Origin of the sequence: Kineococcus mangrovi, assembly GCF_041320705.1 — a bacterium.
Lineage (GTDB): Bacteria > Actinomycetota > Actinomycetes > Actinomycetales > Kineococcaceae > Kineococcus > Kineococcus mangrovi.
Map to the genome: position 1 here is coordinate 114,442 of NZ_JBGGTQ010000005.1, position 115,343 is coordinate 229,784.

Annotated in this window: 107 protein-coding genes, 1 tRNA gene, 1 pseudogene and 1 riboswitch (2 of these 110 only partly in view); of the genes and pseudogenes, 89 read left to right on the top strand and 20 right to left on the bottom strand. The window is 73.3% G+C overall.

All coding sequences use genetic code 11. The annotated features are described in order from the left end of the window. The 6 genes from AB2L28_RS11885 to AB2L28_RS11910 form a co-directional block, all read left to right on the top strand. Positions 1–516, top strand: the 3' portion of a protein-coding gene (locus AB2L28_RS11885; RefSeq protein WP_370719044.1) for a TetR/AcrR family transcriptional regulator. It extends 138 nt beyond the left edge of the window; the window shows 516 of its 654 coding nt (coding positions 139–654); its start codon lies off the left edge, out of view; the stop codon is at positions 514–516. A 276-nt stretch (positions 517–792) separates the two neighbouring features. Beyond that, positions 793–1,161: a hypothetical protein gene (locus AB2L28_RS11890; protein ID WP_370441471.1), complete on the top strand. Its 369-nt coding sequence runs from the start codon at positions 793–795 to the stop codon at positions 1,159–1,161. A gap of 124 nt (positions 1,162–1,285) precedes the next feature. Then, on the top strand, positions 1,286–1,885 hold the full coding sequence (locus tag AB2L28_RS11895; RefSeq protein ID WP_370719046.1) for a GTP-binding protein: 600 nt from the start codon (positions 1,286–1,288) through the stop codon (positions 1,883–1,885). Continuing rightward, on the top strand, positions 1,882–2,268 hold the full coding sequence (locus tag AB2L28_RS11900) for a roadblock/LC7 domain-containing protein (RefSeq protein WP_370719048.1): 387 nt from the start codon (positions 1,882–1,884) through the stop codon (positions 2,266–2,268). Before AB2L28_RS11895 ends, AB2L28_RS11900 begins: the two co-directional genes overlap by 4 nt. 101 nt (positions 2,269–2,369) lie before the next feature. Further along, entirely contained in the window at positions 2,370–4,199 is a 1,830-nt protein-coding gene (aspS, locus tag AB2L28_RS11905; protein WP_370719049.1) for an aspartate--tRNA ligase, read from the top strand. After that, positions 4,196–4,849, top strand: coding sequence for a phosphatase PAP2 family protein (locus AB2L28_RS11910; RefSeq protein ID WP_370719051.1), 654 nt, complete (start codon positions 4,196–4,198; stop codon positions 4,847–4,849). The genes aspS and AB2L28_RS11910 overlap by 4 nt, the downstream gene beginning before the upstream one ends. A gap of 51 nt (positions 4,850–4,900) precedes the next feature. Here the strand turns inward: AB2L28_RS11910 and AB2L28_RS11915 are convergent, their stop codons facing one another. From AB2L28_RS11915 to AB2L28_RS11925, 3 genes are all read right to left on the bottom strand, one after another. Continuing rightward, positions 4,901–6,982, bottom strand: coding sequence for an ArnT family glycosyltransferase (locus tag AB2L28_RS11915; protein ID WP_370719053.1), 2,082 nt, complete (start codon positions 6,980–6,982; stop codon positions 4,901–4,903). Further along, positions 6,979–8,280 (bottom strand): glycosyltransferase, encoded by a 1,302-nt coding sequence (locus AB2L28_RS11920; RefSeq protein WP_370719055.1) that lies wholly within the window; start codon positions 8,278–8,280, stop codon positions 6,979–6,981. The genes AB2L28_RS11915 and AB2L28_RS11920 overlap by 4 nt, the downstream gene beginning before the upstream one ends. A 217-nt stretch (positions 8,281–8,497) precedes the next feature. After that, on the bottom strand, positions 8,498–9,256 hold the full coding sequence (locus AB2L28_RS11925) for a response regulator transcription factor (RefSeq protein WP_370719056.1): 759 nt from the start codon (positions 9,254–9,256) through the stop codon (positions 8,498–8,500). Between the two features lie 229 nt (positions 9,257–9,485). Here AB2L28_RS11925 and AB2L28_RS11930 point away from each other — a divergent pair, with 229 nt between their 5' ends. Together AB2L28_RS11930 and AB2L28_RS11935 are read left to right on the top strand one after the other, a co-directional pair. Beyond that, positions 9,486–10,862: a replication-associated recombination protein A gene (locus tag AB2L28_RS11930; RefSeq protein ID WP_370719058.1), complete on the top strand. Its 1,377-nt coding sequence runs from the start codon at positions 9,486–9,488 to the stop codon at positions 10,860–10,862. After that, positions 10,862–11,398, top strand: a complete 537-nt coding sequence (locus tag AB2L28_RS11935) for a type II toxin-antitoxin system PemK/MazF family toxin (RefSeq protein WP_370719060.1) — start codon at positions 10,862–10,864, stop codon at positions 11,396–11,398. The genes AB2L28_RS11930 and AB2L28_RS11935 overlap by 1 nt, the downstream gene beginning before the upstream one ends. A 6-nt stretch (positions 11,399–11,404) precedes the next feature. Here the strand turns inward: AB2L28_RS11935 and AB2L28_RS11940 are convergent, their stop codons facing one another. Further along, the gene (locus AB2L28_RS11940) at positions 11,405–13,786 is read right to left on the bottom strand and encodes a glycoside hydrolase family 65 protein (protein WP_370719062.1); all 2,382 of its coding nucleotides are present in this window, start codon (positions 13,784–13,786) and stop codon (positions 11,405–11,407) included. 208 nt (positions 13,787–13,994) lie between these two features. Here AB2L28_RS11940 and alaS point away from each other — a divergent pair, with 208 nt between their 5' ends. The 4 genes from alaS (at position 13,995) to AB2L28_RS11960 (ending at position 19,257) form a co-directional block, all read left to right on the top strand. Next, positions 13,995–16,676 (top strand): alanine--tRNA ligase, encoded by a 2,682-nt coding sequence (alaS, locus tag AB2L28_RS11945; RefSeq protein ID WP_370719064.1) that lies wholly within the window; start codon positions 13,995–13,997, stop codon positions 16,674–16,676. A gap of 115 nt (positions 16,677–16,791) precedes the next feature. Beyond that, the gene (ruvX, locus tag AB2L28_RS11950) at positions 16,792–17,223 is read left to right on the top strand and encodes a Holliday junction resolvase RuvX (protein WP_370719066.1); all 432 of its coding nucleotides are present in this window, start codon (positions 16,792–16,794) and stop codon (positions 17,221–17,223) included. An 88-nt stretch (positions 17,224–17,311) separates the two neighbouring features. Beyond that, the gene (gene mltG, locus AB2L28_RS11955) at positions 17,312–18,400 is read left to right on the top strand and encodes an endolytic transglycosylase MltG (protein WP_370719067.1); all 1,089 of its coding nucleotides are present in this window, start codon (positions 17,312–17,314) and stop codon (positions 18,398–18,400) included. Continuing rightward, positions 18,397–19,257: a shikimate dehydrogenase gene (locus AB2L28_RS11960; protein WP_370719068.1), complete on the top strand. Its 861-nt coding sequence runs from the start codon at positions 18,397–18,399 to the stop codon at positions 19,255–19,257. Before mltG ends, AB2L28_RS11960 begins: the two co-directional genes overlap by 4 nt. Positions 19,258–19,260: 3 nt before the next feature. On the opposite strand, the gene AB2L28_RS11965 is transcribed toward AB2L28_RS11960, so the two are convergent. Continuing rightward, positions 19,261–19,923, bottom strand: coding sequence for a hypothetical protein (locus tag AB2L28_RS11965; protein WP_370719070.1), 663 nt, complete (start codon positions 19,921–19,923; stop codon positions 19,261–19,263). Between the two features lie 220 nt (positions 19,924–20,143). Here AB2L28_RS11965 and AB2L28_RS11970 point away from each other — a divergent pair, with 220 nt between their 5' ends. From AB2L28_RS11970 to aroB, 16 genes are all read left to right on the top strand, one after another. Then, positions 20,144–21,559 carry a type IV pilus twitching motility protein PilT gene (locus AB2L28_RS11970; RefSeq protein WP_370719072.1) on the top strand — a complete coding sequence of 472 codons (1,416 nt, stop codon included), beginning with the start codon at positions 20,144–20,146 and terminating at the stop codon, positions 21,557–21,559. A 13-nt stretch (positions 21,560–21,572) separates the two neighbouring features. Next, the gene (locus AB2L28_RS11975) at positions 21,573–22,808 is read left to right on the top strand and encodes a type II secretion system F family protein (protein WP_370719074.1); all 1,236 of its coding nucleotides are present in this window, start codon (positions 21,573–21,575) and stop codon (positions 22,806–22,808) included. 210 nt (positions 22,809–23,018) lie between these two features. Beyond that, positions 23,019–23,420, top strand: coding sequence for a type IV pilin protein (locus AB2L28_RS11980; protein ID WP_370719075.1), 402 nt, complete (start codon positions 23,019–23,021; stop codon positions 23,418–23,420). Positions 23,421–23,501: 81 nt separating this feature from the next. Next, complete coding sequence (locus tag AB2L28_RS11985) at positions 23,502–24,785, top strand: prepilin-type N-terminal cleavage/methylation domain-containing protein (protein WP_370719076.1); 1,284 nt, start codon at positions 23,502–23,504, stop codon at positions 24,783–24,785. After that, on the top strand, positions 24,782–25,534 hold the full coding sequence (locus AB2L28_RS11990; protein WP_370719078.1) for a prepilin-type N-terminal cleavage/methylation domain-containing protein: 753 nt from the start codon (positions 24,782–24,784) through the stop codon (positions 25,532–25,534). Before AB2L28_RS11985 ends, AB2L28_RS11990 begins: the two co-directional genes overlap by 4 nt. 3 nt (positions 25,535–25,537) lie before the next feature. Beyond that, positions 25,538–27,442 (top strand): hypothetical protein, encoded by a 1,905-nt coding sequence (locus AB2L28_RS11995; protein ID WP_370719079.1) that lies wholly within the window; start codon positions 25,538–25,540, stop codon positions 27,440–27,442. Then, positions 27,439–28,227: a prepilin peptidase gene (locus AB2L28_RS12000; RefSeq protein WP_370719081.1), complete on the top strand. Its 789-nt coding sequence runs from the start codon at positions 27,439–27,441 to the stop codon at positions 28,225–28,227. The genes AB2L28_RS11995 and AB2L28_RS12000 overlap by 4 nt, the downstream gene beginning before the upstream one ends. Before the next feature lie 112 nt (positions 28,228–28,339). Continuing rightward, positions 28,340–29,383 (top strand): type IV pilus assembly protein PilM, encoded by a 1,044-nt coding sequence (pilM, locus tag AB2L28_RS12005; protein ID WP_370719083.1) that lies wholly within the window; start codon positions 28,340–28,342, stop codon positions 29,381–29,383. After that, entirely contained in the window at positions 29,380–30,030 is a 651-nt protein-coding gene (locus AB2L28_RS12010) for a PilN domain-containing protein (protein WP_370719084.1), read from the top strand. Before pilM ends, AB2L28_RS12010 begins: the two co-directional genes overlap by 4 nt. Before the next feature lie 22 nt (positions 30,031–30,052). Continuing rightward, positions 30,053–30,757 (top strand): hypothetical protein, encoded by a 705-nt coding sequence (locus AB2L28_RS12015; RefSeq protein WP_370719086.1) that lies wholly within the window; start codon positions 30,053–30,055, stop codon positions 30,755–30,757. An 11-nt stretch (positions 30,758–30,768) separates the two neighbouring features. Then, positions 30,769–31,839: a hypothetical protein gene (locus tag AB2L28_RS12020; protein ID WP_370719088.1), complete on the top strand. Its 1,071-nt coding sequence runs from the start codon at positions 30,769–30,771 to the stop codon at positions 31,837–31,839. A gap of 49 nt (positions 31,840–31,888) precedes the next feature. Further along, positions 31,889–33,289, top strand: a complete 1,401-nt coding sequence (locus AB2L28_RS12025) for a cell wall-binding repeat-containing protein (protein ID WP_370719090.1) — start codon at positions 31,889–31,891, stop codon at positions 33,287–33,289. Between the two features lie 450 nt (positions 33,290–33,739). Beyond that, positions 33,740–34,969, top strand: coding sequence for a hypothetical protein (locus AB2L28_RS12030; protein WP_370719092.1), 1,230 nt, complete (start codon positions 33,740–33,742; stop codon positions 34,967–34,969). 387 nt (positions 34,970–35,356) lie between these two features. Further along, positions 35,357–35,740, top strand: coding sequence for a hypothetical protein (locus tag AB2L28_RS12035; RefSeq protein ID WP_370719094.1), 384 nt, complete (start codon positions 35,357–35,359; stop codon positions 35,738–35,740). A 164-nt stretch (positions 35,741–35,904) separates the two neighbouring features. Further along, positions 35,905–36,438: a shikimate kinase gene (locus tag AB2L28_RS12040; RefSeq protein ID WP_370719095.1), complete on the top strand. Its 534-nt coding sequence runs from the start codon at positions 35,905–35,907 to the stop codon at positions 36,436–36,438. Beyond that, the gene (gene aroB, locus AB2L28_RS12045) at positions 36,435–37,523 is read left to right on the top strand and encodes a 3-dehydroquinate synthase (RefSeq protein ID WP_370719097.1); all 1,089 of its coding nucleotides are present in this window, start codon (positions 36,435–36,437) and stop codon (positions 37,521–37,523) included. The genes AB2L28_RS12040 and aroB overlap by 4 nt, the downstream gene beginning before the upstream one ends. A gap of 9 nt (positions 37,524–37,532) precedes the next feature. On the opposite strand, the gene AB2L28_RS12050 is transcribed toward aroB, so the two are convergent. Together AB2L28_RS12050 and AB2L28_RS12055 are read right to left on the bottom strand one after the other, a co-directional pair. After that, on the bottom strand, positions 37,533–37,913 hold the full coding sequence (locus AB2L28_RS12050; protein WP_370719099.1) for a hypothetical protein: 381 nt from the start codon (positions 37,911–37,913) through the stop codon (positions 37,533–37,535). Positions 37,914–38,254: 341 nt separating this feature from the next. Continuing rightward, a complete protein-coding gene (locus AB2L28_RS12055; protein WP_370719101.1) occupies positions 38,255–38,635 on the bottom strand; it encodes a hypothetical protein in 381 nt (126 codons plus the stop codon). Between the two features lie 316 nt (positions 38,636–38,951). Between AB2L28_RS12055 and efp the strand changes: the two genes are divergently transcribed. Continuing rightward, the gene (efp, locus tag AB2L28_RS12060) at positions 38,952–39,515 is read left to right on the top strand and encodes an elongation factor P (protein ID WP_370719102.1); all 564 of its coding nucleotides are present in this window, start codon (positions 38,952–38,954) and stop codon (positions 39,513–39,515) included. Beyond that, positions 39,515–39,925, top strand: coding sequence for a transcription antitermination factor NusB (gene nusB / locus AB2L28_RS12065; protein ID WP_370719104.1), 411 nt, complete (start codon positions 39,515–39,517; stop codon positions 39,923–39,925). The genes efp and nusB overlap by 1 nt, the downstream gene beginning before the upstream one ends. 90 nt (positions 39,926–40,015) lie before the next feature. Here nusB and AB2L28_RS12070 read toward each other — a convergent pair whose 3' ends face one another. Both AB2L28_RS12070 and bldD read right to left on the bottom strand, forming a co-directional pair. Next, positions 40,016–40,951 (bottom strand): hypothetical protein, encoded by a 936-nt coding sequence (locus AB2L28_RS12070; protein WP_370719106.1) that lies wholly within the window; start codon positions 40,949–40,951, stop codon positions 40,016–40,018. 328 nt (positions 40,952–41,279) lie between these two features. Continuing rightward, positions 41,280–41,774: a transcriptional regulator BldD gene (gene bldD / locus AB2L28_RS12075; RefSeq protein WP_106206055.1), complete on the bottom strand. Its 495-nt coding sequence runs from the start codon at positions 41,772–41,774 to the stop codon at positions 41,280–41,282. A gap of 291 nt (positions 41,775–42,065) precedes the next feature. Here bldD and pyrR point away from each other — a divergent pair, with 291 nt between their 5' ends. The 8 genes from pyrR to AB2L28_RS12115 all read left to right on the top strand — a co-directional run bounded on the left by pyrR (position 42,066) and on the right by AB2L28_RS12115 (position 51,112). Further along, positions 42,066–42,638 carry a bifunctional pyr operon transcriptional regulator/uracil phosphoribosyltransferase PyrR gene (gene pyrR, locus AB2L28_RS12080; RefSeq protein WP_370719108.1) on the top strand — a complete coding sequence of 191 codons (573 nt, stop codon included), beginning with the start codon at positions 42,066–42,068 and terminating at the stop codon, positions 42,636–42,638. Then, positions 42,638–43,597, top strand: a complete 960-nt coding sequence (locus AB2L28_RS12085) for an aspartate carbamoyltransferase catalytic subunit (RefSeq protein WP_370719110.1) — start codon at positions 42,638–42,640, stop codon at positions 43,595–43,597. Before pyrR ends, AB2L28_RS12085 begins: the two co-directional genes overlap by 1 nt. Continuing rightward, positions 43,594–44,880, top strand: coding sequence for a dihydroorotase (locus AB2L28_RS12090; protein ID WP_370719112.1), 1,287 nt, complete (start codon positions 43,594–43,596; stop codon positions 44,878–44,880). Before AB2L28_RS12085 ends, AB2L28_RS12090 begins: the two co-directional genes overlap by 4 nt. Beyond that, positions 44,877–45,407, top strand: a complete 531-nt coding sequence (locus AB2L28_RS12095; protein WP_370719114.1) for a PH-like domain-containing protein — start codon at positions 44,877–44,879, stop codon at positions 45,405–45,407. The genes AB2L28_RS12090 and AB2L28_RS12095 overlap by 4 nt, the downstream gene beginning before the upstream one ends. Further along, on the top strand, positions 45,404–46,615 hold the full coding sequence (gene carA / locus AB2L28_RS12100; protein WP_370719115.1) for a glutamine-hydrolyzing carbamoyl-phosphate synthase small subunit: 1,212 nt from the start codon (positions 45,404–45,406) through the stop codon (positions 46,613–46,615). The genes AB2L28_RS12095 and carA overlap by 4 nt, the downstream gene beginning before the upstream one ends. Next, entirely contained in the window at positions 46,615–49,932 is a 3,318-nt protein-coding gene (gene carB / locus AB2L28_RS12105; protein WP_370719117.1) for a carbamoyl-phosphate synthase large subunit, read from the top strand. The genes carA and carB overlap by 1 nt, the downstream gene beginning before the upstream one ends. After that, the gene (pyrF, locus tag AB2L28_RS12110; protein WP_370719119.1) at positions 49,929–50,768 is read left to right on the top strand and encodes an orotidine-5'-phosphate decarboxylase; all 840 of its coding nucleotides are present in this window, start codon (positions 49,929–49,931) and stop codon (positions 50,766–50,768) included. Before carB ends, pyrF begins: the two co-directional genes overlap by 4 nt. Positions 50,769–50,830: 62 nt before the next feature. Next, on the top strand, positions 50,831–51,112 hold the full coding sequence (locus AB2L28_RS12115; RefSeq protein WP_370719121.1) for a hypothetical protein: 282 nt from the start codon (positions 50,831–50,833) through the stop codon (positions 51,110–51,112). Positions 51,113–51,155: 43 nt separating this feature from the next. On the opposite strand, the gene AB2L28_RS12120 is transcribed toward AB2L28_RS12115, so the two are convergent. Continuing rightward, positions 51,156–51,545: a cupin domain-containing protein gene (locus AB2L28_RS12120; RefSeq protein WP_370719123.1), complete on the bottom strand. Its 390-nt coding sequence runs from the start codon at positions 51,543–51,545 to the stop codon at positions 51,156–51,158. A 1,465-nt stretch (positions 51,546–53,010) separates the two neighbouring features. Here AB2L28_RS12120 and AB2L28_RS12125 point away from each other — a divergent pair. The 12 genes from AB2L28_RS12125 to AB2L28_RS12180 all read left to right on the top strand — a co-directional run bounded on the left by AB2L28_RS12125 (position 53,011) and on the right by AB2L28_RS12180 (position 65,714). Further along, positions 53,011–54,744: an ABC transporter substrate-binding protein gene (locus AB2L28_RS12125; protein ID WP_370719125.1), complete on the top strand. Its 1,734-nt coding sequence runs from the start codon at positions 53,011–53,013 to the stop codon at positions 54,742–54,744. 57 nt (positions 54,745–54,801) lie between these two features. Beyond that, entirely contained in the window at positions 54,802–55,806 is a 1,005-nt protein-coding gene (locus tag AB2L28_RS12130; protein ID WP_370719127.1) for an ABC transporter permease, read from the top strand. Further along, complete coding sequence (locus AB2L28_RS12135; protein ID WP_370719129.1) at positions 55,803–56,738, top strand: ABC transporter permease; 936 nt, start codon at positions 55,803–55,805, stop codon at positions 56,736–56,738. Before AB2L28_RS12130 ends, AB2L28_RS12135 begins: the two co-directional genes overlap by 4 nt. Further along, complete coding sequence (locus AB2L28_RS12140; protein WP_370719131.1) at positions 56,735–57,724, top strand: ABC transporter ATP-binding protein; 990 nt, start codon at positions 56,735–56,737, stop codon at positions 57,722–57,724. The genes AB2L28_RS12135 and AB2L28_RS12140 overlap by 4 nt, the downstream gene beginning before the upstream one ends. Next, a complete protein-coding gene (locus AB2L28_RS12145; RefSeq protein ID WP_370719133.1) occupies positions 57,721–58,803 on the top strand; it encodes an ABC transporter ATP-binding protein in 1,083 nt (360 codons plus the stop codon). Before AB2L28_RS12140 ends, AB2L28_RS12145 begins: the two co-directional genes overlap by 4 nt. 112 nt (positions 58,804–58,915) lie before the next feature. Beyond that, entirely contained in the window at positions 58,916–59,248 is a 333-nt protein-coding gene (gene mihF, locus AB2L28_RS12150; RefSeq protein ID WP_370719135.1) for an integration host factor, actinobacterial type, read from the top strand. Positions 59,249–59,253: 5 nt separating this feature from the next. Next, positions 59,254–59,835 carry a guanylate kinase gene (gmk, locus tag AB2L28_RS12155; protein WP_370719137.1) on the top strand — a complete coding sequence of 194 codons (582 nt, stop codon included), beginning with the start codon at positions 59,254–59,256 and terminating at the stop codon, positions 59,833–59,835. A gap of 30 nt (positions 59,836–59,865) precedes the next feature. Then, entirely contained in the window at positions 59,866–60,129 is a 264-nt protein-coding gene (rpoZ, locus tag AB2L28_RS12160) for a DNA-directed RNA polymerase subunit omega (protein ID WP_106206095.1), read from the top strand. Beyond that, positions 60,126–61,391, top strand: a complete 1,266-nt coding sequence (gene coaBC / locus AB2L28_RS12165; RefSeq protein WP_370719139.1) for a bifunctional phosphopantothenoylcysteine decarboxylase/phosphopantothenate--cysteine ligase CoaBC — start codon at positions 60,126–60,128, stop codon at positions 61,389–61,391. The genes rpoZ and coaBC overlap by 4 nt, the downstream gene beginning before the upstream one ends. A 27-nt stretch (positions 61,392–61,418) precedes the next feature. Further along, positions 61,419–62,618: a methionine adenosyltransferase gene (metK, locus tag AB2L28_RS12170; RefSeq protein ID WP_370719141.1), complete on the top strand. Its 1,200-nt coding sequence runs from the start codon at positions 61,419–61,421 to the stop codon at positions 62,616–62,618. After that, the gene (locus AB2L28_RS12175; RefSeq protein ID WP_442490336.1) at positions 62,615–64,666 is read left to right on the top strand and encodes a primosomal protein N'; all 2,052 of its coding nucleotides are present in this window, start codon (positions 62,615–62,617) and stop codon (positions 64,664–64,666) included. Before metK ends, AB2L28_RS12175 begins: the two co-directional genes overlap by 4 nt. Positions 64,667–64,703: 37 nt before the next feature. After that, on the top strand, positions 64,704–65,714 hold the full coding sequence (locus AB2L28_RS12180; RefSeq protein WP_370719143.1) for an aldo/keto reductase family protein: 1,011 nt from the start codon (positions 64,704–64,706) through the stop codon (positions 65,712–65,714). A 90-nt stretch (positions 65,715–65,804) separates the two neighbouring features. Here AB2L28_RS12180 and AB2L28_RS12185 read toward each other — a convergent pair whose 3' ends face one another. After that, entirely contained in the window at positions 65,805–66,104 is a 300-nt protein-coding gene (locus AB2L28_RS12185) for a DUF6458 family protein (protein WP_370719145.1), read from the bottom strand. 203 nt (positions 66,105–66,307) lie between these two features. On the opposite strand from AB2L28_RS12185, the gene def reads away from it, so the two are divergent. The 5 genes from def (at position 66,308) to AB2L28_RS12210 (ending at position 71,166) form a co-directional block, all read left to right on the top strand. Beyond that, positions 66,308–66,853, top strand: coding sequence for a peptide deformylase (gene def / locus AB2L28_RS12190; RefSeq protein ID WP_370719147.1), 546 nt, complete (start codon positions 66,308–66,310; stop codon positions 66,851–66,853). After that, positions 66,853–67,773, top strand: a complete 921-nt coding sequence (fmt, locus tag AB2L28_RS12195) for a methionyl-tRNA formyltransferase (RefSeq protein ID WP_370719149.1) — start codon at positions 66,853–66,855, stop codon at positions 67,771–67,773. Before def ends, fmt begins: the two co-directional genes overlap by 1 nt. Beyond that, a complete protein-coding gene (locus tag AB2L28_RS12200; protein ID WP_370719151.1) occupies positions 67,770–69,233 on the top strand; it encodes an RsmB/NOP family class I SAM-dependent RNA methyltransferase in 1,464 nt (487 codons plus the stop codon). The genes fmt and AB2L28_RS12200 overlap by 4 nt, the downstream gene beginning before the upstream one ends. A 37-nt stretch (positions 69,234–69,270) precedes the next feature. Next, a complete protein-coding gene (locus AB2L28_RS12205; RefSeq protein WP_370719153.1) occupies positions 69,271–70,047 on the top strand; it encodes an isocitrate lyase/PEP mutase family protein in 777 nt (258 codons plus the stop codon). A gap of 78 nt (positions 70,048–70,125) precedes the next feature. Then, positions 70,126–71,166 (top strand): alpha-hydroxy acid oxidase, encoded by a 1,041-nt coding sequence (locus tag AB2L28_RS12210; protein WP_370719155.1) that lies wholly within the window; start codon positions 70,126–70,128, stop codon positions 71,164–71,166. Positions 71,167–71,172: 6 nt separating this feature from the next. Here AB2L28_RS12210 and AB2L28_RS12215 read toward each other — a convergent pair whose 3' ends face one another. Together AB2L28_RS12215 and AB2L28_RS12220 are read right to left on the bottom strand one after the other, a co-directional pair. Then, entirely contained in the window at positions 71,173–71,568 is a 396-nt protein-coding gene (locus tag AB2L28_RS12215; RefSeq protein ID WP_370719157.1) for a type II toxin-antitoxin system death-on-curing family toxin, read from the bottom strand. Further along, positions 71,565–71,816, bottom strand: coding sequence for a hypothetical protein (locus tag AB2L28_RS12220; protein WP_370719158.1), 252 nt, complete (start codon positions 71,814–71,816; stop codon positions 71,565–71,567). The genes AB2L28_RS12215 and AB2L28_RS12220 overlap by 4 nt, the downstream gene beginning before the upstream one ends. Positions 71,817–71,897: 81 nt before the next feature. Here AB2L28_RS12220 and rpe point away from each other — a divergent pair, with 81 nt between their 5' ends. The 7 genes and pseudogenes from rpe (at position 71,898) to AB2L28_RS12255 (ending at position 76,474) form a co-directional block, all read left to right on the top strand. Beyond that, entirely contained in the window at positions 71,898–72,569 is a 672-nt protein-coding gene (gene rpe, locus AB2L28_RS12225) for a ribulose-phosphate 3-epimerase (RefSeq protein WP_370719160.1), read from the top strand. Between the two features lie 81 nt (positions 72,570–72,650). Continuing rightward, positions 72,651–72,777: riboswitch (FMN riboswitch) on the top strand. A 322-nt stretch (positions 72,778–73,099) separates the two neighbouring features. Next, on the top strand, positions 73,100–73,735 hold the full coding sequence (locus AB2L28_RS12230) for a riboflavin synthase (RefSeq protein WP_370719162.1): 636 nt from the start codon (positions 73,100–73,102) through the stop codon (positions 73,733–73,735). A 20-nt stretch (positions 73,736–73,755) separates the two neighbouring features. Next, a pseudogene (ribB, locus tag AB2L28_RS12235) lies at positions 73,756–74,334 on the top strand (3,4-dihydroxy-2-butanone-4-phosphate synthase); the annotation flags it as partial. 26 nt (positions 74,335–74,360) lie between these two features. Next, on the top strand, positions 74,361–74,846 hold the full coding sequence (gene ribH / locus AB2L28_RS12240) for a 6,7-dimethyl-8-ribityllumazine synthase (RefSeq protein ID WP_370719164.1): 486 nt from the start codon (positions 74,361–74,363) through the stop codon (positions 74,844–74,846). 63 nt (positions 74,847–74,909) lie between these two features. Beyond that, a complete protein-coding gene (locus AB2L28_RS12245) occupies positions 74,910–75,173 on the top strand; it encodes a phosphoribosyl-ATP diphosphatase (protein ID WP_367639864.1) in 264 nt (87 codons plus the stop codon). Positions 75,174–75,185: 12 nt separating this feature from the next. Further along, positions 75,186–76,031: an ATP phosphoribosyltransferase gene (hisG, locus tag AB2L28_RS12250; RefSeq protein WP_370719166.1), complete on the top strand. Its 846-nt coding sequence runs from the start codon at positions 75,186–75,188 to the stop codon at positions 76,029–76,031. Then, positions 76,019–76,474, top strand: a complete 456-nt coding sequence (locus tag AB2L28_RS12255; RefSeq protein ID WP_370719168.1) for a PH domain-containing protein — start codon at positions 76,019–76,021, stop codon at positions 76,472–76,474. The genes hisG and AB2L28_RS12255 overlap by 13 nt, the downstream gene beginning before the upstream one ends. Here the strand turns inward: AB2L28_RS12255 and AB2L28_RS12260 are convergent. Both AB2L28_RS12260 and AB2L28_RS12265 read right to left on the bottom strand, forming a co-directional pair. Then, the gene (locus tag AB2L28_RS12260; protein ID WP_370719170.1) at positions 76,471–77,043 is read right to left on the bottom strand and encodes a nucleoside/nucleotide kinase family protein; all 573 of its coding nucleotides are present in this window, start codon (positions 77,041–77,043) and stop codon (positions 76,471–76,473) included. The two genes, AB2L28_RS12255 and AB2L28_RS12260, sit on opposite strands and share 4 nt — an antisense overlap. A 25-nt stretch (positions 77,044–77,068) precedes the next feature. Beyond that, on the bottom strand, positions 77,069–78,352 hold the full coding sequence (locus AB2L28_RS12265) for a GNAT family N-acetyltransferase (RefSeq protein WP_370719172.1): 1,284 nt from the start codon (positions 78,350–78,352) through the stop codon (positions 77,069–77,071). A gap of 23 nt (positions 78,353–78,375) precedes the next feature. On the opposite strand from AB2L28_RS12265, the gene hisF reads away from it, so the two are divergent. Continuing rightward, the gene (gene hisF / locus AB2L28_RS12270) at positions 78,376–79,149 is read left to right on the top strand and encodes an imidazole glycerol phosphate synthase subunit HisF (RefSeq protein ID WP_370719174.1); all 774 of its coding nucleotides are present in this window, start codon (positions 78,376–78,378) and stop codon (positions 79,147–79,149) included. A 1-nt stretch (position 79,150) separates the two neighbouring features. Here hisF and AB2L28_RS12275 read toward each other — a convergent pair whose 3' ends face one another. Next, the gene (locus AB2L28_RS12275; RefSeq protein ID WP_370719175.1) at positions 79,151–79,804 is read right to left on the bottom strand and encodes a TIGR03085 family metal-binding protein; all 654 of its coding nucleotides are present in this window, start codon (positions 79,802–79,804) and stop codon (positions 79,151–79,153) included. Positions 79,805–79,865: 61 nt separating this feature from the next. Here AB2L28_RS12275 and hisI point away from each other — a divergent pair, with 61 nt between their 5' ends. The 10 genes from hisI to AB2L28_RS12325 all read left to right on the top strand — a co-directional run bounded on the left by hisI (position 79,866) and on the right by AB2L28_RS12325 (position 92,411). Further along, a complete protein-coding gene (gene hisI, locus AB2L28_RS12280) occupies positions 79,866–80,228 on the top strand; it encodes a phosphoribosyl-AMP cyclohydrolase (protein WP_370719177.1) in 363 nt (120 codons plus the stop codon). Continuing rightward, complete coding sequence (locus AB2L28_RS12285; RefSeq protein WP_370719179.1) at positions 80,225–80,833, top strand: Trp biosynthesis-associated membrane protein; 609 nt, start codon at positions 80,225–80,227, stop codon at positions 80,831–80,833. Before hisI ends, AB2L28_RS12285 begins: the two co-directional genes overlap by 4 nt. Before the next feature lie 105 nt (positions 80,834–80,938). Beyond that, entirely contained in the window at positions 80,939–81,238 is a 300-nt protein-coding gene (locus AB2L28_RS12290; RefSeq protein WP_370719181.1) for an HGxxPAAW family protein, read from the top strand. Positions 81,239–81,296: 58 nt separating this feature from the next. Next, positions 81,297–82,121 (top strand): indole-3-glycerol phosphate synthase TrpC, encoded by an 825-nt coding sequence (trpC, locus tag AB2L28_RS12295; protein WP_370719182.1) that lies wholly within the window; start codon positions 81,297–81,299, stop codon positions 82,119–82,121. A gap of 17 nt (positions 82,122–82,138) precedes the next feature. Continuing rightward, the gene (gene trpB / locus AB2L28_RS12300) at positions 82,139–83,419 is read left to right on the top strand and encodes a tryptophan synthase subunit beta (RefSeq protein ID WP_370719443.1); all 1,281 of its coding nucleotides are present in this window, start codon (positions 82,139–82,141) and stop codon (positions 83,417–83,419) included. After that, positions 83,413–84,249 carry a tryptophan synthase subunit alpha gene (gene trpA / locus AB2L28_RS12305; protein WP_370719444.1) on the top strand — a complete coding sequence of 279 codons (837 nt, stop codon included), beginning with the start codon at positions 83,413–83,415 and terminating at the stop codon, positions 84,247–84,249. The genes trpB and trpA overlap by 7 nt, the downstream gene beginning before the upstream one ends. 28 nt (positions 84,250–84,277) lie before the next feature. Continuing rightward, positions 84,278–85,108 (top strand): DsbA family protein, encoded by an 831-nt coding sequence (locus tag AB2L28_RS12310; protein ID WP_370719184.1) that lies wholly within the window; start codon positions 84,278–84,280, stop codon positions 85,106–85,108. Next, positions 85,105–86,106 (top strand): prolipoprotein diacylglyceryl transferase, encoded by a 1,002-nt coding sequence (gene lgt, locus AB2L28_RS12315; protein WP_370719186.1) that lies wholly within the window; start codon positions 85,105–85,107, stop codon positions 86,104–86,106. The genes AB2L28_RS12310 and lgt overlap by 4 nt, the downstream gene beginning before the upstream one ends. 247 nt (positions 86,107–86,353) lie before the next feature. Further along, positions 86,354–90,961 carry a glutamate synthase large subunit gene (gene gltB, locus AB2L28_RS12320; RefSeq protein WP_370719187.1) on the top strand — a complete coding sequence of 1,536 codons (4,608 nt, stop codon included), beginning with the start codon at positions 86,354–86,356 and terminating at the stop codon, positions 90,959–90,961. Continuing rightward, a complete protein-coding gene (locus AB2L28_RS12325; protein ID WP_370719189.1) occupies positions 90,954–92,411 on the top strand; it encodes a glutamate synthase subunit beta in 1,458 nt (485 codons plus the stop codon). The genes gltB and AB2L28_RS12325 overlap by 8 nt, the downstream gene beginning before the upstream one ends. Before the next feature lie 48 nt (positions 92,412–92,459). Here AB2L28_RS12325 and AB2L28_RS12330 read toward each other — a convergent pair whose 3' ends face one another. Next, positions 92,460–92,873 carry a hypothetical protein gene (locus tag AB2L28_RS12330; protein WP_370719191.1) on the bottom strand — a complete coding sequence of 138 codons (414 nt, stop codon included), beginning with the start codon at positions 92,871–92,873 and terminating at the stop codon, positions 92,460–92,462. Between the two features lie 127 nt (positions 92,874–93,000). Here AB2L28_RS12330 and pyk point away from each other — a divergent pair, with 127 nt between their 5' ends. After that, positions 93,001–94,440 carry a pyruvate kinase gene (gene pyk, locus AB2L28_RS12335; RefSeq protein ID WP_370719193.1) on the top strand — a complete coding sequence of 480 codons (1,440 nt, stop codon included), beginning with the start codon at positions 93,001–93,003 and terminating at the stop codon, positions 94,438–94,440. A 79-nt stretch (positions 94,441–94,519) separates the two neighbouring features. Here the strand turns inward: pyk and AB2L28_RS12340 are convergent. Further along, positions 94,520–94,593: transfer RNA gene (locus tag AB2L28_RS12340), tRNA-Leu, on the bottom strand. 119 nt (positions 94,594–94,712) lie between these two features. Here AB2L28_RS12340 and AB2L28_RS12345 point away from each other — a divergent pair. From AB2L28_RS12345 to AB2L28_RS12385, 9 genes are all read left to right on the top strand, one after another. Next, a complete protein-coding gene (locus AB2L28_RS12345; protein WP_370719195.1) occupies positions 94,713–95,330 on the top strand; it encodes an ANTAR domain-containing response regulator in 618 nt (205 codons plus the stop codon). Between the two features lie 316 nt (positions 95,331–95,646). Further along, a complete protein-coding gene (locus AB2L28_RS12350) occupies positions 95,647–96,819 on the top strand; it encodes a branched-chain amino acid ABC transporter substrate-binding protein (protein ID WP_370719197.1) in 1,173 nt (390 codons plus the stop codon). Positions 96,820–96,899: 80 nt separating this feature from the next. After that, entirely contained in the window at positions 96,900–97,889 is a 990-nt protein-coding gene (locus AB2L28_RS12355; RefSeq protein ID WP_370719199.1) for a branched-chain amino acid ABC transporter permease, read from the top strand. After that, entirely contained in the window at positions 97,886–99,040 is a 1,155-nt protein-coding gene (locus tag AB2L28_RS12360; protein ID WP_370719200.1) for a branched-chain amino acid ABC transporter permease, read from the top strand. The genes AB2L28_RS12355 and AB2L28_RS12360 overlap by 4 nt, the downstream gene beginning before the upstream one ends. A gap of 58 nt (positions 99,041–99,098) precedes the next feature. Further along, on the top strand, positions 99,099–99,875 hold the full coding sequence (locus AB2L28_RS12365; protein ID WP_370719445.1) for an ABC transporter ATP-binding protein: 777 nt from the start codon (positions 99,099–99,101) through the stop codon (positions 99,873–99,875). Then, complete coding sequence (locus AB2L28_RS12370; protein ID WP_370719202.1) at positions 99,872–100,615, top strand: ABC transporter ATP-binding protein; 744 nt, start codon at positions 99,872–99,874, stop codon at positions 100,613–100,615. Before AB2L28_RS12365 ends, AB2L28_RS12370 begins: the two co-directional genes overlap by 4 nt. 271 nt (positions 100,616–100,886) lie before the next feature. Beyond that, positions 100,887–101,474: a GNAT family N-acetyltransferase gene (locus AB2L28_RS12375; protein WP_370719204.1), complete on the top strand. Its 588-nt coding sequence runs from the start codon at positions 100,887–100,889 to the stop codon at positions 101,472–101,474. Positions 101,475–101,534: 60 nt separating this feature from the next. Continuing rightward, positions 101,535–104,339 (top strand): DNA polymerase I, encoded by a 2,805-nt coding sequence (polA, locus tag AB2L28_RS12380; RefSeq protein WP_370719206.1) that lies wholly within the window; start codon positions 101,535–101,537, stop codon positions 104,337–104,339. Beyond that, on the top strand, positions 104,339–104,581 hold the full coding sequence (locus tag AB2L28_RS12385; protein WP_370719208.1) for a DUF4287 domain-containing protein: 243 nt from the start codon (positions 104,339–104,341) through the stop codon (positions 104,579–104,581). Before polA ends, AB2L28_RS12385 begins: the two co-directional genes overlap by 1 nt. A gap of 25 nt (positions 104,582–104,606) precedes the next feature. Here AB2L28_RS12385 and AB2L28_RS12390 read toward each other — a convergent pair whose 3' ends face one another. Beyond that, positions 104,607–105,422, bottom strand: a complete 816-nt coding sequence (locus AB2L28_RS12390) for a class I SAM-dependent methyltransferase (protein WP_370719210.1) — start codon at positions 105,420–105,422, stop codon at positions 104,607–104,609. A 199-nt stretch (positions 105,423–105,621) separates the two neighbouring features. Here AB2L28_RS12390 and rpsA point away from each other — a divergent pair, with 199 nt between their 5' ends. Beyond that, on the top strand, positions 105,622–107,133 hold the full coding sequence (gene rpsA / locus AB2L28_RS12395) for a 30S ribosomal protein S1 (RefSeq protein WP_370719212.1): 1,512 nt from the start codon (positions 105,622–105,624) through the stop codon (positions 107,131–107,133). Between the two features lie 109 nt (positions 107,134–107,242). Here the strand turns inward: rpsA and AB2L28_RS12400 are convergent, their stop codons facing one another. Beyond that, positions 107,243–108,286, bottom strand: a complete 1,044-nt coding sequence (locus AB2L28_RS12400) for a LacI family DNA-binding transcriptional regulator (RefSeq protein WP_370719214.1) — start codon at positions 108,284–108,286, stop codon at positions 107,243–107,245. 334 nt (positions 108,287–108,620) lie between these two features. Here AB2L28_RS12400 and chvE point away from each other — a divergent pair, with 334 nt between their 5' ends. The 5 genes from chvE to uvrB all read left to right on the top strand — a co-directional run. Further along, positions 108,621–109,769 carry a multiple monosaccharide ABC transporter substrate-binding protein gene (gene chvE, locus AB2L28_RS12405; protein WP_370719216.1) on the top strand — a complete coding sequence of 383 codons (1,149 nt, stop codon included), beginning with the start codon at positions 108,621–108,623 and terminating at the stop codon, positions 109,767–109,769. Positions 109,770–109,869: 100 nt separating this feature from the next. Continuing rightward, on the top strand, positions 109,870–111,483 hold the full coding sequence (gene mmsA / locus AB2L28_RS12410) for a multiple monosaccharide ABC transporter ATP-binding protein (protein WP_370719218.1): 1,614 nt from the start codon (positions 109,870–109,872) through the stop codon (positions 111,481–111,483). Next, positions 111,480–112,706: a multiple monosaccharide ABC transporter permease gene (mmsB, locus tag AB2L28_RS12415; RefSeq protein ID WP_370719220.1), complete on the top strand. Its 1,227-nt coding sequence runs from the start codon at positions 111,480–111,482 to the stop codon at positions 112,704–112,706. Before mmsA ends, mmsB begins: the two co-directional genes overlap by 4 nt. Before the next feature lie 75 nt (positions 112,707–112,781). Beyond that, positions 112,782–113,675 (top strand): dephospho-CoA kinase, encoded by an 894-nt coding sequence (coaE, locus tag AB2L28_RS12420; RefSeq protein WP_370719222.1) that lies wholly within the window; start codon positions 112,782–112,784, stop codon positions 113,673–113,675. 9 nt (positions 113,676–113,684) lie between these two features. Beyond that, on the top strand, positions 113,685–115,343 hold the 5' portion of the coding sequence (uvrB, locus tag AB2L28_RS12425; protein WP_370719224.1) for an excinuclease ABC subunit UvrB. It continues 489 nt past the right edge of the window; the window shows 1,659 of its 2,148 coding nt (coding positions 1–1,659); its start codon is at positions 113,685–113,687; its stop codon lies beyond the right edge, outside the window.

A 115,343-nucleotide genomic window follows, 5' to 3' on the forward strand; every position in this document is an offset into this window, starting at 1 on the left:
GGGACCGTCCACTACTGGTTCGCCACCAAGGACGAACTCCTCCGCGAGGTCGCCGCCGCCCACCTCCAGCAGGTCCACGCCGCCGGTCGCGACGCCGAGGTCGGCGCCGGGGAGCAGGGGCAGGGGCGGGCCGCCCAGGAGGCGCTCGCCCGGCTGCGCGCGGCGCTCGCGGCCGAGGGGTCCTTCGACACGGGCCGGCGGCTGTCCCTCTACGAGCTGACGACCTGGTCGTTGCGGACCGAGGGCCAGGCGGGCACGGCGCGCGAGCAGTACCGCGCCATGCGGGCCGCGGCGCGGTCGTCGTGCGAACCCTGGTTGCGGGCGCACGGGCCGCGGGGCGCGGACGCGGTGGCCGGCACCGAACGGCTGGAGGCGTTGTCCGCCCTCGTCGTGGCCCTCTTCGACGGGCTGGCCCTCAGCGAGCTCGCCGACCCGGAGGGGACACCGAGCGAGGCGGTGCTGGAACTGTTCAGCGACGTGCTCGGGGCGTGGGTCGCGTCGGCCTCCGGCCCGTGAGTGCCGGGAGCACCTGAGCTCGCGCACCACCTCGCCCCACCGGCCTCGTGAGCGCCCCGACGTCACCCCCCGGTGGGACCGACGCGCCCCCTCGACGCCCGACCGGCCCGACTCGTTGTGCCGCAGCGGTCTCCAGCGCAGGAATCACCCGTCTGGCCCGGCCCCGGGAGGTTCAGACCGCCCCTGCCGGGACCGATGCACCTGAGGACACCAGCAGGGGACAGCTCAGGGCGGCGGGCCGACCGCGGTCCGCGCCCCACGACCGGAAGGACAGACGTGACCAACGTCGACGCCACCCTCAAGGCCTGCCTCGAGATCGACGGCGCCACCGCCGCCGCCCTCGTCGACTACGAGTCGGGCATGTCGCTCGGCCAGGTCGGTGGCGGGGCCATCGACCTCGACGTCGCCGCCGCCGGCAACACCGACGTCGTGCGCGCCAAGCTGCGCACCATGCAGCGCCTCGGCCTCAACGAGCAGATCGAGGACATCCTCATCACCCTCGGCACCCAGATCCACCTGATCCGCCTCATCCAGTCGCAGTCCGGCCAGGGCCTGTTCCTCTACCTGGTCCTGAAGAAGGACTCCTCGAACCTCGCCATGGCCCGGCGCCAGCTGACGATCCTCGAGCGCGACCTGGCCATCTGAGCCCTCCCGCACCACCAGCACGCCCCGCACCGACGGCGGTCGGCCGGACGCTCCCGCGTCCGGCCGGCCGCCGTCGTGCACCGGGCCCGCACGGGCCCCGTCCACCCCGGCCACCAGGAGCCCCGTGAGCACGCCAGTCCGCAAAGTCGTCGTCACCGGGCCCTTCGGGGCGGGCAAGACGACGTTCGCCACGACCGTCACCCAGGGCCTGGACGGCGGGACGCTGACGACCACCGAGACCGGGGTCAGCGACGGGACCGCCGCGCTGAAGTCGTCCACGACCGTCGCCCTGGACCACACCAGCTTCGTCGTGCCGCCCGGGCCCGCCAGCGCCTGGGCGCCCACCCGCGTCAACCTGTTCGGCACCCCCGGCCAGGAGCGGTTCGCCTTCATGTGGGAGCTGCTCGCGCAGAACATGCACGGCTACCTCGTGCTCGTCGACGCCAGCCGCCCGGAGAGCATCGCCCAGGCCGCCGGCATCGTCGCCGCCTTCGCCCGCATCGCCCCCCGCAGCCCGCGACTCGTGGCCGTCAGCCGCTGGGCCGACCCCGCCGGGACCCGCACCCAGCTCGCCCACCTGCTGGGCACCGCGCCCTCGGCCCTGGTCGCGTGCGACCCGCGCGACCTGGCCCAGAGCACCGCCGTCCTGCGCCTGCTGCTCGACGGGGTCCACACGCTCGAGACCCTGGCGGCCCCGGTCCTGCCCGCGGGGGTGGACGCGTGATCGTCAAGCAGCACGCCCTGCGGGTGAGCGGTGCGCTCAAACGCGACATCGACGGTGTGCGCAGGGTCCTCGTCGCCCGCACCGACGGTCTCGCCTTCCACGACGACGGCCCCGAGCGCGACCACGAGTCCGCGGCCGCCATCGTGGCCACCGTGCTCGGGATCGCCCAGCGCGCCGCCGCGGCCAACGCCCTCGGCGGGTTCGTGCAGACCACCGTCAAGGGCGCCGACGGCTGCCTCGTCGTCTACGGCGTCAACGACGGTCACGTCCTGGCCGTCGTCACCGACCCCTCCGTCAACCTCGTCCTGCTGGACCGGCTCGCGCTGCGGCTCGTCGCCGACCTCGCCGGCGCCGAGAACGGCGCGCCCGTCCGCGCCGGCTGACCCCCCCCGGCAGCCGGGCAGAGCCGGGCAGAGCCCGACCCGGGAGTCCGTAGGATCGACCGTGCGCACCACCGCGCACTGACGATCGAAGGGACAACCCCGTGCTCCGCACCCACGAGGCCGGCAGCCTGCGCGCCGACCACGCCGGACAGACCGTGTCGCTCACCGGGTGGGTGGCACGTCGTCGGGACCACGGGGGAGTGGCCTTCCTCGACCTGCGCGACGCCTCGGGCGTCGTGCAGGTCGTCGCCCGCGACGAGATCCTCGACGCCGGCGGTGCGCACGACCTGCGCAACGAGTACTGCGTCCGCATCACCGGCGACGTCCGGCTGCGCCCCGACGGCAACGAGAACGCCGCCATCCCCACCGGGGCCGTCGAGGTCGACACCACCGAGCTCGAGGTCCTGTCCGAGGCCGCGCCGCTGCCCTTCCAGATCGACGACCACCTCAACGTCGGCGAGGAGGCGCGCCTGAGGTACCGCTACCTCGACCTGCGCCGCACCGGTCCCGCCCGGGCGATCCGGCTGCGCGCGGCCGCGGGTCGCGCCGCCCGCGCGGTTCTGGAGGAGAACGCGTTCACCGAGGTCGAGACGCCGACGCTGACCCGTTCCACGCCCGAGGGCGCCCGCGACTTCCTCGTCCCCGCGCGGCTGGCCCCCGGCTCCTGGTACGCGTTGCCGCAGAGCCCGCAGCTGTTCAAGCAGCTCCTCATGGTCGGCGGCGTCGAGCGCTACTACCAGCTCGCCCGCTGCTACCGCGACGAGGACTTCCGCGCCGACCGGCAGCCGGAGTTCACCCAGCTCGACATCGAGATGAGCTTCGTCGAGCAGGACGACGTCATCGACCTCGGCGAGCAGATCGTCGCCGCGCTGTGGAAGCTCGTCGGGTACGACGTGCCGTTGCCGATCCCGCGCATGACGTACGAGGAGGCCATGCGCCGCTACGGGTCGGACAAGCCCGACCTGCGGTTCGGGATCGAGCTCGTCGAGTGCGCGGAGTTCTTCGCGGGCACGAGCTTCCGCGTGTTCCAGTCCCCGTACGTCGGCGCCGTCGTCATGCCCGGCGGGGCCTCCCAGCCGCGCAAGGTCCTCGACGCGTGGCAGGACTGGGCCAAGCAGCGCGGCGCGCGGGGGCTGGCCTACATCCTCGTCGGGGACGACGGCGAGCTGTCCGGCCCGGTGGCGAAGAACCTGTCCGAGACCGAGAAGGCCGGCATCGCCGCCCACGTCGGGGCGCACCCCGGCGACTGCATCTTCTTCGCCGCCGGGGCCGTGAACCCCTCCCGCGCGCTGCTGGGCGCGGCGCGCGGTGAGATCGCCCGCCGCACCGGCGCGATCGACGAGAGCGCCTGGTCGTTCCTGTGGGTCGTCGACGCGCCGATGTTCAAGCCCGCGGCCGAGGACGACGACGTGTCGATCGGCGGTGGGGCCTGGAACGCCGTGCACCACGCGTTCACCGCGCCCAAGCCGGACGTCGCCGACACGTTCGACACCGACCCCGGATCGGCCCTGTCGAACGCCTACGACATCGTGTGCAACGGCAACGAGATCGGCGGGGGCTCCCTGCGCATCCACCGCCGGGACGTGCAGGAGCGCGTGTTCGCCGTCATGGGCATCTCCCCGCAGGACGCGCGGGAGAAGTTCGGTTTCCTGCTCGACGCGTTCTCCTTCGGCGCCCCGCCGCACGGCGGCATCGCGTTCGGCTGGGACCGCGTCGTCGCGCTGCTCGCCGGGGCCGACTCCATCCGCGAGGTCATCGCGTTCCCCAAGTCCGGCGGCGGTTACGACCCGCTGACCGCCGCGCCCGCGCCGATCACCGCCCAGCAGCGCAAGGAGGCCGGCGTCGACGCGAAGCCCGACGCGCCGAAGGACGAGGCGCCGAAGGGCGAGGCGTCGAAGGGGTCGGCGGCCGGGGGCGACCCGCAGGGGTGAAGGGCCTGATCGCCCTCGTCGCCCTGTGCGCGCTCGGGTTCGCCGCCCTGACCGTGGTGGTGACGGTCGGCGCGGTGCCGGGGGACGCGGCCGTCTCGGCGGCCGCGGTGGACTCGGCGAACGCCAGCCCCGGGACGACCCGGGTCGCCCAGGTGGTCGAGGCGCTCACCCAGCCGGTGTGGGTGTACCTCCTCGGCGTGCTCGGGGTCCTCGCCGCCCACCGCGCCGGACGCCGCCGCCAGGCCGGGGCGGCCCTGGCCGCCGGGGCGGTCGCCGCGGTGGCCTCGCCCGCGCTGAAGGCCCTCACCGACCGGGGCCGGCCCGCCCTGGAGGCCGGGCTGACGACGGCGGGCGGGGGCTCGTTCCCCTCCGGGCACACCCTGGCGTCGGCGACGGTCGTCCTCGCGGCGGTCCTGCTGCTCGCCCCGCCCGCGTGGCGGGGCGTCGTCGCCGTCCTGGGGGCCACCGAGCTCGTCGTGGTCTCGATCGACCGCGTCTGGCTGGGGGCGCACTGGCCGACCGACGTCCTCGGGGCCTGGCTGCTCGCCGGGGCCGTCGTGGGGGCCGCCGCCTGGTGGGCCGGCCGGTCGCGCGAGCAGGACCGTGACCGCCGTGCGCCGCGCGGGTCCGGTCTCCCACGCCGCCGGTAGCGCCGCCGGTAGCGCCGCCGGTAGCGCCGCGGGCCGCCCACGGGCGGGGGGTCAGGGCGTGGGCGCGGTGGCCGCCCGCGTCAGGTCGTACAGGGTCGTCCCGTCCACGGTCGTGGCCGTGAAGTTCTCCTCGACCCAGGTGGCGATCTGCGCGGACGTGTCGCTGCCACCGGTCCGCGTCCAGGCCATCGAGCGGCTCACCACGTAGTAGTGGATGTCGCCGGCGGCCACGTGCGCCTGGAACTGCGCCAGCGTCGGGGCGGGGTCGGTCCCGTTGAACCCGCCGACGGCCATCACCGGTTCCTGCGTCGCCAGCTGGTACCCGGCGGCGTTGTTGGACCCCGTCGTCGCGGCGACCCAGCGGTACTGCGAGGCGCCGGCCCCGAGCAGGGACGTCAGCGCCGCGCCGGGCGTCGTCGCGGACAGCAGACCACCACCGCCTCCTCGGCCACCGGTCCCGCCGAACCCGCCGGTGCGACCCGTGCGCGACCGGCCGGTCGTGGTGCCCCAGCCGGCTCGAGGAGCGGTCTGCGTCCCCGGCACCGGTCCCCGGGTGAACATCGAGGCGAACGGTCCGCCGCCGGGGCCGCCCCGCCCGCTGCCCACCGCGAACGACCCCGAGGAACTCGGACCCGCCGAGACGATGGCCCCGGTGTGCGGGGACGCCGCGGTCTGCACCGAGAACGCGACCGGCCCGGCCAGCACGGCCAGCGCCGCGGCGAGCGCCCCGGTGAGGCGCAGCCGTCGCGCGCCGGTCCCCTCGCGCACGACCACCGCGCCGGCCATCCCGCCCGCCCCCAGCAGACCGGTGACGAGCACGACCCAGCGCAGCCAGGGCAGGAACTGCGCGCTGCGGTCGAGCAGGACGAACGCCCACCCCGCGGTGACCGCGGTGAGCACCGCGAGGACCGGCAACGCCCACCGGGAGGTCCGGTGGTGCCACAGGCCGGTGGTGCCGAGCGCGACGAGGGCGGCGACGGCCGGCGCCAGGGCGACGGTGTAGTAGGGGTGGATGATCCCGGACATGAAGCTGAACGCCGTGAACGTGACGACGAGCCAGCCCGTCCAGGCCAGGAGAGCGGCACGGCGGGTGTCGGTGCGGGCCGCGCGGCGGGTGAGGACGAACCCGGCGGCGGCGAGCGCGAACGCGGCCGGCAGCAGCCAGGAGACGTTCCCGCCGAACTCGGGGCTGAACATGCGCGCGATACCGGTCCGGCCCCAGCCGTTCCCGGCGCCCACGCTACCGGTCTCGTCCCCGGTGAGCCGGCCGAACCCGTTGTAGCCGAACGTCAAGGACAGGAAGGAGTCGTCCTGCGAACCGCCCACGTAGGGTCGTCGGGAGGCGGGCAGGAGTTCGACGAGCGCGACCCACCAGCCGGCCGACAGCACCGACGTGCCCGCGGCCTGGAGCAGGTGGACCACGCGGCGGGGCAACGGGTGGGGCGCCGCCCACAGGTAGGCCAGCGCGAGACCGGGCAGGACGAGGAACACCTGCAACTGCTTGGTGAGGAACCCCAACCCGAGGAACACCCCGGCCCACAGCAGGAACCGCGCCCGGCCGGTGTCGACGGCCGTCAGCGTTCCCCAGGTCGCGGCCACCAGGAGCAGCACGAGCAGCGCGTCGGGGTTGTTGAACCGGAACATCAGCGTCGCGACGGGGGTCGTGGCGAACAGGAACCCGGCGATCAGGCCGGTGGCCGGGCTCGTACGGCGCCGCACCGTCGCGTGCAGCAGCGCGACGGTCGCCACCCCCTCCAGGGCCTGCGGGACGAGGATCGACCACGACGACAACCCGAACAGCCGGACCGACAACCCCGTGACCCACAGCGCGGCCGGCGGTTTGTCCACGGTGATCGCGTTGGCGGCGTCGGAGGACCCGAAGAACCACGCCTCCCAGGAGCGCGACCCGGCCTGGGCGGCGGCCGCGTAGAACGGGTTGGCCCACCCCGAGACCGACAGGCCGACGAGGTACAGGACGGCCGTGGCCGTCAGCAGCCCGAGCAGGGCGGGGCGCACCCAGCGCGGGTCGTGCTCCCGGCCCCGCCACGTGGCCCCGGCCAGGTGCCGCAGGCGGTCCGGGGTGCCCGAGCCGGTGCTGCGGGCCCACCCGAGGACGTCGGTGCTCGAACTCACGCCGGCACCTGCCCGGTCGTGTCACCGGGCCGGTGGTGCCGGCGGTCGCCGAAAACCCAGGTGCGCAGCAGGAGGAACCGGACGACCGTGGCCAGGAGGTTCACGGCCGTCAGGACCCCGAGTTCCAGGACCTGGTGGGCCTCGGGTCGGGCGCCGTGCAGGGCCAGCAGGCTGCCGGCGGTGGTGCCCCGGCCGAGCAGGAACACCACCGACCCCTGCGCCTGGTGCCGGGCCGCGCCCCGGGACCCGCGCACGCCGAACGTCAGCCGCCGGTTCAGCGCGGTGTTCGCGACGGCGGTCACCAGGAGGGCGAGGAAGTTCGCGACCTGCGCACTCGTGAGCGTCTGGAACGCCAGGTACAGCAGGGCGTGGGCCAGGGTGCTGGCCACCCCGACCCCGACGAAGCGGGTGAGCTGGCCGGCCAGGGAGGTGGGGACCCCGGCGACGTGGGCGGGTCGGGGACCGCGGCCGAGGCCGGCGCGGATCTCCGTCAGCGGCAGCCGGCCGGAACCGATCGCGACCGCCAGGCGGCGGGTCCCGCGCAGGTCGGCCAGCGCGGTCGCGACGATGTCCACGGTGCTGTCGGGGTCGTCGACCCGGTCGACGGGGATCTCCTGGATCCGCAGCCCGGCGCGTTCGGCCAGGACGAGGACCTCGGTGTCGAAGAACCAGCCGGTGTCCTCCACCAGGGGCAGGATCTGCGCGGCCACGTCGGCGCGGATGGCTGTGAACCCGCACTGGGCGTCGGTGGAGCGGACGCGCAGGGTGCCGTGCAGCAGGAGGTCGCAGCAGCGCGAGACGACCTCGCGCTTGGCGCCGCGGACGACGTGCGCACCGCGCGCCAGCCGTGAGCCGATGGCCAGGTCGCAGTGCCCGGACAGCAACCCGGCGACCAGCGGGAGCAGGGCGGCGAGGTCGGTGGACAGGTCGACGTCGGTGTGGGCGAGGACCGGGGCGTCCGAGGCCGACCAGACCTGCTTCAGGGCGCGGCCGCGCCCCTCCTCCAGCCGCACGTGCCGGACGTCGGGCAGCTCGGCGGCCAGGGCCGCCGCGACCTGCGGGGTGGCGTCGGTGCTGGCGTTGTCGGCGATCGTGGTGCGGGTGCGGAACCCGAACCCCGCCGGGTGCGCGTGCAGCCGGCGCACGCAGGGTTCGAGGTCGACCTCCTCGTCGTGGACCGGGACCACGACGTCCAGGGCGGGGGCGGTGCTGTCGCTCGTCCAGGCCTCGGCGGCCGGGCGGGGAACCGGCGGCCGCAGCGGGTGCCCGCCCGCGGGACCGGAGGTGGTCGCTGTCACGCCGCCAGCGTCGGTCGCGGACCTCCACCGGGGGTGGGACGGGGCTGTGGTGGGCCTGTGGGAGTGCAGGTCTCACCGTGCGCCGGGGAAGGCCGCCGACCGTGACGGTCCCCGTGGCGGGAGGCCACGACGGCCCGGACCAGCGGCGCGTCGGTGCTCGGGGGCGACCGGCTGCGCAGCGGCGAGGACGGGACCGCCGTGGTCCACCTCCCGGGGGTCAGCCGGCGGCGGCGACGGCGCCGACGGCCGGTTTCAGGACGTACCCCGCCCCGCGGACGGTGTGGATCATCGGGGTGCGGCCGGCGTCGATCTTGCGGCGCAGGTAGGAGACGTAGAGCTCGACGATGTTGGCCTGGCCGCCGAAGTCGTAGCTCCACACCCGGTCCAGGATCTGCGCCTTGGACAGGACCCGGCGCGGGTTGCGCATGAGGTAGCGCAGCAGCTCGAACTCGGTCGCGGTCAGGCGGACCTCCTGGCCCGCGCGGGTCACCTCGTGGCTGTCCTCGTCCAGGACGAGGTCGCCGACGGACAGGACGGGTTCCTGCTCGGCGGCACCCAGGCCGGAGCGGCGCAGCAGGCTGCGCAGGCGCGCCACGACCTCCTCGAGGCTGAACGGCTTGGTGACGTGGTCGTCCCCGCCGGCGGTGAGGCCGGCCACGCGGTCCTCCACGGCGTCCTTGGCCGTGAGGAAGAGCACCGGGGCGTCCGTGGTGTCGGCGCGCAGCCGGCGCAGGACCTCCAGGCCGTCGATGTCCGGCAGCGCGATGTCGAGGACCACCGCGTCGGGGCGGAAGGTGCGGGCGGCGCGGACCGCGTCCAGACCGTTCCCGGCCGTCTGCACCTCCCAGCCCTCGTAGCGCAGGGTCATGCTCAGCAGCTCGGACAGGGTCGACTCGTCGTCGACGACGAGCACGCGCAGCGCCGTGCCGTCGGGGCGGGTGGAGTCCGAACGCCGGGAGGTGGTGGTCGCGGTCATGTCCCCATCGTGGAACCGGACCCTGCCAGATGTCCCGGGAAACCCTGAGCCGGACCTGTGCGTCATCGCTGGAACGGACCAACGGGCCTGCGAGGGTCACCACCTGGCCCCGCACGCCGTGCTGACGGGGGTCCGGGGACCGGGGCACCGGGACCGGTGCCGGGCCGACGTCGTCGCCCCGGCGCGGGTGCGGCGCGGGCACGGCGGCGCCAGCACGTACGGTGCCCGGGTGGCCGACCTGTTCTCCAGCGAGCTCACCCCGGACGCGGGCGGCGCAGCACGTCGACCGCCCGTCCTGGCCGGGGCCCCGCTCGCCGTGCGGATGCGCCCTCGCTCGGTCGAGGAGGTCGTGGGCCAGCAGCACCTGCTGGGCCCGGGCTCGCCGCTGCGACGGCTCGCGACCGACGGCGACCTCGGTCGCGCGGGGCCGGCCTCGGTCATCCTCTGGGGTCCGCCGGGGACGGGGAAGACGACGCTGGCGACCGTCATCGCCTCCTCCGGCGGCCGCACCTTCGCCGAGCTGTCCGCGGTGACCGCCGGGGTCAAGGACGTCCGGACCGTCGTCGAGACCGCCCGCACCGACCGGGACCTGTACGGCCGGCAGACCGTCCTGTTCCTCGACGAGATCCACCGCTTCACCAAGGCCCAGCAGGACGCCCTCCTGCCGGGGGTGGAGAACCGCTGGGTCGTCCTCGTGGCGGCCACCACGGAGAACCCCAACTTCTCCGTCGTCACCCCGCTGCTGTCCCGGTCGCTGCTGCTGACGCTGCAGCCGCTGACGGCCGAGGACGTGCGCGGCCTCGTGCGCCGCGCCCTCGAGGACCCGCGCGGCCTGGCGGGGGAGGTCCGCGTCGAGGACGACGCCCTCGAGCACCTCGTGCGCGTCGCCGACGGGGACGCCCGCCGCGCCCTCACCGCCCTGGAGGCCGCCGCCGGTGCCGCGATCGACGGCGCGGGGCAGGCAGGTGAGCCCGTCGTCACCCTCGCCGACGCCGAACGGGCCCTGGACCGGGCCGCGGTGCGCTACGACCGGCAGGGCGACCAGCACTACGACGTGGCCAGCGCCTTCATCAAGTCGATGCGCGGCTCGGACGTCGACGCCGCCCTGCACTACCTGGCCCGCATGATCGAGGCGGGGGAGGACCCGCGGTTCATCGCCCGCCGCATCGTCATCTCCGCCAGCGAGGACGTCGGGATGGCCGACCCCTCGGCCCTGCAGACCGCGGTGGCCGCGCTGCACGCCGTCGCCCAGATCGGGATGCCCGAGGCGCGGATCGTGCTGGCCCAGGCCGTCGTCCACAACGCCACCGCGCCGAAGTCCAACGCCGCGTACGCCGGGATCAACGCCGCCATCGCCGACGTGCGCGCCGGGCTCGGCGGTCCCGTCCCGCCCCACCTGCGGGACGCCCACTACGCCGGGGCCGGGAAGATCGGCCACGGCCAGGGGTACGTCTACACGCACGACGTGCCCGCCGGGGTCGCCCAGCAGCAGTACGCCCCCGACGCCCTCGTCGGCAAGGACTACTACGTGCCCACCGACCGCGGGTTCGAGGCCGCCGTGCGCGAGCGCCTGGCCCGGCTGCGGCGCATCGTCAGGGGGCGCTGATGCTCGCCGGGCTCCTCCGCGCCGGGGTCCGCGCCCTGGCGCGCGAGCTCCAGCGGCAGGCCGGCGCCCCGCGGACCGTCCCGCCGACCCCGGAGCACGCCCCGGACCGTCCCCGACCGCGCCGCGGACGCGGGGCCCGCGACGCCGACCCCGGTCGCGTCCGGATCGAGTACGCGCCCCGCGCCGACGGCCGGCCCGACCCCGGCGAGGTCGTCTGGGCGTGGGTGCCCTTCGAGGAGGACGACGGCCGCGGCAAGGACCGGCCCGTCCTCGTCGTGGGGCGCGAGGGGGACCGGCTCGTCGGCTTCACGATGACGAGCAAGGACCACGTCGCCGGGGCCGGCCGCGGCGACGACGGCCGGGTCTGGGTCGACGTCGGCACCGGCGCCTGGGACCGGCAGCGCCGCCCCAGCGAGGTCCGCCTCGACCGGGTCCTGCGCGTCGCCCCGCGCGACGTGCGCCGCGAGGGCGCGGCCCTGGACCGGGCCCGGTTCGAGGAGGTCACCGACCGGGCCCGGAGCCTGCACGGCTGGTGAGCCCCGTCAGCGGCGCCGCCGCGGGCCGCGGTGCGCCGGCTGTTCCGGTCGTGGTCGCGCCACCACCTCCGGGTCCAGGGACGGCACGGGCAGGGTGACGGGCTCGTCGCGGGCGATCGTGAACTCCCGGCCGTGGTGGCGCAGGTGCACCGGGCCACCGTCGAGGAGGCGGTAGTCGGCCCGGTCCCCGTGCACCCGGACCTCCAGGCACGACCCCCGGTGCCGGGTGCGGAACCGCAGACCGGACAGGCCGTCCGGCAGGCGGGGGGCGAAGGACAGCTCCCCACCGCCGTCGCGCATCCCGCCGTACCCGGCCACCAGCGCCAGCCAGGCCCCCGCCAGGGAGGCGATGTGCAGCCCGTCCGCGGTCTTGCCGCGCAGGTCGTGCAGGTCCACGAAGGCGGCCTCGTGGACGTACTCGGCCGCCAGGCCCAGGTGCCCGACCTCCGCGGCCACGACGGCCTGCACCGCCGCCGACAGGGAGGAGTCGCGGACGGTCACGCCCTCGGCGTGCTCGAAGGCGTCGCGCTTCTCCTCCCAGGTGAACGCCTCCGGGCGCAGGTACAGCGCCAGGACGAGGTCGGCCTGCTTCACGACCTGCCGGCGGTAGAGGCTGAAGTAGGGGAAGGAGTCGGCCAGCGGGTACTGGTCGGGCCGGGTGCCGGCGAAGTCCCACCGCTTGCGCTGCCTGGCGCCCCCGTCCTGGGCCGGCACCCCGGTCGCCGGGTCGCGGGGCAGGTGGACGGCGTCGGCGAGCCGGGTGAACTCGGCGAGCTCGGCGTCGTCGACCCCCAGCGCCTCGGCCTGGGCCGGGAACCGCTTGGTCAGCTCCACCGCCGAGCGCAGGTTGGCCTGGGCCATGAGGTTGGTGTAGGCGTTGTCGTCCACCAGGGCGCTGTACTCGTCCGGCCCGGTCACGCCGTCGACGTGGAACCGGCCGTCGGAGTCCTCGCGCCCCAGCACGACCCACGTCCGCGCCGTCTCGACGACCAGGTCCACCAGGGCCTCCCGGGCGAGCTCCTCGTCGCCGGTGGCGTGCAGGTGGCGCACGGCGGCGTCGGCGACGTCCGCGCCCAGGTGCACCGCCGCGGTGCCCGCCGGCCAGTACCCCGAGCTCTCCCGCCCGGTGATCGTGCGCCAGGGGAAGCTCGCGCCCGCCAGGCCGAGCTCGCGGGCGCGCTCGCGGGCGGCGGGCAGCATGTGGTGGCGCCAGCGCAACGCCTCTGCGGCCGCCTGCGGCCACACGTGGTTGAGCACGGGCAGCACGAAGACCTCGGTGTCCCAGAAGGTGTGCCCGTCGTACCCGGTACCGGTCAGCCCCTTGGCCGGGATGCCCCGGTCGGTGCCCTGGGCGGCCGCCTGGAAGACGTGGAAGAGGGCGAACCGCGCCGCCTGCTGGAGGTCGTCGTCCCCGTCGACCTCCACGTCGGCGTGCGCCCAGAAGTCGTCGAGCACCGCCCGCTGCTCCCGGACCAGACCCTCCCAGCCCGTCCGGACCCCGTCGGCCAGCAGCCCCGCCAGCCGCGTCCCGAGGTCGTCCCGTTCGAACTGGGGAGCCCACCCGAGCGAGACGACCTTGCGCAGGCGCAGCAGCTCCCCGGCCTCCAGGCGGGTGCGGACCGTGGTGACCACCCGGTCGGGCAGGGCGTGGCTGCGCACGTCGGCGGTCGCCGGGGCCAGCACGTCGTGCTCGACGTGCGCGGCGACGGCCAGGCCGGACCCGTCGGTCCGCTGGCGCAACCGCCCGCCGTGGTGCTCGGCCCCCGAGCCCGTGTCGGCGACCGCCTCGTGCAGGTGCTCGCTCGCCAGGACCGCCGAGCGCACCTCGACGTCCACCGGGGCCCCGTCGGCGCGGACGGTGTACTCCAGGGCGACCAGGCCGGGCCGTTCCAGCGGGACGAGCCGCTGCGAGCCCACGACGACGCGGTGCCCGGCCGGGGACGTCCAGCGCAGGTGCCGGTGCAGGGTCCCGCTGCGCAGGTCCAGCACCCGCTCGTGCTCGGTGAGCTCCCCGGTGCGCACGTCCAGCGGCTCACCGGCGACGAGCAGCTCCACCCGGGTCGGGTCCAGCACCGGCACCAGGCGCTCCTGCACGGTGGGGTAGCCGTAGCTGTACTCCGGGTAGGTCAGCGGCCACAGCTCGAAGGCCCCGCTGAGGTAGGTCCCCGGAGTGCCGTGCGGGTCGCCCTCCTCCAGCGACCCGCGCACCCCGCACCGGCCGTTGGACAGGGTGAACAGCGACTCCACCTGCGCGAGCCGCTCCGGGTCCAGCGGACCCTCGCGCACCGCCCAGGCGTGCGGGGCCGCCAGACCCCTGCCGTGCGAGTCGTGCGAGTCGTGCGGGTCGTGCGGGTCGTGCGGGTCGGGTCGGGTGCGCGCGCTGGGCACGGTGGGTCCTCACTGTTCGGGGACGGGGTCCCGGAGGGGGCCGGGACGGTCATCGCAGCAGCCCCCGGCCCCGGGCGCACGTCCGGGCCCGCGCGCACCACCGCCCGCACCCGGACGGGTAGGGTCGAGGGCTGAACGCCACGGCACGACCACCCCGGCACCACCCCGGCACCAGGCGGGGCACCACCCAGAGCAGGAGGCACGTCCGATGCAGACGGCAGAGATCCGTCGCCGGTGGCTCGACTTCTTCGAGCGCAAGGGCCACACCGTCGTCCCGAGCGCCTCGCTGGTCTCGACCGACCCCAGCCTCATGTTCACCGTGGCCGGGATGGTGCCGTTCATCCCCTACCTCACCGCGCAGGTCCCCGCCCCCTACCGGCGGGCCACCAGCGTGCAGAAGTGCCTGCGGACCCTCGACATCGAGGAGGTCGGCAAGACCACCCGCCACGGCACGTTCTTCCAGATGAACGGCAACTTCTCCTTCGGCGACTACTTCAAGCGCGACGCCATCGCCTTCGCCTGGGAGCTGCTGACCACCCCCGAGTCGGGCGGCGGTCTCGGCTTCGACCCCGAGCGCCTCTGGACGACGGTCTACCTCGACGACGACGAGGCCTTCCAGCTCTGGCGGCAGACCGGGATGCCCGCCGAGCGCATCCAGCGCCGCGGGAAGAAGGACAACTACTGGAACACCGGACAGCCCGGCCCCGGCGGCCCCTGCTCGGAGATCTACTACGACCGCGGCCCCGAGTACGGCGCCGAGGGCGGCCCGGAGGCCGACGAGGACCGCTACATCGAGATCTGGAACCTCGTCTTCATGCAGTACCAGCTCTCCGCGGTGCGCTCGAAGACGGACTTCGACGTCGCCGGTGAGCTGCCCGCCAAGAACATCGACACCGGCATGGGCCTGGAGCGCGTCGCGTTCCTCAAGCAGGGCGTCGACAACATGTACGAGATCGACGAGGTCCGGCCCGTGCTGGACTACGCGGCGCTCGCGGCCGAGAAGGACTACGGCGCGAACCACGACGACGACGTCCGCATGCGCGTCGTCGCCGACCACGTCCGCAGCGCCCTCATGCTCATCGGCGACGGGGTCACCCCCGGCAACGAGGGCGCCGGGTACGTCCTGCGCCGCCTCATCCGCCGCGCCGTGCGCGCGATGCGCCTGCTGGGCTTCGAGGACGAGGCGCTGCCGATCCTGCTGCCGGCCTCCATGGAGGTCATGAGCGCCTCCTACCCCGAGCTGCGCACCGACTTCGACCGCATCGCGAAGGTCGCCTACGCCGAGGAGCAGGCGTTCCGCCGCACCCTCGTCTCGGGCACCGCGATCTTCGAGACCGCCGTGCGCGAGACGACGTCGGCCGGTGGGTCGACGCTGTCCGGCGAGCGGGCGTTCGCCCTGCACGACACCTACGGGTTCCCGATCGACCTGACGCTGGAGATGGCGGCCGAGGCCGGCGTGGACGTCGACGAGGCCGGGTTCCGCACCCTCATGGCCGAGCAGGTCGGCCGCGCCAAGGCCGACGCCAGGGCCAAGAAGACCGGCGGGGTGGACCTGACCGTCTACCGCTCGACGCTGGAGAGCCTGCCCGCACCCGTCACCTTCACCGGGTACGAGGTCGCCTCCGGCGAGGCCCGCGTCGCCGTCGTCCTGCAGGGCGGGGTGAGCACCCCGTCCGCGCCCGTGGGCACCGACGTCGAGGTCGTCCTGGACCGCACCCCGTTCTACGCCGAGGGCGGCGGCCAGCTCGCCGACCACGGCACCCTCACCACCTCCGGCGGTGCCGTCGTCACCGTGACCGACGTGCAGCAGCCCGTGCGGGGCCTGTACGTGCACAAGGGGTCCGTCACCAGCGGCGAGCTCGTCGCCGGTGACGCCGTCCACGCCGTCGTCGACGCCGCCCGCCGGCGCTCGGTCAGCCGCGCGCACACCGCCACCCACCTCGTCCACCAGGTCGTGCGCGAGCACCTCGGCGACGGCGCCACCCAGGCCGGGTCGCAGAACGCGCCGGGCCGGCTGCGCTTCGACTACTCCTCCACGACCCAGGTCGCCGGTCAGGTCGTCCGCGACATCGAGGGCGTCGTCAACGAGCGCATCCACGACGACCTGCCCGTCGCCGCCGAGGTCATGGACCGCGACGCGGCCCTGAGCTCCGGCGCGATGGCCCTGTTCGGGGAGAAGTACGGCGACCGCGTGCGCGTCGTCTCCATCGGTGAGGACTGGTCCAAGGAGCTGTGCGGGGGCACGCACACGCTCTCCTCCCAGCAGGTCGGGCTCGTCACCGTCCTGTCCGAGAGCTCCATCGGCTCCGGCGCGCGCCGCATCGAGGCCCTCGTGGGCGCCGACGCGTTCGACTTCCTCACCCGCGAGCACCTCCTGGTCAACCAGCTCACCGACGTCGTCAAGGCGCGCCCGGAGGAGCTGCCCGACCGGATCGGCACGCTGCTGACCCGCCTGTCGAACGCCGAGAAGGAGATCTCCGCGCTGCGCGCCGGGCAGGTCCTGGCCCTCGCCCCGACCATCGCGGCGAACCCGGCCGACAAGTTCGGCGTCCAGGTCGTCACCCACGACGCCGGCGCCGCCACCGCCGACGACGTGCGCACCCTCGTCCTCGACGTCCGTTCCCGCCTGGGCGAGGAACGCCCCGTCGTCGTCGCCGTCACCGGCGTCGCCAAGGACCGGCCCGTCGTCGTGGTGGCCACCAACGCCGAGGCGCGCCGCTGGGGCGTCAAGGCCGGTGAGCTGGTCCGCACCGCGGCCCAGACCCTCGGCGGGGGCGGCGGCGGCAAGGACGACCTCGCGCAGGGCGGCGGCCAGGACGTCTCGAAGGTGGGCGCGGCGCTCACCGCGATCGGCGACTTCGTCGGCGCGCGGGTCACGGGCTCGGTGTGAGGCGCCTCCCCGGGTGTGAGCAGCCGGTGGTGACCTCGCGGTGAGACCGGGCGTCCGACTCGCCGTCGACGTCGGCAGCGTCCGGGTGGGCCTGGCGGCGTGCGACCCTGCTGGCGTGATCGCCTCACCGCTGCGGACCCTCGTCCGCGACGCCGAGCACGACGCCGACGTGGCCGAGGTCGCCGCGGAGGCGCTCGAGCGCGACGCCGTGGAGGTCGTCGTGGGCTGGCCCCTGTCGCTGGACGGGTCCGAGGGGCCCGCGGCCTTGCGCGCGCTCGCGTACGCCGACAAGATCAGGCGGTCCGTCCCCGGCGTGAGCGTCCGGCTCGTGGACGAACGGCTCAGCACCGTGGACGCCCACCGGGCCCTGCACGCGGCCGGGAAGAAGGAGAAGCAGTTCCGGGCGATCGTCGACCAGGCGGCCGCCGTGGTCCTGCTGCAGGCGGCGCTCGACGCGGAGCGTGCCGGGCACACCCCGGGACGGGTGGTGGAAGGACCGAGGACCGGCCGCAAACCGCGGCACCGCGGGGCCGGGCGCGGGCAGTGACACGGGTAGGGGCACCGGTAGTGACACCGGCAGTGACACGGACGTCGAGACCCGACGCCACGGAGGGCAGGGGCTGATGATGGACCTGATGGATCTTCCCGGGACGCACAGCGGGGACTCCCGCCGGCGCGGGCGGCGCCGCCGTCGCGCCCTCGTCGCCCTCGTCGTCGCGCTCGCCGTCATCGGCGGCGGCACCTGGGCGGCCTGGGGCACCCTCGGTCCCGTCGTCGCCGGCTTCACCGAGAGCGACGACTGGGAGGGGTCCGGCACCGGCTCCGTCGACGTGCGCGTCGTCGCCGGCGACAGCGGCCGCGCCATCGGTCGCACCCTCGCCGACGCGGGCGTCGTGAAGTCCAGCAGCGCCTTCGTCACCGCCGCCCGGGCCCAGCCCGAGACGGCCGGCATCCAGCCCGGCACCTACCGCCTCAAGGAGCACATGTCGGCCGCCGCCGCCGTCGCGCTCCTGCTCGACCCCGCGGCCAAGGTCACGACCCGGCTCACCGTGCCCGAGGGGCTGACCGTCCCGCAGGTCCTGGCGCTGGTGGAGAAGACGACCGGCGTGCCCGCGGCCGACCTGGAAGCGGCCGTGGCCGACCCGGCCGCGTTGGGGCTGCCGGCCGCCGCGAACGGCAACGCCGAGGGGTACCTCTTCCCGGCCACGTACTCCGTCAACCCCGGGGAGAGCGCGGCGGACGTCCTCAAGGCCATGGTCACGCAGGCGAACACCGTCCTGGCGAACCTGGGCGTCCCGCCCGAGCGGGTGCACGACGTCGTCGTCGAGGCGAGCATCGCGCAGAAGGAGGCGCGCAGCGCCGAGGACATGGCCAAGGTGACCCGCGTCCTGGCCAACCGGATGGCCATCGGGATGCCGCTGCAGCTGGACTCGACCGTCAGCTACGCCGCGGGCGCGACGGGCAAGGTCACCACGACGGCCGAGCAGCGCGCCACGGACTCCCCGTACAACACGTACCTGCACCCCGGTCTGCCCGCCGGCCCCATCAGCAACCCCGGTGAGGCCGCGCTGCAGGCGGCGCTGAACCCCGCGGACGGGCCGTGGCTGTTCTTCGTGACGGTGAACCTGCAGACGGGGGAGACGCGCTTCGCGACGACCATCGCCGAGCACAACGCGAACGTGGCCCTCTTCCAGCAGTACCTGAGGGAGCACCCGGAGCAGTGAGGGCGGCGGTCTGCGGGTCGCCCATCGCGCACTCGCTCTCCCCGGCGCTGCACCGCGCCGCGTACGAGGCGCTCGGGCTCACCGGCTGGAGCTACGACCTCCTGGAGGTCGACGAGGAACGGCTCCCGGGCGTGATCGGGGCGCTGGACGCCACGTGGGCGGGGCTGAGCCTGACGATGCCGTTGAAGCAGGCCGTCGTCCCGCTCGTCGACGAGGTCAGCGACTTCGCCCGCGCCGTCGGGTCCGTCAACACCGTGGTCGTCACCCCGCGCCCGGACCGGCGCGACACCCCGGGCCGGCGGGGGGTCCGGTTGCGCGCCGAGAACACCGACGTCACCGGATTGGTGACGGCCCTGGCCGAGGCGGGCGCCGGGCGCATCGCCCGCGGGGTCGTCCTCGGGGGCGGTGCGACCGCGCGCTCGGCGGTCGTCGCGCTGCTGCGGGCCGGGTGCCCCCGGCCCGTCGTCGTCGTGCGCTCCCCGGACCGCGCCGCGGAGCTGCGCGGGGTCGCGGCCCGCCTCGGCGGGGAGGTCGAGGTCCGCGACTGGTCCGAGCTGCCCGTCGCGCTGACGGCGGACGTCGTCGTGTCCACCGTGCCCATCGGCGCCTCGGCGGCCACGGCCGACGAGCTGCTCGGGGCGTTCCGGCCGGTGTGGTGGCCGCTGCTGCTCGACGTCGTCTACGCGCCGTGGCCGACACCGCTGGCCCAGCGCTGGGGCGGGCCCGTCGTCGGCGGGTTCGAGATGCTCCTGCACCAGGCCGTCGCCCAGGTGGAGCTGATGACGGGCCGGGCCGGTCCCGTGGAGGCCATGCGCGCGGCCGGTCTCGCGGCGCTGGCCGACCGCGCCCGCGCCTGAGGATCACCTCGCGGTGAACGCCGCCCGCGCGAGGTCCAGGGTGAAGGTGACGTCCGGGGTGTCGTCGACCGCGCCGCCGCCGAGGCCGTTGCCGGCTGCGTCGTCGGAGGGGCGGGTGACCTGCGCGGTGATCCTCGCCGGCCCGGCCCCGAACGCGCTGTCGCGGGGGAAGGCCTCCCAGTCCTGGACCGACCCGCCCGGTGCGACCTCCTGCGCGCCCGGCTGGTCGCGCGTGCAGTGCCCGCTGCTCGCGCCCGCCCCGGCCCCGGACAGGCGGACCGAGGTGCTCCGCCACCGCGTCAGGTCCACCGGGCCCGGGCAGGCCCACGTCACGCTCTGGCGCGAGACGTTCGTCCACGTCAGGTGGACCCGGACCTCGTCCTGGCCGACCTCGGCCTCCGTGGCCGTCAGGGACCACTGCTCGGACGGTTCCTGCGTGAGCTGCTCGGCCGGGACGCTGCCGGCCAGCTCGTAGGTCCCCACGGCGGGCAGGTTCCTCGACGCCTCGTCGATGGCGCGGGCGTCCCGGGCCGAGCCGACGAGGAGCGTCGCGACGTAGACGAGGACCCCCACGGCGCCGATCCCCACGACCGCGGCCACCCAGCCGAGCCAGCCGCCGGGGGTGCGGGAGGGGGAGGTGGGGGTGAGCAGGTCCTGGTCGGTCACGGGCCCACTGTCCCTCCTCTTCCTGGGAGCCCGCGGTCCGGGGGTTCCCGGACGGGGTCGTCGGGCGTGGTCGGTGCCGGGGTCCGCCCCGCGCACCCGTTCGGGTCACGGTGCGGTCCACCGCCTCAAGCGGCTCCGGGGGGCCGCCGATGAGCACTGCAGAGCGCCGGCAGACGGCCGTGCGCCCCGTCGTGCTCGAGGTCGGGCTGTGGGGAGCGAGATGGACAACGCTGGTCAGGGCGGGCAGCCCGTGGAGCCGTACGTCCCGGCGAACCTCCGGCCGGCGGGGGCGGACGGCGTGCCCTCGGCGCGCCCAAACATCAGCGCCCTGCTCAAGCAGCTGGAGAGCGACCAGGCCGTCATCGCGGCCCCCGCCCAGCCCCCGGCGCCGCAGGGGTTCCAGCTCGCGCCCCCCGCGTCCGTCCAGCAGGTGCCCGTCCAGCAGGTGCCCGTCCAGCAGGTGCCCGTCCAGCACGTCCCCGCCCCGCCGTCGGTGGCCCAGCTCGCCCCCGAGGTCGAGGCCCACCAGGCACCGGCGCTCGTCACGAGCGGAGGCGACGACGTCGCGGTCCCCGTCCGCGTCAACGACGTGCTCGTCCGCGCCCTCGAACTGGGCGCCTCCGACATCCACCTCACCTCCGGCGCCCACCCCACGGTGCGCCTGTCCGGTGAGATGACCGCGCTGGACGAGTTCCCGAAGATGGTGTCCAAGACGTTGCAGGAGGCGGTCTACGCCGTCCTCACCCAGAAGCAGCGCGAGGTGTTCGAGGCGAACCTAGAACTCGACTTCGCCTACCAGGTGCCCGGGCACTCCCGCTTCCGCGTCAACGTCTACCGCCAGCGCGAGTCCGTCGGTGTCGCCTTCCGCCGCATCCCCTTCGAGATCAAACCGTTGGAGGACCTCGGCGTCCCGCCCGTCGTCGGGTCCTTCGCCGGGCTGCAGCGCGGTTTCGTCCTCGTCACCGGCCCGACCGGTTCGGGGAAGTCGACGACGCTCGCCTCGATCGTCGACCTCGCCAACCGCACCCGCAAGGACCACATCATGACGGTCGAGGACCCCATCGAGTTCCTCCACCGCCACAAGAGCTGCATCGTCAACCAGCGCGAGGTGGGGGAGGACACCAAGTCCTTCGCCAACGCGCTCAAGCACGTGCTGCGCCAGGACCCCGACATCATCCTCGTCGGTGAGATGCGCGACCTGGAGACCATCTCCGTCGCCCTCACCGCCGCCGAGACCGGTCACCTCGTGTTCGGCACCCTGCACACCCAGAGCGCCGCCTCCACCATCGACCGCGTCATCGACGTGTTCCCCCCGCACCAGCAGACCCAGATCCGCACCCAGCTCGCCGGCGCCATCCAGGGCGTCGTCTGCCAGACGCTGTGCAAGCGCGCCGACGGCCGCGGTCGCGTCGTCGCCACCGAGGTCATGGTCGCCACCCCCGCCATCCGCAACCTCATCCGCGAGGGCAAGACCCACCAGATCGGCTCGGCCATGCAGGCCGGCGCGCAGTACGGCATGCACACGCTCGACCAGCACCTGGCCGACCTCGTGCGCACCCGCCAGATCACGTTCGAACACGGCCTGGAGAAGTGCTCCGCCGCCGAGGAATACCGCCGCCTGACCGGGCGCGTCTGAGAGGGAGAGCGACGTGGCGACTGTGACGAAGGCGAAGACCTTCGACTACTCCGTGCGGGACAGGAGCGGCAAGCTGGTCTCGGGGACGCTGGAGGCCACGGACCAAGCCGCTGTCCTCCAACGGCTCAAGACGATGGGTCTCGTGCCCGTCAGCGTCAACGAGTCGAAGGCCGGTCAGGGCCTGCAGATGGAGATCAACCTCCCCGGCTCGGGCAAGGTCAAGATGAAGGACCTGGCCATCATGTCGCGGCAGTTCGCCACCATGGTGGCCTCGGGGCTTACGCTCATCCGGGCGCTGGGCATCCTGGCCGAGCAGACGGAGAGCAAGAAGCTCGGCCAGGTGCTGACCGAGGTCCGTGGCGAGGTCGAGGCGGGAGCAGCCCTCTCGACGTCGATGGCCAAGCGGCCGCGGGTCTTCCCCCCGCTGATGACGAACATGATCCGCGCCGGTGAGGTCGGCGGTTTCCTCGACGGGGTCCTGCTGCGCATCGCAGCGAACTACGAGTCCGAGGTCAAGCTCCGCGGCAAGATCAAGTCGGCCATGACGTACCCGGTCGTGGTCCTCATCATGGCGGTCCTGGCGGTGTTCGGGATGCTGATGTTCGTCGTCCCGGTCTTCAAGGAGATGTTCTCCTCGCTGGGGGGAACCCTGCCCGGCCCGACCCTGGTCCTGGTCTTCCTGAGCGAGCAGATGGTGTGGGTCGCCCCGCTCGTGGTGGTGCTGGTCGTCTCGTCCGGGTTCGTCTGGACCCGCATCAAGAACCGTGACGACGTCCGGGGGTTCGTCGACCCCTTGAAGCTGAAGATCCCGGTCTTCGGGATGCTGTTCCAGAAGGTGGCGCTCAGCCGCTTCGCCCGCAACATGAGCACGATGCTGGCGGCCGGTGTCCCCATCCTGCAAGCCCTCGACATCGTCGCCGAGACCACGGGCAACATCACCTTGACCCGGGGCATCCGGGACGTCCAGGAGAGCGTCCGCAACGGTGAGTCCCTCACCGGCCCGCTCTCCAAGCACAAGGTATTCCCGTCGATGATGGTACAGATGATGGCCGTCGGTGAGGACACCGGTGCCATCGACGCCATGCTGGAGAAGATCTCGGAGTTCTACGACGACGAGGTCGAGACCATGACCGAGAGCCTCACCGCGCTATTGGAACCACTGATGATCGCGGTGCTGGGCGGCATCATCGGCTCGATGGTCATCGCGCTGTATATGCCGATGTTCAAGATCATGGACCAGATCAAGTAGTTCCACCGCGTCGCGTCCACGGCCCGTGAGCACCTGTGCTCGCGGGCTGTCGTCGTAGCCGGCCCTCGGCGTTGATCCAGGCGGGTGACGCTGTGAGGACCTGCTCAAGCTGGTCGTGCAGAGGACCGAAGAACTCAGTACAAGAGCCGCCCACACCGACTCGGTGCGCGACCCGCGAGCGGCTCGGGACTCACGAAAGGGAGCATCGAAATGCTCGCTCGCATCCGCAAGGCCATGCAGGAGAAGGACCAGGGGTTCACCCTGATCGAGCTCCTCGTCGTCATCGTCATCATCGGCATCCTGGCGGCCATCGCCATCCCGACGTTCCTCAACCAGCGTGAGAAGGCGTGGACCCGCGCGGCCCAGTCCGACCTGCGCAACGCCGCCACCAACATGGAGACGTACTTCGGCGACAACGGTACTTACGTGGGTGGTCCTGGCGCGGACAACGCCTTCAAGATCTCTACTGAGACGAACAACAACCCGACGGTCGTGGGCGCTTCGACGACCGGCTACTGCATCCAGATCGTCAGCAAGAAGCTCCAGGGCGCCGACGCGACCTGGAACTTCAAGAGCTCGGTCGGCAGCCCGGCCAAGGGTGCTTGCGCCTGATCTGACAGACGAACGGGGGAGGTCTTCGGACCTCCCCCGTTCTGCACGACCACCGCTGGACACCGAGGAGGAGGACGAGTCGTGCACACGAAGGGCGAGCAGAGCGCGGACGAGGGGTTCACCCTCGTCGAGGTCATCGTCGCCTCCGCCATCTTCCTCGCGATCGGCACCGCGGTGACGGCGGCCCTCATGGTGGCGCTGCGGACCGCGGCGACCAACGAGGGCCGGGTGCAGGCCGCCAACCTCGCGGCGCGGCAGATCGACCTCGTCCGCAGCGGGGACGTCAGCGCCCTGGCCGGCACCACCTACGACGTGCAGCGGGGATCGCTTAGGTACCGTGTGACGCAGACGGTCGATTCCCAGACGGTCGACGTCGGCGGGTCGGCCTGCGACGGCGCCTCCGGCGCCGAGGCCGTCAAGCGTGTGACGGTCATCGTGACCTGGGACGGCATGGGGGACGCCACCCCGGTGCGGTCCGACACCTACCGCACCCTCCCCGTGACCGGTTCCAGCGCGACCAAAGGGACCTTGACCTACAAGGTTGTGGACCGCAACGGCACCCCCGCGGCCGGTGCCCCCATCGCCCTGCGCAAGGGCGGCACCCTGGTCAAGACGTCGACGACGCGCGCCGACGGGTGCGTCGTGTTCTCCAACCTGGACGCGGGGACCGACTACACCGGCACCCTCACGCAGGCGGGTTTCGTGAACAACCAGCACCTGGCCAGCGTCAGCAAGGCGAACGTCGTCGTCGCCCGCACCGTGACCAAGGACCCCGGCTTCGTCTGGGACGGTGCGGCCTTGCTGACCGTCAGCGCGAGCGCGCCCGCAGGGTACCCGGTGCCCTCGAACGTCCCGCTGAGCCTCTTCAACTCCAACTTGACCAGCGGGTCACTCACCCTGCCCGGGTGCGGGAACACCCCGTGCGCGTCCCTGTCGACGACGGCGTCGGGGGCGACCTGGACTGCAAGGGGCCTCTTCCCCTTCGCCTCGACCTACCAGCTGTCCTCCGGGGCGTGCGGAACCGCCTGCACCCGCGCGCAGACGTCGGTCCAGGCCACTCCCGGCCAGACCACCGTCGCCGCGGCACCCGCCTTCGGGGGAGTGGCGGCCACCGCGGGGACGCTCGTCTCCGGCGTCCTGGGGTCCAACGCCGTCCGGACGCTCACCGCGACAAACGCCGATCTCACCAGCGAGCGATACACCTTCCCGACGGCGACGGGCGGTGACGGCACACCGGCGAAGATGGCCCTGCCGCCCGGCCGGTGGTACATCGCGCAGAACCCCGGGGAGACCAACGACGCCTACCGCGTCCTCGTCACCGTCCAGCCCGGCCAGACCTACTCCGTGGCGGTGCTCGCCCGATGATGCGTGCTCTCAACGCCCGGTTCGCCGGCGTCCGCGACCGTCTCGCCGGTCGGTCCGACGCGGGAGTGACCCTCGTCGAGCTCCTCGTCGTGATGGTCGTCACGAGTGTCATGGCCACCGCCGTCATGATCACCGTCCTCCAGGCGCTGCGCGCGACGCGCTCGGCCGACGGGCGGCAGGACCGGGCGGCCCAGGCGCGGATCGCCCTGGACGGGGCGACGACGGTCCTGCGGACCGCATCGCTGTACACCAACAGCGACGGCGTCGACGTACCGGCCTTCGACCGCATCACCCCGACGGAGGTCGTCTTCCGAGGCAACCTCTCCAACATCGCCACCACCTCGGGGGCCGCCGACGCTGCACCGACCCTCTTCCGCATCACGCTCGACACGAGCGACCCACAGGACAGCAAGCTCGTCGAGCAGCGGTGGAAGAGCACGACCCGTGACCGCTCGGGCAACTGGGTGTACCCGTCGAGCGTCACGTCCACGCGCGTCCTCGCCCACCGGGCCCAGGCCGTCGACGGTGCCGTCTTCACGCCCTTTGCCGCCGCGGACGTCACGACCGTCATCGACGCCGAGCAGATCAGCTCCACCGTCCCGCGCGCTGCGGACCGCTCGGTGACGCCGGCCGGTCTCAAGTCGGTCGTCGGGATCCGCGTTTCGCTCGCCGTGACACCCCCTGTGGGTGAGACGGGTGACGCGGCAACCTTCAGCAACTACGTCGACTTCGTCAGCAAGGTGGGGTGACACGTGCGCCGGTTCTCCCTGCGCGACGACAGCGGGTACGCACTCGCGTTCGTCATGATCGCGATGCTGGTCATCGCCATCACGGTCGCGACGACCATCACGATCGCCATCGCCAACACGAAGCCCGCTCGCGCCACGGCGAACTCCCAGGCCGCGCTGTCGGCCGCCCAAGCGGGCGTCGACGATTTCGTCATGCGCCTGAACGCCTGCGACACGTACTGGCGCGACGCCTGGAACGTCCAGAACGGCATCGTCCCCGCCGGCGGCCGGGTCTGCGGCACGAGCACGGACAGCCCCGCCCTCACGGGTGGCTACGGGACGACTCCGGGGACGGACGCCGCGGGAGCCGGTCGCTTCCGGTACCGGCTCGTCTCCATCCCCGACCCGTCCCTCTCCTCCGGCGGCATCCGCCTGGAGGTGACGGGGGAGTACAAGGAGGAGACCCGCCGCATCACGGTCGACCTGCGCAAGGAGGGGTTCCTGCGCTACATCTACTACACGGACAAGGAGTCCTCGTCCCCGACGATCATGGAGTCGCGGTACGGGCAGCGGACCATCACCCTGGATCGCCAAGGCTCGAACACGGCCTTCGGGACGAGTACCGCGAGCGGCAGCAGCTACATCTCCAGGCTCGAGTACTCGGGTATCGGCAACGCCTCCCTGTGCGGGAACTACTACTACTTCGACGGCTCCGGTTCTGTCCGTCGTGCTGCCAGCGACAGCAGCACAAACTTCTCGGCCAAGACCCTGCCCGAGACCGCGACCGCCTACTGGAACTCAGGCGCCTACGCGGGGCAGTGGACGATCAACCGGAGCTGCGAGATCCAGTTCGGCCCGAACGACGCCATCCGCGGCAAGCTCTACTCCAAGGATGCCCTGTACCTGGGTGGCAACAGCTCCAGCAAGCCGCGGTTCGACGGGGAGGCCCTCTCGTTCTGGCAGCCGAGCTACTCGCCCGCTCCGCGCCCCAACGCGCCGTGGCGGGACTCCTCCTCGGCTTCCGGGTACGACCCCGACGGTCAGGCACCGGCCACCACGACGCAGGCCGTCGACCTGCCCCCGACGAACGACCAGCTCAAGCAGGTCGCCACGTCCGGCGGCTGCGTCTACAGCGGACCCACCAAGATCGTCATGCGTGCGGACGGCAGGTACGACGTCACGAGTCCGCGGACCACCACGAGTTCCGTCTCCTGCGGTTCTGGCCTGGCAACGGGTACGCGCACGGTGACGGGTCCGGCCAACGGCGTCATCTACGTCGACTCCTGGAACGGCGGCTGCACCGACCCGACGGCATCGGGAGCGGCGTCCCAGAAGCTCTTCGGCCTCTACCCCGTCACGGGGGACATCACGCGGTACACCTGCCGCGACGGGGACGCCTTCGTCGAGGGCACGGTCAAGGGCCGGTACACGATCGCCAGCGCCAACCGCGTCATCGTGACCAACAACGTGCGGTACGCGGCCGGCCAGAGCGCCTCCGGGACGGACGTCCTCGGTCTGATCTCCGGCTCCGGCAACGTCGAGGTCTACCACCCCGTCGGGTGCACCAACGGCGCCGGCGCCAGTGCGGGCACCTGCGTGAACGACGCCCCGGACTTCGGCCTGGGGTCGGCGACCCAGTTCGCCAACCTGAGCGGGTCGATCACCGACCCCGTCATCCACGCGGCACTGCTATCCGTCGGCGGGTCCTTCACCGTGCAGAACTACGACAAGGGCCAGGCCCTGGGGACGCTGTCCGTGTTCGGCGGCATCTACCAGCGGCAGCGCGGGGCGGTGGCCCTGTCGGGGTCGACCGGTTACATCAAAGACTACGTGTACGACGCGAAGCTGGTGTCGGCCCCGCCGCCGTCGTTCATCCAGCCGGCATCGGACCCCTGGTTGGTGGCTTCCTTCAGCGAGGATCAGCGGTGATCCTCCTGGTCACCCTGTCCGCTCTCCTCGGTCTCGCCGTCGGGTCGTTCCTCAACGTCGTCGTGCACCGCGTTCCCGCAGGACGAAGCGTGGTGAGACCGTCGAGCCGGTGTCCAGGATGTGACCGGGGGATCCTGCGCCGCGACAACGTCCCCGTCCTGTCGTGGCTGGTGCTGCGCGGCAGGTGCAGGCACTGCGGGACGGGTATCTCCGTGCGCTACCCCGTCGTGGAGCTCCTCACGGGCCTGCTCTTCGCGGCGGTGGCTTGGCAGGTCGGCCTCTCGTGGGCCTTGCCGGCCTACCTCTACCTCACGGCCATCGCCGTCGCCCTGTCGGCGATCGACCTCGACGTCCACCGGCTTCCCGACGCCATCGTGCTGCCCTCGTACCTCGTCACCTCGGTCCTCCTTCTCGTCGCAAGTCTGGGAACCGGCGACTGGTACGCGCTGGTACGTGCGCTGGTCGGCGGCGTCGCCCTCCTGGCCGTCTACTTCGCGCTGTTCGTGGTCAGACCGGGGGGGATGGGGTTCGGCGACGTGAAGCTGGCCGGTGTCCTCGGACTGTACCTGGGCTGGCTCGGCTGGTCCGAACTCCTCGTCGGCGCCTTCCTCGCCTTCCTCGTCGGAGGTGTGGTCAGCATCGGCCTGGTCGCCTTCGGGCGCGCGGGGCGGAGATCCCGCATCCCGTTCGGCCCGTTCATGCTCCTGGGTGCTGTGACGGCGGTCTTCGCCGGCGCTGCGCTCGGGCAGTGGTACGTCGGGCTGTTCGGCCTGACCGCCGCCTGAAACGACCTCATTCACCACCCACACGAGGTCTCAAGCTGCCCTCATGGGCTACCGATCATCACCACAGACCATGCTGGCCCGGCGAATGCCGGCTGAACCTGAAGGGGGCGACGTGCCTGGACGCAACGCCATCGGCCTGGACATCGGGACGTCGGGTGTTCGCGCCGCCGAGCTGTCCTACGGCAAGAACGGCATCACGCTCGAGAAGTTCGGCCAGGTCGCCCTGCCCGAGGGTGCCGTGCGTGACGGAGAAGTCGTCGACCGCGCTGTCGTGGCCGACGCTCTGCGCACCTTGTGGAAGGCTAGCGGTTTCAAGGGCAAGGACGTCGCCCTGGGGGTGGCGAACCAGCGCGTCGTGGTGCGTCAGGTCGACCTCCCGTGGTTGCCGGCCAAGGAGTTGAAGGCGGCCTTGCCGCTGCAGGTCCAGGACTACCTGCCCATGCCTGTCGCCGACTGCATCCTGGACTTCCACCCGGTCACCGAACTCCAGGAGGACGGCGGCCGGAAGCTGCGGGGGCTGCTGGTCGCTGCTGCCCGTGACATGGTGATGGCCAATGTCGACGCCGTGCGCGCAGCAGGTCTGCGAGCGAGGTCGGTCGACCTCACGTCCTTCGCCGTCCTCCGCGCCGTCGGTCAGGTGCACGGTGACGTCGCCACCGAGGCGCTCGTCGACATCGGCGCCCGGGTGAGCAACCTCGTCGTCCACTCGGCCGGCGCCCCCCGGTTCGTGCGCGTCCTCCTCTCCGGGGGCCAGGACGTGACCGACGCCATCGCCGAGCGCCTCGGCCTGCCCGGGAACGTCGCCGAAGCCGTCAAGCGGCGGACCGAGGACGTCTCGGACGCGGAGCAGGACCTCGCGCGGTCCGCCGTCGACCTGATGGTCGAGGTGTTCGTCGACGAGATCCGTTCGTCCCTCGACTACTACGGCGCCGCCAACCCGCAGTTCCGCATCGAACGCCTCGTCCTCACCGGTGGCGGCTCCCTGCTCGAGGGGATCGCCGAGCGCCTCCAGGCCGCCAGTCGCGTGCCTGTCGTGTGGGGCGACGCGATCGCTCCCCTGCACGTGGGGAACACCGGGCTCGACGAGTCCCAGCTCGCCAGCATCCAGACTCTCGCCGCCGTCCCGGTCGGCCTCGCGCTCGGAGCGATCTCATGAGTTTCCAGACCCTCGAGGCGGTGGCTACCCGCCACGACACGGCGCGCGTCGACCTCCTGCCGCCCGAGATCGGACAGGCACGCGCCCTGCGGAAGCTGCAGGTGGGCCTGGGGTGCGGTGTCGTGGCGGTCGCCGTCGCAGCCGCCGCCGCGGCCCTGGTCACCCAGGGACACGTCGACGCCGCGCAGGACGCACTGGCCGCCGAGCGGGCCCGGACCCCGGCCCTCCAGCAGGAGCAGGCCGAGTACGCCGAGGTGCCGGCGGTGCTGGCGGAGGTGGCGCTCGTGGAGTCCGCCCGCGACCAGGCGCAGGCCCACGACGTGAAGCTCTACAGCCTGATGGACCAGGTGGCGGCCACCGCGCCGGCTGACCTGTCCCTCACCACCTTGACCTTCACCGTCACCGCGGGCGAGGCCGGGACCGCCGCGGCGACCGCCGGCGTGGCGACCTCCGATTCGCCCGGGACCGTCGACGTCGTCGGGGTCACGAAGAGCGAGAGCCAGGTGGCGTCGTTCATGGAGTCCCTCGACGCCCTCGACGGCATCGACGGCACGACTCTCGCCAGCACCGCCCGGGACGAGTCCGGGGTCATCACGTTCACGCTGTCCGGTGCCCTGACGCCGGCCGCCCTCGCGCACGGCTCCTGAGCGGACCCGGAGGAGAGTTCCCATGAGCATCTCGAAGAGCAAGACCTGGGCCGCCGGGGCCGCTGTGCTGTCCCTCCTGGTCCTCGTGGCCACCTGGTTCCTGGTCATCGGTCCCAAGCGGGCCGAGGCCGCGGACCTCGCCACCGACACCTCGGCCGCACAGGCGCAGAACGAGCAGATCGCCCAGCAGACGGAACTCCTCAAGGCGCAGTTCGCCACGCTGCCGCAGGAGAGGGCAGCCCTCGCAGAGATCCGGTCCCAGTTCCCGTCGGCCGCCGATGTGCCCGCTCTGCTGCGCACCTTGGAGTCGTTCGCGGGTGCCACGGGGGTCACCATCACCGCGATCCAGCCCGGGGCCATCGCCCCCTACTCGCCCACCGGCGCCGATGCCAGCACAGCTGTGGCCCCCGCAGCGACCCCCGGTGGCCTGTCGGCCATCCCCCTCACGCTGACCGTCTCGGGGACCTTCGCACAGACCGAACTGTTCGTGAAGCAAGCGCAGGCCGACATGAAGCGGTACTTCCTGCTCGACACGGTCGCGCTGTCCACCGACCAGAACGCCGGCGCGTCCGGGGCGACCTCCTCGGTGACGAGCACGATCGGCGGGAAGGTCTTCGTCCTGCCCGACACCGCTGCCAGCGCCGCACCCGTCGGTGACGGCGCCTCGACCACTGTCACCTCCAACGCTCAGACGCCGGTCGCCGGCGACTCGGCCCCGACGAACTGAGGGACGACGCCATGAGTTCCCCGAACCCCTCCGAAGAGCCCACCGCGGTGGTCGACGGCGCTCCCGACGCAGCGGGAGGTGCCCGGCACCTCGATCCCAGGACGCTGCGCACCGCCCTCGCCGCCCTGGCCGGGATTGCCGTCATCGGTGGCGGAGCGCTCGGTTTCGCCTGGCTGGGAACGGCCCCCAGCGGGGCTGCTGCGGTCACCGTCGGCACAGTGCCGCTCCCCGCCGTCACGAGCGCGCCGTCCGGAACCGCGACGAACTCCGCGTTCAGCGTCGCCGGCCGGGACATCTTCGCGCCCACGGTGGCGCCGCGTGACGGGGTCAGCAGCTCCGGGCTGACCGTCGAGGACGCCCCCGACACCGTCGACGCCGTCGTCACCGGGAACCCCACCGCGCAGACCGCCGGGGGCACCGGGTCGCTCACCTCCTCGGGTTCTGTGGCCTCGACCGGTACTGGTGCTGCCACGGTGAAGCCGTCGGCGTCGACCAGCGGGACACCCACGGGGAGCCCGTCGTCGAGCGCTACCCCGCTGCCCACCACCTCTCCCGTCAGCACCGCCCCCTCCGCGTCCACCGCCCCGGGCTGGGAGGTCGCCGCGTACACCTACACCGGCGTCCCCGCCGAGGGGAAGACCGGCAACTTCGTCGTCGCGACCACCAGTGGTCACGGCGGTTACACCACGACGCTCCTCGACGGCCAGAAGCTCTACCCCGCCGCCATCACCTTCCGAGGCGACGTCGGCGGGTCGGCGTGGATCTCCTCCGACCGAGGGGTCCCGCAGGGCTGGCTCGTCCCCTCCGGGCAGGACGTCCCGGCCGCTGCGCTCGGGAAGACGACGGGCACCGTGCGCGTCGTCGGCCTGCTCAACGACTCCGTGTACTTCGTCCAGGTTGATCGCAGGCCCTCCCTGAAGGTGAAGGTCGGTGACGCGATCGAGGGGACCCCCTTCACGTTGGAGAAACCCCTGCTGGCCGGAGTCACCCTCCCCACCGAAGCCGTGGTGTTCAAGGACGGCAGCGGGGTCTCCTACTACGGCGCCGGCGGCGCCGGTGAGACCGACGGTGTCAGTTTCTGAGGCTCCGGCCTCGTCGCTCCTCCCACGACCGGCAGCCTGGAGGCTCCAGATGTCCCACCCCACCCACCGGCGCGCGACCCGCGCCGTCGTGGCGACCGCGCTGGCCGCCGCGTCCGTCGCCGTGGCTGTCCTTCCTGCCCAGGCGACCCCGATCCGTGCTCACCAGACGTACGGTGCGGACCGCTACCTCACCTCGCTGGTGCTGGAGGACGGCGCTTTCGACACGGCGTTCCTCGTCACCGGCGAGGACTTCCCCGACGGTCTGGCCGCGGGGGCGGTGGCCGGCTCGCTGGGCGCGAACGTCTACCTGTCGCCGCGGGGGCAGGTCACCCCGGAGATCCGTCAGCGCCTGGGGTACTACCGCAACATCGTGGTCATGGGCAGCGAGACCGCCCTCAGCGCCGACGTGTGGACGTGGCTGCAGCAGAACACCCGCGCGCACCTGCACCGGGTCGCCGGCGCGGACCGGTACGGCACGGCGGCCGAGCTCGCGACCTGGGCTCACCCCCAAGGTGCGGACCATGTCATCGTAGTGACCGGCACGAACTACGCCGATGCGCTGTCGGGCGCTGCGGCCGGGGCGAAGACCGACGCCCCGGTGCTGCTGGTCCGTCCGGACGGAGTTCCCGAGCAGACCGCCGCAGCCCTGACGGCGCTCAAGCCGGGCCGTGTCACGGTCCTCGGTTCCGAGGCCGCCGTCCCGCGGGCCGTCTACGACAGCCTGGCCCAGCTCGCGCCCGCCGCGACCTTCCAGCGCCTGGCCGGTGCCGACCGCTACGCCACCGCCGTGGAGGTCGCGAAGGCGTTCTTCACGCCCGGCGACACCCAGCGCGCGGTGCTCGTCTCCGGTGCCAGCTGGGCCGACGGCGTGACCGCGGGTGCCTACGCCGGTCGTCGTGGTGCCCCGCTCCTGCTGACCCCGGCCACGTGCGTTCCCCAGGTGGTCAACCTGGAGATCGAGGCGCTGGGCGTCGTCTCGCTCGACGCGGTGGGGGGCCCCACGGTCCTGTCCGAGGACGCCCGCAAGCGGACGTCCTGCGAAGCCGGGCCGAAGACCTACCTGGACGAGCTGGCGGCACCGACGGGCAACGCCCGTTTCCTGTCCGACCACGCCACCATCGACGGTGTGTTCTACCCGCGGTCGATCTCCTACGACACCGACCCCCGTAACTCTGAGTACCGCACGTGGGGCCTCACCGGGAGGTACTCCCGCTTCACCGCCACGGTGGGACTGGGTGACACCAACCAGTCGGGGCTGCGATCGACGGTCGCCGTCTACGGCGACGAGAAGCAGCTCGCCTCCGTCGCGGTGGCCGCAGGTTCGCCGGCGGTGCTGGACGTCGACGTCTCGGGTGTCCAGAACCTGAAGGTCGTGACGACCTCGTCGGACCGGACGGTGCAGGTGAGCACGGACAACAACGTCGTCCTCGGGGACGCGGCCCTGCGCTGAGGTGCCGGCACTCGAAGTCGCAACTCCCGTGTCGGAGGGCGTGCGGGCCATCGACGACGGTGCCGGACGCACGGTCGCGAGGAAAGGGTGGCCGCAGGCTGGACCGGCGAGGGGCAATGGAAGCGCCGGTGCTGCCGTCTGTGCAGCAGGGCCCGCACCACGTCGGGGTGCGGGCCCTGTTGCTGTCCGGGGCGTCTGGTCGAACCGGCCCAGCTGCTGCGCGGCGCCTCGACCCGCAGGAGGGGCTCGCACCACGTTCGTCGCCTGCGGCAGGCAGAGCTCGCTTCAACTGTTCCCTCCGGTTCCACGGTGACGCCGACAGAACCGTCGGTCCGGATCCCGCACTGCTGTCAGATCCCACACTGCTGTCAACGGTCCAGCAGCCGCAGTCGGCGCAGCCGGGTCGCCTCCACGATGTCCAATGATGTCCAGGATGATGAGAGCTGAACTATGGGCTGGATAGAGACGTACGAGTTGTCGGCGGCCGATGCCGAGCGGTTTCTACAACGGCGGATCGGGCAGCACCCGCTGCTGCTGCAGGAGCTGGCGACCTGGGTGCGCGACACCGGCGGCCCGCGCCAGGAGCTGGATGGCACCTTGGCCAGCTTGGTGCCGTTGTGGTCCTGGTGCGTGCGGTTCCTGGACGCCGGCACCCCCGGGGTGCCCAACACCGTCCGGGACTTCATCTGGCTGGATGACGGGAAGCCGGACGGATACGACGAGTTCCTCCGCTACTACGTCGCTGAGGCGCTGGAGGCGTACGTCAGCCTGGTCGTGCAGCGGGTGCTGCCCGCGGCCCGGTGGGAGGTGCTCAAGCGGGGCCGGCGTGATGGTCTGCGGCACCGCCCGGTCCTAAGCACCGACAATCGTCCCCTGCTGTTCTCGTTAGGCTCGGCCATGGATGCGGTGGTCCTCGGAGGGTGGCCGTTGGGAACTCGCAGCGACGGCTACCTGCTGGAGTTTGTGCGCACCCAGCTGCAGGAGGTCGTCGGCCCGGTGGTGGATGTGCCGCCGGTGGTGGAGTTCCTTCCCGAGCCGGGGCGGGTGACGCCTGCGCGTCCGTACCCGCCGTTCGTGCCCGGGGGTGGGGAGGTCCTGGCCGCTGGGGAGCGTCCGCACCCGCGACCGGCCGGGGCCGAGGATGCGCCGCCGGTCCCGCACGAGCTGCGTTCCGCGGACGCGATGACGCTGGGCATCCCCCCGCAGGCCCTGGCCGAGGAGGAGGACGACGCGGGCACCGAGGACGAGGTGTACTACGGGCCGAGGAACCCCGGACGAGGCGGCCGCGACGCTTCGGACACCCGGGGAGACGACGACGACGGTGACGACGGTGATGGCGGTGACGAGGATGACGACGATCCCGACTACCCGGAGAACTGGCAGCCGTTGCCGACCCGGGGGTTGCACGCGGCGCTGACGGCGTTGGGGTTCGTGTGTCAGACCCACCAGGGGGGTGCTCCGCGGCTGGACCGGGGGGAGCACCAGTACCTGTACGACGGGCAGGAGGCGGCGATGCTGATCGAGACGACCACCGCGGGCGGCAAGCTGCGGATGTTGTCGGTGCAGTTCCTGGAGGACTACGCCCAGCCGTGTGCTGAGACTCCTACCGGGCGGTGGCTGGTGCAGCAGCTCACCGTGCTGGCCGGTGCCCGGAGCGCGATGCTGCTGCCGGATCTGTGACCGGCGCCGCTGGTGCCGGGGCCGGTCCACGACGGCGGCATCGACGGTCATCGACGGGGTTGGTGGTCGCGCTGCCTGGTGCCGGACAGGGGGTCATCACGGGGGATTGCCCGAGCTCTCATCAGCCGCGGCCGAAGACTGTCGGCAGAGCTCCGCTGTCACCACCTCGCGAGCGCTTCCACGGGACGACGGGAATCGAGTGCGTCTTCGTCGGGTGGACTCGCCGAGACGCAGACGGACGTCGGGCAGCCCGTCGAAGGTAGGGAATCCGCTCCCCAGCCCTCGGCTGTCCGGGTGAACCCGCCCCAGGCGCCTCGGAACCTGGAGGAGGTCGAGCATGCTGCTGTGAGCCGTTCCAGGCCACAACAACTCGCGATAGGAATTTCCATGATCACACGAAGCCGGGTCACCACGAGTATCATCGGGGCGGCGGTCCTCTCCGCCTCCGTCATCGTGGGGGCAGGTACGGCGCAGGCCGCATCTCCTGCCGCTACCGCCTTCCGCACCTGCTTGAACTCCTACGGCACTGCGTACAACTACGCGCTGAAGGCGGGCAAGGACGATGTCGCCCGGGCCATCGACCTGACCGGGCTCGCGAACTGCAACTACGAACTGTCGCAGCGCTCCGACATCACGGACACCCAGGAGATCAACGCGATCAACAACTACAACCGCTACGCCGCGGCGGCCAAGCAGGCCATCACCAAGGCGGGGTTGAAGGAGACGCAGAAGATCCTCACCAAGTACGCTCTCAAGGGCCTGCGTCTGTGAGGTCGCGGCCGGGTTGGCCTGCTGCCTCTCGTGGTCGGTGGCGTCGACGCGCGGTAGGAGGGAGAGGTCACACCGGGCCCGCGCCCCACCCGGGGTGCGGGCCTTCGTCGTCCCCGCCCCTAGGATCGGACGGCCCGCCGCACCCGTCCCCCAGGAGCTCGTCCGTGATTGTCATCGTCGGCTTCATGGGCGCGGGCAAGACGACCGTGGGCCGCCTCCTCGCCGGTCGACTCGGCCTGCCGTTCGTCGACACCGACCACGTGATCGAGGACCGCGAGCGCCGGTCCATCCCGCGGATCTTCAAGACCGAGGGCGAGAGCGCGTTCCGCGACGTCGAGCAGGCCGTCGTCGCCGACGTCCTGTCCGGCCCCGAGGCCGTGGTGTCCCTGGGCGGTGGCGCGTGCGGCCGGGAGGCCACGCGGGCGGTGCTGCGGGACCACACCGTCGTCCACCTCGACGTCTCCCTCGAGCAGGCCCGGTGCCGGACCGCCGGTGACGGCAACCGGCCCGTGCTGCAGCGCCCGGACCTGGCCGAGCTGCACGCGGCGCGCCGGGCGGTCTTCTACGCCCTGGCGGACGTCGAGGTCGACACCGACGGCCGCGCGGCCCGGCCCGTCGCGGACGAGGTGCTGGCCGCGCTACCCCACATCCACGACGCACCGGCCGGTGCGCCCGACGACCTCGCGGAGGACCGATGACCACGACCGACACCGCACGCATCACCGTCGAGGGCGAGGCGCCCTACGACGTCCTCATCGGCCGCGGCCTGCTGGGGGAGCTGCGCGGCCTGCTCGGCTCGAAGGTCGCCAAGGTGCTCGTCGTGCACCCGCGGGCGCTGCGCTCGACGGGCGAGGCCGTGCGCGACGACCTCGTCGCCCAGGGGCTGGAGGCCGTGCTGGCCGAGGTGCCCGACGGGGAGGAGGCCAAGTCAGCGGAGGTCGCCGCGTTCTGTTGGACCGTCCTGGGGCAGTCGGACTTCACCCGCAGCGACGCCGTCGTCGGCGTCGGTGGGGGAGCGGTGACCGACCTCGCGGGGTTCGTCGCGGCGACGTGGTTGCGCGGCGTCCGGGTCGTTCAGGTCCCCACGACGTTGCTGGCGATGGTCGACGCCGCGGTGGGGGGCAAGACGGGCATCAACACCGCCGAGGGCAAGAACCTCGTCGGCTCCTTCCACCCGCCGGCCGGTGTCCTGTGCGACCTCGACGCCCTCGACACCCTGCCGCCGCACGACCTGCGCGCGGGCCTCGCCGAGGTCGTGAAGTGCGGGTTCATCGCCGACCCGCGGATCCTCGAGCTCGTGGAGGCGGACGTCGCCGCGGCCACCGACCCGCGCTCGCCGGTGCTGGCCGAGCTCGTCGAGCGCGCGGTGCGGGTCAAGGCGCGCGTGGTCGCCGAGGACCTCAAGGAGTCCGACCTGCGGGAGATCCTCAACTACGGCCACACCTTCGCCCACGCGGTCGAACTGGTCGAGCGCTACCAGTGGCGGCACGGGGCGGCCGTCAGCGTCGGCCTCTGCTACGTCGCCGAGCTGGCGCGCATGGCGGGCCGGTTGTCGGACGCGGACGCCGACCGGCACCGCGACGTCCTGCGCTCGCTCGGCCTGCCGACGACCTACCGGGGTGACCGGTGGCCGCAGCTGCTGGACGCGATGAAGCGGGACAAGAAGACCCGCGGGTCCCTGCTGCGCTTCGTCGTCCTCGACGGGATCGGACGACCGTCTCGGCTGGAGGGCCCGGACCCGGCGATGCTGCAGGCGGCCTACGCGGAGATCAGCGCCGAGTGAGGGCTCACCTCACCCGCAGGGGGTCTCGCTGACGCCCTGCGCGGGTGAGGCGTACCGCACGACACCACCGGCGACGGACACCCCCCGCAGGCAGTACCCGCCGCTGGTGGCCGCCACGACCGAGACCCGGCTGACCGTGCTCGTCGTCCCGAGCGCGTCGACCGTCGTGGCGTACGTGCCGTAGAACCGCTCGTACGAGGTCTGCGCGGCGCTGACCTCCTCCAGGTCGGCGGTGACGGCGGCGATCTCCTTGCGCTGCACTTGCTCCATCAGCACCGGGTAGCCGTACTTCCCGCCGATGGCCAGAGCCACCAGGACGGCGGCCCACGTCGTCACCGTCTTCACCGGGTGCCGGCCCGCGCGGTGCGGGACCGCTTCGGTGCGGGGCACCTGGAACGGTGAGGCGTTGCCGGGGTTGAAGGTCGGCCGCGACGGGTTCGCCGGTCCGTAGAAGTCTCCCGCCGGCGGGGGGACCACGGCCGGCCGGGGAACGGGAACCGGGGGAGGCGGTGCGGGTGCTCCCGTCCGCTGCGCGTCGCCGGCGAGGGGTTCGTCGGGTTCGGGAACCTCTGCCCGGTGCCGCGGCCGGGTCGGACGTGCCGGATCGGGCAGCGGCGTCGGGCCGGCGTCGGTGCAGGGTTCGGTCACGGTGTCCTCCTCGGGGCTCACCCGGGTCATCGGCGCCCGCGGACCGGGGGTGGAGGGGACTCACCCTCGTGGAGCACCGGGCGTCAGCGGCAGGCGGTGGAGCCGAACCCCCGGGTGGGGGAGAAGAACAGCGCGGTCCGCGTCGGCTCGTCGTAGGCGCCGGCGCAGAACGTGTCCGGACCCGCGCTGACGATGGCGACGTCCGTGCGCGCCGAGACCCGGAGGTCGAGCAGCGAGGCCGAGTAGGTCCCGTGGTCGTCCTTCCAGGCCACCTGCGCCGTCGCCACGCGCTGGAGGTCCTCGTGCAGGTCCCGCTCGGCGCTGGACCGGCGACCGTCGAGGAGCAGGGTGACGGCGACGGCCAGTGCGAGAGCGGCCGCGACCCCCGCGGCCAGGACCGTCGTCCGACGGCCCCGTCCCCGTGGGGTGGGGGCGGCCGTGTCCGGCGCTGCCTGACGGCTCACGGGCGACCCCCTCTCCTCGGACGGCTCACGGGCGACCCCCTCTCCTCGGACGGCTCACGAGCGTGTCCACCAGTGATCGGGCGCACCGGCGCGTGCGCTGAGCCGCTGCGCGCGGGTCCACCCGTGTGCGCGGGCGGCTCCTCCGTCCGGCGCAACGACCGGGCGCGCGCGGCGCGCTGACGGTGACGGCCACCCCGCCCGGTCGCCACGCCGGTGCGCCGGGGTGGTCGCGCGGCCTCGGTAAGATGCCACAGGCCCACCCGCCGCCCGGACCCGGGCGGCGGGAGTGAAGACGAGAGACGGACTGAGAGACGACGTGGCATCGACGAACGACCTGAAGAACGGCACCGTGCTGAACCTCGACGGCAACCTCTGGTCGGTGGTCGAGTTCCAGCACGTGAAGCCCGGCAAGGGCGGTGCCTTCGTCCGCACGAAGCTGAAGAACGTCCTGTCCGGCAAGGTCGTCGACCGCACCTTCAACGCGGGCAGCAAGGTCGACACCGCGACGGTCGACAAGCGCGACATGCAGTACCTGTACAAGGACGGCGAGGACTTCGTCTTCATGGACTCCGCCACCTACGACCAGCTGCACGTCAGCGCGGCGACCGTCGGTGACGCGGCCAACTACATGCTCGAGAGCACCGAGGCGATCGTCGCGACGCACGACGGTACCCCCCTCTACGTCGAGCTCCCGACGTCCGTCGTCCTGGAGATCACGTACACCGAGCCCGGTCTGCAGGGTGACCGCTCCACCGGCGGCACCAAGCCCGCCACCGTCCAGACCGGGTACGAGATCCAGGTCCCGCTGTTCCTCGAGACCGGCACGAAGGTCAAGGTCGACACCCGCACGGGCGACTACCTCGGCCGCGTCAACGACTGATGGCCGCTCGCCGCAAGGCGCGCAAGCGCGCGCTGGAGGTCCTCTTCGAGGCCGACCAGCGCCGCCTCGCCCCCCTAGACGTCCTGCGGGACAAGATCCAGCGGGCCGACCCGCCCGTCGGTGAGTACGCCGTCACCCTCGTCGAGGGGGTCGTCGCGCAGCAGGCCCGCATCGACGAGGTCCTGTCGACGTACTCGATGGGCTGGACCCTGGACCGCATGCCGGCCGTCGACCGTGCGTTGCTGCGCCTGGGCGTGTGGGAGATCCTGCACGCCTCCGACGTCCCCGACCACGTCGCGGTCAGCGAGGCCGTCGAGATCGCGCAGGAGCTGTCGACCGACGAGTCGCCGAAGTTCGTCAACGGGCTGCTCGCACGGATCGCGGAGCTCAAGGAGACGCTCTCCGCCTGACGTCGCGCGACCTCGTTGCCTCCCGGGGGTCACCTGAGGCCTCGTTGCCTCCCGGAGGCCGATCATCGGCCCCCGGGAGGCAACGAGGCGTCAGCTGGCTCGTTCCTCCGCGGCGCGCAGCGTCGCTCCGAGCTGGTTCAGAAAGCCCGCCGGGTCGGCCGTGACGTCGGCCGGGGCGATCGACACCAGCAGGACGCCCGCCGCGGCGTAGCGTCGTTGCTTCGCCTGCGTCCGGCGCAGGTCTGCGGGTGTGGAGTGCCACCGGATCCCGTCGACCTCGAGCGCCACCCGGTGCCTGGGCCACCAGGCGTCGGCCTCGCCGACCACCTCGCCGGCGATGACGACGTCTTCGTTCCACAGCGGCTGCGGCAGAGCGGATCTGCTGATCACCGCGCGCGCCTCGGCCTCCGCTGAGCTGCGCACGCCCGCGGACACCTCCGCGAGAGCCTGCCGTGCCTTCGCGCTGCGCTGGGTCGGGCCGGCGAACACCTCGTCCCGCAACTCCCGCAGGGTGCAGCGCCGCTGGTGGAGGGTGGCTCCGAAGATCTCGCGGATCCGGTCGAGATCGGCTCCGTGCCGTGCAGCGTCGGCGGCGGCCCGGGCCGGGCCGACCACGGGCAGGCCGCGCCGTCGGGCGACCCGGGGTTCGCGCTGGGTCCGTTCGATCGTCACGAACCCCGAGGAGAGCCGTTTCCGTGTCCACGGGATCAGGACGAGGACCTGGTCGTCGACGGCGAGACGGTTCCCCGCGATGCCCAGCAGGTCCAGGGCGTGGACCCCGCTGAGGGCGGCACCGTCCCCCGCGTAGGCCAGGGCAGCCCGGCGCGACTGCGCTCGCCCCAGTGGTCCCCGGTGACTGGCGACCACCCCGGGCAGGACGCTCCGCCACGGGCCCGCGTGGGCCCAGCGGGTGATGGTCCGCCGGGGCATCCCCGCAGCGATGAGCTCGGCGTGCGTGGCGATGCCGTCACCGCGCCGCATCAGGGCGTCGACATCGGCCGGGTCGAAGGATCGTCGTCGGGGCATGGCGTGCAGGGTGCGCGGCTGCGGAGCGAGGTGCGCCGCGGATGAGATGTGCTGTGGACAGGGCCCCGTTCACTACGGCCTGTGGAGACCTCGGTGACGTGTGCGGCAACGCCTCGTTGCCTCCTCGGGGCCGATCATCGTCCTGGGGGAGGCAACGAGCTCACCGGGTGTCCTGGGGGAGGCAACGAGCTCACCGGGTGTCCTGGGGGAGGCAACGAGCTCACCGGGTGTCCTGGGGGAGGCAACGAGCCCTCCCCGGCGACGGAGCCCCGGGACGCAGAACGGCCCGGCCCCCGCGAGGGGCCGGGCCGGTGGGGCGTCCGGAGGGTCAGCCGTGCTCGACGGCGCGGCGGGCGTCGGCGTTCAGCACGCCCCAGGCGATGAACTCGTCGCACAGCGTCGTCGCGGGGACGTCGTAGATGACGGCGAGGGTGCGCAGGTCGTCGGCGCGGATCGACAGGACCCGGCCGTTGTAGTCGCCGCGCTGGGACTGGATGGTCTTCGCGTAGCGGTCCAGGGGGCCGGCCTTCTCGGCGGGCACCTCCTGGAGGCGCTCGAGGTCCAGCACGAGCCGCGGCGGCGGCTCGGAGCTGCCCTGCGGGGCGCCTTCGGGGAGCAGGGCGGAGACGGGGACCCCGTAGAAGTCCGCCAGTTCAGCCAGTCGCTGGACGGTCACCGCACGGTCGCCGCGTTCGTAGGAGCCCACGACGACGGCCTTCCACCGTCCCTCGGACTTCTCTTCGACGCCGTGCAGGGACAGCCCCTGTTGGGTACGGATGGCGCGAAGGCGCGATCCGAGTGCGCGGGAGTAGTCCGATGCCATACGAGAATCGTCACGGAGCGTGAACGTCTTCGTCAAGCTGACCTGCCGTTTCGCACACCGTTTCCGGGGTATCACCACTCTCTCGGCACCGAAACCGTTACTCCGTGTGAGCGTTTGATCTCACAACGACACGCGGCGGCCACCGTCGGTCGGCACCGTGCCCCCGGGCGGGGGGACCAGCCTGCTCCTGTAGGGTCGGGCGTGACCACCGCGGCACGCCCAGGCTCCGTGCGGGCCCGGTGAAGACGTCCTTTAAGGATCCGTCCCGTGAGGCGGGGAAGGAGGTCAGCAGTGAACGCTGTCCCTGAACGGCAGGACTCCCGGGTGCTCCTCGAGGCCCCGGACATCGCCCGCGCCGTGACGCGCATCGCGCACGAGCTGCTGGAGACCAACAAGGGCCCGGACGACCTCGTCCTGCTCGGCATCCCGACGAGGGGAGTGCCGCTGGCCCGCCGGCTCGCGGCCCGGCTCGCCGAGGTCGAGGGGACGACCGTCCCGACGGGCTCGCTCGACGTCACCATGTACCGCGACGACCTGCGCCGGCACCCGACCCGCGCGCTGCTGCCGACGGAGCTGCCGGCCGGGGGCGTCGACGACAAGGTCGTGGTCCTCGTCGACGACGTCCTGTGCTCCGGGCGCACCATCCGGTCCGCCCTCGACGCGATCAACGACCTCGGCCGCCCGCGTGCCGTCCGGCTCGCCGTCCTCGTCGACCGCGGGCACCGCGAGCTGCCCATCCGGGCCGACCACGTCGGCAAGAACCTGCCGACCTCGGCGGCGGAGCGGGTCAGCGTCCAGCTCACCGAGCTCGACGGCCGCGACGCCGTCCTCATCACCGGCGGGACCACGGGCGGGGGCGAGTGATGCGGCACCTGCTGTCCGCGGCCGACCTGGACCGCGACGCCGCCGTGCGCGTCCTGGACGTCGCCGAGGAGATGGCCGCCACCCAGCGGCGGGAGATCAAGAAGCTGCCCACCCTGCGCGGGCGCACGGTCGTCAACCTCTTCTTCGAGGACTCCACCCGCACGCGCACGTCCTTCGAGGCGGCCGCCAAGCGCCTCAGCGCCGACGTCATCAACTTCTCGGCCAAGGGCTCCAGCGTCTCCAAGGGCGAGAGCCTGAAGGACACCGCGCTGACCCTGGAGGCCATGGGCGCCGACGCCGTCGTCGTCCGGCACGGCTCCTCCGGCGCGCCGCACCGCCTCGCCCACGCCGGCTGGACGCGCGGGGCCGTCGTCAACGCCGGCGACGGCACGCACGAGCACCCCACCCAGGCCCTGCTCGACGCGTACACGATGCGCCGCCACCTGCGCGGCGGCCGCGGTGACCTCGCGGGCGCGAACGTCGTCGTCGTCGGCGACGTGCTGCACTCGCGCGTCGCGCGCTCGAACGTCCTGCTCCTGCACACCCTCGGCGCGCACGTCACGCTCGTGGCGCCGCCGACCCTGCTGCCGGTCGGGGTCGAGACCTGGCCGTGCGCGACGTCGCACGACCTGGACGCGACGCTGCTGCAGGGCGAACCGGACGCGGTCATGATGCTGCGCGTGCAGGCCGAGCGGATGGACGCCTCGAAGGGTTCGTTCTTCCCCTCCGCGCGCGAGTACAGCCGCCGGTACGGCCTGGGGCGCGAGCGGCTCGGCGTGCTGCCGGACGACACGATCGTCATGCACCCCGGCCCGATGAACCGCGGCCTGGAGATCTCCGCGGAGGCCGCCGACTCGGTGCGCTCCACGATCGTCGAGCAGGTCGGCAACGGCGTCGCCGTGCGGATGGCCGTGCTCTACCTGCTGCTGGCCGGCGAGCTCCCGGGAGGGGACGCGTGAAGACCCTGATCCAGAACGTCACGCTCGGGAGCGGGCAGACCGACCTCCTGCTCGCCGACGGGGTCGTGGCCGCCGTCGGACCGGGGCTGTCCGCGGAGGCCGCGACCGTCCTCGACGCCAGCGGGCTGCGGGCCCTGCCCGGTCTGGTCGACCTGCACACCCACCTGCGCGAACCGGGCCGCGAGGACGCCGAGACCGTCGAGTCCGGCACCCGCAGCGCCGCCCGCGGCGGGTACACCTCCGTCTTCGCCATGGCCAACACCCTCCCCGTCGCCGACACCGCCGGCGTCGTGGAGCAGGTCCAGCGGCTCGGGGAGGAGGCCGGCTGGGTCGACGTGCGCCCCGTCGGAGCCGTCACCGTGGGCCTGGCCGGGCAGCAGCTCGCCGAGCTCGGGGCCATGGCCGACTCCCGCGCCGCCGTCCGCGTCTTCTCCGACGACGGGCACTGCGTCTCCGACGCGGTCCTCATGCGGCGGGCGCTGGAGTACGTCAAGGCCTTCGACGGCGTCATCGCCCAGCACGCCCAGGAGCCGCGGCTCACCGAGGGCGCGCAGATGAACGAGGGCGTCGTCTCGGCCGTCCTCGGTCTGCGCGGGTGGCCCTCGGTCGCCGAGGAGGCGGTCATCGCCCGCGACGTCCTGCTCGCCGACCACGTCGGCTCGCGCCTGCACGTGTGCCACCTCTCGACCCGCGGGTCCGTCGAGATCGTCCGCTGGGCCAAGCAGCGCGGGGTCCAGGTGACCGCGGAGGTCACCCCGCACCACCTGCTCCTCACCGACGAGCTGGTCCGCGGCTACGACCCGGTCTACAAGGTGAACCCGCCGCTGCGCACCCAGGCCGACGTCGAGGCCGTCCGCGAGGGCCTGGCCGACGGGACGATCGACGTCGTCGCCACCGACCACGCCCCGCACCCGGTCGAGGCCAAGGACTGCGAGTGGTCGGCCGCCGCGATGGGCATGACCGGGCTGGAGACGGCGCTGTCCGTCGTCCAGCACGCGATGGTCGACACCGGCCTCATGGGCTGGGACACGCTCGTGGACCGGATGTCCAGCGCCCCGGCCCGCATCGGCCGCCTCGCCGGGCACGGCCTGCCGCTGGAGGTGGGCAACCCGGCCAACCTCGTGCTCGTCGACACCGCCGCGCGGTGGACGGTCGACCCGGCGGCGATGGCCACGGCCGGGCGGAACTCCCCGTTCCGCGGAACGGAGCTGCCCGGGAAGGTCGTCGCGACGTTCCTGCACGGGCGGCCCACCGTCCTCGACTCCGAGCTGGTGACGCCGTGAAGTGGGTCGCGGTCATCCTGCTGGTCCTCGCCCTGCTCCTGCTGTGGCGCATGATGTTCATGGGCTACCGGAGCCGGGCGCTGCGGCAGAAGAAGGAGTTCCCCCGCCCCCTGGGCAGCCGGGACTGGAAGGGCCTGCGCGACGCCGTCGACGGGGTCTACGTCTCCACGACGGACGCCGAGAACGCCCTCGACCGCATCGCGGCGCACGGGCTGGGGACGCGTAGCGCGGTCTCGGTGGGGTTCGTCGCCGAGGGCGTGGGCCTGCTGCGGCAGGGCGCCCGGTCCTTCGTGGTCCCGACCGCCGACATCGTCGGCGTGGGGCACGGGCCGGGGATGGTCGGCAAGTGGATGGGACGGGAGAAGGGTCTCGTCGTGCTGCGCTGGAAGCTGGGCGAGCGCGTCGTGGACACAGGGATCAAACCGCGGCACCCCGCCGAGGGCGCCAGGTTCGCGGAGCAGGTGGAGGAACTCGTGCGCACGAAGGACCAGCAGAAGCCCACGGACGGATCGGGAGGTGCCCGGTGACGACCACGACCCGCACCCCGGCCGTGCTCGTCCTGGAGGACGGGCGCACGTTCACCGGCGAGGCCTACGGCCGCGTCGGCACCACCGTCGGCGAGGCCGTGTTCTCCACCGGCATGACCGGCTACCAGGAGACGCTGACCGACCCCAGCTACCACCGCCAGGTCGTCGTCATGACGGCCCCGCACGTCGGGAACACCGGCTACAACGACGAGGACCAGGAGTCGGCCCGCATCTGGGTCGCCGGGTACGTCGTGCGCGACCCCGCCCGCGTGCCGTCGAACTGGCGCTCGCGGCGCTCGCTGGCCGACGAGCTCGACGCGCAGGGCGTCGTGGGGATCTCCGGCGTGGACACCCGCGCCCTGACCCGGCACCTGCGCGAGCGCGGCGCGATGAAGGTCGGCGTGTTCTCCGGCGAGGCCGCCGCCCGCCCGGCCGCCGACCTGCTCGAGCAGGTCCAGAACGCCCCCGCCATGGTGGGCACCGACCTCGCCTCCCTCGTCAGCACCGACGAGCCCTACGTCGTCCCCGCGGTGGGGGAGCGCAGGTTCTCCGTCACCGCGGTCGACCTGGGCATCAAGTCGATGACGCCGCACCGGCTCGCCGAGCGCGGGGTGGAGGTCACCGTCGTGCCCTCGACCGCGACGCTGGAGCAGGTCCTGAGCTCCGGCCCGGGCGGCGGCGCCCCCGACGGCGTGTTCTTCTCCAACGGCCCCGGCGACCCGGCCGCGGCCACGCACGAGATCGAGGTGCTGCAAGGCGTGCTGGAGCAGCGGATCCCCTTCTTCGGGATCTGCTACGGCAACCAGCTGCTCGGTCGCGCGCTCGGGTTCGGCACGTACAAGCTCAAGTACGGCCACCGCGGCATCAACCAGCCGGTCATGGACCTGGCCACCCGCAAGGTCGAGGTCACCGCGCACAACCACGGGTTCGCCGTCGAGGGCACCGCGGGGGAGGTGCGCGACACCCCCTACGGCCGCGCCGAGGTCAGCCACGTCGGGCTCAACGACGGGGTCGTGGAGGGGTTGCGCTGCCTCGACGCGCCGGCGTTCTCCGTCCAGTACCACCCCGAGGCCGCGGCCGGCCCGCACGACGCCTCCTACCTGTTCGACCGGTTCGTCGACCTCATGACCGGCACTCCCGCCGCGCAGCTCGTCGACGACCAGGGCGAGACCGACACGACCGAGCCGACCGTTGAGAAGGACGCCTGATGCCCCGCCGTTCCGACCTCTCCTCGGTCCTCGTCATCGGGTCCGGCCCGATCGTCATCGGCCAGGCCGCCGAGTTCGACTACTCCGGCACCCAGGCCTGCCGCGTGCTGAGGGCCGAGGGCCTGCGCGTGATCCTCGTGAACTCCAACCCGGCGACGATCATGACCGACCCGGAGATGGCCGACGCGACCTACGTCGAACCCATCACCCCGGCCACGGTCGAGGCCATCATCGCCAAGGAGCGCCCCGACGCGGTCCTGGCGACCCTCGGCGGGCAGACCGCCCTCAACACGGCGATCGCCCTGTACGAGAACGGCGTCCTGGAGAAGTACGGCGCCGAGCTCATCGGCGCCGACGTCGACGCCATCAAGCTCGGTGAGGACCGGCTGCTGTTCAAGGGGGTCGTCGAGCGCTGCGGCGCCGAGTCGGCGCGCTCGCACCTGTGCCACTCCATGGACGAGGTCCTCACGGCGGCCGGTGACCTCGGGTACCCCGTCGTGGTGCGCCCGAGCTTCACGATGGGCGGTCTCGGGTCCGGGTTCGCCTACGACGAGACCGACCTGCGCCGCATCGCCGGGCAGGGCCTGCACCACTCCCCGGTCACCGAGGTGCTCCTGGAGGAGTCGATCCTGGGCTGGAAGGAGTACGAGCTCGAGCTCATGCGCGACCGCGCCGACAACGTCGTGGTCGTCTGCTCGATCGAGAACTTCGACCCCATGGGCGTGCACACCGGGGACTCGATCACCGTCGCCCCCGCGATGACGCTCACCGACCGCGAGTACCAGCGGATGCGCGACATCGGCATCGCCGTCATCCGCGAGGTCGGCGTCGACACCGGCGGCTGCAACATCCAGTTCGCGGTGAACCCGGTCGACGGCCGCATCATCGTCATTGAGATGAACCCGCGCGTCTCGCGCTCCTCGGCGCTGGCGTCGAAGGCGACGGGGTTCCCCATCGCCAAGATCGCCGCGCGCCTGGCCGTGGGGTACACCCTCGACGAGATCCCCAACGACATCACCTCGGTGACCCCGGCGAGCTTCGAGCCGACGCTGGACTACGTCGTCGTGAAGGTCCCGCGGTTCGCCTTCGAGAAGTTCCCGGCGGCCGACCCCACGCTCACCACGACGATGAAGAGCGTCGGGGAGGCCATGGCCCTGGGCCGCAACTTCACCGAGGCGCTGCAGAAAGCGTTGCGCAGCACCGAGAAGCGCGGCGCCACGTTCAGCTGGGCCGGCCCGGTCGGCGACCGCGCCGACCTGTTGCGCCGCGCCGCGCAGCCGACCGACGAGCGCATCGGCCTGGTCGTGCAGGCCATCCGCGCCGGGGCCACGCCGGCCGAGCTGTTCGAGTCCACCCGCATCGACCCCTGGTTCCTGGACCAGCTGTTCCTGCTCGACGAGATCGCCGTGGAGGTCCGCGAGAGCGAGGAGCTGACCCCGGAACTGCTGCGCCACGCCAAGCGCCACGGGTTCTCCGACGCCCAGATCGGTGAGCTGCGGCACCTGCCGGAAGACGTCGTCCGCGGCGTCCGGCACGCCCTGGGCATCCGCCCGGTCTACAAGACGGTCGACACCTGCGCGGCGGAGTTCGCCGCGAGCACGCCGTACCACTACTCCTCCTACGACACCGAGGACGAGACGCGCCCGCGCGAGAAGCCGGCCGTCGTCATCCTCGGCTCGGGGCCCAACCGCATCGGGCAGGGCGTGGAGTTCGACTACTCCTGCGTCCACGCCAGCTTCGCGCTGTCCGACGCCGGTTACGAGACCGTCATGGTCAACTGCAACCCCGAGACGGTCTCGACCGACTACGACACCTCCGACCGGCTGTACTTCGAGCCGCTCACGCTCGAGGACGTCCTGGAGGTCGTGCACGCCGAGATGCGCTGCGGCCCCGTCGCCGGTGTCGTCGTCCAGCTCGGCGGGCAGACCCCCCTGGGGCTCGCCGCGCGCCTGGAGGAGGCCGGGGTCCCGATCATCGGCACCTCGCCCGCCGCGATCGACCTGGCCGAGGAGCGCGGGGCGTTCGGCCGGGTGCTGGAGAAGGCCGGGCTCGTCGCGCCCAAGCACGGCACGGCGTCGAGCTTCCCGCAGGCCACGGCGATCGCGGCCGAGATCGGGTACCCCGTGCTGGTCCGCCCGAGCTACGTCCTCGGCGGCCGCGGCATGCAGATCGTCTACGACGAGGCGTCGCTGGAGCAGTACATGGCGACGGCCACCGAGGTCTCGCCCGAACGGCCGGTGCTCGTGGACCGGTTCCTGGACAACGGCATCGAGATCGACGTCGACGCCTTGTTCGACGGCGAGGAGATGTACCTCGGCGGGATCATGGAGCACATCGAGGAGGCCGGCATCCACTCCGGGGACTCCGCGTGCGTCATCCCGCCGGCCACCCTCGGCGCCTCCGAGCTCGAGCGCGTGCGGACGGCCACCGAGGCCATCGCCCGCGGGGTGGGGGTGCGCGGGCTGCTGAACGTCCAGTTCGCCCTGGCCGCCGACATCCTCTACGTCCTGGAGGCGAACCCGCGGGCCTCGCGGACCGTGCCGTTCGTGTCCAAGGCGACGGGCGTGCCGCTGGCCAAGGCCGCGGCCCGGCTCATGGCCGGCACCCCGATCCGGGACCTGCGCACCGAGGGGCTGCTGCCCGCCCGCGGTGACGGCGGGCTGCTGCCCGCCGACTCGCCGGTCTCGGTGAAGGAGGCCGTGCTGCCCTTCGCGCGGTTCCGGACGGCCGAGGGCGTGGTCGTCGACTCCCTGCTGGGGCCGGAGATGCGCTCGACCGGTGAGGTCATGGGCATCGACGTCGACTTCCCGACGGCGTTCGGCAAGTCCCAGACCGCCGCCTACGGCGGGCTGCCCACGGGGGGGACCGCGTTCATCTCCGTCGCCGACCGCGACAAGCGCGCCATGATCTTCCCGATCAAGCGGCTCGCCGACCTCGGGTTCACCCTGGTGGCCACCGAGGGCACCGCGCAGGTGCTGCGGCGCAACGGCATCACCTCCACGGTGGTGCGCAAGCACTCCGAGGGCACCAGCGAGGACGGCGAGCCGACGATCGTGGGCCGCATCGCCGCCGGGGAGGTCGCGATGGTCGTCAACACGCCGTCGGGCAACCAGGCCCGCGCGGACGGGTACGAGATCCGGGCCGCCGCGACGTCGGTCGGTTCGCCCATCATCACGACGATCCAGGAGCTGTCGGCGGCCGTGCAGGCCATCGAGGCCGCCCTGGACGCCGAGCGCGGTGGCCAGGGCCTGCGGGTGGCGTCCCTGCAGGAGCACACCGCCCGCCTGGAGGCGGCCTGGGACGGGTTCCGGGCGTGAGGTTCGGCGCCCGGCTCGCCGCGGCGGTCACCGCGCACGGTCCGCTGTGCGCGGGGATCGACCCGCACACCCCGCTGCTCGCGGCGTGGGGGTTGCCCGACGACGCGGCCGGGGTCGAGCGGTTCGGCCGGACCGTCGTGGAGGCCCTCGCCGGGCACGTCGCGGCCGTGAAGCCGCAGGCGGCGTTCTTCGAGCGGCACGGCTCCCGCGGGGTCGCGGCCCTCGAACGGGTCGTCGCCGACGCCCGGGCCGCGGGGCTGCTGACGATCGTCGACGCCAAGCGCGGCGACATCGGCTCGACGATGGCCGGGTACGCGGACGCGTTCGTCGGCGACTCCCCGCTGGCCGGGGACGCCGTGACCGTCTCGCCCTACCTGGGGTTCGGGTCGCTGCGGCCGCTGCTCGACCTCGCCGCCCGGCACGGGCGGGGTGTGTTCGTCCTCGCGCTGACGTCGAACCCCGAGGGCGCCGCGGTCCAGCACGCCGTGGGCGCCGACGGTCGGTCGGTCGCCCGCGCGGTGGCCGAGGCCGCGGCCGTCGAGAACGCCGGCGCGGCCCCGCACGGGGACGTCGGGCTCGTCGTGGGAGCGACGGTGGGGTCCGCGGTCACCGATCTCGGCATCGACCTCGACGCCGTCAACGGGCCCCTGCTCGCCCCCGGGGTGGGGGCCCAGGGCGCGACCGCGCACGACCTGCGCCGGGTGTTCGGCGACGCCCGCCGGCTCGTGCTGGCCGCCAGCTCCCGGGAGGTGCTGACCGCGGGGCCCTCGACCGCGGCGCTGCGCGACGCGGCCCGCCGTTCGGCGGACGCCGTGGCCACCGCGCTCGCCGGGTGAGGCGTCCGGGCGGTGCCTACGATGGCTGACGTGCTGTCCCGCGTCCCCACCCCGGCCCGTCGATGCCCTCGCGCATGATCGCCCGCGGGCTCGCCGCGCTGACCGTGACCGCCGTCGAGGTGGGGCACGACGAGCTCGAGGCGCGCCGGCAGGTCGGGGCCTTCCTGCAGAACCTCGCGATCGACCCCGTCGTCGTGCTGCAGGAGGCCGTCGACGCCGTCGCCGAGCTCGCCCCCGCCGAGATGCGCGAGGCCAGCGGGGAGCGGCAGCTCCTCGCCGCCCTCGAGGCGCGGTCGTGGCTGGAGCGGATGAGCCTCGACAGCGCGCGCGGCGTCCCGCTCTGAGGGGTTCCTGTCGCCGGCGGCCTCGCCGTGCGGCCGGTCGCGCTCAGTCCCGGGAGTCCCCGAGATCCACGTGGTCCGTGGACCACGGACCGACGGCTGTGCCGATGAGGACGGTGTCCTGCTCGGCGCCGTCGAAGTGCACCGCGCCGGCCGGCACGTGCAGGAAACTGCCGGTGGGGTGGCGCACCGCGGTGTCCCGGTCGAAGACGTCGCCGTACCCCAGGCGCAGTTCGCCGCGAGCGACGACCAGGTGCGCGTCGGCGGTGTGCGCGTGCGGTCGGTCCCAGACCCCGGCCGGGATGAAGAAGGCGTAGGTGAAGGTCTTCCCCGGCTCCCGGGTGCCGACCAGCGTGGCCGACCGGGTGCCGTCCGGGTTGGTCCGTTCCCAGGCGATGTCGTCGACGGTCGTGGCGAACGCAGTCGTGGTGCTCACGACCGCACTGCAGGACGCGGCGACGTGGGACCGTCACGGCACCGGTGCCGGTGGCGACGCAGCTCGACCGGCCGAGCGTCCGTGGGCCACGTGCCGCTGCACCTCGGACGACCTGGCTCTTCGGGTGTCCGGGTGGGTGGTTCACCCCGCCCGGCGCCGACGTCGTCGCCGGGGTCGGTTCCCTCAGCGGCCGGCAGAACCCGAGTGCGGTGGTCGCCGACGTCGCGGAACCGGTGCGCCAGGCGTCGGGTCTTCTCGACGACCGGGGTTGACAGCCTCGGTGCCGTCGTTGCCGGGCCGGGCCGTCGTCGAAGCAGACCAGGACCTCGGTCAGGGTCCGCACGGTGGTGGTGGCCGGGGAGTTCCCGGCTGCGGCGTCGTCGAGGAACCGCAGGACGGCTTCAGCCTCGACGGCGGGCGTGGAGCGGGAGAACTGCTCGCCGGCCTCGGCGCGCGTCAGTTCGATGACCACCAGGTCGCGGCCGATCGCCCGGACGATCACCGCGACCTGCTCACGCCGGCTGGTCCGGGCCGGACCGGTCGGCAGAGCGCTGAGCGCGGTGGGGTCCTGGCCGCGCAGAGCGGCCGTGGCCACGTCGGCGATGTCGCGCTCGTGGAAGAGGCGGTCAGGGTGTCGGGTTGGTGCAGCGACGCCCCACCCCAGGGCGTCGGTGGCCAGCACCAGGGGAAGGTCTCGACCCCCTGCGGGAACCGACCTGGTCGGGGACGGCGCTTGGAGGCCCGCTCCGGCACCCCCGCAGCGGAGAGGTTCGCCACCACGCGAGAACCGACACCCCCGCTGGCGCCCGTGACGAGGGTCGGCTTGCTGGCGCTGGTGGTCTCGGGGCTGGTGATGTCGTCGAGGGCCATGACTCTCCTTCTCGGGCACGGTGCTTCGTGCGCCAGGGGGCCGATGGCCGACGAGGCGTTCCGACGCCGCACCTCGCCCTCACTGACAGCACCCTGTTCCGGACCGTCCATCGCGGCGCGTCACCCGAGTGGACCGTCCCCGGACCCGTTCGACGTCCGCAGGCAGCGGTGGCGAAGACCGCCCAGTCGGCGACTGGCCCTCGGGCCGCGAGGTGGTCTGCTCCGCACCCGCGCCCGCGAGAACCCCGCGCACCGCGCTGGAGGTGCAGGTCTCGCGGTTGCGGGTGCTCGGGAGATCACGGCGTTCCACCTCGATGAGGGGCGGACGCAGCTCGACCGCTCGTTCCCCGGTGCCCCGCACCTGACGTCGGTCGCGCGAGAAGACAGGTCGTCCGACCTGCCCGCAGATCCGAGAGCCGACAATCTGCCCACATCGGAGCTGATGAATGAGGCAATCCTCAGCAGGAACCGCGCATGTAACAACTTTGTGACAAGACTGAAGCGGTCTTGGTGATCACCCGGTCATGTCCTAGCGTCAGCCCTCGCACGCACTGAAGCAGGACCTTCCGAACCGTACGCCAGAACGAGGACGTCGATGTCGCCGAAGACGCAGCCCGCAGTGCCCCCGCAGGACCCCGCGCAGGAACCCCTGCGCGTCCGCCCCACCCGGCGGGCGTTCACCCTCGCCTCCGTGTCCGCCGCGGGTCTGGCCACGCTGTCGGCGTGCGCGCAGAGCCAGCGCGACGAGGGGGGTTCGGGGGACTCCGGCGGTGGCAGCGGCCGGGACACGTTCGTCTTCGGCGGGTCCGCCGACCCCGATTCCCTGGACCCCGTCTTCGCCTCCGACGGTGAGACGTTCCGCGTGACCCGGCAGATCTTCGAGGGGCTCGTCGCCACCGAACCGGGCACGACCGACCTCGCCCCGTCGCTGGCCACGCAGTGGGAGGCCTCCGACGACGGCCTGACCTACACGTTCACGCTCCAGGACGGGGTGACGTTCTCCAACGGCGTACCGTTCGACGCCGCGGCCGTCGTCGCGAACTTCGAGCGCTGGTACGCCCTGCGCGGCATCGCGCAGGGCGAGGACCTCGCGTACTACTACCGGTCCATCTTCCGCGGGTTCAGGACGAACGACGACCCCGCGCTCGGGGAGTCCCTGTACGCGGGCTCGACGGCGAACCCCGACGGCACCGTCACGGTGAACCTGACGCGCCCGTTCGCCGGGTTCCTGGCGTCCCTGACCCTGCCTGCGTTCGCCATGCAGGAGACCGGGGCGGTCCAGGCGGGTGGCGGCAACGGCGCCGACGGCTCGGACCCGCGCCAGAGCGCCTACGCCACCTCCGGACCGGTCGGCACCGGGCCGTTCACGTTCAGCGCGTGGGAACGCGGTCAGCAGGTCACCCTCAAGCGCAACGAGGAGTACTGGGGCGAGAAGGCGAAGGTCGCCACGGCCGTCGTCCGCGTCATCGGTGACGGCACGGCGCGCCGGCAGGCGCTGCAGAACGGCGACATCGACGGGTACGACCTCGTCGCCCCCGCCGACGTCGAGACGCTGGAGTCGTCCGACTTCCAGATCCAGAACCGGCCCGCGTTCAACATCCTCTACCTCGGGATCAACCAGGCCTACGCCCCGCTGGGCGACCCCAGGGTGCGCCAGGCGATCGCCCACGCCATCGACAAGGAGGCGCTCATCACGAACGCCCTCCCCTCGGGCACGAAACCGGCGACGCAGTTCATGCCGGACAACGTCACCGGCTGGAACGAGGGCGTCACGACGTACGAGTACGACGTGGACAGGGCCCGGCAGCTGCTCGCCGAGGCCGGTCAGACCGGCATCAACGTGCCGTTCAACTACCCGACCGGGGTCTCCCGGCCCTACATGCCGAACCCCGAGACCATCTACAACGCGATCAACCAGCAGCTGACCGCCGCGGGCATCACCACGACCCCGGTCGCCGAGCAGTGGACGCCGAACTACCTCGGGACCGTCCAGGGCACGACCCAGCACGGCCTGCACCTGCTGGGGTGGACGGGCGACTACAACGACCCGGACAACTTCATCGGGGTGTTCTTCGGTGCGCCGACGAACGAGTGGGGTTTCACCGACCAGGGGTTGTTCGAGGCCCTGGCCAACGCCCGCACCGTGACGAGCGAGTCCGAGCAGGAGAGCACCTACCAGGACATCAACGAGCAGATCATGACGCTCCTGCCGGGCATCCCGATCGCGAGCCCGGTCCCCTCGCTCGCCTTCGCCCCCGGCGTCGAGGGGTACACCGCCAGCCCCGTGCAGGACGAGGTGTGGAACACCGTCTCCGTGTCCGACTCCTGATGGGACCGGCCGCGCCGCGCCGGGCGGCGCCGTGCTGACGCCGCGCCGGGCGGCGCCGTGCTGACGCTCGTCGTGCGCCGCCTCGGACTGCTCGTGGTCGTCCTGTTCGGGTTGTCGCTGCTGCTGTTCGCCTGGGTCCGGGCCCTTCCGGGGGACCCGGCCCGGGCGCTGCTGGGCGAGAAGGCCACCCCGGCCGGCATCGCCGCGATCAACGAGCGGTACGGGTTCGACCAGCCGGTCTGGCAGCAGTACGTCACCTACCTCGGCCGGCTGCTGCGAGGCGACTTCGGCGCCTCGATCAACACCGGGGAACCGGTGGTGCGGACGTTCGCCGAACGGTTCCCCGCGACGATCGAACTGGCCGTCGCGGCGTTGCTGCTGGCGATCGTGGTGGGGATCCCGCTGGGGTACGTCGCGGCCCGCCGCCGCGGTGGCTGGCTGGACAACCTCGTCGTCGGCGGGTCGCTGCTCGGCGTCGTCGTCCCGGTGTTCTTCCTCGCCGTCATCCTCAAGTACGTCCTGGCCATCGAGCTCGGGTGGTTCCCCACCTCGGGCCGGCAGGACGCGCGCATCGACGCCACCCACGTCACGAACTTCTACGTGCTGGACGGGCTGCTGACGCGCGAGTGGGACGCCAGCTGGGACGCGCTCGTCCACCTCGTGCTGCCCGCCCTGGCCCTGGGGTCGATCCCGCTGGCCATCATCGTGCGCATCACCCGGGCCTCGGTGCTCGACGTCCTGGGCGACGACCACGTGCGCACCGCCCAGGCCAAGGGCCTGCCGCGCGCGATCGTCAGCCGCCGGCACGTCCTGCGCAACGCGCTGCTGCCGGTCTCCACCACGCTGGGCCTGCAGGCCGGGGCGCTGCTGTCCGGGGCGGTCCTGACCGAGACGGTGTTCTCCATCAACGGCATCGGCAGCTACCTGTTCGACGCCGTGACCCAGCTCGACTACCCGGTGCTGCAGGGGTTCATCCTCTTCATCGCCGTCGTGTACGCGCTCGTGAACCTCGTGGTGGACGTCAGCTACGGGTTCATCGACCCGAGGGTGAGGGTGTCGTGACCGCACTGGACGCGTTGCCGCCGACCGGACCCGGTTCGCCCGACGCGACGGGCGAGACGACGGGGCAGGCCGGGACCGGTCCCTGGCGCTCGGCCTGGCGGCGGTTGCGCCGCAACCCCGCCGGGATCGTGGGCGCCGTCATCGTCCTGCTCTTCGTCGTGGTCGCCGTCGCCGCCCCGCTGCTGGCGCCGTACCGGCCGGCCACCTCGGAGTGGTTCGGGCAGGTGACGCCCACCTCGGTGCCCGGTCCGAGCGCCGAGCACCCCCTGGGCCTGGACTCCTTCGGCTCGGACCTGCTGACGCAGCTGCTGTACGGCGCGCGCTCCTCCCTCGTCATCGGGGTCGTCTCCACCGGGGTCGGCCTCGCGGCCGGGGCCTTCCTGGGGGTCCTCGCCGGCGGGATCGGCGGGAAGGTCGACACCGTCGTCATGCGGGTCGTCGACGTGCTGCTGTCCATCCCCGGCCTGCTGCTGGCGGTCTCGGTCGCCGCGGTGCTCGGGCGCAGCGGGCTGGCCATCATGCTGGCCATCTCCGCGGCCCAGGTCCCGATCTTCGCGCGGCTGCTGCGGGCCTCGCTGCTGGCCCAGCGGGGCCAGGACTACGTCGTCGCGCTGCGCTCGCTCGGGCTGCGCCGGCGCAGCATCGTCGTGGGGCACATGCTGCCCAACTCCCTGGGGCCGGTGCTCGTGCAGGCCACGCTCACGCTGGCCACCGCCGTCATCGAGGTCGCCGCGCTCAGCTTCCTGGGCCTGGGCGACCCGAACCCCGCCGTCGCCGAGTGGGGACGCATGCTCGTCACCGCCCAGGCCCGGCTCGACCAGGCGCCGCACCTGGCGCTGTACCCCGGTCTGGCCATCGCCGTCACCGCGCTGGGGTTCACCCTGCTCGGCGAGGCGCTGCGCGAGGCCCTGGACCCCAGGAGTTCGCGATGACGCTGCTCGAGGTCGACGACCTGCGGGTGACGTTCTCCCGCAAGGGCTCACCCGACTTCACCGCAGTCGACGGGGTCTCCTTCGACGTCGAGGCCGGTGAGGTCGTCGGCCTGGTCGGGGAGTCCGGCTGCGGGAAGTCCGTCACGTCGCTCGCGGTCATGGGGCTGCTGCCCCGGCGCTCGGCCCGCGTCAGCGGGTCCGTCCGCTTCGACGGCACCGACCTGCTGACGGCCTCGCCCGCCCAGCTCGCCCGCCGCCGCGGCAAGGACCTCGCGATGGTCTTCCAGGACCCCATGACCTCGCTCAACCCCGTCCTGACGCTGGGCCGGCAGCTCACCGAGGTGCTGCGCGCGCACACCGGCCTGGACCGGGCGGCGGCGAGGAAGGAGGCCGTGGAGCTGCTCGGCCGCGTCGGCATCCCCGACCCGCGCCGGCGGGTGGGGGAGTACCCGCACCAGCTCTCCGGCGGGATGCGCCAGCGCGTCCTCATCGCCATCGCCCTGGCCTGCTCGCCGCGGCTCATCATCGCCGACGAGCCGACGACGGCCCTGGACGTGACGATCCAGGCGCAGGTGCTGGACCTGCTGACGGGGCTGGTCCGGGAGTCGGGCACGGCGATGGTCCTCATCACCCACGACCTCGGCGTCGTGGCGGGCACGTGCGACCGGGTCAACGTGCTGTACGCGGGCAAGGTCGTCGAGCAGGCCCCGCGCGCCGAGCTGTTCGCCCGGCCGCGGCACCGGTACACCGAGGGGCTGCTGGCCGCCGTCCCCCGGGTCGACGCCCCCGAGGGCGTGGCCCTGCGGCCCGTGCCCGGCTCGGTCCAGGACCGGCTGCCGTGGGACGTGGGCTGCGCCTTCGCCCCCCGCTGCGGCGTGGCCGACGACGCCTGCCGCACCGGGGCGATCGGCCTGGACGCGGCCGGTGGCCCCGTCGCGCACTCCGCCCGCTGCGTCCACCCCGCCGAGCTGGAGGTCTCACGATGACCGTGCCCGCGCCGTCGCCCCCGGGGACGGGGGACGCGCTGCTGTCCGTGCGCGACCTGCAGGTCCCCTACCCGATCCGCTCGGGGATCCTGCAGCGCCGCGTCGGGGCCGTGAGGGCCGTCGACGGGGTCTCGCTCGACGTCGCCCGCGGCACGACCTACGGCCTCGTGGGGGAGTCCGGCTGCGGGAAGTCGACGCTGGGCCGGGCCGTGCTGCGCCTGGAGGAACCCACCGGCGGGTCCGTGCACCTCGACGGCCGCGACGTCCTCGCCCTCGGCGCCGAGGAGCTGCGCCGGGAGCGCCGGCGCATGCAGATGGTCTTCCAGGACCCCCTGGCCAGCCTCGACCCGCGCCAGAGCGTCGAGAGCGCCCTGACCGAGCCCCTGGCCGTGCACCGCGCCCCGGGTGGCCCCCCGGCCTGGCGCACCCGCGTGCGCGGGCTGCTGGACCGGGTCGGGCTCCCCGCCGGGGCGGGCGCGAAGTACCCGCACGAGTTCTCCGGGGGTCAGCGCCAGCGCGTCGGGATCGCCCGCGCCCTCGTCCTGGACCCCGCGCTGCTCGTGGCCGACGAACCGGTCTCGGCCCTCGACGTGTCCGTCCAGGCCCAGGTCCTCGTCCTGCTCGAGGAGCTGCAGCGCGACCTCGGGCTGACGTACCTCGTCATCGCGCACGACCTCGCGGTCGTCAAGCACGTCTCGACGACGGTCGGGGTCATGTACCTCGGCGGACTCGTCGAGGAGGGCCCCAGCGCGGACCTGTACGACCGCCCGCTGCACCCCTACACCCGGGCGCTGCTGTCCGCCGCGCCCGTGCCCGACCCCGTCGCGGAGGCCGCGCGCGAGCGGATCCGCCTCGTCGGGGACCTGCCCAGCCCGGCCGACCCGCCCTCGGGCTGCCGGTTCCGGACGCGCTGCCCGTGGGTGCAGGGGACCCGCTGCCACGACGAGCGCCCGCAGCTGCGCGTGCCGGCCGGGCACCCCCCGCAGCACCGGGTGGCCTGCCACTTCGCCGAGCAGATCGAGGCGGGGGAGCTGACGGCGCACCACGGGGCCGACCCCGTCGTGCTCGGCCCCGCGTGATCGCGGCCCCGCCGTGGCCGGCCCGCCGTTGCAGGCCCGTGACCTGGGTGGATAGGTTCACCCGGACCACCGGGGCACCCGTCCTGGGAGCGCTACGACCCGAGGTGATGAAGTGGCTCTGCCTCCCCTGACCGCCGAACAGCGCGCCGCCGCCCTGGAGAAGGCCGCGGCGGCCCGCCGCGAGCGGGCCGAGGTCAAGCACCGCCTCAAGTACACCGGCGGCAGCCTGGAGGAGGTCATCGAGGAGGGCCAGGAGAACGAGGTCCTCGGCAAGATGAAGGTCTCCGCCCTGCTGGAGTCCCTGCCGAACGTGGGCAAGGTCCGCGCCAAGCAGATCATGGCGGAGATCGGCATCTCGGAGTCGCGGCGCGTGCGCGGCCTGGGCGCCCACCAGATCGCCGCCCTCGTCGAGCGCTTCGGCTCCGCCGCCGGGAGCGCGTCCTGAACGCTGTGCAGTCCCCGCACCACCGCCTGACCGTCCTCGCCGGTCCCACCGCCGTCGGGAAGGGCACCGTCTCGGCCGACCTGCGGGCCCGGTACCCCGACATCTGGATCTCCGTCTCGGCCACCACGAGGGCGCAGCGGCCCGGCGAGGTCGACGGCGTGCACTACCACTTCGTCTCCGAGGAGACGTTCGACGGCTACGTCCGCGACGGCGAGCTCCTGGAGTGGGCCCGCGTCCACGGCCGGCACCGCTACGGCACCCCGCGCGGGCCGGTCGCGCAGGTGCTGGCCTCGGGCCGCCCGGCGCTGCTGGAGATCGACCTCGCCGGTGCCCGGCAGGTCCGGCAGGCCACGCGGGGCACCGACCTGGAGGCCGGGTTCGTCTTCCTCGCCCCGCCGAGCTGGGACGAGCTGGTCCGCCGCCTCGTGGGCCGGGGCACCGAGACCGAGCAGGAGCGCGAGCGCCGGCTGGAGACCGCGCGCGTCGAGCTGGCCGCCGAACCGGAGTTCGACGTGACCATCTACAACGACGACGTGCACCGGGCCACGGACGAGCTCGTAAGATGGATGGGTCTGCCGGTCAGCTGACCGGCTCTTTCGACGCGAGGAGAACTGATCGTGGCTGGAACCGTCGCGGCGCCCGAGGGCATCACCAACCCGCCCATCGACGACCTGCTGACGGTCGCCGACTCCAAGTACGCCCTGGTGATCTACGCGGCCAAGCGCGCCCGTCAGATCAACGCGTACTACTCCCAGCTGGGCGAGGGCCTGCTGGAGTACGTCGGCCCGCTGGTGGAGACCCACGTGCAGGAGAAGTCCCTGTCCGTGGCCATGCGCGAGATCAACGAGGGGCTGCTGACCTCGGAGCCCATCGAGCAGTGAGCGACGTCCCCGCCCCCGGCTCCCGGGCGCCCCGCGTGGTCCTGGGGGTCGCGGGCGGGATCGCCGCCTACAAGGCGGCGCTGCTCCTGCGGGAGCTGAGCGAGAGCGGGCACGACGTCACCGTCGTGCCCACCGCCGCCTCCGAGCGCTTCGTGGGCCGCGCCACGTGGGAGGCGCTGTCCGGCAAGCCGGTCGCCACCGACGTCTGGACGCACGCCGACGAGGTGCCGCACGTCCGGCTCGGTCGGCACGCCGACCTCGTCGTCGTGGCCCCCGCCACCGCGGACCTGCTGGCCCGCGCCGCGCACGGCCTGGCCGACGACCTGCTGACCAACGTCCTGCTGACCGCGACGTGCCCGGTGCTGCTCGCCCCGGCGATGCACACGGAGATGTGGCTCAACCCGGCGGTGCAGGCCAACGTGGCGCTGCTGCGCTCGCGGGGGGTGACCGTCCTGGACCCCGCCTCCGGTCGCCTCACGGGCGCCGACTCCGGCCCCGGGCGGCTGCCCGAGCCCGCCGACGTGGCCGCCGCGTGCCGCCGTCTGCTGGGGTCCGGGTCCCGTCCGCGCGACCTGGCCGGCCGTCGCGTCGTCGTCTCCGCCGGTGGCACCCGCGAACCCCTGGACCCGGTCCGCTTCCTCGGCAACCGCTCCTCGGGGCGCCAGGGGGTCGCGCTGGCCGCCGCCGCGGCCGCCCGCGGGGCGCACGTCACGCTCGTCGCCGCGCACGTCGAGGTGCCCGCGCCGGCCGCCGTCGACGTCGTGCCCGTCCAGACCGCCGCCGAGCTGGCCGAGGCGGTGCACTCGCGCGCCGCCGCGGCGGACGTCGTGGTCATGGCCGCGGCCGTCGCCGACTTCCGCCCGTCGGCGCGGGCGAGCGCCAAGATCAAGAAGTCCGACGACCCCTCGCGCGACCCGGTCGTCGTCCTCGAGCGCACCCCCGACGTCCTCGCCGGGCTCGTCGCCGACCGGGCCCGGTCCGGGGCGGGGACGGTCCTCGTCGGGTTCGCCGCCGAGACCGGGGACGAGACGGGCTCGGTCCTGGACCACGGCCGCGCCAAGCTGGCGCGCAAGGGCTGCGACCTGCTGGTGCTCAACGAGGTCGGGGAGGGCAAGGGCTTCGCGGCCCCGACGAACGCCGTCGTGGTCCTGGGCCGCGACGGCAGCGAGCGCGAGGTCGCCGAGACCAGCAAGGACGTGGTGGCCGATGCGGTGTGGGACGCCGTGGTGCCTATGCTTCCCCCACACGTCCCGACCCCCTGATCCACCCCCGCTGACGACTGGAGCCCCGTGACCACCCCGTTGCGCCTGTTCACCTCCGAATCGGTCACGGAGGGGCACCCCGACAAGATCTGCGACCAGATCTCCGACGGCATCCTCGACGCGCTGCTCGCCCAGGACCCGCGCAGCCGCGTCGCGGTCGAGACGATGGTGACGACCGGGCTCGTGCACGTGGCCGGCGAGGTCACGACCGAGGCCTACGCCGACATCCCCACCATCGTGCGCCGGACGCTGCTGGACATCGGGTACGACTCCTCGGCCAAGGGTTTCGACGGCCGCACCTGCGGCGTGGAGGTGTCCATCGGCTCGCAGTCTCCGGACATCGCCGCCGGCGTCGACGAGGCGTACGAGAACCGCGTCGGCGGCGGCGTGGACCCGCTGGACCTGCAGGGCGCCGGCGACCAGGGCCTGATGTTCGGGTACGCGTGCGACGACACCCCCGAGCTCATGCCGCTGCCGATCCACCTGGCGCACCGGCTGTCCCAGCGCCTGTCCGAGGTGCGCAAGAAGGGCGAGGTCCCCTACCTGCGCCCCGACGGCAAGACCCAGGTCACCATCGGCTACGACGGCGACCGGGCCGTGCGCCTGGACACCGTCGTGCTCTCCACGCAGCACGAACCGGACGTCGACCTCGCCTCGACGCTGACCCCGGACGTGCGCCGCTTCGTCATCGAGCCCGTCCTGGAGGGTCTCGACCTCGACACCTCCGACGTCCGGTTGCTCGTGAACCCGACGGGCCGCTTCGAGATCGGCGGCCCGATGGGCGACGCCGGCCTGACCGGCCGCAAGATCATCGTCGACACCTACGGCGGGATGTCCCGGCACGGTGGGGGCGCGTTCTCCGGCAAGGACCCCTCCAAGGTCGACCGGTCCGCGGCCTACGCGATGCGCTGGGTCGCCAAGAACGTCGTCGCCGCGGGTCTGGCCACGCGCTGCGAGGTGCAGGTCGCCTACGCCATCGGCAAGGCCCAGCCCGTCGGCCTGTACGTCGAGACGTTCGGCACCGAGGCGGTTGCCCGCGGCCGCATCGAGACCGCGATCCGTGAGGTCTTCGACCTGCGCCCGGCCGCGATCGTCCGCGACCTGCAGCTCCTGCAGCCGGTGTACGCCCCGACCGCCGCCTACGGCCACTTCGGCCGTGAGCTGCCCGGCTTCAGCTGGGAGCGCACCGACCGCGTCGACGCGCTGCGCGCCGCGACGGGGAACTGAGCACCGAGGGACGGGCCCGGCCCGGGCCCGACGGGCCGGGCCCGACGAGCGCTCGTGCGAAGGGGGCGCGGCGGACGAAGGCGCCCGAGGACGTCACGACGACCGACCCGATCGCCCGGGTCCTCGTCGGTTCCGCGCTGCCGCACCTGGACCGGCCCTTCGACTACCTCGTCCCGGCCTCGATGGAGCACACGGCCGAACCGGGCCGGCTGGTGCGCGTGCCGTTCGCGGGCACCGACGCCGAGGGGTACGTCCTGGAGCGGCTGGCCAGCACCGACCACACCGGCCGGATGGCCCGGCTGCGCCGCGTCGTCTCGGGCCTGCCCGTGCTGCCCGGTGCGACGCTGGAGCTGTGCCGGCAGGTCGCGGCGGAGTACGGCGGCACGCTGTCCGACGTCGTGCGCCTGGCCGTGCCCGGCCGGCACGCCGGGGCCGAGGAGAAGGTGCTGCGGGCCGCGCCCGTGCGGCACGACCCCGTCGCGCTGGGCCCGGACCTGCTCGGCTGGGAGCACCACCGGGCCGGGCCGGCGTTCCTGGCCCACGTCCGCGACGGTTCCTCACCGCGGGCGGTGGCGACGTTCGCGCCCGGCAGCGACCCGTTCGCCCTGCTCGCGCTCGCCGCCCGCGCCGCGCTGGCCTCCGGGCGCACCGCCCTGCTCGTGGTCCCGGACCACCGCGACCTGGACCGGCTCGGCGCCGCGCTGGAGCGCGTGGTGCCGGAGGGGCACGTCCGGCTGGAGGCCGACCTCGGCCCGGCGGCCCGCTACCGCTCCTTCCTGCAGGCGCTGACCGGGCGGGCCCGCGTCGTCGCCGGCACCCGCGCCGCCGTCTTCGCGCCATTGCCGAACCTCGGGCTCGTCGCGGTCCTGGAGGACGGGGACGACTCCCACGCCGAGCAGCGCGCGCCCTACCCGCACGTGCGCGAGGTCGCCGTCCTGCGCGCCGAGCAGGCCGGTGCCGCGGCCCTGTTCGCGGGCTGGACCCGCACCGCCGAGACGCAGCTGCTCCTGGAGTCCGGGTGGGCCCGGCCTGTGCTGGCCACCCGCGACACCGTCCGGGCCAGGGCCCCGCGCATCGCCGTCGCCGGCACGTCCGGCCCCGACGCGCAGGACCCGCTGGCCGCCGCGGCCCGCCTGCCCAGCGACGGCTGGCGGGTCCTGCGCGACGCCGTCCGCCGCGGGCCGGTCCTCGTCCAGGTGCCCCGCACCGGGTACGTCCCGACGCTGGCCTGCCAGACGTGCCGGGAGCCGGCCCGCTGCACGTCGTGCCACGGCCCGCTCGCCGTCCCGGACGCGGGGGAGCGCGCCGCGTGCCGCTGGTGCGGGCGGCCCGCCACCGACTGGACGTGCGGGCACTGCGGCGACAGCCGGTTCCGCGCCGTGGTCACCGGGGCCCGGCGCACCGCCGAGGAGCTCGGCCGCGCGTTCCCCGGCGTCGACGTCCGCACCTCCGGGGGGTCGCACGTCCTGGACGTCGTCCCCGGCGGGCCCTCGCTGGTCATCGCCACCCCCGGTGCCGAACCCGTGGCACCGGGCGGCTACGCGGCCGCGATGCTGCTGGACGGGTGGGCGCTGCTGGCCCGGCCGGACCTGCGCGCGGCCGAGGAGGCGTACCGCCGCTGGACGGCCGCGGCCGCCCTCGTGCAGCCCGCCTCGGCCGGCGGGGCCGTCGTCCTCGTCGCCGACCCGCAGGCCGCGCCCGCGCAGGCCCTCGTGCGCTGGGACCCGGCCGGGTTCGCCGAGCGCGAGCTGGCCCAGCGCCGCGAGCTCGACCTGCCGCCGGCCGCCCGGTTCGCCGGGCTCATCGGCCCCGCCGCGGACGTGGAGGAGTTCGTCGCCGCCCTGCCGGCCCTGCCCGGCGTGCGGGTCCTGGGGCCGCTGCCCGTGCCGGACCGGCCCGGCCAGGCGCCCGCCGTGCGCAGCGTGGTGCGCGTCCCGCGGGAGCGCTCGGCCGAGCTCGCCACCGCGGTCAAGACCGTCACGGCCGGGCGCAGCGTCCGCAAGCTGCCGCTCGTGCGGGTGCGGGTGGACCCGCTGCAGATCGGTTGAGAGCGCGAAGCTCCCCCGGCGGGTGGAGGCTTTCGGGATGGAGTTCCGACACCTCGGCCGTTCCGGCCTCAAGATCAGCGAGATCACCTACGGCAACTGGCTGACCCACGGGTCCCAGGTGGAGAACGAGGCGGCGCTCGCGTGCGTGCGCGCGGCCCTCGACGTCGGCATCTCGACCTTCGACACCGCCGACGTCTACGCCAACACCGCCGCCGAGACCGTCCTGGGGGAAGCGCTCAAGGGACAGCGACGGGAGTCCCTGGAGATCCTCACCAAGGTCTTCGGGCCGATCGGTCCCAAGGGGCACAACGACACCGGCCTGTCGCGCAAGCACGTCCTGGAGGCGTGCGAGGGGTCGCTGCGCCGGCTCGGCACCGACCACATCGACCTCTACCAGGCGCACCGCTACGACTACGCGACGCCGCTGGAGGAGACGATGCAGGCGTTCGCCGACCTCGTGCGGTCCGGCAAGGTGCTCTACGTCGGCGTCAGCGAGTGGACCGCCGAGCAGCTGCGCGCCGGGGCCGAGCTGGCGAAGGACCTCGGCATCTCCCTCGTCTCCAACCAGCCGCAGTACTCGATGCTGTGGCGCGTCATCGAGGGCGAGGTCGTCCCCACCTCCCAGGAGCTGGGCGTCAGCCAGGTCGTGTGGTCGCCCATCGCCCAGGGCGTCCTCACGGGCAAGTACACCCCCGGTGGTGAGCTGCCCGCCGGGTCCCGCGCCACCGACGACAAGGGCGGCGCGAACATGATCCAGCGCTGGATGCGGGACGACGTCCTCTCCCGCGTCCAGGACCTCAAGCCGATCGCCTCGGACCTGAACCTGTCGATGGCGCAGCTGGCCGTGGCCTGGGTCCTGCAGAACGAGAACGTCGCCACGGCGATCATCGGGGCGTCCCGGCCCGAGCAGGTGCACGACAACGCCGCCGCCGCGGGCGTGACGATCCCGGCCGACGCGCTCGAACGCATCGACGCCGTCCTCGGCGACGTCGTCGAGCGCGACCCGGCCAAGACCCACGAGTCCTCGCCCAAGCAGCGCGAGGTCTGATCGCACGCGGTGACCTCGTGCGCGGTGGAGGAGCACGAGGTCACCGCGTGCGCGGTGGTGGGGCGAGGGGTCACCCCGTGACGGAACGGGTCAGGACTCCCCGGCCGGTCGCGCGACGGCGTGGAACGCGCGGGTGTCCCACGGCGCCACCGAGGGGGAGACCCGGGCGGCGGTCGAGGTGCGGGCGGGGCCGGGCTGCGGTCCGGACCCCGTCCCCGGCGCGCGGGTCCGGGTCCGCCGGCCCACGACCTCCAGCAGCGTCGAGGCCAGCGCCACGAGCATGAGGATCCACCCCACGACCGCCAGGTCGAGCACCGGGAGGTCGACGTGGACGGCGAAGGCCAGCACGGCGCCGACGGTGAACGCGAAGCTGTGGTTCGTGAGGTGCACCAGCCGAGCCTCGACCCCGACCGGCCGTTCCGGGCCCCGGCCTCACCCGCCCGTCCGAGCCGGGTCGCCCCGCGGGGCCAGCAGCGGGACGCACCGCCAGCGGCCTCCTACGCAGCGTGACGTTCGCCGCCACCGTCGACGGGGCGGTGCCGTCGCGGACGTAGGATCGGGCGCGCACACCGCACCTCGATCCAGGGAGCTCCGTGGCGATCCAGCCGATCCGACTCTTCGGGGACCCGGTCCTGCGCCAGCGCGCGGCCGAGGTCACCACCTTCGACAAGGAGCTGCGCCAGCTCGTCAAGGACCTCGAGGAGACGATGCTCGCCGCCCCCGGCGCCGGGCTGGCCGCGCCCCAGCTCGGGGTCTCGCTGCGCGTGTTCACCTACCACGCCGACGGCGAGCTCGGGCACCTCGTCAACCCCGTGCTCGACCTGTCCGAGGAGTGCCAGGAGGGCGACGAGGGGTGCCTGTCGTTCCCCGGGATCATCGCCGACACCCGCCGCTCGCTGCACGTCGTGGCCAAGGGCTTCGACATGCACGGCGAACCGGTGACCATCTCCGGCTCGGAGTTCAAGGCCCGCGCCATCCAGCACGAGACCGACCACCTCGACGGCGTCCTGTTCATCGACCGCCTCGACAAGGCTCAGCGCAAGCTCGCGCTCAAGGCCGTCCGCGAGGCCGAGTGGATGGGGCTGGAGGCCCCGCAGGTGAAGGTGTCCCCGCACGCCACCTTCGGACAGGCGAGGTAGTGCGCCTCGTCGTCGCCGGCACCCCCGACGTCGCCCTCGCCTCCCTCGACGCGCTGCTGGCCAGCCGCCACGAGGTCGTCGCGGTCCTGACCCGCCCGGACGCCGCCGCCGGTCGCGGCCGCAAGCAAGCCGCCTCGCCCGTCGCGCAGCGCGCCCGCGAGGTCGGCCTGCCCGTCCTGCAACCGGCCCGCCCGCGCGGTGAGGAGTTCCTCGCCGAACTGCGCTCGTACGCCCCCGACGCGTGCCCCGTCGTCGCCTACGGCGCGCTCGTGCCCGCCGAGGCGCTCGCGGTCCCGCGACTGGGCTGGCTGAACCTGCACTTCTCGCTGCTGCCGGCATGGCGCGGTGCGGCCCCCGTGCAGCGGGCCGTCATGGCCGGTGACGACGTCACCGGGGCCTGCGTCTTCCAGCTCGAGGAGGGGCTGGACACCGGCCCCGTCCACGCCTCGCTGCGCGAACCCGTCGGGGCGCGCGACACCGCCGGTGACCTGCTGGGCCGCCTCGCCGTCTCGGGCGCGCGCCTGCTCGTCGACGTGCTGGATGCGCTCGAGGACGGCACCGCCGTGGCGCGGCCGCAGGAGGGCGAGGCGACCCTCGCGCCGAAGATCGACGTGGAGGAGGCGCAGGTGGACTGGACCGCGAGCGCGGCGCACGTCGACCGCCTCGTGCGCGGCTGCACGCCCGACCCCGGCGCGTGGACGACGTTCCGCGGCGAGCGGGTCAAGCTCGGGCCGGTCGTGCCGCTCGAGGGGCCGGACCTTGCCCCGGGGGGCGTGCTCGTGGAGAGGAAGCGCGTGCTCGTGGGGACCGGGGCGGGCGTCGTCGCGCTCGGCACCGTGCAGGCCGCGGGGAAGAAGGCGATGGGCGCGTCCGACTGGGCGCGCGGGACCCGGCCTGGGCCGGGGGAGGAGTTCGCGTGACCGGTCCGTCCGTCCCCGGGGTCCGCACCCCCCGTCGCGGGGTGAAGCAGGACCGCTTCACCCGCGTCGACCCGGCGCGCGCCGTGGCGTTCGAGGTGCTGCGCGCCGTTGCCACCCAGGACGCCTACGCCAACCTCGTCCTGCCGAAGCTGCTGCGCGAGAAGCGGTTGGGCGGCCGTGACGCCGCCTTCGCCACCGAGCTGGCCTACGGCGTCCTGCGCGGTCGCGGCACGTACGACGCGCTGCTGGCCACCCTCGTGGACCGGCCGCTGGCCGACCTCGACGACGGGGTCCTGGACGTCCTGCGGATGGGGTTGCACCAGCTGCTGGGGATGCGGGTGCCCGACCACGCGGCCGTCGCCACGTCCGTGGCGCTCGCGCGCACGCACGTCGGCGGGGGGCCGTCCGGTCTCGTCAACGCCGTGCTGCGCAAGGCCTCCGGCCGCGAGCTGGAGGAGTGGGCGGCGCAGGTCGCCCCCGGGGACTCCGACGACGACCTCGCCGTGCGGCACTCCCACCCGCAGTGGGTCGTGCGCAGCCTGCGGGAGGCGTTGCGCGCGCACGGCCACGACACCGGCGAGCTCGTCGACCTGCTCGTGGCCGACAACACGCCCGCCCACGTCGCGCTCGCCGCGCTGCCCGGGTTGAGCACCGTCGACGACCTCGTCGGCCGCGACGCCCACGTCGAGGTCGGCACGGGGCGCTGGTCCCCGACGGCCGCGCACGTCGTCCACGGCGACCCCGGCCGCCTCGCCGCCGTCCGCGCCGGGCGCGCCCGCGTCCAGGACGAGGGGTCCCAGCTCGTGGCCCTCGTCCTCGCCGCCGCCGACGTCGAGGGCCGCGACGAGCGCTGGCTCGACCTGTGCGCCGGGCCGGGCGGCAAGGCCGCGCTGCTGGCCGCCACCGCCGCCGGACGCGGAGCCGCGCTGACCGCCGTCGAGGTCGCCCCGCACCGCGCCGACCTCGTCCGGCAGGCCCTGGCCCCCGTCGAGGCCGTCGCCGCCGGGACCGTCCAGGTCCGCGTCGGGGACGGCCGCGAGGTCGGCGCCGTCGAACCCGCCGGCTACGACCGCGTCCTCGTCGACGCCCCCTGCACCGGCCTCGGCGCCCTGCGGCGGCGCCCGGAGGCCCGCTGGCGCCGCACCCCCGCCGACCTCGCCGGCCTGGCGCCGCTGCAGCGCGAGCTGCTCGGCTCCGCGCTCGACGCCGTCCGTCCCGGCGGGGTCGTGGCCTACGCGACGTGCTCGCCCGTGCTGTCCGAGACCCGCCTGGTCGTCGACGACGCGCTCAAGGCGGCCGCCAAGCGCGGTGTCGCGGCCGAGCGCATCGACACCCCCGCCGTCCTGGAGCGGGTCGTCCCCGGGCTACCGGGCGCCGCGGCCGGGCTCGGGGTGCAGCTGTGGCCGCACACCCACGGCACCGACGCCATGCACGTGGCCCTGGTCCGCCGGACGGGGTGAGGCACGGGCCGGGCGCGGCGCCGGTAGCGTCGGTGGCGTGAACTCCGCCGAGAAGGCCGCGCGACTGCGCCAGCTGCACGAAGACCCCGAGCTCCTCGTCCTCGTCAACGTCTGGGACGCCGTGTCGGCGACCGTCGTGGCGGGCGAACCGCAGACCAGGGCCCTGGCCACGGCCGGGCACTCCATCGCCGCCACCTTCGGGTACGGCGACGGTGAGCAGATCCCCCTCGACCTCGCCCTGAGCCTCGTCGAGCGCATCGTCGTCGCGGCCGGGGACCTGCCCGTGTCCGCCGACCTCGACGGCGGGTTCGGGAACGCCGGCGAGACCGTCCGCAAGGCCATCGGCGTCGGCGTCGTGGGCGCCAACGTCGAGGACCGGCTGCGCCCGCTGGCCGAGTCCGTCGCGAACGTCGAGGCGGTCGTGGCGGCCGGTGAGGCCGAGGGCGTGCCGTTCGTGCTCAACGCCCGCACCGACGCGTTCGTGCGCGGTGGCGACCGTCCCCGCGACGTCGTCCTGGCCGACGCCGTCGAGCGCGGCCGGGCCTACCTGGCCGCCGGCGCCACGACCGTCTTCGCGCCCGGTCCCCTCGACGAGGAGGCGGTGGCCCACCTCGTCGACGCGTTCGGCCCGCAGAAGCTGTCCGTCATCGGCCTGCCCGGCGTCCCGCCGCAGCAGCGCCTCGCAGAGCTCGGCGTCGCCCGCATCACGTACGGGCCGCTGACGCAGCGCGTCGCGCTGACCGCGCTGCAGGACGCCGCCCGCGGCATCTACGCCGGCGGCGGCGTCCCGGAGGGGACCCGGCCGCTGAACTAGTGACGGCGGGGGTGACTCAGGTCCTCGATCGGGGGATCTGGTCACGATCCGGCCGGCGGGTGGGCGAGGATGCGGTCCGTGACCTGGATCGAGGACCTCGCCCGCCGCGCCGACGCCGTGCTGCCCGACTACGTGTCGGCGTACTACCACTCCAACGCCGGTGACGGCTCCTGCGACCGCGAGGGCATCGCGGACTGGAACGCCTTCCGCCTGCGGCCCGCGGTGCTGCACGACGCCTCCGCCCAGGACACCACGACCGAGGTCCTCGGCACCCGGGTCGCCGCCCCCGTCCTCGTCGCGCCGATGGCGCAGCAGGTCGGAGCACGCCCCGAGGGCGAGGTCCTGACGGCCCAGGGGGCCGCCAAGGCCGGGACGCTGCTCGGTGTCTCCACCAACACCGGTGCCCGCTTCGACGACATCGCCGCCCAGGGCGCCCCCTGGTGGTACCAGGTCTACGTCGCCCGCGACCGCGAGGCCACGCGGCTGCTCGTCGAGCGGGCCGCCGCCGCCGGTGCCCGCGCCCTCATCCTCACCGTCGACACCACCCCCATCGGGCGGGAGATCCCGGCGATCGACCCGCGCAACTGGCCCGCCGGCCCGCGCAGGAACCGCACCGCCAACCTCACCGCGGCCGAGCTCGAACGGTTCGGCGCCGACACCGACATGGCGCTCGACCTCACCCCCGACACCATCGGCTGGCTCGCCGAGGTCTCCGGCCTGCCCGTGCTCTGCAAGGGTGTGCTCACCGCCCGCGACGCGCGCCGCTGCGTCGACGGCGGCGCGGAAGGGATCATCGTGTCCACCCACGGCGGTCGCCGCCTGGGCAACTCCGTCACCTCCGCGTACGCGCTGCCGGAGATCCTCGCCGAGGTCGGGGCCGAGGTGGAGGTCCACGTCGACTCCGGCGTCCGCGGCGGGGCGCAGGCCGCCGTGGCGCTCGCGCTCGGCGCCCGGGCCGTGCACGTCGGCCGCCCCGTCATGTGGGGGCTCGCGGCCGACGGCGCGGACGGGGTCGCCGACGTGCTCACGCGCTACCAGGCCGAGCTGACGACGACGTTGCGGCAGATGGGGATCGGGTCGGTCCGGGACCTGCGGCCCAGCGACGTCGTGGTCCGCTGAGGCGCCTCACCCCAGGCGGCGGACGAGGGAGTCCAGCCGCGCCGCGATCTGCGCGACGTCGTCGAGGGTGCCGTCGGCGACGTCGCGGGTGAGCGCCGTCCCGGCCGGCACCGGCGCCGCGCCGACACCGGTGCCGTTGAGGTGCAGCATCGCCATGGCGGACAGGATCGCCGTGCGCTCGTTGCCGTCGACGAGGGGGCGCGTGCGCACGAGGGAGTGCAGCAGCGCGGCGGCCTTGCGGGACAGGTCGGGGTAGGCGTCCCGGCCGAGCACCTGCAGCTGCGGCCGCTGCACGGCCAGGGCCAGCAGACCCGCGTCCCGGACGTCGAAAGGGCCGTCGGGGAAGATCGCGGTGAAGCGGACGACGTCACCGACCGTGAGGTAGCGGACGGGCAGGATCACGCCCGGCGGGTGCTCACGAGGTCGGGGCCGTCCAGGTCGTGGGCGAGGGAGTCGAAGAGCTCGCGGTTCTGCGCGTAGACGGCGCGGGCGATGTCCTGCACGTCGGCGCGGTCGGCCTCGTCGGCCTGCTCCAGCAGCCGCTCGAACAGCCGCTGCCGCGAGAGGCCCGGGTGCCGCGCCTGCAGGCGCTCCAGCATCGACCGGTGCGCGTCGTCCAGGCGCAGGGTGAAGGCGGACGTCGTCGACATGACGTCACGGTACACCAGTGGTGCACGGTGACGTCATCACCCGTTCCGGTGGTGTCCGGGCCAGCCAGTACGGTCGGGGACGTGCGCAGCGACCGAGGACCCCAGGTCAACCCCAGCATCCTGTCCGCCGACTTCGCGAACCTGCAGGCCGAGCTGGCCCGCATCGCCACGGCCGACGCCGCCCACGTCGACGTCATGGACGGCCACTTCGTCCCCAACCTCACCCTCGGTCTGCCCGTCGTCGAAGCGCTGCAGCGGGTCAGCCCGGTGCCGCTGGACTGCCACCTCATGATCGAGGACCCCGACCGCTGGGCCCCGGCGTACGCCGAGGCCGGCGCGGCGGGCGTCACCTTCCACGCCGAGGCCGCGCGGGCCCCCGTGAAGCTGGCCCGCGACATCCGCGCCGCCGGGGGCCGGGCGGGCATCGCCCTGCGTCCGGCCACCCCCGTCGAGCCGTTCCTGGACCTGCTGCCGGAGTTCGACATGCTCCTCGTCATGACCGTCGAGCCCGGCTTCGGCGGCCAGGGGTTCCTCGACGTGACGCTGCCGAAGATCCGCCGGGCGCGCGCGGCCATCGGTGACCTCGACGTGCGCCTGCAGGTCGACGGCGGGGTCTCGACCGCGACCGTCGAGCGCGCGGCCGAGGCGGGCGCGGACGTCTTCGTCGCCGGGTCGGCCGTCTACGGCGCCGACGACGCGGCCGCGGCCATCGGCGAGCTGCGCGACCTCGCGGCGAGGGCCTGCGCCCACTGACCCGCGCCCACCGAGGTCGTCCCGGGCCGTGGGACGGGCCGTCGCGTGGCACACTGACGCCCACGAGCAAGACCGCACGACACGCGTGCTCCGGGGTCGGTGGAAGTCCGAACCGGCGGTGACAGTCCGCGAGCCCCCACCTCGGTGGGTGGTCGACCCGGTGGAACTCCGGGGCCGACGGTGAGAGTCCGGATGGGAGGCAGCGCGCGGCGTCGTCGCCGTGCGCCGTCGCGCCCCGTCCGGGGCCCGTCGTCGTGCGCCGACCTCGCCCCGTCGGCGGTCCCGCAGGCACCTCGCGGTGCCGCCGGGACCTCCTCCTCCCCTCGCCCTCCCCGGGGTCCGCCCGGACGCCCTGGGAGGAGGGGACCGTGGACCACCCGAACGCCGTGCCACCCGTGCCACCCGTGCCCCCCGTGCCGGGCCCCGTGCGCGCCGACGTCCGCCCCAGCGACCGCGCCGGTCCCCTCAGCGCTGAGGAGCAGGCCGCACGAGGACCGCAGGACCACAGGACAGTTCGAGGAGGCAGGGTCGTGTTCACCGGGATCGTGGAGGAGATCGGCGAGGTCGTCGCCGTGGAGTTCGGTGCGGAGTCGGCGCGGTTGACCGTGCGCGGTCCCGTCGTCGTCTCCGACGCCGTGCACGGGGCGTCCATCGCCGTCGACGGGGTCTGCCTGACCGTCGTCGACCAGCCCGAACCGGGCGCCTTCACCGTGGACGTCATGCAGGAGTCGTTGCGCCGCAGCTCGCTGCACGACGTCGCTGCGGGGCGGAAGGTGAACCTGGAGCGCGCGATGGCCGCGCACGGGCGACTGGGCGGGCACATCGTCCAGGGCCACGTCGACGGCACCGGCACCATCGCGCGGCGGACACCGGGGGAGGCGTGGGAGGTCGTGCGCGTCGAGGTCCCGGCCGGCCTGGCCCGCTACGTCGTGGAGAAGGGGTCCATCACCGTCGACGGCACCTCGCTGACCGTCTCGGCCGTCAGCGAGCCGGCCGCGACCGGGCACTGGTTCGAGGTCTCCCTCATCCCCGCCACCCTCGAGCTCACCGTCCTGGGCGCCAAGCCCGTCGGGGCCACGGTCAACCTGGAGGTGGACGTGCTGGCCAAGTACGTCGAGCGGCTGCGCGCCTTCGAGCCCACCGCCGCGCTCGGGGGGCAGGCGTGAGCGTGACCACCGGCGCGAGCGTGGCCCGTGCGCTGGACGCCCTGCGCGCGGGGCGTCCCGTGCTCGTCACCGACGACGCCGACCGCGAGAACGAGGGCGACGCGGTCCTGGCCGCCGAGCTGGCGACGCCGGAGTGGATCGGGTGGACCGTCCGGCACACCTCGGGGATGCTCTGCGCGCCCATGACCGCCGAGCGGGCCGCCGCCCTCGCGCTGCCGCCCATGGTCGAGCGCAACGAGGACTCCCTGCGCACCGACTACACCGTCAGCTGCGACGCGGCGCTGGGCGTGACGACGGGGATCTCCGCGGCCGACCGCGCCCGCACGGCGCGGGTGCTGGCCGACCCGGCCGCCACGGCGGGCGACCTCGTCCGCCCCGGGCACGTGTTCCCGCTGCGGGCCCGGCCCGGTGGCGTCCTGGAACGCCCCGGGCACACCGAGGCCGCGGTCGACCTGTGCCGGCTGGCGGGGCTCACCCCGGTCGGGATCATCGCCGAGCTCGTGGAGGACGAGGGGGCGATGTCACGCTGGGACCAGATCGTCGCTCTGGGTGAACGGTTCGACCTGCCGGTGCTGACGATCGCGGAACTGCGGGCACACCTGTCCGCCGAGGGAGAGGAGAAGGCGTGAGCGGGGACGGGAGTCCGGAGATCACGGTCGACGGTAGCGGCCTGCGGGTCGCGGTGGTCGCGGCGCGCTGGCACCACGAGGTCATGGACGGCCTGCTGGCGGGCGCGCGGCGCGCGTTGGAGGCCTCGGGCGTCACCGACGTCGTCGAGGTGCGCGTCCCGGGGGCCTTCGAGCTGCCCGTGGCCGCCGCCCGCCTGGCCCGGCAGGGCGTCGACGCCGTCGTCACCCTCGGGGTCGTCATCCGGGGCGGCACCCCGCACTTCGAGTACGTGTGCGACGCCGCCACCCAGGGGCTGACCCAGGTCGCGGTCACGACGGGGGTGCCGATCGGGTTCGGCGTCCTCACCGTCGACACCGAGGCGCAGGCGCTGCACCGCGCCGGTCTGCGCGGCTCGCGCGAGGACAAGGGCGCCGAAGCCGTGCTCGCCGCCCTGGAGACGGTCGTCGCGCTGCGCGAGGTCGCACCCCCGCCCCCGGGCTGAGCCGACGTCCCACCGGAGCCGGGTGGTCGGGCGGGCGCGCCCGACCACCTAGACTCCGTGCCCGTGAAGAGCTTCGACGCCCTGTTCGCCGAACTGAGCGACAAGGCGCTGACCCGGCCCGAGGGCTCGGGGACGGTGCGGGAACTGGACGCCGGCGTCCACGCCATCGGCAAGAAGGTCGTCGAGGAGGCGGCCGAGGTGTGGATGGCCGCGGAGCACGAGGGCGGGGAGCGGACCGCCGAGGAGATCTCGCAGCTGCTGTACCACCTGCAGGTGCTGATGATCGCCCGCGGACTGACCCTCGACGACGTGTACGCCCACCTCTAGGAGCTCCACCCGATGTTGCGCATCGCCGTCCCCAACAAGGGGTCCCTGTCCGAGGCCGCCTCCGCCATGCTGCGCGAGGCCGGCTACAACCAGCGGCGCGAGGCCAAGGAACTCATCCTCGACGACCCGGACAACTCCGCCCAGTTCGTCTTCCTGCGCCCGCGCGACATCGCGCTGTACGTCGGCTCCGGGACGCTGGACGCCGGCATCACCGGCCGCGACCTGCTGCTGGACTCCCGCGCCCCGGCCGACGAGGTCCTGCCCCTCGGCTTCGCCCGCAGCACCTTCCGCTTCGCCGGGCGCCCCGGTGCGGCCGCGGGGGTCCGCGACCTCGAGGGCCGGCGGATCGCCACCAGCTACTCCGGTCTGCTGGCCGGGCACCTGGCCGAGCACGGCGTGACCGCCGACGTCGTCCACCTCGACGGAGCGGTCGAGACCGCCGTGGCGCTCGGCATCGCCGACGTCATCGCCGACGTCGTGGAGACCGGCACCACGCTGCGCGCGGCCGGGCTGGAGATCTTCGGTGAGCCCATCATGCGCTCGGAGGCCACGCTCGTGCGCCGTGCCGGCGCCCCGGCCGACCCCGCCGTCGACGTCCTCGTCCGCCGGCTGCAGGGCGTCCTGGTCGCCCGCCAGTACGTCATGGTCGACTACGACTGCCCGAAGGCGATCGTCGAGCAGGCCTGCGCCATCACCCCCGGTCTGCAGTCCCCGACGGTCTCGCCGCTGGCCGGCCCCGACTGGGTCGCCGTGCGGGCCATGGTCAAGAGCTCGGAGACCAACCGCGTCATGGACGAGCTGTACGAGCTCGGGGCGCGGGCGATCCTCGTCACGAGCATCCACGCGTGCCGCCTGTGACCGCTGGGCCCGTCTCCGACAAGCCGTTCCGGCCCCGGCGCGCCCGCGTCGTCGGCCTGGGCTTCGCGGTCGCGATCCTCCTCGTCATGGTGGGGATGTCGATCGGGCTGTCCCTGGCCCCGGAGTCGGGCTGGACGGGGCAGGACACGGTCTCGGCGCTCGTCTTCGGCGTCGTCGTCTCCGCCGGGCTCGTGCGCCTGGTCACCGTCAACGCGCGGGTCACCGGCACCGCGCTCGTGGTGCGCAACGTCGTCTTCACCCGTGAGGTCGAGTGGGGCGCGGTCGTCGCCGTCCGCTTCGGCGGTGCCGACCCCTGGCTGACCCTCGACCTCGACGACGGGGACAACCTCGCCGTCATGGCCGTCCAGCGCGCCGACGGCGAGCACGCCCGCGCCGAGGCCCTGCGGCTCGCCCGGCTCGTGGAGGACCGCGCACCCCGCTAGGTGCACCCGGCCCGGGTGGCCGCGTCGTCGGTGCCCGCGTCGTCGGTGGCCACGCTCAGGTCGGGACGCAACGGCCTGCGGGAGAACAGCTCGTCCTCTTGAGCGGCCCACCGACCCCAGTGCGGGGCGTACGCCTGCCCGTCCCGCGCCAGGGCTCGCGCCCGGCGCACGGCGGGGTCGGCGGTCAGCTCCACGAGCAGGTCGACGCCCCCGGCGCACCCCGCCCCCACGCCCTCGACGACGAGCAGCCCCGACGTCGGCCACGTCACCGTCCCCGCGTAGGTGCCCCGCTGCCAGTCCCAGACCGGCTGGCGGACGACCCGCCCGCCGCGCAGCTGCGCCAGCAGCTCACCCAGCAGATCGACGGCCGCGGCCAGCCCGTCCCACCCGGGGTACAGGTCGTCCATGTGCGCCACGACGGCACCCGTGCGCCTGGCCAGGACGGCGGCCAGGTCCGTCTTGCCGGTCCCGGACCGCCCGTCCACCGCGAGGACCGGGGGACCGGCCGGCGGGGGCGCGACCCGCGCCAGCGCGGCCAGGACGCGGTCGGCGAGCGCCTGCGCGCTCACCCGCACCCCACCGGCACCGACCCGGTCAGAACCAGGTGGGGCACCACGGCTGCTCCGGCGCGGCCATGAGGGTCTCCAGCGTCCACGCGGCCGCGGGGGTCGCCGCGATGCGCCCCGCCCGCCGCAGCGCCACCGCCGACGTCCCCCCGAGCAGCAGCGAGCCGAGCTCGCCGACCGGCAGGACGACGTCGGGCTCGGCGTCCGTCGTCGTGACCTCGGCGCACACCCAGCCGTCGGCGCCGCAGCGCTGCGGGGCCACGTGCAGCCGCACGTTCGCCCCGGCCAGGCCGAGGGGGTCCTCCACGCGCAGCACGAGGGTGCCGCACCCCAGGTAGCGGCGGGCGGCCAGCGCCCCGGGCACGTCGAGCACCCGCAGCCACAGGAAGTCGTCGACCGGGCCGGTCTGCACCGCCCGCGGATCCACCAGCAGGTGCGGCAGCAGCTCGTCGACGGGCCGGTCCGCGGCCCGGGTCACCCGGACCAGGTCGATGGAGGCGGTGAACTCCCACAGCGCGCGGTAGGCCGCCGGGGTCGTCGCGGTGAGGTCGCGCAGGTGCACCGTGCCGTTCGGGACGCGACCCACCGCGTCGTCGGTGACGTCGTACGCCGCGTACCCGTCGGGGGTCCCGTCCGCGTCCCGGTGCAGGACGGCGTGCCCCCGTGGGCCGAGCCAGCGCCCCTCGCCCCGCCGGCCGGCGGCCTCCCACCACGTCGCGTCGCGCAGCAGACCCCCGGGGCGAGCGCGCCGCGCCGCGTCGTGGACGGCGGCCAGCTCGTCGGTGCGACCGGGCGGGACGAACTCCAGCGACCCCGTCGCCGCGGGGGCGTCCGGGCGGAAGGCGAGGCGGGCGTTGTCGACGACGAGGCTCGTGGCCCGGGTCGCGGCGCCGAACCCGAACCGGCCGTAGATGGGGGCCTCCAGGGCGATGAGCGCCGCGAACGCGTGACCGGCCTCGCGGGCGCGGTCGAGGTCGGCGGTCAGCATCCGCGACAGCAGTCCCCGGCGCCGGTGCGTGGGCAGCACCGTCGCCGTCGAGATCGCGTCCACCCCCACGGGCCCGGCGCCCGGCAGCGTCAGCTCGGAGTCGAACGAGCGCAGGGTCGCCACGACCCGGTCCTCACCGGCCACGGTGTCCCGCACCGCCGTCAGGCGGTGGCCGCGCACCTCGTGCTGGCGGTCCTCGAGGGCCTGCGGGGTCGGTGCCGGCTGCAGGAACGACGTCCGGCTCGGCACCGACCAGGCCCGCAGGGCCTCGCGGTCCTCGGGGTCGACCTGCACCACGCTGACGTCCATCACCCTGTCCGGCACGGCTGCGACGGTACCGTTCCCCCGTGAGCGTCGCCGTCCGTGTCATCCCCTGCCTCGACGTCGACGCCGGCCGCGTCGTCAAGGGCGTCAACTTCACCGACCTGCGCGACGCGGGCGACCCGGTGGAGCTCGCCCGCCGCTACGACGAGCAGGGTGCCGACGAGCTGACCTTCCTCGACGTCACCGCCTCCTCCGGCTCGCGGGAGACGACGTACGACGTCGTCCGGCGCACCGCCGAGCAGGTCTTCATCCCCCTCACCGTCGGCGGTGGCGTCCGCGCCGTCGCCGACGTCGAGAAGCTGCTGCGCGCCGGCGCCGACAAGGTCGGCGTCAACACCGCGGCCATCGCCCGGCCCGAGCTCATCACCGAGATCGCCGAGCGCTTCGGCGCCCAGGTGCTCGTCCTGTCCGTCGACGCCCGCCGCACCTCGCCGGGGGAGCCGGCCACCGCGTCCGGCTACGAGGTCACCACCCACGGCGGCCGCCGCGGCACCGGCCTGGACGCGGTCGAGTGGGCCGCCCGCGCCGCCGAGCTCGGTGCGGGGGAGATCCTGCTGAACTCCATGGACGCCGACGGCACCGAGCAGGGCTTCGACCTCCAGATGCTCACCGAGGTCCGCGCCCGCGTCACCGTCCCGCTCGTGGCCAGCGGCGGGGCCGGCGCGGTGGAGCACTTCCCGCCCGCCGTCGCCGCCGGCGCCGACGCCGTCCTGGCCGCCAGCGTCTTCCACTTCGGCCGGCTGACCGTCGGGGACGTCAAGGACGCCCTGCGCGCGGACGGCGCCCCCGTCCGCTGAGCTACTCGCCCACCGCACCCGGGTGGGTCGAGCGGAACCGGGCGACGGCTCCCGGGGTCCCCTCCACGTGCACCAGCGCGCGCGTGCGCCGCCCGAAGGCGTGCAGCAGCAGCTCGGCGACCGGGCCGGTGACCGCGACCGACTCCGCGCCCGAGCGCACCACCGCCCGCGGGCCGGTCGGCGTCACCAGCACCACGCCCACGGGGCAGCGGCGGTAGGCCACCCGCCCCAGGACCCGCGCGGTGCGCCACAGCGCGTCCTCCTGCGCCCGCGGCAGCTCCCGCGGCCCCCAGCCGGGCTGGGCGCGCAGGACGTCCTCGTGGTGCACGAAGAACTCCGCGGTGTTCACCAGACCGTCCAGGGCCCGCACCCGCAGCGGCCCGTGGGGACCGCTGCGCACCCGCTCGACGAGCTCGTCGAACGGCTGGGACGCCAGCTCGGAGACCACCTTGTCGCGGTGCGGGCGCAACGGCGCCAGCGCCTCGCCGAGGGCCGCGTCGGGTCGGTTGTCGCGCACCGCCAGGTGCACCAGCAGGTCCCGCACGTCCCAGCCCGCGCACAACGTCGGTGCCTCCGGACCGACGCGCAACGCGGTCTCGCACAGCCCGTCCCGTTCACGTCGGGCGTCGCTGGGGTGCCGGGAGGGGAGGGACATGGCGCCGATCGTGCCACCCGGGCGGTCCGGTGCGCGCCCTGGCCGGTGAGAGCATGACCGCGTGTCGTCGCCCGAGCTCGATCCCCGCACCGCCGCCCTCCTCAAGCGTGACCCCGCCGGACTCGTCTGCGCCGTCGTCCAGCAGCACGACACGCACGAGGTCCTCATGGTGGCGTGGATGAACGACGAGGCCCTCGCCCGGACCCTGGCCACCGGCCGCGCCACCTACTGGTCGCGCAGCCGCGGGCAGCTGTGGCGCAAGGGCGACACCTCCGGGCACGTCCAGCACGTGCGCAAGGTCTCCCTCGACTGCGACGGCGACGCCCTGCTGCTCGAGGTCGACCAGGTCGGCGCCGCCTGCCACACCGGCGACCGCACCTGCTTCGAGGCCACCACCCTGCCCCTCGCCACCCCCACCGCGTGAGCACCCCGCTGTCCGCCCAGCGCCCCTCCCGCCGCGGCCCGCTGCTGCTGCTCGCCGCCCTCGGCGCCGTCGCCGCCCTCGGGGCGGGGGCACCGACCTGGGTCAGCGGCCGGGCCGCCACCGCGACCGGGACCGCGGCCGTGCTCGCGGCCGGCCGCGACGCCGCACCCGTGGCCACGGCCCTCGCCCTCGTCAGCCTGGCCGCCGTCGTCGCCTCCACCCTGGGACGGCGCGCGGCGCGCCTGGTCGCCGCGCTCGTCCTCGTCGCCGGCGGGGCCGGGGTCCTCGCCGCCAGCACGGGCCCCGTGCGCGACCCCGCCGCCGCGCTCGCGGCCCCGGCCCGCGCGGCCAGCGGCACGACCGAGGCCCGCGTCCAGGCGGGGGTCGACGTCGCCCCCTGGCCGGTGGTCTCCGCCGTGGGCGGCGGGCTCGTGGCGCTGGCCGGCGGCGGGCTCGTGCTCGGCGCGCGCCGGCGCGAGGCGCCGCGGACCGCGGGCCGCTACGACCGCGACGCCCGTCCCGGCTCCGGTGCGCCCGCCCCGGCGCGACAGGACCCGGCCGCGGCGTGGGACGCGCTGTCGCACGACGAGGACCCGACCCGCTGACCGGGACGGCGACCCGTCCCGGCGCGCGCGGTCGCGAGTCGGTACGGTGTGCGTAGTACCCGGGCGCGCCCGCCGCCCGCCGACGACCCGCCCCGAGGAGCCCCCGTGAGCACCGAGCACAACGACGCGTCCCCCGGGGACACCGCCGGCGCCGTCCGCGAGGCGGACATCATCGACGAGCACGGTCACGGCCACAGCATCGCGGCCTGGGCCGGGGTCGGCGTGTGCCTGCTCGGGTTCCTCATCCTCTGCCTGGCCATCGTCTTCCCGAGCCTGGTCTGGGGGATCGTCGGCAGCGTCGTCATCCTCGCCTCCCTCGTGGTCGCCGGCGCGCTCGCCAAGGCCGGCTACGGCGTCAAGGGCGCCGACGGCAAGCCCGTCGGCCTGGGCCGTCCCCGCCGCTGACCCGCCGGGCACCCGGCCGGCGGACCGGGCCGGGTGCGCCCGGCGATACCCTCGTGGCGTGACAGTCCTCGACGACATCCTGGCCGGCGTCCGCGAGGACCTGGCGGCGCGCAAGGCGCTCACCCCGCTGGAGGAGCTGAAGCAGCGCGCGCACCGCCAGGTGCCCGCCAAGGACGCCCACGCCCTGCTGAAGCCCCGCGACTCCGAGCAGCGCGGGGTCAAGGTCATCGCGGAGGTCAAGCGCAAGAGCCCGTCCAAGGGGGCCCTGGCGGCCATCCCGGACCCGGCCGACCTCGCGGCGCAGTACGAGGCCGGCGGGGCCAGCGTCATCAGCGTGCTCACCGAGCAGCGCCGCTTCGGCGGCAGCCTGGACGACCTGCGGGCCGTCCGCTGCGCCGTCGACGTCCCCGTGCTGCGCAAGGACTTCGTCGTCGAGTCGTACCAGCTGTGGGAAGCCCGCGCCTGGGGGGCCGACGTCGTCCTCCTCATCGTCGCCGCCCTCGAGCAGGAGGCCCTCGTGTCGCTCGTCGAACGCACCCACTCCCTGGGGATGACCGCCCTCGTGGAGGTCCACACCGCCGAGGAGGTCGCGCGCGCCCTGGACGCCGGCGCCCGCGTGGTCGGGGTGAACAACCGCGACCTCAAGACCCTCCGGGTCGACAACGGCACCTTCGCCGACCTCGCCCCGCTCATCCCCGACGGCACGGTCAAGGTCGCCGAGTCCGGCGTCTCCGGTCCGCGCGACGTCGTCGAGTTCGCCCGCGCCGGCGCCGACGCCGTCCTGGTGGGGGAGACGCTCGTCAGGGGCGAGGACCCGCGCCGCGCCGTGGCCGACCTCGTGGCCGCGGGTGCGCACCCGGCCGTGCAGGCGGTGCGCCCGTGACCACGTCGGAAACGCCCCTGACCACGTCCGGCCGCTCCTTCGGCGCCGAGCGCGGGCCCTACTTCGGCGCCTTCGGCGGCCGGTTCGTGCCCGAGGCCCTCGTGGCCGCCCTCGACGAGATCGACGCCGCGCACACCACCGCGATGGCCGACCCCGGCTTCCTGGCCGAGCTGGCCGAGCTGCACCGCACGTACTCCGGCCGGCCGAGCATCCTCACCGAGGTGCCGCGCTTCGCCGCCCACGCCGGGGGTGCCCGTGTCGTCCTCAAGCGCGAGGACCTCAACCACACCGGCTCGCACAAGATCAACAACGTCCTCGGCCAGGCGCTGCTGACCAAGCGGATGGGCAAGCACCGCATCATCGCCGAGACGGGCGCGGGCCAGCACGGCGTCGCGACGGCGACGGCGGCCGCCCTCATGGGCCTGGAGTGCGTCGTCTACATGGGCGAGGAGGACACCCGCCGGCAGGCGCTCAACGTGGCCCGGATGCGGCTGCTCGGCGCCACCGTCGTGCCCGTGAGCGCGGGCAGCCGCACGCTCAAGGACGCCGTGAACGAGGCGTTCCGCGACTGGGTCTCCTCGGTGGACACGACGCACTACGCCTTCGGCACCGTCGCGGGCCCGCACCCGTTCCCGGTGCTCGTGCGCGACTTCCAGCGCATCGTCGGCATCGAGGCGCGCCAGCAGGTCCTCGACCTCACCGGCCGCCTGCCCGACGCCGTCGCGGCCTGCGTCGGCGGCGGGTCCAACGCCATCGGCATCTTCCACGCCTTCCTCGACGACCCGGGCGTCGCGCTGCACGGCTACGAGGCCGGTGGGGACGGCGTGGAGACCGGCCGGCACGCCGCCCCCATCTCCGCGGGCGCGGCCGGGGTCTTCCAGGGCGCGCGCCAGTTCGTCATGCAGGACGAGGACGGGCAGACGGTGGAGTCGCACTCGATCTCCGCCGGGCTGGACTACCCGGGGGTGGGTCCCGAGCACTCCTGGCTCGCCGCCAGCGGTCGCGCCCACTACCACCCGGTCACGGACACGCAGGCCATGGACGCCTTCCGCCTCCTGTGCCGCACCGAGGGGATCATCCCGGCCATCGAGAGCGCCCACGCGCTCGCGGGGGCCCTCGACCTCGGGCGCGAACTGGGCCCGGAGGCCACCGTCCTCGTCAGCCTGTCCGGGCGCGGGGACAAGGACGTGGACACGGCGGCCCGCTGGTTCGGGCTCGTCAGCGACGCCGACCTCGTCGCCTCGGAGGCCGAACGGGTCGCCGACGCGCCCCAGGACACGGAAGGGTCCGGCTGGTGAGCACCGAACTCCAGGACAGCCCGACGGGGACGCGGACGGCGGCCGCGGCCGTCGACGACGCGAAGGCCGAGGGGCGGGCCGCCCTCGTGGCGTACCTGCCCGTGGGCTACCCCGACGTCGACGGGTCGATCGAGGCGGCCAAGGCCGCCGTCGCGGGCGGCGCCGACGTCGTCGAGCTCGGCCTGCCCTACTCGGACCCGACGATGGACGGGGCGACGATCCAGCGGGCCGCCGAGGTCTGCCTGGCCAACCGCACCCGCCCCGCCGACGTCCTGCGCGCGGTCGAGGAGGTGGCCTCCACCGGCGCGGCCGTCCTCGTCATGACGTACTGGCCGCCCGTGGACCGCTACGGCGTCGAGCGCTGGGCCGCGGACCTGGCGAACGCCGGCGGCGCCGGGCTCATCACCCCCGACCTCATCCCCGACGAGGCGGCCGGCTGGCTGGCCGCCAGCCAGGAGCACGACCTCGAGCGCGTCTTCCTCGTCGCCCCCAGCTCCACCGACGCCCGCCTGGAGACGACCGTCCGCGCCAGCCGCGGGTTCGTCTACGCGGCGTCGTTGATGGGAGTCACAGGAACGCGTGCGACCGTGGGCGCGGGTGCCGCCGACCTCGTCCGGCGCACCCGGGCCGCCGGCGCCGAGCGCGTCTGCGTCGGGCTGGGAGTGTCCACCCCCGCGCAGGCCACCGAGGTCGCCGGGTACGCCGACGGCGTCATCGTCGGGTCCGCGTTCGTCCAGCGCCTGCTGGACGCGGACTCGCCCGCCGCCGGTGCGCGGGCCGTCGGGCAGCTGGCCGAAGAGCTGTCCGCCGGCGTCCGCACCCGCCCCTGACGAGCACCCCCGCGGAGGAGAACGAGCGTTGAGCACCAAGAAGCCCGGCGGTCACCCGGCGCGCGCCGCCCAGGCCGAGGACGCCCGCGAGGCGCGGCGGGCCAAGGCCACCGCGCTGCGACAGCGCGAACTGGCCCGCGAGCGCAGCCGCCGCGTGCTGCTCACCAGCATCGCCGTCGTCGTGGTGCTGGCGATCGTCGCCGTCGTGGTGGTCGTCATCGAGCGCTCGCGCCCGGACACCGTGGCGACGGCCGCCCAGGAGGTGCCGCCGAGCGCGAGCGGGATGGGCGCCGGCATCGTCCTGCCGGGCACGCCGGCGCAGGGCGCGCCCACGCTCGACGTCTGGCTGGACTACCAGTGCCCCTACTGCGAACGGTTCGAGACGGCGGCCGGTGACGACGTCGTCCGCCTCGCCGCCGACGGCGAGGCGGAGGTCGTCGTCCACACGGTGACCTTCCTCGACGGCAACCTCGGCAACGACGCCTCCCAGCGCGCCGCCGAGGGCGCTGCCGCTGCCGCCGCCCAGGGCAGGTTCGTCGAGTACAACCGCGTCGTCTTCGCCAACCAGCCGGAGCGGGAGGGCGCCGGGTACACCGACGCCCAGCTGCGCGACTTCGCCGAGCAGGCCGGGGTCCCCGACCTCGCGCAGTGGCAGGCCGCCTACGACGGGCACGCCTACCGCGACTACGTCCAGTCGGTCCAGGACTCGATGGGCGACAACGGCGTCAGCGGGACGCCGACGGTCACGGTGACGCCGGAGGGCGGGCAGAAGCAGGAGATCCCGACGCAGGACCTGCTGGGCTCCGACCCGGCCACCGCCCTCGAGCAGGCGGTCGCCGCCGCGACGACGACCCCGTGATCCCCGCCGCCGCGGGCGCGGTCGCCGCCGCGATCCCCAGCCCCACGGTCGCGGTCTGGCACCTCGGCCCGGTGCCGGTGCGGGCCTACGCGCTGTGCATCGTCGTCGGCATCGTCCTCGGCGTGCTCATCGCCGAGCGGCGCTGGCGGGCGAAGGGCGGTCGCGCGGACTTCGTCCTGGACGTCGCCGTCTGGGCGGTGCCCCTCGGCGTCGTCGGGGCCCGGCTCTACCACGTGATCACCTCCCCCCAGGCGTACTTCGGCGCGGGCGGGGACCCCGTCCGCGCCCTGTACGTGTGGGAGGGCGGCCTGGGGATCTGGGGGGCCATCGCCGGTGGGGCGCTCGGGGCGTGGATCGCCTGCCGCCGCGCGGGGTTCCGCTTCCTGCCGCTGGCCGACGCCATGGCACCGGGTCTGCTCGTCGCCCAGGCGGCGGGCCGGTGGGGCAACTGGTTCAACAACGAGCTCTACGGCCGGGCGACCGACGTCCCGTGGGCGCTGACCGTCCACCGCTGGGACGAGTCGGCGGGCCGGGCGGTCCTGGACGCGCAGGGGAACCCGGAGGTGCTCGGCACCTTCCACCCGACGTTCCTCTACGAGTCGCTGTGGTGCCTGCTCGTCGCCGCCGTCATCGTCCTCGCGGACCGGCGCTGGTCGCTGCGGCACGGGCAGGCGTTCTTCGCCTACGTCGCGCTGTACTGCCTGGGCCGGTCGTACTTCGAGGCCCTGCGCATCGACGACGCGAACCACCTGCTCGGTCTGCGGGTCAACCAGTGGGTCGCGGGTGCCGTGTTCCTCGTCGCACTCGCAGCTTTCATCCGCTCACGCAGGGTGAACGGTGGTCGGGCCGAGGTGCTGGAGCGGGTAGATTCCTCGCCGTCGGCCCCGGCCACCAGCCCGGACGACGCCGCGAGCCAGCCCGGTGGGCCCACCGTCACCGCCCGAGCTGATCGCCCCTCACCGGACCGCGACCCGCGGCCGGACGCGCGGGAGCCGTGACCGAAGCTCGATCACGGTGTGATGGTCCAGTGCACGTGAGCACGGCACCACCCGCGTTACAGTGAGGTGAACGGGGGCCAGCGCCGCCCCTCGTTCGTGGTGCGCGCCCGCCAGGTGCGCGCCTCATCTCGAAGAGACTGACCCGGCTCACCGAGATCCGCCCGCCCGGGCGACCCTCGAGGAGACCCGTCGAGAGACCCCCTGTCCACCGAGGTCCTGGACCTCTCTCTTCAGGACGGTGCACTGCATGTCGCCCCACACGTCCACGCACACCGCGTCGCACCTCGGCCGGCGGGTCCGCCCGCTGCCCTTCACGAGCTTCCCGGACGACGCCGGGCTGTACGACCGCGCGAACGAGAAGGACGCCTGCGGGGTGGCCTTCGTCGCCACCGTGCGCGGTGAAGCGGGCCACGACATCGTCGAGCACGCGCTCACCGCCCTGCGCAACCTCGACCACCGCGGCGCCGTCGGCGCCGAGGCCAACACCGGTGACGGCGCGGGCATCCTCACCCAGGTCCCCGACGAGTTCCTGCGCGCCGTCATGGGCGAGCAGGGCGTGCAGCTGCCCGCCCGGGGCGCCTACGCCGTCGGCAACGCCTTCCTGCCCGCCGAGGAGGCCGAGCGCGCGCAGGCCGTCGCCCGCATCGAGGAGATCGCCGAGGCCGAGGGCCTCGACGTCCTCGGCTGGCGCGACGTCCCGGTGACCGCCGACCTCGTCGGGGCGCAGGCCCGCGCCTGCATGCCGTTCTTCGCCCAGCTCTTCGTCGCCACCCGTACCGACGGGCTGCGCCCGCTGGAGACCGGCGTCGACCTCGACCGCCGGGTGTACGTGCTGCGCAAGCTCGCCGAGCGCGACCTGGGCGTCTACTTCCCGTCGCTGTCGGCGCGGACGATGGTCTACAAGGGCATGCTCACCACCGGCCAGCTCGAGCCGTTCTTCCCCGACCTGTCCGACCGGCGCTTCACGTCCGAGCTGGGCCTGGTCCACTCGCGCTTCTCGACGAACACGTTCCCGAGCTGGCCGCTGGCCCACCCCTTCCGGACCATCGCCCACAACGGCGAGATCAACACGGTCAAGGGCAACCGGAACTGGACCGCCGCGCGCGAGTCGACGATGAGCACCCCGCTCATCCCCGGCGACGTGCAGCGCCTGGGCCCCATCTGCGCCACCGAGGGCTCGGACTCGGCGTCCTTCGACGAGGTCCTCGAGCTGCTGCACCTGGCCGGCCGGTCGCTGCCGCACGCGGTGCTGATGATGGTCCCGGAGGCCTGGGAGAACAACGCGGAGATGGACCCGGCCCGCCGGGCCTTCTACGAGTTCCACTCGATGTTCTCCGAGCCGTGGGACGGGCCGGCCAACCTGACGTTCACCGACGGCACCGTCATCGGCGGCGTCCTGGACCGCAACGGCCTGCGCCCCTCGCGCTACTGGGTGACCGACGACGGGCTCGTCGTGCTGGCCTCGGAGACGGGGGTCCTGGAGCTGGACCCGGCCTCGATCGTGGCCCGCGGCCGCGTCGCCCCCGGCAAGATGTTCCTCGTCGACACGGCCAAGGGCCGCATCGTCGACGACGAGGAGGTCAAGGCCGAGCTCGCGGCCGCCCAGCCCTACGGCGAGTGGCTGAAGAACGTGGTCCGCCTGCCCGACCTGCCTCCGCGCGAGCACATCGTGCACAGCCACGCGTCGGTGACCCGCCGGCAGCAGACCTTCGGGTACACCGAGGAGGAGCTGCGGCTCATCCTCGCCCCGATGGCCCGCGCCGGGGCCGAGCCGATCGGCTCGATGGGCTCGGACACCCCGCTGGCGGTGCTGTCCACCCGTCCGCGGATGCTGTTCGACTACTTCACCCAGCTCTTCGCCCAGGTGACGAACCCGCCGCTGGACGCGATCCGCGAGGAGCTCGTCACCTCGCTCATCACGGTGACCGGCCCGCAGCAGAACGCCCTGTCGGAGTCGGCGGCGCACTGCCACCAGCTCGTCATGCCCTTCCCGGTCATCGACAACGACGAGCTCGCCAAGATCGTCCACATCGACCGCGACCGCCGGAACCCGGGCCGCACGACCCTCGTGGTCAAGGGCCTGTACCGCGTCGCCGGCGGGGGAGCCGAGCTGGCCCGCCGCATCGAGGAGATCCGCGCGGAGGTCTCGCGCGCCATCGCCGACGGCGCCGTCTTCGTCGTGCTGTCCGACCGCGACTCCAACGCCGAGTACGCACCGATCCCGTCGCTGCTGCTGACCTCGGCCGTGCACCACCACCTCGTGCGCCAGAAGCTGCGCACGCAGGTCGGTCTGGTCGTCGAGGCGGGCGACGTGCGCGAGGTGCACCACGTCGCGCTGCTCATCGGCTACGGCGCGGCCGCCATCAACCCGTACCTGGCCATGGAGACGGTCGAGGACCTCGTCCGCCACCAGGTCATCACGACGGTCGACGCGCAGACCGCGGTGCGCAACCTCATCAAGGCGCTCGGCAAGGGCGTCCTGAAGGTCATGTCCAAGATGGGCATCTCCACGGTCGCCTCCTACCGCGGCGCCCAGGTCTTCGAGGCCCTCGGCCTGTCGCAGACCCTCGTCGACGAGTACTTCACGGCCACCACCTCCCGCCTCGGTGGGGTCGGGCTGGACGTGCTGGCCGAGGAGGTCGCCCAGCGCCACCGCCTCGCCTACCCCGTCGAGGGGCAGGAGCGCGCGCACCGCACCCTGGAGACGGGCGGGGAGTACCAGTGGCGCCGCGAGGGCGAGCCGCACCTGTTCGACCCCGAGACCGTCTTCCAGCTGCAGCACTCGACGCGTTCGCGGAACGAGGCCCTGTTCCGCAAGTACACCTCGCGGGTCGACGAGCAGTCCGAGCGCCTCATGACGCTGCGCGGTCTGCTGCAGCTGAAGAAGGGCGCGCGCGAACCGGTGGCGATCGACGAGGTCGAACCCGTCAGCGAGATCGTCAAGCGCTTCTCCACCGGCGCGATGAGCTACGGCTCCATCTCCCAGGAGGCGCACGAGGTCCTCGCCGTGGCGATGAACCGCCTCGGTGGCCGGTCGAACTCCGGGGAGGGCGGGGAGGACGTCGAGCGCCTGTACGACCCCGAGCGCACCTCGAGGGTGAAGCAGATCGCCTCGGGCCGCTTCGGCGTCACGAGCAACTACCTCACCTCGGCCACCGACCTGCAGATCAAGGTCGCCCAGGGGGCCAAGCCCGGTGAGGGCGGTCAGCTGCCCGGGCACAAGGTGTACCCGAACATCGCCAGGACGCGGCACTCCACGCCGGGCGTGGGTCTCATCTCGCCGCCGCCGCACCACGACATCTACTCGATCGAGGACATCGCCCAGCTCATCCACGACCTGAAGAACGCGAACCCGGCCGCCCGGGTGCACGTGAAGCTGGTCTCGGAGGTCGGGGTCGGCACGGTCGCGACGGGCGTGTCCAAGGCCAAGGCCGACGTCGTGCTCATCTCCGGGGCCGACGGCGGGACGGGGGCCGCACCGCTGACGAGCCTGAAGCACGCCGGTGGTCCCTGGGAGCTCGGCCTGGCCGAGACCCAGCAGACGCTCGTCGTCAACGGGCTGCGCGACCGCATCACCGTGCAGGTCGACGGGCAGTTCAAGACGGGCCGCGACGTCGTCATCGCCGCGCTGCTCGGCGCGGAGGAGTACGGCTTCGCTACCGCTCCGCTCGTCGTCTCGGGCTGCATCATGATGCGCGTCTGCCAGCTCGACACCTGCCCCGTCGGCGTCGCGACGCAGAACCCCGAGCTGCGCGCCCGGTTCACCGGCAAGGCCGAGTACGTCGTGAACTTCTTCGAGTTCGTGGCGCAGGAGGTCCGCGAGCTGCTGGCCTCCCTGGGCTTCCGCTCCCTGGAGGAGGCCGTCGGGCACGTCGAGGTCCTGGACACCCGCCGCGCGGTGGCGCACTGGAAGGCCTCCGGGCTGGACCTGGCGCCGATCCTGCACGCTCCCGTGGGTCCGGAGGGCTCGACCCTGCACCGCTCCACGACGCAGGACCACGGGCTGGAGAAGGCCCTGGACCACGTCCTCGTCGAACGCGCCGCCGACGCCCTCGTCAGCGGCACGCCGGTGCGGATCGAGCTGCCCGTGCGCAACGTCAACCGGACGGTCGGCACCCTGCTCGGCCACGAGCTGACGAAGAAGTGGGGCGAGGAGGGGCTGCCCGAGGGCACCGTCGACGTGACGTTCACGGGGTCCGCGGGCCAGTCGTTCGGCGCGTTCCTGCCCCGCGGCATCACGCTGCGGCTGTTCGGCGACGCCAACGACTACGTCGGCAAGGGCCTGTCCGGCGGCACGGTCGTCGTGCGTCCCGACACCGCGTCGGGCTCGCGCGACCGCGACATCGTGGCGGGCAACGTCATCGCCTACGGCGCGACGAGCGGCAAGCTCTTCCTGCGCGGTGAGGTGGGGGAGCGGTTCTGCGTCCGCAACTCCGGCGCCACCGCCGTCGTGGAGGGGGTGGGCGACCACGCGCTGGAGTACATGACCGGCGGTGAGGTCGTCGTCCTCGGCCGCGTCGGGCGCAACGTGGCCGCGGGCATGTCGGGCGGGTTCGCCCACGTGCTCGACCTGAAGGAGTCCCGCGTCAACCGCGACATGGTCGACGTCGTCCCGCTCGACGACGAGGCCGCCGCGCGCGTCCACGACCTGCTCGTGGCCCACCGCGAGCACACCGACTCCACCGTCGCCGCCAAGCTCCTGTCCGACTGGGGGGCCGCGCGGCAGCGCTTCTCGACGATCGTCCCGCGGGACTACGCCCGCGTGCTCGAGGTCCGCGCCCAGGCCGTCTCCGACGGTCTGGAACCGGACTCCGACGCCGTGCTCACCCGCATCATGGAGGCTTCGCATGGTTGACCCCCGGGGGTTCCTCAAGGTCCGCGAGCGGGAACTGCCGCCGCGCCGGCCCGTCCCGCTGCGCCTGATGGACTGGCGCGAGGTGTACGAGAAGCAGGACCAGCAGCAGCTGCAGCGCCAGGCCGGCCGCTGCATGGACTGCGGCATCCCGTTCTGCCACAACGCGTGCCCGCTGGGGAACCTCATCCCCGAGTGGAACGACCTCGTCAGCCGCGGTGACATGCGCGCGGCCATCGAGCGCCTGCACGCCACGAACAACTTCCCGGAGTTCACCGGGAAGCTGTGCCCGGCCCCGTGCGAGTCGGCGTGCGTGCTCGGCATCAACCAGCCGCCGGTGACCATCAAGCAGGTCGAGGTGATGATCGCCGAGAACGCCGCCGAGGCCGGCTGGATGACCCCGCAGGTGCCCGAACGCCTCACGGGCAAGACCGTCGCGGTCGTCGGGTCCGGCCCGGCCGGGCTCGCTGCCGCGCAGCAGCTGACCCGGTCCGGGCACACCGTCGTCGTCTACGAGCGCGACGACGCCATCGGCGGGCTCATGCGGTACGGCATCCCCGAGTTCAAGATGGAGCGGGCGGTGCTGGACCGCCGCCTCGCGCAGATGGAGGCCGAGGGCACCCGCTTCCGGGCCGGCGTCGACATCGGCGCGGACATCACCGGTGAGCAGTTGCGCGAACGCTTCGACGCGGTCGTCGTGGCCACCGGCGCCACCCAGTGGCGCGAGGTGGACCTGCCCGGCCGCGACCTCGCCGGCATCCACCAGGCCATGGAGTACCTGCCGCCGACGAACCGGGTCGCCGTGGGCCAGGAACCCCCCGCCGACCACGTCGACGCCCGGGGTCTCGACGTGGTCGTCATCGGCGGCGGCGACACCGGTTCGGACTGCTACGGCACCGCCCTGCGCCAGGGGGCGCGGTCGGTCACCCAGCTCGACATCTACCCGATGGCGCCCGAGGACCGGGCCGAGCACGAGCCGTGGCCGACGATGCCGAAGGTGTTCTCGGTGTCCTCCTCCCACGAGGAGGGGGGCGACCGGAAGTTCTCCGCCTCCACCCGGGCGTTCGTGGGCGAGGACGGCGAGGTCACCGCTCTGCGCATCGTCGAGGTCACCAAGGTCGACGGCGTCTGGACGCCGGTGGAGGGGACCGAGCAGGACCTGCCGGCCCAGCTCGTGCTGCTGGCCATCGGGTTCGCCGGGCCCGAGCACGGCGGCCTCGTCGGTCAGCTCGGCCTGGAGGCCGACGCCCGCACCCGCTTCACCCGCACGCCGGGCTACGCGACGGGCACCCCGGGCGTGTTCGTGGCCGGTGACGCGGGCCGCGGGCAGTCCCTCATCGTCTGGGCGATCGCCGAGGGCCGGGCGTGCGCCGCGGCCGTCGACGAGTTCCTCATGGGCGACACGGCGCTGCCCTCGCCCATCAGGGCCGACGCGGTGCCGTTGACTGCCTGATCGTCGCGCGTCCCCGGTGCCGACGAGGCCCGGGTCACCGGCGCGCCACTACCAGCGCTCGACCTCGTCGCGGTCGAAGGTCCACACCGCCTGGTCCGAGAGCACCGTCACGTCGGCGGCGTACCCGGCCAGGTCGCGGGCGGTGGCGGCGGCCGTGACGCGGCCCAGGGCGTGCCGGGCGGCGCCCTCGGCGTCCAGCCCGTCCCCGTCGACGCTGATGACGACGTCGTGCTCCGGGGCGTGCGCGCCGGCCAGCGCGCGTTCGACGCGCGGGTGCGCCGCGCGCAGGTCCGACAGCAGACCGGCCAGCGCCCCCCGCGGCCAGTCCCCGACCTCGTGCAGGCGCACGTACACGGCGTACTCGTGCTCCAGCGACTCCTCGACGACCTCGTCGACCTCCCGTTCGAAGTCGAGGTCCCGGGTGGGGGCCGTCTCGTCGCGCTGCGGTTCCTGCGTGTTCACGCGGCCATGGTGGGGGCGGGGTCGGGACCGCGCACGTCGGCGACCCCCGGGTGGCCGTGCGGTGACGGTCCGGGGTCCGGCGCGCCCCACGCGTCGGGTGGCGGGACGGGCGGAATAGGCTCGGGGCATGCGCAGAGCGAAGATCGTCTGCACCCTCGGACCCGCCGTGGCCGGTCCCGAAGGGTTGCGGTCACTGGTGGACGCCGGGATGGACGTCGCCAGGATGAACTTGAGCCACGGCTCCCACGACGACCACCGGGCGAACTTCGAGGGGGTGCGTGCCGCCGCCGAGGCCACGGGCCGGTCCGTCGCGATCCTCGCGGACCTGCAGGGTCCGAAGATCCGCCTCGGGAAGTTCGCCGACGGCCCGCACGCCCTCGCCGTCGGGGACGTCTTCACGATCACGACCGAGGACGTCGTCGGCACGAAGGACGTGTGTTCCACGACGTACGGGGGCCTGACGGGCGACGTCGCGGTGGGCGACCGGATCCTCATCGACGACGGCAAGGTCGGCCTGGAGGTCACCGCCGTCGACGGCCCCCGCGTCGTCACGAAGGTGACCGTCCCCGGGCCCGTCAGCAACAACAAGGGCATCAACCTGCCCGGCGTGGCCGTCAGCGTCCCGGCGTTGTCCGAGAAGGACGTCGAGGACCTCCGCTTCGCCCTCCGCCTCGGTGTCGACATGGTGGCGCTGTCCTTCGTGCGCTCGGCGGCCGACGCCGAGGACGTCCACGCGATCATGGACGAGGAGGGCGTCACCGTCCCCGTCATCGCCAAGGTGGAGAAGCCGCAGGCCGTCGAGAACCTGCGCGAGGTCGTCGCGGCCTTCGACGGCATCATGGTCGCCCGCGGCGACCTGGGCGTCGAGCTGCCGCTGGAGGAGGTGCCGCTGGTCCAGAAGCGCGCCATCGAGCTCGCCCGCCGCCAGGCCAAGCCCGTGATCGTCGCCACGCAGATGCTCGAGTCGATGATCACCGCGCCCCGGCCCACGCGCGCCGAGGCCTCCGACTGCGCGAACGCCGTCCTCGACGGCGCGGACGCGCTCATGCTCTCGGGCGAGACGAGCGTGGGGGCGTTCGCGTTCGAGGCGGTGCGCACGATGGCGCGCATCATCGAGAACACCGAGACCCACGGCGCGGACCGCATCGCGGCCCTGGGCACCGTCCCGCACACCAAGGGCGGCGCCATCACGCTGGCGGCCTCGGAGATCGGCAAGCAGCTCGACGCCAAGCTGCTCGTCACCTTCACCCAGTCCGGTGACTCCGCCCGCCGCCTGTCCCGCCTGCGCGCCCAGATCCCCCTCGTGGCCTTCACGGCCGAGGAGACGACGCGCCGCCGCCTGGCGCTGTCGTGGGGCGTGGACTCGCAGTACGCCGCGTTCATCTCCACGACCGACGAGATGGTCAAGGAGGTCGACCGCCGACTGCTGGAGATGGGCCGCTGCGCCGTCGGCGACCTCGTCGTCATCGTCGCCGGTGCCCCGCCCGGGATCGTCGGGTCGACGAACGCCGTGCGGGTGCACCGCATCGGCGACGCGACGGCCGGGGTGTCCAGCGCCTACGCCTGAGCCCCGACGTGAGGAGAGCCCCGGAGCAGCTGCTCCGGGGCTCTCCGCGTCCCGCGGTCCTGCCCGCGGTACCGCGCGGTGCCCTGGGTGGGATTCGAACCCACACTGGATCGAGTTTGAGTCGATTGCCTCTGCCGGTTGGGCTACCAGGGCGCGTACCGAGCACCCTACAAGGACCGGGGACCTCCTCCGCGCGGGCGGGTGCGGGCCGGCGACGACGGCCGGTAGTAGGTGCGGTGCGCACCGGCCGGGCCACCGACTAGGATGCCCGGGTGACGAACACTGCCGACACCACCGCCGCGTCCGCCACGACCACACGTCGGGTGGTCGTCGCGGAGGACGAGGCCATCATCCGTCTCGACATCGTCGAGATGCTCACCGAGGCCGGCTACGACGTCGTGGGCCAGGCCGGGGACGGCGAGCAGGCCGTGGCCCTCGCCGAGGAGCACAAGCCCGACCTCGTCGTCATGGACATCAAGATGCCCGTCCTGGACGGCATCTCCGCCGCCGAGCGGATCGCCAAGGCGCGCATCGCCCCCGTCGTCCTGCTCACCGCGTTCTCCCAGGCCGAGCTCGTCGAGCGCGCCCGCGACGCCGGTGCCATGGCCTACGTCGTCAAGCCGTTCACCTCGGCCGACCTGCTGCCCGCCGTCGAGATCGCGGTGAGCCGCTACCAGCAGATCATGACCCTCGAGGACGAGGTCGCCGACCTCGCCGACCGCTTCGAGACGCGCAAGCTCGTCGACCGCGCGAAGTCGAAGCTGCAGACGCAGTTCGGGATGAGCGAGCCCGAGGCGTTCCGCTGGATCCAGAAGACCTCGATGGACAAGCGCCTCACGATGCGCGAGGTCGCCAACACCGTCATCAGCGCCGGCGACGACCGCGGCTGAGCGCCGCCCCGGCCCGTCCCGACGGCCCCGCACCCCACCGGGTGCGGGGCCGTCGTGCTGCCACCGCCGCGTCGTCGCCGTGCCGTGTCGTCGTCGTGTCGTCGCCCACGGTGGGGAACAGGTGCATCTGCGCAGTTCAGGCGCCTCACGGTGGCCGATGTGTGTAACGACCCGGTGAACTCGCGCACGGAATCCGCCCCAGCGGTGCGGCCGACCCCTAGTGTTCACTCCGGCTCCACCGCTCCCGGGTGGCGCTCACGAGAACGCGCGTCGTGGCGCGTGCTCTCGTGCCCTCTCCTCCAGGAGGACAAGCCCAGTGCGCTCCATCGTCAAACTCGCGGCCCCGGCCGCGGCGGCCGCCCTCCTGCTGGCCGCGTGCGGCACCACCGGTGGGGACGACACCTCCTCCGGTTCGGCGTCCGGATCCTCGGGGGGCGACTGCCCCGACGGCATCAGCATCGGGTTCTTCGGCGCCCTCACCGGCCCGAACGCCAACCTGGGCGTGAACATCAACAACGGGGTCAAGCTCGCCGTCGACCAGCACAACGCCGAGTCCGGTGCCTGCCAGGTGACGCTGAAGCCCTTCGACTCCCAGGGCGACCAGAACCAGGCCCAGGGCCAGGCGCAGCAGGCCGTCGGCGACTCCGAGGTCGTCGGCATCGTGGGCCCGGCCTTCTCGGGTGAGTCCAAGGTCGCCGACCCGATCCTCGCCGAGGCCGGCCTCGTCGGGATCTCGCCGTCGGCGACGAACCCGGCGCTGGCCGACAACGGCTGGAAGACGTTCTTCCGCGTCCTGGGCAACGACGCCACGCAGGGCCCGGCCGCCGCGAAGTTCATCACCGGCACCCTGGGCAAGCAGAAGGTGTACGTCGTCGACGACTCCTCCGAGTACGGCAAGGGACTGGCCGACATCGTCCGCGAGGACCTCGGCAGCGCCGACGTCAAGGACAACACCGTCCAGACCGGGCAGACGGACTTCTCGGCCGTCGTCGCCGACATCCGCGCCTCAGGTGCCGACGCGGTGTTCTTCGGCGGGTACTACTCCGAGGCGGGTCTGCTGCTCAAGCAGATGCGCGACGCGGGCCTGAGCGACGACCAGGTCACCTTCGTCAGCGACGACGGCGCCAAGGACGAGGGGCTCATCACCGCGGCCGGTGCGCAGGCCGCCGAGGGCGCCTACGTGACCTGCCCGTGCCTGCCGCCGGACCAGGCCGAGGGCAGCTTCGTGGAGGACTACACCGCCGCCTACGGCACGGCCCCGGCGACGTACTCCGCGGAGGGTTACGACGCGGCGACGATCCTGCTCGACGGGATCGCCGACGGGAAGACGACGCGCGAGGACCTGCTGTCCTACGTCGCGTCCTACGACGAGCCGGGCGTGACCAAGCAGCTGAAGTTCGACGACAAGGGCGAGCCGAGCTCGGTCAGCGTCTGGTCCTACAGGGTCGAGGGCGGCGAGATCGTGGCCGACCAGGAGATCGACTCCTGACGCCCTGACGGCCCCATCCGCTCCCCGGCGGGTGGGGCCGTCCCACGTCCGACCGTCCCCGTCAGCTCACCTCACCCCGGGTGGTTCCCCTGTCCACGTTCCTCGACCTGACCTTCACGGGTCTGGTGATCGGTGCGATCTACTCGCTCTTCGCGCTCGGCTACACGCTCGTCTACGGCGTCCTGCGCCTCATCAACTTCGCCCACTCCGAGGTCTTCATGTGGGGCAGCTTCGGCGCGGTCTGGGCGATGACCTTCCTCGGGTCGCGCCAGGGCATGGCCTGGCCCGCTGCCGTCGGCCTGCTGCTCGTCGCCCTCGTGGTGGCCATGGCGGTCAGCGGCGGGGTCGCGCTCGTCGTGGAGCGCATCGCCTACCGGCGGTTGCGGGAGAAGAAGGCCCCGCCGCTGGTCGCGCTCATCTCCGCCATCGGCGCCTCGTTCATGCTCTCCGAGCTCATGGGTCTGCGGGACCGGATCGCCGGCTGGGTGGGTCTCGACGGCGTCCTGGCCCCGTACGTCCGGCAGGCCCGCGAGAACACCGCCTTCGTGAACCCGCTGCCGAACGTCACCGTCCTGTCGGCCGGCGGTTTCGAGGTCCGCAGCAACCAGCTCATCGTCCTCGTCGGTGCCATCGTCATGATGATCGCCCTCGACCAGTTCGTGTCCCGCTCCCGGCTCGGCCGCGGCGTGCGCGCGGTGTCCCAGGACCCCGAGGCCGCCGCCCTCATGGGCGTCAACCAGCAGCGGGTCGTCCAGCTGACCTTCCTCATCGGCGGTCTGATGGCCGGCGCGGCCGCTGTCCTGTACCTCATCCACATCCCGGTCACCCGGTACAACGTCGGCTTCATCCTGGGCATCAAGGCGTTCACGGCCGCGGTCCTGGGTGGCATCGGGAACATCCGCGGTGCTCTCGTCGGCGGTCTCGTGCTGGGGCTGGTGGAGAACTACGCGACGTTGTTCGGGCTGGCCAGCTCGTGGAAAGACGTCGTGTCGTTCCTCCTGCTGGTCGTGGTCCTGTTGTTCCGCCCCACCGGCATCCTCGGTGAGTCCCTCGGGAAGGCCCGCGCATGAGCACCGACACCGTCACCGCCAAGGCTCCGGCGCGCCCGTCCTTCGCCGACCGCTGGACGGCGCTGCCCCGTCCGGTGCAGATCCTCATCTGGTGCGCCATCGCGGTGTTCTTCTTCGTCCTGCCGCTGCTGAACCTGCCCATCCTGTCCACCCCGGACGCCGAGTTCGGTGCCGTGCTGGCCACCGTCGCGAACTACGCGCTCGTCGCGCTGGGCCTGAACATCGTGCTCGGGTACGCCGGTCTGCTCGACCTGGGGTACGTCGGGTTCTACGCCATCGGCGCGTACACCGTCGGCGTCTTCGGTTCCCTGCACGGGCAGGTGAACTGGTTCGTCCTCATCGTCATGGCGGTCACGATCTCCACGGCGTCCGGCCTGCTGCTGGGTGCCCCGACGCTGCGCGTGCGGGGGGACTACCTCGCGATCGTGACCCTCGGTTTCGGGGAGATCATCCGGCTCACCGCGCTGAACTCGGAGTGGCTGAACCAGGCCCGCGGCATCACCGGCATCCCGCGGCCACCCTCGACCGAGCTGTTCGGGCTGCCCAGCCTCGTCTGGGACGGGGCGACGGCCAAGGTCGACCTCGGTGAGGGCGCCCGGTCGGTGTTCTTGAAGTTCGGGCTCATCGACGCGGTGCCGTACTACTGGCTCTCGCTCATCGTCATCGTCATCGTGATCTTCGCGGACAAGCTGCTGCAGGCCAGCCGCGTGGGTCGGGCGTGGGAGGCGACCCGCGAGGACGAGGAGGCCGCCGAGCTCAACGGCGTCCCGACCTTCCGGTTCAAGCTGCTGGCCTTCGCCATGGGCGCGTTCGTGGGGGGTCTGTCCGGGGCGCTCTACGCCAGCCGCATCGGCGCCATCAACCCCGACTCGTTCATGATCCAGCTGTCGATGATGTTCCTGGCCGCCGTCGTCATCGGGGGGCAGGGCAACCGCTGGGGCGCCATCGCCGGCGGTGTCGTCGTGGCCTACCTGCCCGAGCGGTTCCGCGAGTTCGCCGACTTCCGCATCGTGGTCTTCGGTCTGCTCCTGCTGCTGCTGGCCAACTTCCGCCCACAGGGGCTGCTGCCCCCGCGTCGGGCCCGGCGGGCCCAGCGCGCCGACGACGCGACCACACGACTCGAGGGGACCGAGGAGGGCGCTCGTGCCTGAAACGACCGAGGGCACCACGACCGCAGCTCCCCGCGAGTTCGGTCCGCCCCTGCTGACCATGGAGGACGTCACGTTGCGGTTCGGCGGGGTCGTCGCCCTCGACGGCGTCTCCTTCGACATCCGCCAGGGTGAGATCCTGGGCCTCATCGGCCCCAACGGGGCCGGCAAGACGACGTGCTTCAACGCCCTCACCGGCGTCTACCAGCCGACCGAGGGCCGCGTCGTCTTCGACGGCGAGGCGTTGGGCCGGCGCAAGCGCTACCAGATCAACCGGCTCGGGATCGCCCGCACGTTCCAGAACATCCGGCTGTTCGGCAACATGACGGCACGCGAGAACGTCCTCGTGGGCGCGGACTCCCACCACCGCTCCGGTGTCGTGAACTCGCTGTTCCGGCTGCCGCGGCACCGGCGCGAGACCCGCGAGGGGCACGCGCTGGCCGAGGAGCTGCTGGAGATGATGGACCTCGGCCACCGCGCGGACGACTTGGCGCGCAACCTGTCCTACGGCGAGCAGCGCCGGTTGGAGATCGCCCGGGCGCTGGCGACCCGGCCCAAGCTGCTGTGCCTGGACGAACCGGCCGCCGGGTTCAACCCCGTCGAGAAGCAACGCCTCATGGACCTCATCCGCAAGGTCCGCGACCTGGGCAACACCGTCCTGCTCATCGAGCACGACATGCGCCTGGTCATGGGCGTCACCGACCGCATCGTCGTGCTGGAGTTCGGCAAGAAGATCGCCGAGGGCCTGCCCGCCGACATCCGCAACGACCCGGCCGTCATCGCCGCCTACCTCGGCGTCGACGACGACCAGCTCTCCGACGAGGACGAGGAACTGTGACGACCACCGCAGGCGCGGACGACCAGCTCGTCGTCACCGACCTCAGCGTCAACTACGGCCGCATCGAGGCCATCCGGGACGTGTCGTTCACGGTGCCGACCGGCGCCATCGCCACGCTCATCGGCGCCAACGGCGCGGGCAAGACGACGACGCTGAAGACCGTGTCCGGTCTGCGCACGGTGCGCACGGGCTCGATCGTCTTCGAGGGCGAGGACATCACCAAGGTGCCCTCCCACAAGCTCGTCGTGCGCGGTCTGTGCCAGGCGCCGGAGGGTCGCGGGACGTTCGTGGGGATGACGGTCGAGGAGAACCTCGACATGGGGGCCTACACCCGCAAGGACCGCCGGACGGCGGCCTACCGGCAGGACCTCGACCGGGTCTTCTCGTTGTTCCCGCGCCTGGCCGAGCGCCGCTCCCAGGTCGCCGGGACGATGTCCGGCGGGGAGCAGCAGATGCTGGCCATCGGGCGCGCCCTCATGAGCCGGCCCCGCGTGCTCCTGCTCGACGAGCCGTCCATGGGGTTGGCGCCCAAGCTCATCCAGCAGATCTTCTCGATCATCGTGGAGATCAACCAGCAGGGCACCACCGTGCTGCTCGTGGAGCAGAACGCCGCCCAGGCCCTGCGCATCTCCGACGTCGCCTACGTCCTGGAGACCGGCACGGTGGTGCGTTCGGGCACCGGCGCCGAGCTCGCCGCCGACGACTCCATCCGCGCCGCCTACCTCGGCGGCGACGTCTAGCCCGTCCACAGCCCTGACGGGGGGTCGTCGTCCGGCGCGCCGGCACCGGACGACGATCCCCCGGGGTGGACCCCGGTAGTGGCTCGCTGTCGATCACTGGGCACTGCGGGTGAAGGTCACGACCTGATCGCGGCGGGATCTTCCCCCGGCGCCCACCGTGCCCTAGTGTCCGGCGCAGTCGCCCTCTCCGAGGAGGGGACCACCGGAGCGGGGGCCCGGTCTGCTTCGTCGTGCGCACCGGGCGGTGCGCCGCGCGGAAGGGGATCCACCCGTGGCACGACCCGCAGTCGAGGTCCGCGACGCCGGTACCGGCGACGTCGACGTCCTCATGGAGCTCTACGCCTCCGCCCGCTTCGACCAGGCGCAGCTGCGGGCCTCCGTCGAGAACGTGCGCGCCCGCCTCGTCCGCGCCCTGACGAGCGGTGAGGTGCGCGTCCTCCTGGCCTTCTGCGGGTCCGAGCCGGCCGGTTACGCGCTCCTGACGACCTCCCCGCTGCTGCCGCTGGGCAACTGCGCGGGCCCGAGCATCGAGCACCTCCACGTCGTGCCGGGGCTGCGCCGCCGCGGCGTGGGCCGGGCCCTGCTGCGCCGCGCCGTCCACGTCGCCGAGAGCGAGGGGGCCGACCAGATCGCCTGCACGGTGCTGCCGGGGGACCGGGACTACACCCGCTACCTGGCGCGCCTGGGGTTCGCCCCCGTCGTCGTGCGCCGCGCGGTCTCGCTGTCCGTGCTGCGCCGGCGCCTGTCCGACGGTCCGGCCGCGGCCGTCCACACGACCGACGTGGTGGCCCGGCGCAGGTCGCTGCGGGCGCGGTTGGCCCGCTCCGGTGGCGGCGTCGAGGTCCCCACCGCGAGCTGACCGGCGCTCCGCGCCGGCTCCAGCGGGGGTGTGTCGGAGGGTCTGACTACCCTGACCGACGTGACCCCCGCCCCGAGCACCAGCACAGCCCGCACCACCGGCTCGTCCCGCTCCGCCGCGACGAAGGGCGCGGCGCAGGAGCCGGCGCCGACGAAGCCCCGGCTGCTGCTCATCGACGGGCACTCGATGGCCTACCGGGCCTTCTACGCGCTGCCGGTGCAGAACTTCTCCACGACGACGGGCCAGGCGACCAACGCCGTCTACGGCTTCACCTCGATGCTCATCAACCTGCTGCGCGACGAGGAGCCGACGCACTTCGCGGTGACGTTCGACGTCTCGCGCGCCTCGTTCCGCACCGAGGTCTACGCCGAGTACAAGGGCACCCGGACCAAGAGCCCGGACGAGTTCCGCGGCCAGGTCGACCTCGTCAAGGAGGTCCTGGCCGCCCTGCGCGTCCCGGTCGTGGAGGTCGAGGGCTACGAGGCCGACGACGTCATCGCCACGCTGACGGAACGGGCGGTGGAGCAGGGGTTCGAGGTGCTCGTCTCGTCGGGGGACCGGGACGCCTTCCAGCTGGTGCGTCCCGACGTCACCGTGCTCTACCCGGTCCGGGGGGTCTCCGAGCTGACCCGCATGACCCCCGAGGCGGTCGAGGAGAAGTACGGCGTCCCGCCGCAGCGCTACCCCGAGCTCGCCGCGCTCGTGGGGGAGACGTCCGACAACCTGCCCGGCGTCCCGGGGGTGGGGGCCAAGACGGCGGCGAAGTGGATCGCGGCCTACGACGGCCTCGACGGGGTCATCGCGAACGCGGACCTGGTCAAGGGCAAGGCGGGGGAGAACCTGCGCGCCCACCTCGACTCCGTCATCCGCAACCGCCGGCTCAACGCCCTGGTCACCGACCTCGCCCTCGACGTCGACGTCCCGGACCTCCTGCGCCGCGCCTGGGACCGCGAGCAGGTGCACACCGTCTTCGACGGCCTGGAGTTCCGCGTCCTGCGCGACCGGCTGTTCGCCACCCTGGAGTCGGCCGAGCCCGAGGCCGAGGAGGGGTTCGGCGTCGACGGCGCGGTCCTGCTGGCCGGGGAGGTCGGCCCGTGGCTGGACGAGCACGCCACGGGCCGCACCGGCGTGCACGTGCAGGGCCGGTGGAGCCGCGGGACCGGTGAGGTGACGGGGCTCGCCCTGGCCGGGGCCGACGGCGTCGCGGCGTGGGTCGACCCCGTGACGCTCGACCCCGCCGACGAGCAGGCGCTCGCCGCGTGGCTGGCCGACGCCGAGCGCCCCAAGGTGGCCCACGACGTCAAGGGCCCCTCGCACGCCCTGCGGGCCCGCGGCTGGGACCTGGCCGGGGTCGTCCTCGACACCGCGCTGGCCGCGTACCTGTGCCGGCCCGACCAGCGCAGCTACGACCTGGCCGACCTCGCCGTGCGGCACCTCAAGCGCGAGCTGCGCGCCGAGGGGTCCGCGACCGCCCCCGAGGCGGCCGACGAGCAGCTGACCCTCGACGGCGGCGACGGCCCCGTCGGCGGGGACCAGGCCGCCCGCGCCGAGGAGGGGATGGTCCGCGCGCTGGCCACCACCGAGCTCGCCGGGGTCCTGGTCACCGAGCTGGAGGAGCGGGGCGGCACGCGGTTGCTGGCCGAGGTGGAGCTGCCCCTGGTGGACGTGCTGGCCCGGCAGGAACGGGTCGGCGTCGCCGTCGACGCGCAGCTGCTGACCGACCTCGAGCAGCACTTCGCCGACCGCGTCGGGCAGGCGCAGGCGCAGGCGTACGAGGTGATCGGCACCGAGATCAACCTCGGTTCGCCCAAGCAGCTGCAGACGGTCCTGTTCGACCAGCTCCAGATGCCCAAGACCAAGCGCACCAAGACGGGGTACACCACCGACGCCGACGCCCTGGCCGCGCTCTTCGTCAAGACCGAGCACCCGTTCCTGGCGCACCTGCTCGAGCACCGCGACGCCTCCCGGCTGCGCCAGACGGTCGAGGGGCTGCAGAAGTCGGTGGCCGACGACGGCCGCATCCACACGACCTACCAGCAGATGATCGCCGCGACGGGCCGGCTCAGCTCGACCGACCCGAACCTGCAGAACATCCCGATCCGCACCGAGGAGGGCCGCCGCATCCGCGAGGCGTTCGTGGTCGGCCCGGGGGGCTCCGGCGGCGGCTTCGAGTGCCTGTTGACGGCCGACTACTCCCAGATCGAGATGCGGATCATGGCGCACCTGTCCGGGGACGAGGGCCTCATCGCGGCCTTCCACTCCGGGGAGGACCTGCACCGCTTCGTCGGCAGCCGCGTCTTCGGCGTGGCCCCGGCGGACGTGACCGCCGAGATGCGCGCCAAGATCAAGGCGATGTCGTACGGCCTGGCGTACGGGCTGTCCGCCTTCGGCCTGTCGAACCAGCTGAAGATCTCGACCGAGGAGGCCAAGGACCTCATGGACGAGTACTTCGAGCGCTTCGGCGGGGTGCGCGACTACCTGCGCGGCGTGGTCGAGGAGGCCCGCCGGACGGGGTGGACCGAGACGATCCTCGGCCGCCGCCGTTACCTGCCCGACCTGGCCAGCGACAACCGCCAGCGGCGCGAGATGGCCGAGCGGATGGCGCTGAACGCCCCCATCCAGGGCAGCGCCGCGGACATCATCAAGGTCGCGATGCTCGACCTGGACCGCGGGCTGCGCGAGTCCGGCCTGCGCTCGCGCCTGTTGCTGCAGGTCCACGACGAACTCGTGCTCGAGGTGGCGCAGGGCGAGCGCGAACCGCTGGAGCAGCTCGTGCGCTCGACCATGGCGGGGGCGGCCGACCTGGCCGTCCCCCTGGACGTCTCGGTGGGCGCCGGCCGGTCCTGGCACGAGGCGGGCCACTGATGGCCGCGGCGCAGGAACCGGGGGCGGGCCCCGTGAAGGGACCGGCGTCCTACTTCCCCTCGATCGAGGCGAGGTACGGCCGCCCGGTCTCGCAGTGGCAGGCCCTGCTGCGCGAGCACCGCGCCGCGCACCCCGGGGTCCGGCACTCCGAGCAGGTGACGTGGTTGAAGGCCGAGCACGGTCTCGGCCACGGGCACGCCAACGCCCTCGTCGCCGCCACCCGTTCCCAGGACGACGCCTGACCCCGGTGGTGCCGGTCGGGCCCGTTCAGGGGCGGTCGGCCACGAGCACGAGGGTGCCGGGGACGAGCTCGCCGCGCAGCCTGCTCCACCCGCCCCAGACGGCGTCCCCGGAGCGCCACCGCGGCTCGACGAGGTCGCGCACGACGAGGCCGACGCCCACGAGCAGTCGCACCCAGTCCCCGACGGTGCGGTGGTGCTCGGCGTAGGTGACCCTCCCGTGCTCGTCGGCCTCGACGTAGGCGTTCCGGTCGAAGTAGGAGTGCGTCACGGTCAGCCCCTCCGGACCGGGCACGTCGGGCAGGGCCCACCGCAGCGGGTGCGGCACGCTCGCGGCGAACCGGCCCCCCGGGCGCAGCACGCGGGCGGCCTCGGCGAGGACCCGCCCGGCGTCGGCGACGAACGGCAGGGCCCCGTAGGACGTGAACACGACGTCGAAGGTGGCGTCGGGGAAGGGCAGCACCCGGGCGTCGCACTGCACGAGCGGCACCCCGGCCGACCGCGCGGGCGCCGACCCCTCGCGCAGCATCCCCAGGGACAGGTCGGTCGCCACGACCCGGGCGCCGCGGCCGGCGACCCAGCGCGCGCACTGCGCCGCCCCCGCCCCGATCTCCAGGACGTCGCGACCGGCCAGGTCGCCGAGCAGCTGCGCCTCGTCCTCGCGCAGGCCGTCCGGGCCCCACACGAGGTCCGATCCGGGCCGGGCGTCGCCGAGGAAGGCGCCGTGCTCGCGGCGGTACTCCGCGGCCTCGGCGTCCCACCAGGACCGCTGCGCGGCAACGGTCTCGGCGGCCCCGGCGGGGCGGCGACCGACACTGGGCTGGGCGCTGGGCTGCTGGTCCACCCGGTGATCCTGCCAGCCCCGCCGAGCACCGGCCGGGGGTGCTTTGCCCGCCTCCGGTCGCGCCGGTAGTCTGGGACAGCGCGCGCCCGGTGGTCCGACCGGTGTTCCTCCCCGGAGCTCGACGGCCCGTGGGCACGCGTGGCGGCCGGGAACCCCCGGACGTCCACCTACGACTGTCCCTGACGGAGCCCCTACCTCCATGACGACCACCACGACCGCGCCGGCGGGCACCACTCCTCAGATCGCGATCAACGACATCGGATCGGCTGAGGACTTCCTTGCCGCGGTCGACGCGACCATCAAGTACTTCAACGACGGTGACATCGTCTCCGGCACCATCGTGAAGGTCGACCGGGACGAGGTCCTCCTCGACATCGGTTACAAGACCGAGGGCGTCATCCCCTCGCGCGAGCTCTCGATCAAGCACGACGTCGACCCCAACGAGGTCGTGGGCGTCGGCGACGAGGTCGAGGCCCTGGTCCTCCAGAAGGAGGACAAGGAGGGCCGCCTGATCCTGTCCAAGAAGCGTGCCCAGTACGAGCGCGCCTGGGGCACGATCGAGGCCAAGAAGGACGCCGACGAGGTCGTCGAGGGCACTGTCATCGAGGTCGTCAAGGGTGGGCTCATCCTCGACATCGGCCTCCGTGGCTTCCTGCCCGCGTCGCTGGTCGAGATGCGTCGCGTCCGCGACCTGCAGCCCTACGTCGGCAAGACGATCGAAGCCAAGATCATCGAGCTGGACAAGAACCGCAACAACGTGGTCCTGTCCCGCCGCGCCTGGCTCGAGCAGACCCAGTCCGAGGTCCGCCAGAACTTCCTCACGACCCTGCAGAAGGGTCAGGTCCGCTCCGGCGTCGTCTCCTCGATCGTCAACTTCGGTGCGTTCGTGGACCTCGGTGGCGTCGACGGTCTGGTGCACGTCTCGGAGCTGTCCTGGAAGCACATCGACCACCCCTCCGAGGTCGTCGAGGTCGGCCAGGAGGTCACGGTCGAGGTCCTGGACGTCGACATGGACCGCGAGCGCGTGTCCCTGTCGCTCAAGGCGACCCAGGAAGACCCGTGGCAGCAGTTCGCCCGGACCCACGCGATCGGCCAGGTCGTGCCGGGCAAGGTCACCAAGCTCGTCCCGTTCGGTGCGTTCGTGCGCGTCGACGACGGCATCGAGGGCCTGGTCCACATCTCCGAGCTGGCCGAGCGCCACGTCGAGGTGCCCGAGCAGGTCGTCCAGGTCAACAGCGACATCTTCGTCAAGGTCATCGACATCGACCTGGAGCGTCGCCGGATCTCGCTGTCGCTGAAGCAGGCCACCGAGTCCCTCGCCGCCGCCGGTGACGAGTTCGACCCGTCGCTGTACGGCATGGCCGCGGACTACGACGAGCAGGGGAACTACAAGTACCCCGAGGGCTTCGACCCCGAGACGAACGAGTGGCTCGAGGGCTACGAGGCCCAGCGCGAGGAGTGGGAGGGGCAGTACGCCCTGGCCCACGAGCGCTGGGAGCAGCACAAGAAGCAGGTCGCGGAGGCCGCCGAGGCCGAGGCGAAGGCCGAGGCCGAGGGTGGCGCCGCCGCTCCCACGAGCAGCAGCTCCTCGAGCAGCAGCTCGTCGTCGGCGCCGTCGTCCTACACCTCCGAGGCTCCGGAGGCCGCGGGCACGCTCGCGTCCGACGAGGCCCTCGCCGCCCTGCGCGAGAAGCTGACCGGGGGCAACTGAGGCTGACCGCCCCGGTGCTCCGCTGAGCTGAGCAGGAGGCCCCGACCGGTTCGTCCGGTCGGGGCCTTCGTGCGTGCCGGTGGTGTCCGGGTGAGGGGGAGGGTTCCGCTCAGGCCGGGACGGGCGGGGGAGCGGTGCTGGAGCGCACGACGAGACCGGGGGGGACGGTGCCCGGTTCGACGACCCGGTCGTGCAGCCGGCCCAGCAGCACCCGGACGCAGCGGCGGCCGATCTCGGAGAAGTCCTGACGGACGGTCGTCAGGGGCGGGGCGTAGTAGGCCGCTTCCGGGACGTCGTCGAACCCGACGACGGACACGTCGTCCGGGACGCGCACCCCGCGGGCGGACAAGGCGCTCAGGGCGCCCAGGGCCATGGCGTCGTTGGCGGCGAAGAGGGCGGTGACCTCGGTCAGCGGCAGGTCGGCGACGGCCGCGTGCCCCGAGGCGGCGGTCCAGTCCCCGCGCACGGGACGCGGCACGACCCGCGCCCGCTCCACCAGGGCGGTGCGCCAGCCGGTGGAGCGGGCGCGGGACTCGGCCCAGTCGCCGGGGCCGCCGAGGTGGTGCACGGTGCGGTGCCCGAGGCCGAGGAGGTGGTCGGTGGCGGCGCGCGCGGCGGCGACCTCGGCCCAGTAGGCGTCGGTCACACCGGCCCCGTCGAGGCCGGGCGCCAGGACGCAGGGGAAGGCGGCGTCGACCTCGCGCACGGCGTCCTGCGCGCCGTCCTGGGGCACGACGGCGATCGCGCCGTCGACGTACTGGGCCCGCAGGTCCTCCAGCGCCTCCTGCACGCCCGCCGTCGTCAGTTCCGGGAGCATGACGAGGGAGACGGAGTAGCCGGTGGTCCGGGCCGCCTCCTGGATCCCCTGCAACGTCATGGCCGCGCCGTAGAGCGCGGCGTTGGCGGCGACGACGCCGATCCGGTGCGAGCGCCGGGTGACGAGGGTGCGAGCGGCGACGTTGGGGCGGTAGCCGACCTCGGCGATGGCGGCCTCGACCCGCTCGCGGGTGCGCCGCGCCACGGACGGGCTGCCGCGCACGACGCGCGAGACGGTCTGCTGCGAGACGCCGGCCAGCTGCGCGACGTCGGCCAGGACGGGGACCCGCGGCTCGGCGTCGGGGTAGACGCTCCGCTCGTCGGAGTCGGCGGACATGACGGGTCCCGCTTCCTGCAGGCCGGTCCTCGGCGGCGAGGGCCGGAGGTGGATGGGTGGCGAGGGAGCGTCGCACCGTCCTCGCGGGAGCAGAGTAACCCACGGGTCCGGCGGGCACGCCCACCTGCGTCGAGTCCGGGTGCAACCGGGTGACTGGCTTGACGGCCTCGATTGGCAACGCTAACAATGAGGTCGTCCGAACGATGTGCCGGTGGTGACGAGACGAGGAAGCTCGACTCCCACCCGGCAACCCGCGCCACCACGGCGCACATCCCCACACTCGTCGCGGCCGGACGCCGCGCGGGTTCACGAGGTACAGAGGAGTCCCGCCGTGATGAAACGCCGCAGTGCCCTTGCCGTCTTCGGGGCCGGTCTGGCCCTGACCCTCTCCGCCTGCGGTGGCGGTGGCGCCGGAACCGGTGCCGGCGGCGACGACAGCGCCCCCGCCGACAAGGGCGACATCACCGTCGGCGTCGCGATGCCGACCCAGACGTCCGAGCGCTGGATCGCCGACGGCAACAACGTCAAGGCGGGTCTGGAGAAGGCCGGCTACAAGGTCGACCTGCAGTACGCCAACGACGACATCCCGACCCAGTCGCAGCAGATCGACCAGATGATCACCAAGGGCGACAAGGTCCTCATCGTCGCGGCGATCGACGGCACCGCCCTCTCGAGCCAGCTCTCCTCCGCGGCGTCGGCCGGCGTCAAGATCATCTCCTACGACCGCCTCATCCGCGGGTCCGGGGACGTCGACTTCTACGTCTCCTTCGACAACTACAAGGTCGGTGTGCAGCAGGGCACCTCGCTGCTGACCGGCCTGGGGCTGAAGAACGCCGACGGTTCCGAGGGCACCGCCACCGGCCCGTTCAACGTCGAGCTGTTCGCCGGCTCCCTGGACGACAACAACGCCCAGTTCTTCTGGGACGGCGCGTTCGACACGCTCAAGCCGTACATCGACTCCGGCCAGCTCGTCGTGAAGTCGGGGCAGACGAAGATCGACCAGGCCGCCATCCTGCGCTGGCAGCAGGAGACCGCGCAGAAGCGCATGGAGGACCTGCTCACCTCCGCCTACAACGACGGCAGCAAGGTCGATGGCGTCCTGTCGCCCTACGACGGCATCTCCCGCGGCATCATCACCGCGCTGCAGAACGCCGGGTACGGCGGCTCGGGCAAGCCCATGCCGATCATCACCGGCCAGGACGCCGAGATCGCCTCCGTGAAGCTCATCAACGACGGCGTGCAGTACTCGACGATCTTCAAGGACACCCGCAAGCTGGCCGACGAGGCCGTCACCGTCGCGACCGCGCTGGTCGAGGGCGACGAGCCCGAGGCGAACGACACCGAGACGTACGACAACGGCGTCAAGGTCGTCCCCTCCTACCTCCTGGAGTCCCAGATCGTCACCAAGGACAACGTCAAGAGCGCCCTGGTGGACACCGGCTACTACACGCAGGCCGAGGTCGACGCCGGTCAGGCCAGCTGACCATCCTCCCGTCCCCGCCCCGAGTTCTCGCGAACTCGGGGCGGGGTTCGTGCGGTCCAGCGAGAAACTCCCCACCACGACGAGGGACGACGGTTCACCGATGACCGAGAACACCCGCACCACCGGCGCCGAGAACATCCTCGAGATGCGCTCCATCACCAAGACCTTCCCGGGCGTCAAGGCCCTGTCCGACGTCTCGTTGTCGGTGCGCCGCGGTGAGGTCCACGCGATCTGCGGGGAGAACGGCGCCGGGAAGTCGACGTTGATGAAGGTCCTGTCCGGGGTCTACCCGCACGGGACCTACGACGGCGAGATCTACTTCAACGGCCAGCTCTCGACGTTCTCCGGGATCGTCGACTCCGAGAAGGCCGGCATCGCGATCATCCACCAGGAGCTGGCCCTCGTGCCGTACCTGTCGGTGGCCGAGAACCTCTTCCTGGGCAACGAGATCAAGGGCCGTACCGGTCTCATCGACTGGAACCGCACCAACGGCGAGGCCTCCAAGCTGCTGCAGCGCGTGGGCCTGACGGAGAACCCCAGCACGCCCATCGGGCAGCTCGGCGTCGGCAAGCAGCAGCTCGTCGAGATCGCCAAGGCCCTCAGCAAGGACGTCAAGCTGCTCATCCTCGACGAGCCGACGGCCGCGCTGAACGACAACGACTCCGCCCACCTGCTCGACCTGCTGCGTCAGCTGCGCCAGGAGGGCATGACGAGCATCATGATCTCGCACAAGCTCAACGAGATCGAGGCGATCTCGGACTCGGTGACGATCATCCGCGACGGCCAGACCATCGAGACCCTCGACATGCGGGCCGACGCCGTCACCGAGGACCGCATCATCCGCGGCATGGTCGGCCGTGACCTCGACAGCCGCTACCCCGAGCGCGAGTCCCACCCGGGCGAGGAGATCCTGCGCATCGAGGGCTGGACCGTCGGGCACGCCAACCAGGACCGCCTCGTCGTCGACCACGCGTCGCTCAACGTCCGCGCGGGCGAGGTCGTCGGCATCGCCGGCCTTATGGGCGCCGGACGCACCGAACTGGCGATGAGCGTGTTCGGCCGCAGCTACGGCCGGTACCTCGGGGGCAAGCTGTTCCTGCACGGCAAGGAGACGCAGGCGCGCTCGGTCCGCGAGGCCATCAAGGTCGGGCTGGCCTACGCCACGGAGGACCGCAAGAAGTTCGGCCTGAACCTCATCGACGACATCAAGCGCAACGTCTCCGCGGCCGCGCTCGGCAAGCTCGCCAGCGGCGGTTTCGTCGACGCGAACGAGGAGATCAAGGTTGCCGAGGACAGCAAGCGGAGCATGAACATCAAGGCCCCGACCGTCAGTGCGCTGACGGGCAAGCTGTCCGGCGGCAACCAGCAGAAGGTCGTCCTGTCGAAGTGGATCTTCTCCGACCCCGAGGTCCTCATCCTCGACGAACCCACCCGCGGGATCGACGTCGGCGCCAAGTACGAGATCTACACGATCATCAACCGCCTGGTGGCGGCCGGGAAGGCCGTCATCGTCATCTCCTCCGAGCTGCCCGAGCTGCTCGGGATCTGCGACCGCATCTACACGCTGTCCGCGGGGCGCATCACCGGCCAGTTGCCGATCGCCGAGGCGAGCCAGGAGAGCCTCATGGTCCTCATGACCAAGGGCGGCAGCGTCTCCGTCGCGCCCGACCCCCACCCCACCGACGAACTCACCCCGCAGGAGCGCACCGCATGAGCGGCAGCACGCTGACCAAGGACAGCAAACCCGCACCGGCCCCGAAGACGGGCAGCGCGAACCCCTTCGTCGCCATCACCCAGAACCTGCGCGAGAGCGGCATCTACATCGCCTTCGTCGTCGTGGTGGTGCTGTTCGCGATCCTCACCGACGGGTTGTCCCTCAGCCCGGGCAACATCACGAACATCGTGCTGCAGTACTCCTACGTGCTGGTGCTCGCCATCGGCATGCTCATCGTCATCGTCGCCGGCCACATCGACCTGTCGGTCGGGTCGGTCGTCGCGTTGACGGGCGCCGTCTCGGCCCAGCTCGTCATCGGCTCCAACCAGCCGTGGTGGGTCGGGGTCATCGCCGCCCTCGGCGTCGGGCTCCTCGTCGGTGCCTGGCAGGGGTTCTGGGTCGCCGTCGTCGGGATCCCGGCGTTCATCGTCACCCTGGCCGGGATGCTGCTGTTCCGCGGCCTGACGTTCTTCGTCCTGAACAACGTCTCGCTCTCGCCGTTCCCCGCGCAGTACGGCAAGATCGCCACCGGGTTCTCGAACGGCCTCATCGGCGGCAACGGCTACGACGCCTTCACCCTCCTCATCGCCGTCCTCGCCGTCGTCGCGTTCGCCGTCACCCAGGTGCGCACCCGCATCGCCAAGATCCGCTACCAGCAGGTCGTGGACGCGATGCCGTTGTTCGTGCTGAAGATCGTCGTCGTGGCCGCGGTCGTCATGGCCTTCGCCTGGCAGCTGGCGAACAGCCGGGGCCTGCCGTACGTGCTCGTCATCCTGGCCGTGCTGATCCTCACGTACTCGATGGTCATGAAGTCGTCCGTCTTCGGCCGTCAGGTCTACGCCATCGGCGGCAACCTCGCCGCCGCGCAGCTGTCCGGCGTCAACGTCCGCCGGGTGAACTTCTGGATCTTCGTCAACATGGGCTTCCTCGCCGCGGTCGCGGGGGTCATCTTCTCCTCGCGCTCCAACGGGGCCCAGCCCAGCGCCGGCAACAGCTTCGAGCTGGACGCCATCGCCGCCGCCTTCATCGGTGGCGCCGCGGTCACCGGCGGGGTCGGCAAGATCCAGGGCGCGATGATCGGTGGTCTGCTCGTCGGCGTCATCTCCAACGGGATGCAGCTGTACAACGTGGACCAGTCGCTCCAGTCGGTCATCAAGGGCCTGGTGCTGCTGCTGGCCGTCGCCTTCGACGTCTTCAACAAGCGCCGCAGCGGCGTGCGCTGACGCACCACCCTCTCGCAGGGCCCGTCCGGTTCGTCCGGGCGGGCCCTGCGCGCGTCCGGGGCTAGGGTCGGCCGCGTGCTGCGCGTGGGGTTGACCGGCGGGATCGGTGCGGGCAAGTCGACGGTGTCGCGGCTGCTGGTGCAGCTCGGGGCCGTGCTCGTCGACGCCGACGTCGTCGCGCGGGAGGTCGTCGCCGCCGGCACCCCGGGGCTGGCCGCGGTGGTCGAGGAGTTCGGTCCCGGTGTCCTGGCCGACGACGGGTCGCTGGACCGGCCGGTGCTGGGGCGGGTCGTGTTCGGCGACACCGGCCGCCGCGCGGCGCTCAACGCGATCGTCCACCCGCTGGTGGCGGCCCGGCGGGCCGAGCTGGCCGCCGCCGCCCCCGAGGACGCCGTGGTCGTCGAGGACGTGCCGCTGCTCGTGGAGACCGGGGCCGCCCCGACGTACCCGCTCGTCGTGGTCGTCGACGCCGACGCCACCGAGCGCGAGCGCCGGCTCGTCACCGAGCGGGGCATGGACGCGCAGGCGGCCCGGGCCCGCATCGCCGCGCAGGCCGGGGACGAGGAGCGCAGGACGGCGGCCGACGTGCTGCTGCCCAACCCGCGCCGGGACCCGGCGGCGCCCGACCCGCTGCCCGGGCTCGTCGGGCGGTTGTGGAGCGAACGGCTCGTCCCCTTCGAGGAGGGGACGCGCACCGGCCGGCCGGGGGCCCTGCCCGCCGGGACGCCCGCCGAGGGGGACGAGCGCCGCGTGCTGGCCCGGCTGGAACGGGCGGCCGGTTCCGCCCGGCTCACCGCCACCGGCGCCTGGCCGCTGCGCACGGTCGTGTCCGCCGAGGGCGGACTGGCCGGCCTGGGGTACGTCCGGGCAGGTCAGGGGCGGTGGGCCAGCGCCGACCCGGGGTGCGCGGTCCTGGTCGAGGTCGAGGCGGGCCTCGCCCGGAGGGCCCGTGTCGGAGGTCCGACCTAGTCTTCCCCCATGCGGCCGACGACAGACCTCCAGCGCCGGGTGGCCCCCTTCGAGGTGGTCTCCGAGTTCTCCCCCTCCGGGGACCAGCCCACCGCCATCGCCGAGCTGGCACGGCGGGTGGACGCGGGGGAGCAGGACGTCGTGCTGCTCGGCGCGACGGGGACGGGGAAGTCGGCCACGACGGCCTGGCTCATCGAGCAGGTGCAGCGACCGACGCTCGTCATGGCCCCCAACAAGACGCTCGCCGCGCAGCTGGCGAACGAGTTCCGCGAGCTGCTGCCGAACAACGCGGTGGAGTACTTCGTCTCGTACTACGACTACTACCAGCCCGAGGCGTACGTCCCGCAGTCGGACACGTACATCGAGAAGGACTCCTCGGTCAACGACGAGGTCGAGCGGCTGCGGCACTCGGCGACGAACTCGCTGCTGACCCGCCGCGACGTCGTCGTGGTCGCGACGGTGTCGTGCATCTACGGTCTCGGCACCCCGCAGGAGTACGTCGACCGGATGGTGACGCTCAAGGTCGGCGACACGATCGAGCGCGACGAGCTGCTGCGCAAGTTCGTCGAGGAGCAGTACACCCGCAACGACCTGGCCTTCACCCGCGGCACCTTCCGGGTCCGCGGGGACACGGTCGAGATCATCCCGCAGTACGAGGAGCACGCGCTGCGGATCGAGTTCTTCGGCGACGAGATCGACAAGCTCTACACGCTGAACCCGCTGACGGGGGAGGTGCTGCGCGAGGAGGAGCTGGTCTACGTCTTCCCCGCTTCGCACTACGTCGCCGGGCCCGAACGGCTCGAACGGGCCATCGGCACGATCGAGGCCGAGCTGACCGAGCGGCTGGCCGAGCTGGAGCAGCAGGGCAAGCTGCTGGAGGCCCAGCGGCTGCGGATGCGCACGACGTACGACATCGAGATGCTGCGCCAGGTCGGTGCCTGCTCGGGGGTGGAGAACTACTCCCGCCACCTCGACGGCCGCGGGCCGGGGTCGGCGTCGAACACGCTGCTGGACTACTTCCCCGAGGACTTCCTCCTCGTCGTGGACGAGTCGCACGTGACGGTGCCGCAGATCGGGGCGATGTACGAGGGCGACATGTCCCGCAAGCGGACCCTCGTCGACTTCGGGTTCCGGCTGCCCAGCGCCATGGACAACCGGCCGCTGCGCTGGGAGGAGTTCCTCGAGCGCACCGGCCAGACGGTCTACCTGTCGGCGACGCCGGGGGACTACGAGCTGTCCCGGGGCCGGGGGGTGGTCGAGCAGATCATCCGCCCGACGGGTCTGGTCGACCCGGAGGTCGTCGTCAAGCCGACGAAGGGGCAGATCGACGACCTGCTGCACGAGATCTCGCTGCGCACGGCCAAGGACGAGCGCGTCCTCGTCACCACCTTGACGAAGAAGATGGCCGAGGACCTCACGGACTACTTCCTCGACCAGGGCGTGCGCGTGCGGTACCTGCACTCCGAGGTCGACACCCTGCGCCGCGTGGAGCTGCTGCGCGAGCTGCGCCAGGGCGACTACGACGTCCTCGTCGGCATCAACCTGCTGCGCGAGGGGCTGGACCTGCCGGAGGTCTCGCTCGTGGCGATCCTCGACGCGGACAAGGAGGGGTTCCTGCGCTCGTCGAAGTCGCTGATCCAGACGATCGGTCGCGCGGCCCGCAACGTC

Bases quoted from the DNA above. Each gene is read 5' to 3' on its own strand.
- carB (WP_370719117.1), top strand. From the start codon at position 46,615: ATGCCCCGCCGTTCCGACCTCTCCTCGGTCCTCGTCATCGGGTCCGGC.
- AB2L28_RS12325 (WP_370719189.1), top strand. From the start codon at position 90,954: ATGGTTGACCCCCGGGGGTTCCTCAAGGTCCGCGAGCGGGAACTGCCG.
- mltG (WP_370719067.1), top strand. From the start codon at position 17,312: ATGGATCTTCCCGGGACGCACAGCGGGGACTCCCGCCGGCGCGGGCGG.
- AB2L28_RS12025 (WP_370719090.1), top strand. From the start codon at position 31,889: ATGTCCCACCCCACCCACCGGCGCGCGACCCGCGCCGTCGTGGCGACC.
- AB2L28_RS12125 (WP_370719125.1), top strand. From the start codon at position 53,011: ATGTCGCCGAAGACGCAGCCCGCAGTGCCCCCGCAGGACCCCGCGCAG.
- AB2L28_RS11990 (WP_370719078.1), top strand. From the start codon at position 24,782: ATGATGCGTGCTCTCAACGCCCGGTTCGCCGGCGTCCGCGACCGTCTC.
- AB2L28_RS11970 (WP_370719072.1), top strand. From the start codon at position 20,144: ATGGACAACGCTGGTCAGGGCGGGCAGCCCGTGGAGCCGTACGTCCCG.
- nusB (WP_370719104.1), top strand. From the start codon at position 39,515: ATGGCCGCTCGCCGCAAGGCGCGCAAGCGCGCGCTGGAGGTCCTCTTC.
- mmsA (WP_370719218.1), top strand. From the start codon at position 109,870: ATGACCGAGAACACCCGCACCACCGGCGCCGAGAACATCCTCGAGATG.
- rpsA (WP_370719212.1), top strand. From the start codon at position 105,622: ATGACGACCACCACGACCGCGCCGGCGGGCACCACTCCTCAGATCGCG.
- AB2L28_RS12145 (WP_370719133.1), top strand. From the start codon at position 57,721: ATGACCGTGCCCGCGCCGTCGCCCCCGGGGACGGGGGACGCGCTGCTG.
- hisG (WP_370719166.1), top strand. From the start codon at position 75,186: ATGTTGCGCATCGCCGTCCCCAACAAGGGGTCCCTGTCCGAGGCCGCC.
- AB2L28_RS12010 (WP_370719084.1), top strand. From the start codon at position 29,380: ATGAGTTTCCAGACCCTCGAGGCGGTGGCTACCCGCCACGACACGGCG.
- AB2L28_RS12400 (WP_370719214.1), bottom strand. From the start codon at position 108,286: ATGTCCGCCGACTCCGACGAGCGGAGCGTCTACCCCGACGCCGAGCCG.
- AB2L28_RS12140 (WP_370719131.1), top strand. From the start codon at position 56,735: ATGACGCTGCTCGAGGTCGACGACCTGCGGGTGACGTTCTCCCGCAAG.
- AB2L28_RS12360 (WP_370719200.1), top strand. From the start codon at position 97,886: ATGAGCACCGACACCGTCACCGCCAAGGCTCCGGCGCGCCCGTCCTTC.
- AB2L28_RS12385 (WP_370719208.1), top strand. From the start codon at position 104,339: ATGGCCGCGGCGCAGGAACCGGGGGCGGGCCCCGTGAAGGGACCGGCG.
- AB2L28_RS12030 (WP_370719092.1), top strand. From the start codon at position 33,740: ATGGGCTGGATAGAGACGTACGAGTTGTCGGCGGCCGATGCCGAGCGG.
- AB2L28_RS11980 (WP_370719075.1), top strand. From the start codon at position 23,019: ATGCTCGCTCGCATCCGCAAGGCCATGCAGGAGAAGGACCAGGGGTTC.
- chvE (WP_370719216.1), top strand. From the start codon at position 108,621: ATGAAACGCCGCAGTGCCCTTGCCGTCTTCGGGGCCGGTCTGGCCCTG.
- pyk (WP_370719193.1), top strand. From the start codon at position 93,001: ATGCGCAGAGCGAAGATCGTCTGCACCCTCGGACCCGCCGTGGCCGGT.
- AB2L28_RS12070 (WP_370719106.1), bottom strand. From the start codon at position 40,951: ATGCCCCGACGACGATCCTTCGACCCGGCCGATGTCGACGCCCTGATG.
- AB2L28_RS12015 (WP_370719086.1), top strand. From the start codon at position 30,053: ATGAGCATCTCGAAGAGCAAGACCTGGGCCGCCGGGGCCGCTGTGCTG.
- AB2L28_RS12085 (WP_370719110.1), top strand. From the start codon at position 42,638: ATGCGGCACCTGCTGTCCGCGGCCGACCTGGACCGCGACGCCGCCGTG.
- AB2L28_RS11925 (WP_370719056.1), bottom strand. From the start codon at position 9,256: ATGACCGCGACCACCACCTCCCGGCGTTCGGACTCCACCCGCCCCGAC.
- alaS (WP_370719064.1), top strand. From the start codon at position 13,995: ATGCAGACGGCAGAGATCCGTCGCCGGTGGCTCGACTTCTTCGAGCGC.
- mmsB (WP_370719220.1), top strand. From the start codon at position 111,480: ATGAGCGGCAGCACGCTGACCAAGGACAGCAAACCCGCACCGGCCCCG.
- AB2L28_RS12115 (WP_370719121.1), top strand. From the start codon at position 50,831: ATGCCCTCGCGCATGATCGCCCGCGGGCTCGCCGCGCTGACCGTGACC.
- aroB (WP_370719097.1), top strand. From the start codon at position 36,435: ATGACCACGACCGACACCGCACGCATCACCGTCGAGGGCGAGGCGCCC.
- AB2L28_RS12365 (WP_370719445.1), top strand. From the start codon at position 99,099: ATGGAGGACGTCACGTTGCGGTTCGGCGGGGTCGTCGCCCTCGACGGC.
- AB2L28_RS12275 (WP_370719175.1), bottom strand. From the start codon at position 79,804: ATGTCCCTCCCCTCCCGGCACCCCAGCGACGCCCGACGTGAACGGGAC.
- AB2L28_RS12020 (WP_370719088.1), top strand. From the start codon at position 30,769: ATGAGTTCCCCGAACCCCTCCGAAGAGCCCACCGCGGTGGTCGACGGC.
- AB2L28_RS11935 (WP_370719060.1), top strand. From the start codon at position 10,862: ATGCTCGCCGGGCTCCTCCGCGCCGGGGTCCGCGCCCTGGCGCGCGAG.
- AB2L28_RS12180 (WP_370719143.1), top strand. From the start codon at position 64,704: ATGGAGTTCCGACACCTCGGCCGTTCCGGCCTCAAGATCAGCGAGATC.
- bldD (WP_106206055.1), bottom strand. From the start codon at position 41,774: ATGGCATCGGACTACTCCCGCGCACTCGGATCGCGCCTTCGCGCCATC.
- AB2L28_RS12220 (WP_370719158.1), bottom strand. From the start codon at position 71,816: ATGTCGACGACGTCCGCCTTCACCCTGCGCCTGGACGACGCGCACCGG.
- AB2L28_RS12035 (WP_370719094.1), top strand. From the start codon at position 35,357: ATGATCACACGAAGCCGGGTCACCACGAGTATCATCGGGGCGGCGGTC.
- gltB (WP_370719187.1), top strand. From the start codon at position 86,354: ATGTCGCCCCACACGTCCACGCACACCGCGTCGCACCTCGGCCGGCGG.